This window comes from Hyphomonas sp. UBA4505, from assembly GCF_002388685.1.
Taxonomy (GTDB): Bacteria; Pseudomonadota; Alphaproteobacteria; order Caulobacterales; family Hyphomonadaceae; genus Hyphomonas.
The window spans coordinates 56,564-171,906 of the sequence record NZ_DGMZ01000002.1; the positions used below are offsets into that span (position 1 = coordinate 56,564).

The following is a 115,343-nucleotide window of genomic DNA, read 5'->3' on the forward strand; positions in this document are numbered from 1 at the left end:
GGCCGAAAGCTGATCTCCATATCATACCCGATGCCGGTCATTCCTCGATGGAGCCAGGTATTGTCGACAAGCTCATTCAGGCCACGGATGACTTAGCCGACATGTATGCAGGCCAACTGAAGTCCTAGCGCCAATGGCCGGACAGGCATCGCCTTCCGGGCTTTTCGATAAATGTAGCGGGCGGAAGATATTTCAGGCCACGCAGTCTTGGGTATTGGGGAAGTATCAGGGCGCGACCCTCATATCTTCCGCCGCTGGAGCGGCGGCCATGGGCGACCGCAACTCCCACCAACCGCGCTGAGCATCACGGCTGGAGACAGGGGCAGAATGCCATGCCCGCGCCGCCACCGGATTGGTCCGGCAAGAACTGAAATGGTTGCATGAAAAAGGGGGCGGATAACCGCCCCCTCAATCCGATGTCTTCGCATGCTTGGCGCGTCGTCTAGATCACGCCAAGCTTGGTCAGCGTGCCCAGCACCAGAATGAAGGCCAGCGCCGGCGGCACGATCCAGCGACACATGAAGCGCCAGAGGTTCATGATCGTGCCTTCGCCCAGCTCGGTCGTCAGCATCTCGCGACTGACAATCCAGCCCGCAAACACGGCCAGCAGCAGCGCGCAGAGCGGCAGCATGATGTTGCCGGTGATAATGTCTGCAAAGTCGATGAAGTCGGTGGAATAGACATAGCCCATGCCGATCATGAACAGCATGAAACCGATGCCCATGGCCGCGCCCGGGCGCGTGACCCCTTCACGTTCTTCCAACCATGCCACGCCAACTTCCATCAAGGAGATGGATGACGTGAACGCCGCAAACAGAGCGAGCAGGAAGAAAGCGCCACCAACCCAGACGCCCAGTGCGCCCATCTGACTGAATGCAATCGGCATGGAGACAAAGAACAGGCCGGGACCGCCCGCAGGGTCTGCGCCAAATGCGAAGACAATCGGGAAGATCGCGAAGCCCGCAATCAGCGCCACCATCGTATCCGCGCTGGCCACGATCGCCGAAGCACGCGGAATGTTTGTATCGCGGCTGAGATAGGCGCCATAAGTAATCATCAGACAGGAGCCGACAGACAGCGAGAAGAAGGCCTGGCCGACCGCTTCAAGGAACGTACCCATGGTCACTTCACTGAAGTCAGGGGTCAGCAGGAAATCGGCGGCTGCGCCCGCATCGCCTTCAACCAACGCAAAACCGACGATCCCGATCAGCAGGATGAAGAAGGCAGGCATCAGCACGGTTGCAGCTTTCTCGATGCCGCCTTTCACGCCGCGCGCCACCACAAAAACATTTGTCAGCAGGAAGGAAGCAAGCAGGCCACCAATCACGTACTTGTTGCTGATCGTTTCACCGAAATTGCTAGCCGACACATCCGCAATTGAAACAGTAGTGCCAGTCTCCGCCGTCAGGCGGGCGGCCTCGGCGGCAAAGCCATTGAAGGTGCCCCCAAATGCCTGCGGGATGAAGGCAAGCACCCAGGCTGAAATAACGATGTAGAAGGTCAGGATAAAGAAGGCGCCGAGCGATCCGATCCAGCCAACGACCTGCCAGTTCTCACTCTTGTTCTCGGCTCTCGCCAGAGAGTGAATGCCCTCAATGGCCGACATGCCCGACTTCCGTCCGAGCGCATATTCCGCCATCAGCACGGTCAGGCCGAGGAACAGGACGCAAAACAGATAGATGATGATGAAGGCGCCGCCGCCATTCTCCCCCGCGGTGAATGGAAAACGCCAGAAATTTCCGAGGCCAACGGACGAGCCGACCGCCGCCATGATGAAACCGAAGCGCGAACCCCAATGGTCCGTCTTGCGGCCAATTTCTCCTGCCATACGCCCTCTCCCCGGGTACAAGTTTTGCGCGAACCTATCTTCGGCGAAACAAAAATCAACGACTGTTATGTTTTAGTGCTAAAATAGACCTCGGGCTGTCAGTTTCTCATCACGGTGCATGTGCGCCGCGATGATGAGCCCGAAGCACGCCATGGTCGTCAGCATGGCTGTGCCGCCATACGAGATCAATGGCAAGGGCATTCCAACCACCGGCAACAAGCCCAACACCATGCCCACATTGAACACGATGTAAAAGCCGACGGTTGCGACGGCTCCCGCAGATGCGAGACGGCCGAACCAACTGACCGAGCGCGCCGCACTATAGAGCGACCACCCCAGCAGCACCGCAAAGCCGACAAGCAGCGCGGTCGAACCAAGGAAGCCAAACTCTTCTGCGATCACAGTGAGAATGAAGTCGGTATGTTGTTCAGGCACATAGTCTTGTTGAGACTGGATGCCCTGCAGGAAGCCACGTCCGTTCAGGCCGCCAGCGCCGATGGCGATCTTGCCTTGTTCGATTTGGTAGCTTTCGCCCAGTGCATTGGTCGCGCCGCCAAACAATTGTGCGAGGAACGTGTCGACGCGCTCGCGTTGATAGGGTGCCAGCACGAACTGATAGACCGGCCAGACCGAGGCGACACCGCCGATGATGGCAGTCCCAATCACGCGAACTGACAGGCCCGCCAGGAAGATAACCACGCCACCTGACGCGACCAGAGCCAACGTCGTGCCGAAATCCGGCTGTTTGAAAATCAGCGCCGCTGGCAGGAGGATGATCGCCAACGCGCCCAGATGCACCATGACGCGACCGGTCTGGGGCTGCAGCACCATCTGGTAATACCGCGCGAGCGCCATTGTGACAGCAAGTTTGGCAAATTCCGAAGGCTGTACGGCAACCGGCCCGATCTGCAACCAGCGTTGCGCGCCGCCGCCCGTAACGCCCATGACTTCCACAAGGATGAGCAGAACAATCGTGCCGACATAGGCAGGAAAGGCCAACCGCATCCACCAGGACAGCGGCAACATGGCCAGCCCGATCATCATGAAGAAGCAGACAACGAAACGCACCAGTTGCAACTTCCAGAGATGCGCTTCGGCAGGATTGGTGTGCGCTGAAGAATACAGCATCGCGATGCCTGTCAGCGCCATCGCCGCAATTAGCAGGATAAAGCCCCAGGGCAGTCGCATCAGCTTGTTCAGCGGCCCCTGATTGTCGAAATTGAGAGAGGTTGCCGTGCGCGTCCGCGCTTCGCCGCGCGAGAAGCCGGTAAACCCTTCGCGGTTCATGTTGGCTCTCCCGCATCGGTCATGGAGGTCGGCAGCGACGCGCTTTGCGAATAGGACGGTTTACGGCGGCTATCTGTCTTGAGCGCGAAATGTAGAATGTCGCGCGCAACGGGCGCAGCCGTACGCGAGCCTCCTTCCCCATGCTCGACGACAACCGAAATCGCGTATTTGGGATTGTCCGCCGGGGCATAGGCCACAAACAAGGCGTGGTCACGCAGCTCGCGGGCAATCTCGCTGCCCGAGCGCACGCCACTGAGGCGCTCTTCGCGGGTAATACGGCGCACCTGCGCAGTACCGGTCTTGCCAGCCAGGCGCGGGCCGCCAAGGCCAAGATCACCGGATCGATAGGCCGTGCCGCCACCTTCGGAGGTCACGCCATACATGCCTGCCTTCATCAGCTTCATGACTTCCGGGTCGAGCGGCGCATCCAGCGTATGATCATCCTGCGACTGCGGGCCAATGCCAATCATTCGCGGCTTGAACGGTTTGCCCTCGGTCGCGATCCGCGCCGTCATCAGCGCAAGTTGCAATGGCGTGGTGCCCAGCTGGCCCTGACCGATGCCAAAATTCAGTGTCTCGCCTTCATACCAGTTTTCCTTGCGGACGCGTTGCTTCCACTCGCGATCCGGAACAAGGCCACCCCGGCCGCCCGTCATACCCAGCACCCAGTCCTGACCAAAGCCGAACTTGCGCGCGGTTTCGGCAATCTTGTCGACGCCTGTACGTCGGGCGATCTCGTAGAAATAGACATCGCACGAGCCCTTGATGCCCGTGTGCAAATTCACTGAGCCGTGCCCGCCCTTTTTCCAGCAATGCCAGGTCCGGTTGCCGAAATGGTAATAGCCATTGCAATGGACCCGGTCGGTCGGCTTGATCGCGCCAGCTTCCAGCGCGGCCGTCGCGACGACCATTTTGAACGTCGATCCCGGCGGGTAGACACCGCCATGCGCACGCGGATAGAGCGGTGAGCGTGTATCGTCGCGCAGTTCGGAATAATTGGCGGTCGAGATGCCATTTACGAAATCATTCGGATCAAAGGCAGGCGTGGAGACCATGGCCAGCACGTCACCACTCTCGACATCCATGACAACGGCCGCACCGCTTTCGCCCTCGAAGCGTTCAATCGCGACACGTTGCAGGTCTGAGTCGATGGTAACGAACAGGTCCTTGCCGGGCGTTGGCGCAAGCCGCTCGTCCGGAATTTCCTCAATCACGCGACCATGTGCATTGGTCACCAGCTTGCGGTAGCCAGGCTTGCCGCGCAGCCATTCTTCAGCAAAGCGCTCCATGCCCTGACGACCTGTCCGCATGTCCGGATGCCGGAACATGGTCTTCAGTGTCTCGGCTTCCTTGTCCGTCATGTCGTCAGTCAGCCGAACGAGATCATCCTGGCTGGCGCGTGCGACATAGCCCAGCACATGCGCGAAATCGCGTCCGCGCGGATAGGACCGCGTTAGCGCCATTTCGACATTTACACCGGGCATCTCCGCCGCATGCACGTTCATGCGCGCAAAGTCTTCATAGGTCAGCTCGTGCGCGACCGTGACGGGTACGAAACCGGCATTGCGGCGACGACTGAGGCGGATCTCGTTGGCTATGCGTTCGAGCCGCTCATCCGGCAGCTCAATCAGCGCGGCGATCTGCGCGAGCGTATGCTCTGGATTGTCAGTCTGTTCCGGTGTGATCGAGATGCGGCCCGCTCGGCGGTGCGAGGCCAGCGGCCGTCCAAACCGATCAAGGATACGCCCGCGCTGCGGCGGGGCGAGTTGCAGCTTGATATGGTTGGCCTCGGCCTGTGCCTGATAGCGTTCCTGATCGAGGATCTGCAGCTGGAACAGACGCGCAATCAGGCCGGCCCATACGAGGCCGCCTGCAGCCCCGGCAATTGCGGTACGGCGTGTAAACGCAAAATCGAGATCGGCAGTCTTCTTGCTCATCCGGCCTGCCCCGCAAGTTCACCCGGCCTGCGGCCAAGGTCGAACATTTTCTGGAGCACGGCATAGGCGAGCCCGGTTGTAAGCAAGGACGCAAACAGCGGCACCACGCGGACGGGATGGTCTTCCAGCGTCGACGCCATGAGCCACAGGATGAGAAAGGCCCCGGAGAACAGCAGGACGGGTGACATGATCGCGACAAGAGGTTCGTTCATGACATCGAACATATCAGCAATTGCGGTGCTGGCACCGTAGGCGAGCAGGTTGACGATGACAAAACATCCGAGCGGCGCGTGGAATGTTACATCCTGCACGAGGCCAAAAATGATCAGCAGGATCATCGGACGCAGCGACAGGCCCACCCTGCCCCAGCCGACGGCACCCCACAATGCAGCATAGGGCCAGGCAATCGAGAAGCCGAAGATTTCGCGCGGTGTCAGGCCCAGCAATCCGATGGCCGCAATGGCAAACGCCCCGAACAGGAGACGGGGCGTCGGGCCGGTCTGCGACCACAGGCTTTTCTTGTTGCGGGGAGCAGAGCGCGACATCCTATTGGCGCGCCCCCTGTGCCGGGCTTGCAGCAATGGTGGGTTCTTCCACCTCAAGCTCCATTGGCTTGCGTATCTCTGGGGCCGGGATCATCTGGACATAGCCGCCATCACGCTCTGCCATCGAGAATTTAACCCGCCAGTCATCACCAACCTTGCGAACCTCACCCACGATCAGCCCCCGCGGGAAAGCGCCACCCTCGGCGGAGGTCAGGATACGTTCGCCTTCGACAAAATCATCGCGCTCCGGCAAATCCGTCAGGCTGCCGAGGCCATCGCGGCCACCATAGAGAATGGCCCGCACGCCACTGACTTCGCCCATGACAGGGACACGGCTGTTGAAGTCGGTGATCAGGAGGATGCGAGAAGAGTACTCGCCGAGTTGAATGACGCGGCCGACCAGCCCCCCCTCGTTCAGGGCTACCGCGCCGGGCTCGACGCCCTGCGCACGGCCCGCATTGGCCAGAATGGTCTGCGCGAACGGTCCGTCATTCTCTGCGGTCACCCGCGCAGTCACGCCCCGTGCCGGTGGCTCGCCCATCAGGTTGAGGATTTCCTCATAGGCTTCGAGGCGCTCGGCCATTGAAATGGCGGCGGCCTTGTAGCGCGAGAGATTTCGCACTTCGGCTTCGAGTTCCTTGATTCGTCGCTCGCGCTTGGCCTGGCCGGTCACCCATGCCCAGGCATTGAAACCCTCATTGCCGCCTAGCTGGTCACCAACGGTCGTGCGAACGGGATTGAAAAGCGTGCGAATTTGCGGAGCGGACTGGGCCAGGACGAGCGCAATCGCGCCGAAAATGAACACACCGAGGATTAGACGCTTGGGAGAGCGTTTCTGACTCTTCGATCCTGATCGGCCGAGGCGCGCCATTGGCCAGTTCCCTTGCGAAATTACCCCTGTCAGCTCATCTCAATCAGACTTCGGGTGACAGCACCGTACGCATCTTCGTGAAATTCTCGAGCACGTGCCCGCAGCCATTCACAACACATTTCAGCGGGTCGTCGGCGATCATGACTGGCAATTGAGCCTGCTCACGGATGACCGTGTCGAGATTGCGCAACAGGGCGCCGCCACCTGTCAGAACGATACCGCGATCAACAATATCCGCAGCCAGTTCCGGCGGCATGGCTTCGAGTGCAATCTTAACAGCATCAATGATGTCCGTCACGGGCTCACGCAGCGCTTCGGCGATCATCGCTTCGGTGATCTCGGTCTCCTTCGGAACGCCATCCAGCGTGCCGCGCCCCCGAACGGTCAGGGCCATGCCGGTACCATTCTCCGGCGGCTGGGCCGTGCCGATTTCCTTCTTGATCCGTTCAGCGGACATTTCGCCGATCAGGATCTTCTGCTCGCGGCGCAGGTAATTGACGATGGCCTGATCCATCTTGTCGCCGCCAACGCGGACTGAGCGCGAATACACAATGCCGCCCAGCGACAGGACCGCCACTTCAGACGTACCGCCGCCAATATCCACGACCATGGACCCGGCCGGATCATCAATCGGCAGGCCCGCGCCGATTGCGGCGGCCATTGGTTCTTCGATCAGCTGCACTTCGCGGGCACCTGCGGCGAGGGCCGACTGGTGGATAGCGCGGCGCTCAACGCTGGTGGCGGAGCTTGGCACGCAGATGATGATGAGGGGAGACACAAACGCCCGGCGGTTGTGAACCTTCCGGATGAAGTGCTTGATCATTTCTTCGGCGACTTCGAAATCAGCAATCACGCCATCTCGCATCGGGCGAATGGCTTCCATGTTTACCGGAGTCTTGCCGAGCATGTTCTTGGCTTGCTCGCCGACCGCATAGACAATCTTGCGACCGCCTTGCGTCATATAGGCAACGACAGAGGGTTCATCGAGCTTGACGCCCTGCCCCTTCACATAGACCAGCGTGTTCGCTGTCCCGAGGTCAATGGCCATGTCCGTAGACAGCATGCCGAGGAGGCTACCAATCATGTCGTACCCGAGCTCTTTCTTGAGCGGCCGAGCGGTTTTGCCCGGCACGCATGTGCAATTCTTTACACAGCCCCATACACCATCTGCCGTTAACGCCGCTTTAATGCAAGAGTCGCTCGGCACATAAGTGGTACGCAGCGTTCATGGTGAATATTTGCGCTGTTTTAAAAGGGATTTTTTCCGATCCCAGACAACCGTCCACATCGCCAACGGAACGCATCGTACGGCAATCGTTAATAAAGGCCAAAGATGCTTTAGGAAAGATCTTCATCTTTCTGATCGACGGCTCCGTCCCCAAGCACCCGATAGAGACGCGCTGGCGTTTTCGCACCTGTGTCGAGCGGGATATTGTCGAGGAAATCCGGGATCTCCTGGCGCTTGAGACGTGCCGCAAATCCGTCCTGATCATGCGTGGTCATCAGTTTCGTCTCGGCATCCGCCGGGCAGGTCACGATATAGTCGATCCTGCTGCGGGATAGCTTCGCGCGCGTCTCCCCTGCATGGGACAGCAACAGCTCGATGGCCTGACTGATGCCGTCCTGATTGCGATGATAATTGCCCTGCAGGACATTGTGATCGGTGCGATTCAGGATCTTCGGGCCAAAATCAGCCGGCGCGAGGACCCGGCCCTTCGGAAGCGTCTCCAAGGTGGCAAACAGACCGTCCTGCAGGCAATCGGCCTTGTCGCCGGTCTTGTTTGTCTCAACTGCAGGCGACACCAGGAGGCCCGGCAATGCCCACAGGAAGGGTACGCTCAGGGCCAACGCGCCAATATAGGCAACGCTGGACGCGCTGCGCGCCTTACCGGTGCGGTAGACATCTGCGATCCACAAGCCCAACGGAATGACCGCGAAAAGGTGGCCGAATACGTAGAAGCGCGTCTGGTAGAGGGTCATCGCCACTGCCGAGACGAGCAGCGCCACAAACAGGAAATTCGCGCGCATCCGCTGGCGGCGATACAGGCCGTAAAGGCAGAGCCCCAGCGCGAGAACCGTGATGCCAAGGCAAAATCCAAGCTTCGCGACAAGGTCTGATCGTTCTGCGAAGATCGGGCGCGCCTCATCCACACGGTCGAGCCAAAGGGTTTTCACATCCGGAGACAACTCATCCAGCGGGTTGGACAAGCATTCCGGGCCAACCAGAACCAGTGCCCCCGCACAGGCGGCCCCCACCAGCGCCAGCGTACCCAGCCGCAGCCACCATATGCGACCTGACATGAGCAATGCGGCGGCGGCCAGACCAAATCCACCCGCCATGCCAGCCAACAAGCTGACCGCAGAAAGCGCGTCGCACGCCACGACAGTGTATTGAGACGGCGCGACCGTCGCGAAGAAGGCGATTTCCAATCCGGCGGCAAGACCCGCCCCAAACCCGGCTGCGCTGCGCATGGCTGCGGCGCCGGACACGGCCCAATCCAGGGCCATGAATGCGCATATCGCGGCTGCGAATACATAGACTTCGCCGCCAATGGCAACGGACGCTGCCAGAGCGAGACCTGCGCCGACCGCTCTGCTGGCCCGACGCTGTGGATCAAGCGCAAGCCCCATCGCCACCGCCATAAGCGCCAATTGGAGATTGTGATGATCAATTGCTCCCGGTCGGAAACGATAATGAGCGGAGTAGACAAAAATACTGAGCACGAGACAGGCCAAGGACCCTGCCCGGCCGCCGACTTGGCGCGCGCCCACATAGAGACCGCCGAGCACGATGAGTACACTGAGAGGTGGCCATGCCGAATAAGCCCAGACAAGCGCCGTTTCGGAGGGCAGGAACAGGTCAAACAGGCTGAAAAGCGCGAGGATGGGAAGATCGACCAGTCGCGACCAATGCATCGCCGTGCCGCCGTCTGGACCCATCCGGTATTGATGGAGATCGAACCAGTCCTGGCCGTTCAGCAGATCCTTGATCTGGACCAGCCGCATCACGTCGTCGCCATCAGGCCCGATCGATCCAAGCGTTCCCTGGAGGGCGGCAGATGCGACCAGCCAGACCGGCACGACCACAAACAACACAGCGATTTTGGCGTCGAACCGAGTTTGCACGACCTCCCTTTCCCACTCTGCAGGCAACCAAGCCTTCCACTCCCGAAAGGCAAACTTAACCAGTGGGGGTGTAGGAAACCCTAAAGAGGGAGGCGCTGAAAACCCATGACTGAAGAAGATGTTGCCCGATTGAATATCGCCGTCCTGTTGCCTTGCTACAATGAAGGCAAATCAATCGCGTCCGTGGTCATCGGGTTTCGCAAGGCCCTGCCAGCCGCCCGCATCTACGTCTATGACAACAATTCCAGCGACGACACGTCAGCCCAAGCCGCCTTTGCAGGCGCCACCGTCGTACCGTCGCGCCGACAGGGCAAAGGCAATGTCGTGCGCCAGATGTTCGCGGATATTGAAGCCGATGTTTATGTGATGGCCGATGGCGACGGGACGTATGATCCGACCGCCGCGCCGCGCATGATCGATACGCTGCTGGCAGACCGGGCAGACATGGTGGTGGGCACGCGCCGAAACGTAACCGAAGATGCAGGTCGCAATGGCCACGCTTTCGGCAACCGCCTGTTCAACATGATCTATCGCGCCCTGTTCGGCAGCGATTTCACCGATATTTTCTCCGGGTATCGCGCCTTTACGCGTCGCTTCGCCAAGAGCTTTCCCGCCTCGTCACCAGGATTTGAAATCGAAACCGAAATGTCGGTCCACGCCTCGACCCTGCGTCTGCCCGTGTCCGAGATCGAATTCGATTATGGCCGCCGCGTCGAAGGCTCCGAAAGCAAACTGTCCACATTTCGTGACGGATTCCGCATCCTGCGCATGATGGGCATGTTGGTGAAGGAAACCCGGCCATTCATGTTTTTCAGTTCAGTGTCCGCAGGCCTGTTTGGTCTCGCCGCGATCCTGAGCGTGCCGGTGCTGGCAGAATACTTCGACACCGGTCTGGTCAGTCGCATGCCGACCTGGATGCTGGCCATGACCCTGTTGCTGGGCGCGATGATGTCTTTCACCGCAGGCGTGATCCTGGATTCCCTGTCACGGGCGCGCGTCGAACAAAAACGCATCCACTATCTGTCGATTGCGCCTGCACGCGGTGAAAAGCATTTCCGTGGCAGTGGATCTGTTTCAGACCGTCGTGAAGCGGATCAGGCAATATCCGCTCCTCAAATTCGCAAGACGAGCGCCTAGAACGATCATCCATTTTGAAGGGGCATACCCCGCACTGCAGCCTTTGCAGTGCGCGATCCTCCTGCGTTTAACGCAATCGCATAGCGAGCTCGCCAACTAAGGCAAAGTGTTCTGGAATACTGGTTTTGAATGTCAGGTTGCCAAGAAGGATGACGCGCTTTAGCCGGTCTTCTTCTGCAACTCTGCAGGATCAATGACCGAAATTTCCGTTGCGGTGGCGCTGTCCTGAGGGGCCGAGCGACGCACAAGCGTCTCTGGAATGGTGACAAACGCCGTTGTTCCACGGCCGAGTTCGGAGCGCAGCTTGATGCGCAGACCCTGAGCATCGGCCAGACGACGCGCGACGCTGAGGCCGAGACCGACACCGGTCGAGTGGTCATACTTCTGGTGCGCCGGACGAGAATGGAAGAAGGGTTCGAAGGCCTTTTCAAGCACGTCTGAGGTCATACCCCTGCCCCGGTCACGGACCATGACCACGAGCCCAACGCCCGACACCATGCCCGCCTTGACCACGATAGGCGCCGACGAGCCGGATTCCAGCGCGTTCTTGATGATGTTGCGAATGATGATTTCGAAGCTGCTTTCATCCATGTCCGCAGCCAGATTGCTCGGCACGCTGACCTTGAGACGATCTGCAAAGCGCGAGAATTCCCCTTCGGTCAGCTTGCGCACAACGTTCTGGATCACTTCAGACACTGGCACTTCTGATGATTGCGCCAGATAGTCTTCGCGTTCCATCCGCGTGAAATTGATGATGCCATCCAGTGTCGAAGACAGGATCATCGCCTGTTCGGCAATCTTGTCGGCATAGGTGCTGACTTCTTCTTCGCTGCATGGGATGTTTGACGATGAGCCGATAACGCCGGCGCATGCCGAGATGACATCAAGCGGCACTTTGAGTTCGGCGCTCATTGAGCCGAGGAAACGTGTCTTGGCTTCGTTGGCCGCTTCAGCATCGTTACGAGCATGCTCGATCTCAGACCGGGCTTCTTCCATGCGAGTCACGTCGGTGTAGACGACCACAGTGCCGACACCGCTGATGCATTCGACGGATTTTTGCCAAAAGACCCCATCACGACGGATCGGCTTGTCGATGGGCTCCAGCGTATCTTCGCTTGTTCCAAACACTTGTTGGTGCAGCTGGTTTTCTACGACGACATCCCCATCTTCGTTGAAGATTGCAAAGGCCTGGTGGCTGGCTTCGAGCGCACCAATCAAAAGGTCTCGGGATTCTTCCGCCTTCTGGGTCGCGTCGATGTCTGACTTGTAGACCATGTAACTGGAGCGTGCGCCCAGATAGAGCGCGAACATGAAGGACACCATCATCAAACAGATCGTGGCGCCCGTAACGGATTGCGCATAGGCGCTATAGGCCGCACTCGCGAAAAAGGCTGAAAGTGCATAACGCAGGACAATGCGGGGCACGCGCGTCAACATACTGGCCATGCCAGCCGCCATGGGGGTGATCATGAGACCACCCATGATCATTGCGGCGTTTTCATCTGCTCCGACGAAGAAAGGCAGGGATCCCCATGCAAGGCCAAACAGGATGGCAAGGAATTCCGAACGGCGAAGGTACTTGCCGCTGACCGTTTTGGGCGCCGGGCGCCCCCGCTTCAACAGGAAATCAATGACGAGCAGTGTGGCCAGGCAGAGATTGATCGCAATCCAGGCTTCAATATTTGTTTCAGGCACCCAGCGGTGAACAAGGAAGCTCGCCCCGATGGTGTTGACCAGCATGATCGTCGCCATGACCAGCTTGTGACTGGAAAAATCCATGTGCTGCTGCAGCAGGACCAATCGGTCAACCGCCGTCGCCCGGGGAATCGTGTTCCCGGTTACATAAGACAGAAATGATTTTTCCTGTTTCGCCATGACACCGCTATACACAGGCAAGGTGAACAATCCGGTCTACAGGCCCGAAGGGATTGGCAGACTGTGGAAACTTGTCGTTAACGCGGGTGTTAACCAAAGATAGATACTCTTAAACGGTTGCATATCCTGTCCCGGGTTCTGTAGCGTGCATTCCGATTGAGGAGAGTATAGTTCCGGTGTCCCGCCCTAAATCGCCTTTCAAAATAGCAGTCATCGGTGCCGGGCCTGCGGGACTGAGCACGGCACGCTTCATCAAGCAGGCCGGACACAAGGCGGTCTTGTTCGAGGCCGAAGACCGTCTGGGGGGCAAGTCTTTTTCCGTTGTCCGTGGCGATGCCATGAATGAGATGGGCACGTGTTACACCACCCGCTCCCACAAGCTTGTAAAGAAGTGGATGCGCCAGCACGGGATCACGCTGAGCCGCCTGGGTGAGGCGCGATATGATGGCCTGAAGGTCGTCGACTATGTCAGGACGGGTGACGGTCCGCCCATGGTGTTGCAGGCCCTGAAGTTTATCAGGGCTGCCGGACGGCTGCGCCGCGATATCCGAGACCGACCAGACGATCCGGACGTGCGCGCGGAAGCCGCCATGACGACAGCGGAATGGGTGAAGCGACTCAACCTGCCGAAAATCGACCTTGCGTCTCACCGAATTCAGACAACGCAGGGTTATGGATTCACCGACGAAGCCACGATTGGCCAGACCGTCCAGTGGTGCGATCTGAACTATCTCCTGTCAGGCGTCCTCAACGACATGCACATGCCTGATCAGGGCTGGAGCGAGTTCTGGAACCGGTTCGCTCAGGATCTCGACGTGCGGCTATCGAGCCCGGTGACCCATCTCGACCGGTCCGGACCAAAGCCCGTGATCACGACGGCTGGCAAGAGCGAAGAATTCGACGCTGTGGTCTCCACCGTGCCGATGCAGAATTTCGTCAAGTTCTGCGCCGCAACGCGCGACGAGATGTTCATCTGCAACGGCATTGAATGGCAAAACTATACCACTACGCTGCTGACCTCGCCGGACTGGTTCGAAGGTCACATGATCATCGGCTATTCAGAGGCCAGCATGGACAGTACGCGGAAAGGAGCAATCCTGGGCGGTCGCCGCGAAGGCGAAAGCGAGGAATTGGGCGGCCGTCTCTACGTGACGGGCCAGTTTTCGACCGGCCTGACCGCGCCGGAACTTCGTGAGATCCTGCTGGCCGATGCGGAAAAGCACGGCTTTACCATCGAAAGCGTGATCCAACAGAAGGTCTGGCAGTACTTCCCCCAATACAAGGTAGAGGCGGTGCGCGACGGCCTTTTTGGCGCGCTGAAACGCGTACAAGGCCATCAACGCACCTGGTTTGGTGGAGCCAGCTTTTCACATGAACTGGTCTGCAGCGTTGTGGAACAGGCACAAGACATGGTGAAGGACATGCTCAACGAGCTCGTGCACGCCCCTGCTCCAGAGGCCTCATCGGAAACAGCAAAAGTGGCCGAGACGGTCTAGACAGCCTCGGATTCCGGCACCGCACAATATTGATCAATGAAATCCTGATGACTCGGCATCTGTGAGACCGCCTTTGAGATATTGGCCTCAAGGCCACCCAAGGCCGTCATCAATTGGTCATCTGTCATCAGATGGCCCATATGGTGATATCCCTTGGGCTTCAGCCGCTGACCGAGCATAACCTGCAGCCAGGAATCCACGCGGAACAAATCATCCGTCGCCTGATAGGCCAGGCCGTTCTCACGGAACAGGGAAATGCGCTGTGCCAGAGAATCTGGAACCGGCATATCGCGGCGCGCGCGCCAGAAGTCCGAGTCGTCGCGCTCAGTCAGCTTGTAGTGCAACACGATGAAATCGCGGATTTTCTCGAGCTCGCGTTCGGCCTGTTCATTATAGTGGTTCGCAATCGCCTCACTTATCCCGGCAAACGGGAACTGCTGGACCAGACGGGTCGCCCCGACCTGGATGAGATGAATGCTGGTGGATTCCAGTGGCTCAACGAAGCCGCTCGACAGGCCAAGCGCCACGCAGTTCTTGCTCCACACCTTCTTGCGACGACCGGTCTTGTAACGGATCAGGCGAGGTTCGGTCAGTGGCTCCCCATCGACATGGCCAAGCAGATATTCCTTTGCCTCGTCCGGCTGCATATTCTCGCTGCAGAAGACAAGGCCGTTGCCGACCCGGTGCTGTAGCGGGATACGCCAGCGCCAGCCTGCATGATGAGCGATGGCGCGAGTATAGGGCTGAGCGGGGCCGATCGAGCGCGTCTGCACTGCCAGCGCACTGTCGGTCGGCAGCCAATGAGTCCAGTCTTCATAACCCGTCTTGAGGGTCTGCTCGATCAGCATACCCCGGAACCCGGTACAGTCGATGAAAAGGTCGCCCTCGATACGTTCGCCGGATTGCAGTTTGAGCGCCGTGATGAAACCGCTCTCGCCATCCTGCTCGACTTCTTCGATCAGGCCCTCAACACGCTTGACGCCCTTGGCCTCGCTGAAGGTCCGCAGGAATTTCGCGTAGAGACTGGCGTCGAGATGATAGGCATAGTTTATGTTGGCCTTGTCGGACGTGAAGAACCGTCCCGCCTCTGCAGCCTGTAATTCGAAACAGTAAGCGTCGAGTTCAGCGCCAATGCCACGCTCCTGCGCGTACATCCAGATATTGTAGAATTCGCCCATCCAGTTCGACTTGCCGACCTGGCCGAAGGAGTGAATGTAGCGATCACCAAGCCCGCCCCACTCCTCGAACGCAATGCCGAGTTTGAACGTGGCCTTGGTGGCGCGCATGAAGTCGCGCTCGTCGATTCCCATCAGATGGTGGAACGTACGGTGCGTCGGGATGGTTGCTTCGCCGACTCCGACTGTGCCGATAGCATCGGATTCCACCAGCGTTATGTCCAGCAAGGGGCCAAGCAGGCGTGAGAGCGAGGCCGCAGCGATCCAGCCAGCTGTGCCGCCGCCAGCAATGACTACTCTCCTGATATTCTGCGTTTCCAATGTGATCCCCGGTTCTTTTTATAGTCTTCAGCGATTGAGCTTGTTCAGCAAGAGTGCACGGAGCCGCCGTGCCTTCACCTCATCGAGCGGCCCGAGATTGCCCTGAGCCGCTTCGGGCAAGTGCGCAGCCGGCTGCTTGGAGGATCCGAAAATATAATAGTCGAACAAGGCCTTCCAGGCCTGCTTCTCCGGCTCCGGACGATCCCGCAAGCTGAGTATGGCGTGCAGCAAGGTGTTCTGGGGCGTATCCATGAAGGCTGGCGACGTGTTCCACCAATAATTAATCATGGCCGTGAAGTCGCCGATGCCCTCAACATTGTGCCACCAGAGTGCTGGATAGAACAGTACATCGCCCGGCTCCAGCTCAGCCACCTCCCCAGCGGCCATGGCCTCGGCAAAGCGCGGGTAGCGCGCAAGGTCTGGATCACGGAAGTCCACCATGCTCACGACCTGCCCGCCGGGCGTGGGCTCCAGAGGGCCGGGATAGAGATTGGCCACCTGCTCAGGCGGGAACAATGTGAAGCGTCGCTTGCCGACCATACAGCAGGCCAGATTGTTCGACATGTCGTAATGGGCTGAAGCAATCGTATGGTTCCCCATCCAGATGCTGACCATTGGCTTGTGCGCATCAAACATCGGATCGTTCAGCACAAGGTCGTTCTCGTCGCGCATGCCCGGAAAGAAATTATCGAGATCGGTCGAACCAATATAGAAAGAGCGCCCGTCAGACGATCTTGCCGTTTCGCGTACCCGATCAAAGAAATCCGGCAACGGAACACGGTCGCGCTCAAAATTGAAGCCGTCCACCGCCTCAGTATAAAAATACCGCCCGCCTTCTTCTGGCGCACTGCGATATTCCACGACCGGACGCCCGCCATAAAACGAGGCGATATGGTCCATGGCTGCGTCCAGTGACTGCAAGCCCTTCTGGACCAGAGGCCACTGACGCGCCACTCCTTTCAAGATGACGGGCTGTTGGTCGCGCATCAGCTGGTCATACGGTATGGCGTCCGGCGAAATGCCCGCCAGTTCCTTCGTTTTGCGCTGTATGTCCAGTGAGGACAAGGTTTCCTCCCAGAGGGTCAGCCGCCTGCTGCCCGTTTCGCGTTCTTCATATTGATCAGCCGGTTCACATTGCCCAACGAGGCCAGCACAAGATAGGCTGCGCGCAGAAATCCGCCACGATGGAGCTGTTGTAGCGCCTCCCCTTCCAGGGCGGCCAGCTTTTCTTCGTTCAGTGTAAAGAGGTCAGGCACCTTGTATTCGGTATGGTCATCAAGTTTGACGTCCAGTGATACAGGCTCGATCAAGCCAGCCTGCTCGAAAGCTGCAAACATGGGCGCGGTCATATCTGCGCCGACCGTAATCACGCGCAAGACCTGGCTGATATGCTGCAAGTATGGTGCATTGCCGCCATGCGCGAGAAAAAGCGGCTCGCCCTCCGTCTTGCTGACGCGCGGATTTTCTAGGTCCACATGGATCACCGGTTCTCGGCGGACCTCGCCATCGACTTCCTGGTTCTGGAAACCGATCATGAACGGGCCGCGCTGATGGATCGCGGGCACATAACGGGCCTGCCAGCGCGCACCATTAAGGAAGAGGTTTTCGCCCTTGTCGAGACCGAGCAGGATCACGCAGTAAAAAGCCCCCTGTTCGTCCTTTCGGAAGAAGATCGGGTATTCGCGCTGAAGCTCGGAAAACTCTGTCGGATAGACCGCTGCCTGATTGACGCTGTCGCCATAGGTCGCGCCAAAGCGGGTGATCACCTTGAGATCCGGATGATCGATATTGTTCAGAAGTGCCATCTTGGCCATGAGGCGCCTTTCGGTGCTGCTTACGCTCGTTGTGCCGTGCGAGCGCGTTTCCGTCATGATGAAACAATCCTCCCATGCTTACAAGCGGGGGCAAAAAAGGCCGCTGCAAGCAGCGGCCTTTCCTGAATGTTCCAAGTCTCGTTCCAGTCGTCTCCGACTAGAACTTGTAGCGGACGCCAACCTGGTAGCGTGGTGCCAGCTCGTAGACATAGTACACCTGCTCCGGCACGCGGTGGTAGATGCGCTGGTCTTCACCAGTCAGATTGATGCCTTCGAAGGAAACGGCAATCTGCTCATTGATGTCATAGCTGACGTTCAGATCGTACTGACCGTAATCCTCAACATATGTACCAGACCGATCACCGCCTTGGTTCGTGTTGAGAAGGAACGTGTCACGCCAGTTATAAGCAAGACGTGCAGAGAAGCCGTACTTCTCGTAGATCGCAGTCAGGTTGGCCGTGTCGGACAGGCCGACAAGGGCAAACTGATTGTCGTTGATGCTAGCGGCAGGGTTCAGTTCCACATCGCCGTTCACCAGTGTGTAGTTCGCCTGGAAACCGAAGCCAGTCTCGCCGAAGAAGTGTTGCCAAGCAAACTCCATCCCGTCGATATTGCCTTCGCGATTGTTGACTGGTTGGTTGACACCAAACACGGCCAATGGATCGCTGCCATTGGACGCGACATCATACTGGCCAAGAATTTGGTCCACATAGCTCTGCGGCAATGCTCCGCCGACGAGTTGTGATTCAAACTCTGCACGGGCCGCAGCGGTATCTCCGCCATTTGCGTCAATCAGGGCTGTCAGCGTAAAGAGGTTCGCTTCAGACTGGTCAACGCCGAGCGCATTGATGATAGCCAGCGCATCACCGGAACGTGAGCCAGAAGCTCCTGAAGCCGGATCGCGAAGACCGAACAGATTGCGTTCGACAACACCGTTACCGATGAAGTTCTTCACCTTCTTGTCGAAGTAGCCAGCCGACACATAGCTCGTGTCGCCATAGTACCATTCAAGCGAAATATCGAAGTTTGTGGACTTGAGCGGCAAGAGACCAGGGTTCTGGGAATCACCGGTCAGCGATCCACCAAAGGCCGTCGGACGGTTTGGTGCATTCGCGGTCGTTGAAGCAAACAAGCTGCTGTAGCCAGCCCGGCCGATCGTCTTGCTGAACGAAGTCCGCGCAACCAGATTTTCCGTAAGGTCGATCTGGAAGTCGGCGTTCGGCAAGACTTCTTCATAGGCGCCTTTGCCCGACAGGTCCTGCTGGGCGCCAGACTGGACGATGAGGAAATCGTTGTCCGACTGCCACAAGATGCCCGATGGGATCGACTGAACGGTTGTCGACTTCACGTTGGTGTCTTCATAACGGACACCGATATTTGTGCGCGTCGGAAGCCCCATGAAGTCGCGCTCGATATTGAACTGAGCGTAGAAAGACAGAATTTCTTCCTGCACAGTATCATCGGACTCAGAGATGTTTACCCCGTTGCCAGCATACGCCGCTTCGAGGATCGGGTAGAGCTGAGTCGCGTCGACGCGGAACGCCGTGTCAGCCTGACCAACGGCCACATCGTCAAACAGGCAGGAAAGGCAGTAGGTCTGCATCACGCCTGGCGCGAACTGTTCGACATCACCCGGATTGGAAATCCCCCATGAACCGAGATCCTGCTGGGTGGTGCGGGTAGTACGATCCATCTGGCTGTCGCGGAAATTGCTGCCGACAGTCAAACTTGTGCGGTCATCGAAGTCCCACACGAAGCGAAGATCGAATTCGTCGATCTCGTGCTGCATGTTGGAAGAGTTCGAACGCTGCACCTGCGTACCAAGATCACCCGCATCCAGGACACCATTGCCGTTTCCACGAACGGAATCGTCAATCGTGTAGGACTGGATCGGCGTGCCACCTCGGAAATCAACTGAATGCTGGAGGATGACCGGCGCGCCCATGGTCACGAAAGTCGCCGTGTGGCCGAGCGGGTTGTTACCACCTGATTCAGACTTCGAACTATGCGCATCGAAGATCAGCGTTCCACGCTCAGAGAACTCCCAATCGGCATTAAAGCCGAAAGAGTTCAATTCATCCTTCGTGGCACGATTGGTTTGCTCGAAACCGATATCTTTCGAACCGTTATTGTTTTCCTGCATGAACACGGCGGTCGCAACAGGGCCATCATTGTCGAAAATGATCTGGTCCAACGGCGTGGCAAACCAGTTGGTTTGCTCATAGCGCAGTTCGTCCGACTCGTTCATCGCGTAGGTGTAGTCACCTGTCAGAGTGAGGTTATCGATTGGACGGAACTGAAGAACCAATTGGCCGTTCAAACGCTCGCGAGAAATATCCGAGAAGTCGTAGCGACTATCCTGCGGGATAGCATAAAGCTGGCCAGCAGCTGGTGGATTGGTGATTTGGGTAGAACCATCACCACGCGTATAGCTGCCATCAATTGTGCCGTCTGCGGATTCACGGACGATCCAGTCATTGACTTGCTGTGATGGCGCGCCGGAATCGCGCTTTGAATAGGATCCGAAAATGCCGATGCCGAAACGATCCGATGGGTCGGTCCAGCTTGCAAGACCAGACAATTCTGGCGTGAAGTCATCGCCGGCTTCCACGCTCGTGTCATTGATCGCCTTGGCTGAGAATGACGCATTCAGGCCTGGATCGTCGAAAGGTGTCCGTGTTTTGAGGTTGACCGTCGCACCAATACCGCCCGATGGCAGGATAGCCTGGCCGGTCTTGTAGACTTCAAGACCGCTGACACCTTCAGAAGCAAGGTTTGAGAAGTCGAACGCGCGATCTCCGCCAGCGCCGTAATTGCCGCGCGTACCGATGGCGCGAATTTTGGCGGTTGGCATGGTCCGGCCATTCAGCGTGACCAGGTTGAACCCTGGGCCAAAGCCACGAACGGTGATTTCGGAGCCTTCGCCGTTGACCCGGTTGATGGACACACCCGTGATGCGCTGAAGCGATTCCGCGAGGTTTGTGTCCGGGAACTTGCCGATGTCTTCGGCCGAAATGGCGTCAACAACACCATTGGAGCTGCGCTTGATGTCCATGGCGCGCTCGAGCGATCCGCGGATGCCCTGTACGACCACAGTTTCCTGCGTCAGTGTCTCTTCATTCGCGTCTTGCGCCTGCGCTGCCAATGGCAGGGCTGACAGCAGCGACACCGCGGACGCACTGCACAGCAGCGTTCCCCATTTTACTTTCCGTGCGGAATCCGCACGGACCTTGTCCGTGGAAACAGTCATTACAATCCTCCCTGAGACAGGCCACTCACGACGGTGGTGCCGGTCTTCAATGCTTGTCTCGGTCAGGCGGACTGCCCCTGCAATCCACCTACCCGACAGTCAATGCATCACCAAATGTTTGCGCTATCAAGCCTTTCATGACGAAAATTTTGGATTGGTGTCACTCAGCACGTACCCGATGAAACCGATTTCACCGCTCTTGCAACAATTTTCTCCCCGTAGCTATTGGGACTTTCGCAATCCCGCGCAGGATTGAGCAATCGCGGTAGAAAATTTTTCAAAGACCGATTTTTCCGGATTTATGACAAGGTTGGCAAAAAGGCCACACTCTCGAACCCCAAACCCTGCGGGAATGAGGAATCGTAAACCTGCTGAGCAACTCCCCTCCTCTACGCGCTCCATCTCCAAAATTTATTGTGCGGACTCGATCAAGACGCCTCATTCACTGTGGCTCCACATTCGGTCGAGCCTTCCGGATCAAGTTGCACGCCTCATTCGGCACCGTCTTCGAGCGCCGAGAACTTCAGATGGATCAAGACACGTATGACCCACCCTGCCCCTGTTGACTTGCTCATCCGAAATGCATGGATCGTCACGATGGATGCGACGCGGCGAATTTATCGAAATGGCGCAATCGCGATCGTCGGAAACCGCATTCACAGCGTCGGTCAGGACAGCGAAATATCCGGCTCGGTCAGCGCTCGTGAGACGCTGGACGGCAATGGATTCGTCATCACGCCTGGATTCGTGAATTGCCACGTCCACATCACCGGCGAACCGCTGACCCGGGGAATCGTGCCAGACAATACCGACTGGGCTGAAAACGTCTTCGGATGGCTGATTCCGATGTACATGACCCAAACTCCTGCCGACGAACGCCTGTCGGCTCAGTTTGCGGCCCTTGAAATGCTCCGCACCGGCACCACGACTTTCATCGAGGCCGGCACGATCCTGAACCTCGAAGCTGTTGCGGATGGCCTTGCCGAGATCGGCATCCGCGGACGGATTGGTCAATGGCTACAGGACCGCGCCTTTGCACCCGACGACGATCAGACGGCGCTGACTGATTCCGCGCTGTCGCGCATGGACGACCAGTCCAACGCCTACCCGCAAACAGAGGATGCACTGATTTCGGCTTGGCCGCTCCTGGTGGGACACAATACAGCAACCGACGAATTATGGCGCGGCGCATCGGATCTTGCCCGCACGAAGGGCTTGGGTGTGAGCGCCCATATGAGCGCCGATCCGGCAGATCCTGAATATTACCTCGAGACAGCCGGAAAGCGCGCAATCGCCCATCTGGCAGACCTCGACGCGCTCGGCCCGCACCTGTCCCTGACCCACGCGGTGCATCTGGACCAGAACGAAGTCGACCTGCTGGCATCGAGCGGCACGCATGTCACGCACTGCCCGATGACCGCCATGAAAGGCGGGTACGGGGCAAGCTCTGCCGGCCTGTTCCCCGAAATGGCCGCCGCCGGCGTGAATATCCAGCTGGGCACGGATGGCAACAATAATGGCAATACCAGCGATATCATGCGCGCCATGTTTGCCATGGCAGGCCTGTTCAAGGATGCGCGCCGCGACGCAAGCCTGTTCTCGGCCTATAGCGTGCTGGAAGCGGCCACGATCAATGGCGCAAAAGGCGCGCAGATGGCCGACCAGATCGGGTCACTGGAACCTGGCAAGAAGGCCGACTTCGTACTGCATGATCGCAACCGGCCGGAATGGGTTCCGCTTTTCAACCCGGTCAACCAGCTTATCTATTCCGCCGATGGCCGCGGCGTTCACAGTGTCTGGGTAGATGGGCGGCGCGTGGTCGAGAACTACCGCTCCACACTGATCGACGAAGACCGGTTGCTTGCCGAGGTTCAGGCCGCCGGAATGGCGCTGGTCTCACGTGAAGGCCGCAGTGTGCCGTCAGAATGGCCGGTCCTCTGAGGAAGGCCCGAGACGACACAATCTGGAAATTCGGAGAAAGTGGTGGGCGGTAACGGGCTCGAACCGCTGACCCTCTCGGTGTAAACGACGCACTTTTTCTTATTTTACATGGAGTTCTCTGTAAACCGCATCAGGTTTTCCGTATTAAAAACAAGGCTCGTTGGCACCACGTGTAAACCGCAAATGTCATCACTCTGGCATCGGAACTAGGCGCTTGTCGTCATGTCTTCCTCGCTTGCCCAATCGGACTGGTCCACCCGTAAAGTTAGAGTTGGCGGTTTCTGAAATGCCTGGCTCTGGTGGCCCAGTCGTGGTGCTAAAATACAGCAGCGATGAAGTGCTTGGCTCTGGTAGTCCGGCCTTGGTGTTAAAATCCAGCAGCGATTTTGGCCTTGCCAGCATGGCACAGGCCGACGTTGCGGGCAAACTCGGCAGGAGATTGCCCATTGTGAGCCGTATGAGGTCTCCTCTCACTGTAGTCCATTCTCGACGTCTCAAGTAGCTGTATTGCTACGGTCAAGGAAACGAACCCGTTGGCGTTCATCCCGGAGCGATCCATTAAAGGAGTTCATGTGCACGCCATCTGCCGAGGTACTGGGCCACGAGAAATCCATTTTGACTTGTTTAGATACGTACAAGAGCCCAAGATTTGATCGGTAAGCGCGTCACCATTGTAAGATAGCCAAAGCTCTTGCCGGATCACTTTCGTCAGATCCCGTCAATGGTTGAGCTTTATCAACGTCTCTTTTCTATCGATTGAATTCAAACAATAGAGGTTGCTCCAGCCCCTTCTTTATCCGCATACTGATTCTGTCAAGCAACACCTTCACTGAATGCGCGGATGAGTTGGCTGAGCGCTCCCTCGGCTTCAGCGAAGCACGAGCCCGGTTCGCCCCGCTCATGATATTCGCTAATGACTGCCAGGCAGATAGCTGCTAGCTCTCTGGCTAATCCATTCGCGCCTGCGGATGCTTCGAGGCTTTTGCGAAAATCATTTGTCAATCGATTAGCAGCCGCGCCGACCTTGCGGGATTCGACGTTCGGACGCGCGAGCAACAATTCGCGCCTCCGAAGATGCCAGCCTTTCTGAACGAGAGACAAGGACGGCTTACCAAGTTCGGCGGCAACGAACCCGTCGATCAGATTGGCAAGCAAAGTGCATACAGCCAAGACTGCTACGTCATTGCGGAAACCATTCTCAAGCATCCTTGTTTGCGCAGTATAAAGGCCCAAAAGAATATCGACGGCGGCAGATGAGAGCCTCCCCACAGGCACGTCAGCTTTGTCATCGCCTACCGCATTTCTCGCCAATGCCGCGACAACAGTCACTCGCCCGGACCCGATTGAAGTTTTCTGCACAAGAACAATAGCCTACATTTCCCCCAAGAGAGCCGGCCTCAAAGCGGCAAGACCAATCGAGTGCGCAATAACTCATACTTCGGACCGCTTGATCAGAAGCAGAGCCAGCCAAGGCGAGGACTCTTATACTGGAGCCTATTTAGGGAGCACATACCGCCACGATGTTCTGAGACGTTTCGGACAGTCCATCGATGCGCGCTTGCCGGTCCGGTATTTCTGCCGACTCAACAAGCTCGTCAATGGACTCTTGTCCTTGTTCTTCAGCGCCTGTTGTTAAGCACTCACAAAAATCCTGACTTTCCTCCTCACTCAAACCGTCTGCAACAGAAACCGTTACGCAGACGCGCTGTAAATCATCTCGGCTCTCTGCTTGCGCGCTCGCATAAGACAGGGCCGCAAAACCAAAGGCAATCAAAGCAAACCGTTTCAACATTTTACTACTCCCCTTTTATTAGACTTGGTTCGAATAGAATTCCTGAGCCAATTGCAGCATATACATTTTGGTATTGTCGTTTCGCATTAACGATACACCGCACTCACTTTTTATCCGGCTCCTGAATGAAATTCATGACGAGTTTTTCAAATCTTGCCGCATGTTCAATTTGCGCCCAGTGCCCGCACTCTCCAAAGACATGCAACTGAGACCTCTTGATCAACTGCGACAGCCGCAGGCCATTTTCCAGCGGCACAACGAGGTCTTCACGCCCATGAATAATCAGAACCTCATGAGGAATTTTCTGGATATCGCGTTCATCACTTGCCAAGTGCTCTAGCCATCTCCCCCGAGGCGCAGGAAACATCGCTGAGAATGACTCCTGAAAACCCGGACGAATGCTTGCTTTGTACCGTAGTTCAGCAAGCTCATCCGTTACCAAACTTCGATCATATGCAAAGATATCCAGCAAACGGCGCATATTTTCAATGGATGGAGAATACCCCCAAACCTGGTCAAGTCCCTCACTCAGCCCCAACGCCAAACCCGCGCTTCCCATCAGAACAATGCGCCGAACTCTATCCGGGTGTCGAATGGCCATCGCAAGAGAAATCGCACCCCCGAAGGAATTGCCTACGAGATCGGTCCGTTCAATATCAAGAGCATCCATCAACCCAACAACCTGATCGAGCCAACTTTCCATATTATAGTACTCTTTACCCGGACGTTCCGAATATCCGAAGCCGAGCATATCAGGAGCAATTACTCTGGCCACCTCACTAAAATTTGGCATTGCCAATCGCCAGTTTGCCCACGCCGAAACCCCCGGCCCTGATCCGTGAATCAGAAAGAGCGGTTTCCCAGAGCCGAGATCATGATAGTTCGTCTTTACACCGTGAACTTCAATGTTACGTGCGATCTCTGGGTTGGTATCTTCAGATACGCTCTGAATGGCCATGCTAGAATCTCCTAAATGCAGCGTCGGGGGTCGGACGAATTTGGATCAGTTTTGCGGACGCGCCGCTCAAGCTCCTGTGCCCATAAACTTATGTCCCCACATGCTGATGCTGTCATATCGGACGACAGACCAATCTGACTCGATGGGTCGAGCGCCCCATCCATACTCGACAGCAAAGCCGGAAGGCGTGACGCCGTAGAACGAATACATGTGATCATTTGTGTGCCGACCGAGCGTCATCACGATCTCATTCTTCTCTGACACGCGATCATATGCGCGCCCGACATCATCGAACGACCCCACTTCCAGCATAAAGTGATGTAACTTCTTGGAAGCGGGCGCTTGGATTAATGCCAGGCTATGATGGCGCCTGTTGCAATGGAGAAAGTTCACCTGAAGCTTCACGTCCGGATTGACCTGCCAGTCGATGATGTCGGATAGCTCCATCCCCAGTCCACGGATGTAGAAATCCAACGAACGTTCAATATCTTCAACACTCAGGACATAGTGCCCTAGTCCCTGATCCTGAGTTAGAAATCCAGATACACCCGTAGGTGAAATAAACGGCTCTTCGTAGAGCTCGCTGGCACCATAATAGACCTCAATCTTGATCCCTGACGGATCAAGGCAGGATACCAAATCAATCACTCCCCGTTGCGCCAACAGCTTGGAATCGGCCTGCTCGACGGAAATGCCCATTTCCTTTAGTCTTTCAGCGATCTCAAGCATCTCGGCTCGATTCGAAGCTTCGAACCCCGCATACAAAAGATCATCTGCCGCACCTGGATGGACTGCAACCCGCCAATTTCGAGAATCCATTCTCAGAAAGAGAGTGTCATTTCTCGTCCCAGCATCCATTAGCCCTAACGTTCCGGTTGCGTAATCCCGCCACGCATCAATGTTTGATGCAGAAAAACCCAGATATCCCAACTTCTTAACGCTCATTGTCTTCTCCCTGTCTTTTTGATTTTAGTGTGTATCCGTACTTATTGTACTTCACGCGACCGTCTTTGCCGCCAATTTGAAAACGTCTTTCATGCGAATGAGCGGATCACGAATTGATTTCGCATCTACCTGCATCCTCCGTTCAATGATTTTTGATGCGAAAGAAAAATCTGCCGGCTGGTTTATTGAAACAACAGATTGAAGCTCCCCACCATTCAATCGACACACCGTCATTCCGGTCCCTCCGGGATCAACCCGAGTGACGACATCGCCAGGACCAGTGACTTCGCCCATCATCTGTATCCGATGCCCCGCTATCTCCGTCCAAGAAATCGGAACTTGCGGTGCTGGCTCACCCTTTCCGAGCATTGCTCCCGCAGCCACAGCCGCCTGGTTTTGAGAATTCAGATAAGTCTCCAGACTGCGGCGCCCTCCGCTCCTGAGAGGCCAACTTGCGACATCGCCCGCTGCGTACACCGTGTCGCTTGAAGCCATACCAACTGAATTTACAATGATGCCCCTCGCGCACGCCAATCCAGCATGCTCTGCTAAAGCGGTGACCGGCTCCGCACCAACGCTGACGATTGCCAGATCACCAGAAAATCTTCTTCCGTCGCCGCATCGTACTTCCCGGAACGAGGGGTCTAGATCTACATGAGTAATTGAGACGCCCGTGTGGACTTCAACCCCTATGGCCTCCAATTCCTCTCGACACCACGAGCCTATTGTCTTGCCCAGAACACGCAACAAGAGCTCATTGGCAGTCTCAAGGATAATCGCCTTTGCACCCATCTTCTGAATTGTAGTGGCAAGCTCACATCCAATGAGGCCTCCCCCGATGATGATGACTTGTGCCCCAGGGGAGATTGCTCCCTGTAGAGCCACGCAATCGTCAAGTGTCCGCAGTGAGTAAAGTCCCGGCGTCTCGCTATGCGCATCTAGACGCAGAGACCGCGCCCGAGACCCAGTGGCAAAAAGGAGCTTGTCAAACTTGAGGTCCGAGCCAGAGCTCACCTCAATACGCATCGAGGGCAAGTCTATTGTTTCAACGCGAACTCCCAGACATTTCTCGACCCTGAATTCTTCGCTCCAATTACAACCCATTAACAAAGGGGGGGCAGATTTGGTCGCTAAAGCAGACTTGGACAAAGAGGGTCGATCATATGGCTCATACGGCTCGTCGCCAAAGAGGAAAATCTTTCCCTCAAACCCCTGGTCTCTGAGCGACCGACACGCTGTCGCCCCCGCCAGACCCGCACCTATGATCGCGAAACTCTGCATCAATCGTTGACCTTACCAGATTCGAAATCCACGTAGACGTCGTTGCCCTCCACCTTCACGGGATAAACAGTTAAGGCCGCGCAAGCGGGTGGAGCCTTCACTTTTCCCGTCCGCACACAGAATTTTCCCCAGTGAAGCGTACACTCAATGACGCCATTTTCGAGAAAGCCATCCGCTAACGACCAGTCGCCATGTGTGCAGCGGTCCTGAGTCGCGAGGATCTCTCCGTCTAAGTTGAATAGCGCGATAGGTTCGTCGAACAACTCCACCCGCAACGCGTCACCTTCAGGAACTTCGTCTAGGCTGCAAACTTTCTTAAAAGCCATCACGATACCTAGAAAAAGATGCTGAGATTATTAGAGAGAATCGTACTTTGATCGATGTGTATGGTTCTCTTAGCGATCATGAAGCCGAGCTTGTTGTCACTGCGGCGCAGTACATCCATTCGCTCTCCTGCAAAAATATCGACCTGCCGTTCCAGACGATTTCGGTAAAGAATAAATGACGACGTCACATGAACTTCCTGATCATCACTTGCATCGTTAATGATGACGTTCGCTATGATGTGGCGCGTTCGCGAAGCCGGGCTTTCAGACCATCCGACATCCGACATTAATTTCCGCTGCCGCCCACGCATCATCACTAGATCATCATCAAAATGCGCGTACTCACCGTCCTTAGAGTATTCGAGCTTTTGATCGCGCCTCGTGCGATTCGTTCTCAACGGCATAAAGTACCTGATGTCCTTGTCCAGAAGGTCAAACCAATCGTTGAACTCGTGCCGATCAAGCAGAAGAGACTCCTTATAATAGAATTGCTCAACTTCATGCTGCAGCAGCAGAGCGGCAGTGCTTATCTGCGACGCTGATGACTCTGGTCCCACTTTTTCTTTCAGCATAATTATCTCCAATTTGCGCGATTTATGCGCCCGTTATTCGCGAGGGTTAATAGAACTATCGGTTGAGCGCACTTCGCTCTGCCTACGAAACGGGTGATCCGCTCACAGACCTCCCTACTTTGGCCCGAGTGTGTCCCAATCAGGTTCAGTCATCATACGGATCCACTGATGATAGAGTCCGCGAGCGGCTTCTTCATTGTACACATACCCAATACTGCCCGGGTAATGCGGATTATCGGCAGCAGAACGACCTTTTCCCATTTGAATGTTGAGCCGGCGCTTCCTAGCCTGATGCCCTCGCAACACAGCCTGGATTTCGACCCAGTTTTCACCATCGTCTTGCTCGAATACGCCTCCGGCAGAAAACGTTCTTAATGTCTGACGGCGGTACTCTTCCTTGATCTCGTCAGGAGCATCAGCATCTACAACTGTAAATGCCCATATCTCTGTCTCGTTCGGGCCTCTCGGCTGCCAGGTTCGAACGGTGTTGATACCGGGAAGGAATGAGCAGGTTGGGAAAACAGTCATGTGCTGGACCATCAATTGACGCGCACGCTCTGCGCTTCCCAAGCGCCTCTCCGCCCTGGCGGCCGCTTCACCTTCCGTCCAATATTTAGCAATCTTGGGCCCCATGATAGCCACTAGCATACCTGGCTCTCCGACATAGAAACCCGTTCCATGCCCGCCCCACTTCGCCCTGAACTGGTATCCCACCGTCGGAATCTTCGCATCCGAAAGCTCCATACCTTCGGGCAGGCCCGCCTCGATACCGGACAGATGGGATACGGTTCCGGCATGATACATGTCACTACAAAACTGCTCAGCGGCAAACTTCCAGTTGCATGGGATAACCCATTTCTGCATGCCGCTGATAACTTCAGTACCCGCCTCGGTTCGATCGAGCATGTGGTCCATGTAGAATGTCGCGTCGCCAAGATACTCGCGCAGATTTGGCGCGTTTTTATCCCAGTTCGCGAAGATCAAGCCCTTGTAGGTCTCAACCCTTGCCTGGCCCGGCCCCCACTCGGCCTTGTTGAAGTCCTCACAGAATGCCTCAGACTCATATGGTACGTTCACCAAGTTTCCGCCGATGTCGTACGCCCAACCATGATAGCTGCATGTAAACGATTTTGCGTTGCCGCCATCGGTTCGACAGATTCTCATCCCCCTATGCGGGCACTGGTTTAGAAAAACCTTCAAGCTTCTATCTTTTTGACGCACAAGAATGACGGGATCCTCGCCCATATAGGCCGTCAAAAAGTCACCGGCTTTGGGAACATGTGTCTCGTGCCCGAGCATAATCCATGATCGTCCGAAAACGCGTTCCTGTTCCAACTCATACAGATCCTGATCTGAATAAATTCTTGGATCAAGCGTGCCATTCTCTTCGTCAAGCAGAGCCGTTATCTCCTCGACATTCCAAACATTTTTCTTCTCGAACGCCTTTGGTTCGTGCCCGATGTTCAGGCGCGTCTTTGTTTTAGCCGTCGTCATATTTGTAACCTTCCTTGATATCATGAGCCGCCCATGCCTCCATTTTTAATATGAGGCCTGCCGGCAGAATTAGCCTTCCTTGTCCGGACTTTCCAAAATCAGACCACGCCCCTTCAAGAATTCTACGGCTGACCAAATATGAAAAGATAGCGCCTCAACCGCCGCATCGGCGTCACGCGCAATGGCCAACTCGAAAATCTTCTCGTGTTCAGAATGAGCCAACACGCCAGGGCTTACTCGACTGGCTGTAGACAACCGCCGGTAGCGTTCCGCTTGCTTGTAGAGAATAACTCGGAACTTCTGCACCCAGCGAGAGGAAGAAGCCGATACGAGCGCATCATGAAATTCCTGATTGCGCTGCTCCCATATCTCGAATCCTGCGATTGGATTAGCTTCGAGCCTTTTCTCCGCAAGGGACAGTTGGTGATATGCTTGGACAACCCGACCTTCCCAGTCATCTTTCCCGGATACGATACTATCCCGCAACGCTGATGCTTCCAGCAGGACCCGCGCCTTGGTCAAATCCTCGAAATCAACAAGCGACATCGGCGCCACTCGAAAACCTTTTTGGGATTGAGTAAGGACGAGCCCATCCGACACGAGGAGAGATAACGACTCCCTCACAGTGCCAACACTCACTCCATAATTTTCACCTAGTGGCTGAAGTCGCAGCTTGTCACCCGGCCCATACTTGCCGTGTACAATATCGAGACTCAACTGCTCGTAAGTCGACTCAATCAGGCTCCGAGGCCCGTCTGATTCGGACTCAGTTTCCGTCCGACGCTGGAACATTTCACCCGTGGACATGATTGATAGCCTCTTCCTCACCTTGGATTATTCTTTTTTATCAAATAAAATTATTTTTTTTCTTATGTCAACAAAATTCAGGATGCATTCCCCAATTTCTCAGCATTCCGTCTGGGCCATAGAGTCCCACGCACGCCCGAAAATTCGTGTTCATTATCCTTTGCCCAAGCGCCTGATAAAATGTTCACTCGGGAGATAATACAGACGCACGTTAGCGTGCGCACTTCCGCGTAGCGCGCCTCAAACAAGCTCTCTCATGAATCCCAAAACCAATTCATTTACTTCCTCAGGCCGTTCTTGTTGAATCCAATGACCGCATCCGGATAGAATGTGCGACCCGACATAATTCGGAACGAACTCGCCTACACGATCAATTGCCTCTAGCCCCCATCCTGTCGTGACATCGCACTCTCCCCCAATAAACATCGCAGGTGGAAGAAGCTGAGTGCCGTCATGTGACTCAAGCTGCTCCCAACTCTTTTGAATACCTCGATAATAGGAAAAAGGCCCTATCATTCCTGACCGCTCGAACTCTTGCGTATAGAAGTCCAAATCATCCGTTCCCAACCAGACCGGAAGATCGGCTGGCGCATGCATTTTGTCCCGCATTCGAGCACCAAACGGTATACTAAGGGCGCTCGCACGTATGATGTCCACTTGCGGTAAGTCCAAAAGTCCAGACAAACCCGCACCCTTCATACTCTCGCCTGAAAAGGCCCACAGAACGTCGCGCATCCAACCACCCGAATCTTCTTCGAATTCCCGTATGGCCGGTGCCAGCGAACCAAAATAGTCCTGATAGAATTGTTGGTCTGGTCCAGCCAATTCTTTATGAATATCTTCTGGAGAGCGTTCACCGAAAGGAGAGCCAGGCAGAGCAATTAGCCCGCGCCCAGAGAAAGGAATTGCAAGCCCCACAACGCCACGGAAGATTTCAGGATGCAACCAGGCCGCCGTCCAGGCAATCATTGCCCCCCAGTCATGCCCAACGACAACGGCACTTGAGGCACCTAACGCCCTGACCACACCCACGATGTCCTCGACAACAGATTTGATCAGATAATATTCGGAGTCCAAGAATTTGGATGATCGCCCATAGCCTCTTAGATCAATGGCAACGGCCCGGTAACCGGCCTCGGCTAAAGCTGAAAGCTGGTGGCGCCACGAATACCAGGACTCCGGAAAGCCGTGAACGAGTATGACTAGTGGGCCTTCGCCTTCGCACACGGCGTGAATTCGGGCAGAGCCGACAGTCAAGAATTGTGAGCTTCTTTGTTGCATGATTTTTTCCGAAATCAGAAATCAAAATTGTCTCTGTACGTCCGTGAAGGTCGGTTCCAAAAAGCAAGTCCGGATAGCCCCTCGGGAGGTATCCTGCTGCTCCGAAATAACTTGACCGCATAGCTCTCCGCCGAACTATTCAATTCTCAAAACGACATTGCCCGGCAACGCTCCGCTCTCAACCAGTTCATGGGCTTCCACGAGATTTGCAAAGCTCACTTTTTTTGCAATATTATGCAGGACGTTCTTGTCCTTAAGCATGTCTTGGAGCACCAACAGGGCTCTTTGCCTATCTGGCCTGGATAATTTGTACACGATGAAAAAGCGATAACAGATATTGCGCCCGATTGACGGCGAGAAAGGTAAAGCGATTTCTTTTTGACTGCTGCCATAGATGACGGCCAGCCCCCCCTCTTTCATAACCGCCACGTCTATTTGAATGTTGGCAGCCAAGTCTACTTCGATAATCCGGTCGACGCCCCGATGGTCCGTAACCTTGTTGATTTCTTCGACCAGCGTGTCTGTTTTGTAGTTGAATACAAAATCTGCTCCTGCGCGCCTCGCTAGGGCCGCCTTCTCCTCACTGCTGACTGTCGCAATGACAATTCTGGCACCACAAAATTTTGCCGCCTGAATCGCGTAATGGCCAACCGCACCTGCGCCACCCGCGACGAGGACAATCTGCCCCCGAACTCCTCCGTCAGTTGCGACGGCATGACAGGCGGTCATTGCAGGAATGCCGAGACATGCACCGTTCTCAAGCGCCAGCCCGTCCGGCATATGCTCGACCTGCTCAGAAGGCAGCACAACGAACTCAGCGGCAGTTCCATTGCTTCTGTTCCATGCGGCATTCCAGACCCAAACCGCATCGCCCGGCTGAAAATCGTCAACGCCATCACCAATCATATCAACCAGTCCGGCTCCGTCGCTATGAGGAATGCGTGGAAATGGAATTGTGGAGGGGATGTGCCCACTGCGGGTTTTGACATCAGAAGGGTTCACACCCGACCATTTTAACCGCACCCGAACTTCGCCGGCCCCAGGCGCCGGCATCACCATCTCCCGCAGCGTCAATACGTCCGCAGCTGGCCCTGTATTCTGGTAGATATAAGCTTTCATGTTTTCCCTTTCTGGCGTCAATTCCAGATTCAAAAATTACTCATCTGTGGGCCGCCAAGACATTTGCCATTGTGGTGAGGCCGGATACGCGCCTACCGAGCAATGGCTGAAGTGATATCATTCAATACCTGCGGGTCATCGATCGTCGCCGGAACTACATAGTCTTGCGACTCCGCAATGCTCTTGATCGTTCTCCGTAGAATCTTTCCCGACCTTGTTTTTGGAAGTTGATCGACAACGATGACGCGCTTGAAGGCAGTTACCGGACCAATTTCGGTTCTCACCAAGTTTACGATTTCTCTCGTAATTTCTTCCTCTGCACGCGTGACCCCATCGTTCAAAACGATGAGCCCAATTGGTAATTCTCCCTTCAAAGAATCTGCAACTCCAATAACGGCGCACTCCGCGACATCTGGATGCGCCGCCACCACTTCCTCGATTGCACCAGTGGACAGGCGATGACCCGCAACATTAATAATGTCGTCAACGCGGCTCATGACGAAGATGTAGCCCTTATCGTCTATATATCCGGCATCCCCAGTCTTGTAGTATCCGGGGTATTCCTCAAAGTATGATTTTAGAAATGACTCATCGTCATCCCACAGTGACAGCAAACACCCCGGCGGAAGCGGCAGCTTTATGACAATAGCTCCGTGCCCACCTTGCGGCATTTCAGAACCGCTCTCATCCACAATGCGAACATCAAATCCAGGCATAGGAACTGTGCTAGAACCATATTCTGTTGGCAGCTGTTCTATTCCCAACGGATTGGCTGCGATCGGCCACCCTGTTTCAGTCTGCCACCAGTGATCTACGACTGGCACATCAAGGAGACGCTCTGCCCACTGGATCGTGTCAGGATCTGCTCGTTCACCCGCAAGAAACAGCTGTCTGAAACCGGAATGATCGTAACCGGAAAGTAATGAGCCTGCTGGGTCGACTTTCTTGATCGCCCTGAACGCCGTGGGTGCCGTGAAGAGCGTATTAACCCGGTGCCGCTCAATCACCCTCCAAAAGGTTGCAGCGTCTGGTGTTCCCACCGGCTTTCCTTCAAACAGTATCGTCGTACTGGCGTTAAGAAGCGGACCATACACAATATACGAATGACCGACGACCCATCCTACATCCGATGCGGCCCAGAACACCTCTCCCGGTTTGACATTGTATACATATTCCATCGACCATTTGAGAGCGACCGCATACCCCCCGTGATCCCTGACGATACCCTTCGGCTTTCCAGTCGTCCCCGATGTATGCAGAATGTATAGCGGGTCGGTAGACGCCACGCTCACACATTCGGCTCTCTCGCCAGCCGTTCTTGCGGTTTCAACCAGGGCGGCCCAGTCGAAGTCCCGCTCATGCTCAAGCTCGCACGTCCTGCTAGAACGCTGGAAAATGATTGAACACTCAGGTTTGTGCGGGCTGAGCCTGATCGCCTCATCAAGGAGAGGCTTGTACTCAACGATACGACCAGGCTCGAGCCCGCAGGACGCTGACAACACAATTCTTGGCGTCGCGTCCTCGATTCGAGTGGCAAGCTCTCTAGCTGCGAACCCCCCGAATACGACCACATGGACTGCTCCGATGCGCGCCGTCGCAAGCATCGCAATCACAGCCTCGGGAACCATTGGCATGTAAATCAAGACCCGATCGCCGGCATTCACCCCACGCTCTTTTAGCACGGTCGCAAGTATACCAACCTCATCGAGTAGTTCAGAATAAGTATACTTCCGCACCGCTCCCGTCATTGCGCTATCGTAAATCAACGCCAGATCATCTCCGCGGCCATCGCGCACATGACGGTCCAATGCATTCCAGCAGATATTGCATTCGGCGCCCACGAACCAGCGGGTCGTATGACCTTTCGATTCTCTGAGTACGTCGTAAGGTCTGTGCCATTCAACAGCATGGGAGGCTTCTTCCCAAAATTCATCAGGCGCCGATTCCCATTTTTGGTATGTCGCTCTATAATTTCCCATACAAATGTCTTCCAATACGGTAGAATTCCATCTTACCGTCCTTGTGGTCATGAACACCGCTCAACCAAAATCGGTCCAGCAGCCTATAAGGGATTGTCCCCAATTTTTTTATGAAATGGCGCCTGACAACAGGTCTCGGGTTGGCAACCTAATCGATGCCAACCCGATTCTGATTAGCGTCTATCCCTCAACTTATCGACGTCGAACAATGAGTTGTCCATCTGATCAACTTTGTCCCAATCTGACGTTTGACTGAGAATTGTGTGACGCTGTGAAATCACGTTTGGAATGATCACTGAACGCCACATTGCGAGTCCCGTTGTGGGCTGCCACCAGCGTGAATCGTCCCAAGTCCGCCATAGGTTACCCCGACGATCGTACATTTCCACCCACTGGGTATAGTAGAGTTCCTTATCTACCCAAATGCGTTTTTTGGAGTACTGGTAGCTGTTGGTGCGATCATCGATATCATAAACCCATACCGGCCTCAGCTCCATGTCGACAATTCCCGTCAAAGCGCAATGCGCCTCATCCGGACGATAAGGATCGTATGCTGCACCAACCTCCGGTGCGGCTAATACGAAGCCCTCTTTAACCATGGTGTACTTGAATTTGCGTTTATCAGTTTTGGTCCACTGACTACGCCATTCATCCCAAGTGAGCTCCAGCGACGGAGCAATTGGATCTTGGCCATTGGTACCAGTAAGAGTGCGAGTACGACGGAGCGTAGGGATGAAAATCTTGAAGTTGTCATCTTTGTCAGCATCCGCGTACCGAAGTCGGACACCGGCTAATCCTCGCACATCCCTAGGCGAAGTTAGTAGCAAAGAACCCGCTTCGGTGACACCTTCATATCCCGGAACATTACCGAGCGGAGTTTTACCAACTCTACCCGCCATCTTGCGCCACCACATATTGCCTGTGTAAGAGCGTTCGACCTTATTGCTGGAGCTACAGCCGGTCATCAGTACCGGGTTGAACCAGAGATCTTCTGTTCCCACGCCGTGCGCATTGAACAACCAGTTTAGTTCATCACCATTTTTTGGTGTCAGGAAAGGCAATCCGCTCTTTGTGAGAACGCCATTTTTTCCGTCCCTGTCTACCAGCTCACCCTTTTCATTAATCGTGAAGGGATCTTTGCCCAGCTTCTTGGTCGCATCGAGCAGAGCTTTCTGCATATAATAATGGTTCGTGGGAACAATGCGGATACCCTTGACACCCATCCACTCACTATTGAGCCGATCAATCCAGAACTTTGGAAGATAGTCTGACAACCAAGGCATTGACGCCAGGTTGTCTTTCGTGATGATTAACCCTGGTTTTAGCTCGCCCGGAATATCGGCGTCCTCTATGAGGCTCGAGGCCGTGTAACCTCTGAAATCCTTCCACTCTTTCTCAAGTTTTCGGGTCTCATCATTGTCAAGCATATCAGCCCAGGCTTTGTGTTCGGGCAAGCCCGTCTCCTTGGCAAACGCCTTCCAGCGCTCGATATAATCTTCTTGTGCATTCGCTACGGGCGTTGCTGCAGTCGCAACTGCCATAAGCGCCGTCGCTCCGATCAGAAAGCTTTTCAAGCTTAACCGTTTCATTTTCTTCTCCATCATCAAGAACCAGACATCTTTGCGTTATCGTTATGTTTCTCTAGAATTGGTAGGTCAGAGAAAACTCAACGTAGTCCGATTTGTTATAGAGCCCCAAAAGGCCCTGCTCATCCTTCCCGCTAAAGTAGCCCACTTCAATTCTGGGCTTCCAATTTCCTCCTCCTACGGAGAAATCTATTCTCTGCCTTATCGCAACGCTACCTTTATCCATGTCCCAGATCGCCAAGCCATCCAGAGTCACTTTGTCGTTTAAGAAACCCTTCGTGTACGTCTGAGTTATGAATTCCTGGTTCTCTTCAACATTTGTAAGCGCGTAAGGCGCCTGAAACAGGAGCCCATCAGCATCTTCGGTATGGATCTCGAAAAACTGAGTTGTCATAAAAATCGAACTGCGCTGCGATTCCCACCCCGGCACCCAGAAATTATAATCAAATCCGACCAAGACAGACAGCTGATCTCGTCTCGCGATTGTGTCGTCACGGGTAGTAATGAGAGCTGGTGTTCCGACGGTCACACGCCCGGGCACAAAGGGGTTCTGAATCACCCCCTTGTTGAAGGGTTTGTCAAACTCGTATGCCGCCTCCAAACGCAGTACCGGAGAGACATCCTTTCGACCGAATCGGAACTCCGTCATATCGCGTGTGAATGAAAAACCGACGGTCTTTTGCCGGAGTGTGTAATCGAGGTCAAAATCTGTAGTAATAGAACACGGCACCCCTCCAGCCGCCGGATCCAGAATATCAAGGCAGCCGAACGGAATTAAAGGAAAGTCCCCTGGCGCCGCAGTCCCAGCTGCGAGAGACTGGATGAAATCAACGTACTGACCCGGCGCATTCATCGCACCTATGGTGGTTGGGAGATCAATGGGCACATTGACAACGCCCGCTGCATTTGGATCTCCGATAAATGTGCCAATATGAACTGTTGCACCGGTGTTGACGACGATCGGCAGATCCTGAAAACCGTAAAAACCATTAACTGTCCCCTGCCCGCCAAGGACATCGAATTTTAGCCGCATGCCGACCTCGGAATCTTCCCAGTCGTCTGTTTCCTTGTCCGACAGCCTTGCTCCCAACAAGGGCATGCCGAAACCCGACTGACCTTCCACCAACCTCGGGAAAGGCAGACCGAAGGGGCCTCCGGACGTACTGGAATTCGGCGTGGGATTATTCACGATGAATTCGGAATGGCGTACCACCGGAGTGTAGATCACTTCCAGTGATGGATCCTTCAGTCCTAACCCCTCAAAAGGAGCAGCCAGGCCAAGCTGGTCAATATCCAAAGATAGGGCAGCACTCCACTGAGGTATCCGCAAATCCTCGGTGTCTGTAAATATACTCCTTTGGCGGAGATCCTGTGGGTTCAGAATATCAAGAAGGCGCAGACCATCTGCTTGCCCCCACCCTCGCTGAAACTTTCCGACTTTTAGAGACGCGCGTCCCTCTGAATCAGCAAACGCTATCGACAGCTCTCTAATCACATCCTGCTCGAAATCATCGAGTATGCGATTTTCTTCACCGCTATTACCAAACGGTTCAGGAAGCGTGAGCGCCCCATCCTGCGAGAGTAAAAAATCAAAGCGATCTAGAAACGGAGGGCCCTTAGTAAAGTCTGGCGTGCCAGGTCCGATTGAATCTCCGTCATCAAGATCATAGTACCAATCGCCGCGCAGCCAAAAATCGGAAACAACCGTCACATTGCTATTGGGAGTCCACTCAGCCTGAAGCTGCGCTACAAACTGGGAGGGCCCCACTCCAGTTCCACCACCATACCGGTCAAAATAGACGCCCGTCCCTTGCGTCAGACGTCCGCCCACCCAGACATTGTCGGGCAGGTTCAGCGCTTCAGCCAATGACTCGGCATTCGCTGCTAGCGGCATCATAAGGACTGTGGAAAATGCTGTAGCCCCGAGCAGGCATAGCTTTTGCGACTTAGTTTTAGTTTTTTTATTCTTGGTGTTCATCTTTCTCTCCCTCACTTTCTATTTTTTCCGATGCGCAGCCAGGCTCTATCGCCCTCAATCTAACCAACCATCGCCCTGACTATTTTCTTCTGTGTGCTAAACGGAAATCCCCGCGGCTTCAGCAAGCCGATTGCTGCAGGCACAACAGTGAGCGCCCCCACCATGTTGAACATCAAGATGATCGCCAACAGAACGCCCATCTCGGCTTGGAACCTGATCGGAGACAGGAAGTACCACGGCAATAGCGGCAGTATCATCGTCAGTGCCGTAACTATCACGGCAATACCAGACGTGTTGAACGCCCGGCCCGCCGCCTTCGCGAATTCATGGCCGTGCCTCATTTCGTCGCGTATCCGGTCTGCCATGTAGATGCTGTAATCAACACCACGGCCCAAACCCAACGCAGCAAGCGGCAGCGTATTCAAGTTCATCCCCACGTCCATAAGCGTCATGACACTCATGGTGATAAAGTGAGATGTCGTCAGTACAAGTATGATCACGACTGCGACTGCGGGTGATCGATATAGCCAGAGCAGGTTAACTGCGATAACGATGATAATGGCAATAAGGAGTACATTTTCTTTGTGCTCGATCTCGTCGTTACTCGCCTTAATTATACCGATCTGTCCGCCGGCGAACCTCACACGCGGCTCCCCATCTGAAAACTGATAGGTGTTTAGAAATTCATGGCCCGCCGCCATCAACGCATTCACGGTGTCAGCACTATGCTCCCCCGTATAAATTGAGAGCTTACCGATGCTCCATTCCGGGTTCGTATAGGCGGCAAAGTCTCCTGGCTCACCGCCAGACCGGAACATGTAAATGTTAAACCCTATTTCTTCTTCTGTATCAGGAATTGTTTGGTATGAAGGGTCCCCTTCCCACAAAACCATGTTGATATTTTTTACAATCGGAACAAGGCTCTGTGCGCGAGTTGCCGGAAGAACTCGTTCGTAAATATAGCGATCAAATGCTTCGATCTGATGATACACACGCGGATCTAGCATTATCTCTCCATCACCGGAGAAATAGGCCTGCATTACATCCGTACCGACACGGTCAAAGCTCGAGTTGATTTTTTTGACATCTTTGTTGTATTGGGAATCTTTCCACAGGATCGGGCTCCCTTCTGCGTCACCTATTTTTAGCCCCTGCGAAATGAAAATGCCCGCAATCAACGCAGCGACAAAAGCCGGGAGGAATACATATCTGGACGCTTTCAGCCCAAAAATTTTGGCCAATACGGCTTGACCGGGTAAGGTGGTGCGGAATTTTGTCGGCTTCCGAAGGACCGCCATGAACGCCGCAGCAACAATAATTCCCGGGGTCAGCGTTAGAAGCCAAAACGTGCAAATGAAGGCAAGCGACTGTATGCTTGGGATAGTCACCAGAGCCAGAACCGTAAATCCAGCTGCATCGGTAATCACAGCCGCAGTGCTCGGGAACAGAAGGCGCTCAAGGCCTTCTTTTACTGCGTCACGCATGGTGGCACTATTTTCGATTTCATCGAAAACGCGCGAAACGAATTGAACTGAATGGGATAAAACAGTGGCGAAGACGAAGAATGGGAGCAAGAGCAACAGGGGATCAAGATTGTAACCGACCAAGCCAATGACGCCAAAGCCCCAAATCGTGACGGCGAAGGCCACGAGCATTGGAACAGCAACGCCCACCCAGGACCTGAAATAGAAAAATAGGACGGCAGCGATAGCCAGCACAGAGGCCGCAAAAACCAACAGCATATGAGGCAGATATTTCTTAACCGTGCCCAGAAGTACGGGCCTGCCAACGACTGATATTTTTACATCTTTCGTCGAGAATTCTGATTTTAGATTGTCAATAAAGGCGACAAACTCCCGAGAATCCACCTCCTCTGAAAGCTCGGCAGAAATAAGCATTGAATGCTCATCCAGTGAGACCAATGAGCCGAGAAACTGCCCCCTGACGATTTGTTTGAAATGCTCCATATCAGACTCAGAGCGGGGCACTTCCGGCCACATAAGAGGACTGACCAGAATTTGCCCCTCCCCGCCGGCCACCGATCTCGTCTTCCGGAGATTGGCCGCCTCAAACAGAGGGCGGATATTGTTATCGTGAAAATAGAACTCGTCTGATACTTCCCGATACGTTTCAAGAAAGTCCGAATTGTAGATGTCGCCTGCTTTATTTTCGACTTCGACAAGGACATTATTGACTCCACCAAACTGACTCCGGAACTCCTTATAGAGTTCGACATTCGAATGGTTTGCAGGCAGCATATCTTCGATAACGACCTTCAACGAGACACCTGTCACGCCGAAATAAGCCGCCCCCGATGTGACCAGAAAAGCGATTGCCAGAATGATTCTGGGAAATCTTATGACGAAATTCGAAATATAACTTACCACTGAATTTGAGCCTTTGATTGAATTTGCAACAAGCGAACTACTCCTGTTACCACCGCACTAACGGCTCCGGATCTGAGACATCGAATTCGGTTTTTAGTACGGCACCGTTCGCCCCAACGACAACATACCCTCCGTGTTCTGATGTTTTAGAGACTCCTCCGTACCAAAGGAATCCTGGCTTACTCTCCAAGGGCAACAAATCCGATACAGGCAATCCAGCTTTTACACGGACCACACCGCCCTGGCCTACGATCACTCCGTCACCATCTTGGTCTAATGTTAGATCGAACAAATGCGCATCTGTCCCCGAGGACAAAGCTGTGATCGTCGGGACACGGTCCATTAAGCGTCCCGAGCCCTCTTCAACGTCACTGTCCGAACCAAATCGAACCATTGTAAGCTTGCCGCCAAGCCCAGATATTAGCGCCTCCGAACGCCATGCATCTACCGCTGTGAATGTGACCGAGGCATCGGGCGCGTCCAGCACCTCCCAGCTCAATCCATCATCGATTGACGACGCTATCAGGCCGAACTCCCCAACCAAAACCAACCGCCCGTCCTCGAGACGTGTAATGCCATTCAATCTCGGTAGATCACGTCCCTGATATCCGGATAACGCCTGAGTTTGCCACGTTTTACCGCCATCGGACGTGTGAAGCACTGTAGCCTCATGTCCGACGACCCAAGCTGTCTGGGCGTCGAGACAGTAGACATCTCGCAAGTTAATGCCCGACTCAATATGCACAACTTCCCAATGTGCGCCCCCGTCTTCAGACCTCAGGATCTTTCCTCTACTCGTGACAGCAATGCCGATGGCCTCGTCCACAAAGTCGATCCGCCTAATTAAGTCCGTAAACGGCAAGGGCTCGCGCTTCCAATGCCCTCCTCCATCCTCGGTCTTCATTAGTGTCCCGTAGTATCCCCCCACCCAGCCCACAGAATCAGACACAAAATCGACGGCAAATAAATTATCAGGAGCAAACCGTACACGTCCGGCAGTTGGCAGCTCTATATTTGACCGAGGACTTGCGTCGGGGATCGTTAAAACGGCCTGCTCTGCCAGCGCCCCAGGTTGGGAGAAGTAAAGCACCCCAGCAGCAGCGGCAGCATGAGCGAATTTGAAGACCGGCAGGTTCATAGATTTGATCCAAAAGACCGCCAGCACTGCTGGCACAATTTCGACTTAGTTGGTGAACGCGTTCAGGCTGGGTCAGCCCACGCCAATACCGCCATCGGACGAGATGGTTGTGCCTGTGACGTATCGAGCCGACACCGGACAGGCAAGCAACGCATATAGCGCTACATGGTCTTCAGGCTTTGCGGCAAATCCGAGCGGTGTCATGCCCTCGAGAAGTTTGTCGATCTCTGGAATCTCAGCCATCTGGGACTTTGCGTGCTCGGATGAGGGCGACCCGGAAAGATTGGTAATCGTACCTCCTGGAGCTACGCCATTAACCCTAACGTCTGGCGCGACTTCCTTCGCAAGCTGCTTGATGAGTCCAATCACAGCGTGTTTCGATGCCACATATAGCGGACCACCTCCGCCCGTAAAAAAGCTTGAGCTAGAGGCCGTGAAAATTATGGACCCTTTAGACTGGCGAAGCGCAGGAAGACACGCGTACGCTCCGAGCGCGTACCCCTTTACATTCACACCAAAAATATCATCGCAGACTCTTTCGAGCTTTTCTTCATCCTGCGCTTCCAGAGGCGTTATAAAATCCCATATCCCTGCATTGCCGATAAAGGTGTTCAGTCCACCGAATCTCTCCACGGCAAGGGCCGCAGCGCGCTGATTGTCTGCCAGACTGCGCACATCCCCAATTACTGTTTCAACCTCAGCCCCGAACTCACCCCGCAACGAACTCGCCTGTTCGTCATTGACGCACAGAACACACAGTCTGGCACCTTCCTCGACAAAATGATGGACCACCGCCCGACCAATTCCCGTGGCTCCGCCCGTAATCAAAACGGAACTGCCGCTTAGTTTTGGCATATTTAAGTACCTCCCTAACAACCTTGCTTGAGGTGCAAGATTTTGTTCTTTTTTTGAGAAAAAATGATTTTTTTGATTGTGTCAATATTTATTTACGAACAGCGCGAGCTCAAATTCCGTAGCAAGGATCGAAATCTGCATGTGGCCAAAGGCAACTGTGCTATCGAAGCTGCTGTTAATTTCGCCATACGGAACAGACGCCAGCGCAACTTAGTGCACCTGACTCCCGGATTGGAGCAGTGCTCGCCGCCCCGGATGTCGAAAAGCCATTTCCCGACTCCGAGATTTTTGTTCCGTATACTCGCTTATTTCTATCGGTTGTTCGGGAACGCTCAGAACGCAGTCCATGTTCCCACATGTCCTATTATTCGCGCATGGCCGCTTTCGAGAATATTCTCGACGCACAAATATCATGGGTAGGCCTACAGAATTCCAATCCTGTTCACCCGAGCGCGCAGATTTCATAAAGTTTCACAATGTGGGAGCGATGCCACTCATTCGTATCCGGCCAGGTTGACGCGCAACCGGATAGCGGCTCAACCCAAATGTGTCGTGTCAGGTTGAACTTCACTGCCATTCAAGGTCAGGGAACGCTCAAGAGATACGACAACCAGTCTGTTTCCTCCGGCGGAGCTAGGTCTCCGCCAAACTCTGGGAGCCTAAGCGGCTCCCATTTTTTTGACCTCTCATCTCCACATGATCAGGCGCCGGCCCCTAAGGTGGAAGAGATTGACAGCGCTACCCCGTTGAGCTGAATCAGGCGATCACGCTGTTCTTTAGGACTCGCCCACCTCTGGCTAGATGAACTAGAAATTGCGCCCACGACCATTCCCCGCGAACTGAAGACTGGCACAGCGATGCAATAAAGTGCGTTATGAACCTCGCCATCGTCAACGCCGAATCCCTTATTGCGCGTGCGATGTAGTTCTCGTTCGATTTCGGCTGGATCCGTGATCGTTTTATCCGTTAGCTTTGGAAAGGGCCCGCTGGATATATACGCCCGTCGCTCGTCGACCGTCATGTGCGAGAGCAACACCTTGCCGATAGCAGAACAGTACGCCTCCAGCTGCCCGTTCTCGCGCGTGAACACCTCCTCTCCTTCAAATACCGATTTCGCGAGGTAGGTAACCATGTCGTTCTCCAGAAGGCCAAAGTGGGTCGTGGTTTCCAACGCGACACTTAGTTGGTCCAAAAAGGGCCGTACTAGTTCCGACAGCACTGCATGTGGTGTGTACCCCTCCAACTTCTTCAGAAAAACTGGGTTGGGCAAATATCGTCCACGTCTGGATCGGCAGATGAGCCCGGCCGAATGGAGGGCATTCAGATGCCTGTACAGAGTCGATTCCGGCACCCCGAGCTGGACACTCATTGCGTCTGATTCGAATACACCGTCCTGCGCAACAAGTGCTCCGAACAAGGCCATCGCCTTGTCGAAGGAAGACATGGATCGTGCCACACGGATCTCCATTTATCACATTGTGATAGCAATTGGCCTGCCTCGGATTGCAGTGTCAAGTACATCGCGTAGTTAGCGATCTAAATTCCAAGTCACTTACGGACGCGAACCAGACCATGATCTCCAGAGATGAAATTCAAAAGGCTGCGGATGCACTGTTCAACGCACACGCTGGACAAACCTACTGCGCGCCAGTGCGTGATCTCATTGGTCTTGATCCGCAAGCCGGATACGAGGTCCAGGCGATCAACACAGCCCGGTGGGTATCCGCAGGGCGACGGATTGTTGGCCGGAAAATTGGCCTGACGTCAGCGGCAGTCCAAAATCAACTTGGCGTAGACCAGCCCGATTTTGGCGTCCTCTATGCGGATATGGAATATTGCGACGGTGATGAAATTCCGTTGTCAGCAACTCAACAACCCAAGGCCGAGGCTGAAATAGCCGTTATACTCGGCAGGGACATCAACGCGCAGGATACAACGCCAAGCGAACTGATCCGAGCCATAGACCACGTCGTGCCTGCCATCGAAATTGTGGGCAGTCGTATCAAGGACTGGGATATCCGCATTTCGGATACGATCGCGGATAACGCCTCATCAGGCCTATATGTCCTGGGCGGTCCTGTTCGTGCACTGCATGGGCTTGATCTCGTCAATGCTGGCATGGTGATGAAATGCAATGGACGCCCGGTTTCATATGGCGCCGGCATCGCGTGCCTTGGAAATCCGCTAAACGCCGCACTCTGGCTCGCACGAAAATGCGCAGAGCTCGGAGCACCTCTCAAGGCCGGCGACGTCGTTCTGACAGGTGCTCTTGGCCCGATGGCCTCAATGGAGCCTGGTGATCTGTTTGAAGCAGATATCGAAGGTATTGGGTCGGTTCGCCTCGCAATTGCGGCGAAATAGGAGACATTGGAAATGACAACTCTCAAGAAGACCAAGGTTGCGATCATCGGATCCGGAAATATCGGAACTGACCTCATGATCAAGGTCATACGCAAGTCAAAGGGTCTCGAAATGGGCGCGATGGTCGGGATCGATCCCGACTCGGACGGCCTTGCCCGGGCAAAGCGCATGGGTATCGCGACCACGCATGAAGGAATTGAGGGTCTCGTTAAGCTCGACGTGTGGCCCGAAATCGGAATTGTCTTTGATGCGACATCTGCTGGCGCACACAAGCGGCACAATGAAGTCGTCACGTCCGCCGGAAAGGTGATGATCGACCTCACGCCTGCGGCGATCGGGCCGTATGTCATACCCGTCGTCAATGGTGACGCGCATCTGGATGCGTCAAATGTCAACATGGTCACTTGCGGCGGGCAGGCGACGATCCCAATCGTGGCAGCAGTAGCATCCGTCGCGACAGTCCACTATGCGGAGATCGTCGCTTCCATCGCCTCCAAGTCAGCCGGGCCGGGAACGCGGGCCAACATTGATGAATTCACCGAGACCACCTCAAAGGGTATAGAAGAGGTTGGAGGAGCCCGGAAAGGCAAAGCCATAATCGTCCTGAACCCGGCGGAGCCTCCGATGATCATGCGCGATACGGTATTCACCCTCTCTAGTGGCGCAGATGAGCCGACAATTGAGGCCTCAATCGAAGCAATGGTTGCAAAGGTCAATGCCTATGTGCCCGGCTATCGGATGAAGCAAAAGGTTCAGTTCGAACGGTTCGGCTCGAACAACCCGGTCAAGATTCCGGGCCTGGGCACGTTTGAAGGCATCAAGACCAGCGTCTTCCTGGAAGTCGAGGGTGCGGCCCACTACTTGCCTGCATACGCGGGAAATCTCGACATAATGACGTCAGCTGGCATTGCGACCGCTGAGAAGATCGCCGCGCAGCGGCTAGCCAAGGAGACTGCCTGATGGCGTTCGATCCAAAATCCGACAATCTTTACATTCAGGACGTCACTCTGCGCGACGGGATGCATGCGATCCGACACCAATACGGTATCGAGCACGTCAGCAAGATTGCCGCCGCCCTTGACCAGGCCGGGGTCGACGCAATCGAGATTGCACATGGAGACGGCCTGAATGGCTCAAGCTTCAATTATGGTTTTGGTGCCCACACAGACTGGGAGTGGATTGAAGCCGTCGCAGATTCAGTGAAAACGGCGAAACTGACCACGCTCCTCCTTCCCGGGATCGGAACGATCGAGGAGCTGAAGCATGCCTACAAGCTTGGCGTCAGGTCTGTCAGGATCGCCACACACTGCACGGAAGCCGACGTATCGAAACAGCATATCGGTGTTGCCAGAGATCTGGGTATGGACACGGTTGGCTTTCTTATGATGTCCCACATGGTTGAGCCTGAGAAATTGGCTGAACAAGCCGCCATGATGGAAAGCTATGGTGCCGAATGTATCTATGTCACCGATAGTGGCGGCGCGCTCGACATGGATGGATACATCGCACGGCTTCAAGCCTACGAAAAAGTCCTGAAGCCGGAAACTGAACGGGGTATCCACGCCCACCACAATCTGTCGCTTGGCGTCGCCAATTCCATTGTCGGCGTTCAACATGGCGCAAGACGCGTGGATGCTTCGCTGGCCGGCATGGGTGCCGGGGCCGGAAACGCACCGCTTGAGGTGTTCATCGCAGCCGCCGAGCGAAAGGGGTGGAAGCATGGATGCGATCTTTTCGCGCTCATGGATGCCGCTGAGGAACTTGTCCGCCCACTCCAGGACCGCCCCGTCCGCGTTGATCGCGAAACGCTCTCGCTGGGCTATGCCGGGGTGTACTCGTCCTTCCTCCGGCATTCAGAGAAGGCAGCGAAAGATTATGGGATCGATACACGTGAAATCCTGGTTGAACTAGGACGTAGGCGTATGGTTGGTGGCCAGGAAGATATGATCGTCGACGTAGCCCTGGATATATTGAAAGAACAACAATCCACTCAAAAACTTGCGACGTGAGCGACCAATCTTTATTGACTGTTGTCTTGCATCGCGGTCACGATGCGAGACTACAATCATCTATCTGGTATCAATCTCTCGATGCAGCCTGTTGTAATTGTGACGGCTGCGAGATTCAATCTGTCTGGACGAACGGCGCAGTCAGAACACGCTCAATCTGCTTATGTGCGTACAGTGCTTTTGGCTCGGTGAGCGCACTTTTTCATCGCCTTTTGACCTAAGCGAGCAACCTTGAAGTTTCCATGATAAATTGAAATTGGCACGCCTTCTGCATTCCCCTGACGCGGGAGGCAGATCCATGCTTGTTCACACGATAGAAGACCTGAACGATACCCTCGCCAGGTATGACTACACCGCCAATCTCTCACGCGGGAACTGGGCCTGGGAATTCGCCCGGCGCAATTCCGCGCTGAAAGCCGCCGCCTATGCTGCGCAACCTGACTTTGAAACAAGAACGGCATGTTGTGACATACAGCTTCTCCGGCTTTGCGAGCAGGACCGCCAAGCCGAAGACTGGGGACTTCTCTATTTTCCGAACCCAGATCAGTCGGCCCTTACCACGCATGTCTTCTGGTCCGACAAGACCTATCCCCGCAAGGTCGCCGTTCACGTGCGTGAAAGAGAGCGCGGCGAGATCGACGAAATCTTCGAAAAGAGCACGCGCCTCTGCAAGATCATCCATCTCGTGGATGCCTTCGAGCACGAACACATCCTTGTCAAAGGTAAGAAGTGCTCGATCCAGGTCAGGTGCAGTGGCAAGTCGCTCTTGTCCCTCGAGCCTGTAAAAATGGAATTCTCCATCTCGGGATTCAGCACAATGCAGGATCACGTGAATGCGCTGAACCGTGCCCAGAAGGTCTACGGCGACGACGACATGTCGCCTCCTGTCTGGTCACGCAAGGGCCTCGGCTATCGCAACGCTCTTGTCGCCTTGGATGCCCACGACGCGGGACTCACCTATCGTGAAACCGCGACGATTTTCTATGGTGAGAAGCGCATCTCGGAAGAATGGGGCGGACCGTCGTCCGCCATGAAGTCCGAAATGGCCCGCCTGCTCGCCAAGGGCCAGCGCCTTCGGGACGGCGAATATTTCTCCCTTTTGGAAGAGAACCTTTGACCTGCCCCTCCGCACATCGAAGAGCGCATACGACGTCATCCGGTCGAACGCTCTATTTCGATTAGCGGCTTACGAACTGGTAGACACCTCTTAGTATCTCAAAGCACTTGTAAGCATCGCCCCTCCCCCGCCTGCTGACGCGGGGCTGTCCGGGAGACGAGAGCCCTCCACCTCGTCCACGTCACCTGACCGGGCCCGGCTCGTCTCCGGTCACGCGGCCACCCGTTCGGGTCGCCGCGCGCTGCGGGGGCTCGCCGGCGGGGGCCGCGCTTTGCTTCCCACTGGCCTTACGGCCAGAGGGGTCAGGCGCGCGTGGCCTCTCGATACCTCAATCTGCCTCGGGCGATGGCATGAGCCATTTGCCGAGAACGGTCACATCCTGGCGCTCGTAGCCGAGGGCATTGTAGAAGGCAGTCGCGGTCTCGTTCTCCCCGCGCACCATGAGCTGCACCTTCGGCGTCCCCCGCGCCGTCAGCCAAAGCTCGGCTTCGGCCATCATTTCGCGCCCATGGCCGCAGGCTTTACGGTCTGGGCTGACAGCCAGATAGTAGATCCAGCCGCGATGGCCGTCATGGCCGACCACGGCGCTGGCAATGACATCGTTATCTAATGTACCGACGAGGATCGTGGCATCGCGGGATGCGATCGACCGGTCCATGTCTGCATTCGGGTCGTCCCATCGCCGGGTCAGCGCACACGCCTCCCAAAGCGCAATCAGCGCTGCGCGGTCAGCTTCCCGGAAGTCTCGTATATCCAAGGCCATGGCTGTCGGGTCTGGAAGGATTCGTATCCACGGCACCAGCCTGCCTGTTTGGTGTTTGAAAGCGTGGACAAGCTTTCCCAGCAGCCGGGAGGGGGCGGACGGCGCGTCTGCCCGGGCGCGGCCCGCGCGCAAGGCGCCGGTGACCTGGGTCCGCCGGTTCTTTCCGTGCCTCCTACCTTTCCGCCTTGCCCCCGGCCCTCATACGCCCGGGCGCCCGCACCTTTCGTCCGCCCCCTCCCGCCTGCCGGGAAAGGCACGCGGGCGAGGTTCAATTTTGCGAGGCTGACATGACCCCTTCACACGAGACTCCCGCTCCCCTTGGAACAGCGACCGGACCAGATTTGCGGGACACGCCCCGCATCTATGTCGCCTGTCTTGCCGCGTATAATAATGGACGGCTCCACGGGGCGTGGATCGACGCGACAGAACCGGACGAGATGATGCAGGGCGTCCGCGCCATGCTGGCGGCGTCGCCTGAACCGGGTGCGGAGGAATGGTCAATTCATGACTATGAGGGGTTCGAAGGCGCGCGCATTTCCGAATATGCCTCCTTCGAGACAGTTTGCGCCCTTGCGGACTTCATCACCGAACACGGGAGCCTTGGAGCGAAACTCTACCGCGAATTCGGCGATGACCTTGAACAGGCTCACGCCGCGTTTGAAGACTATGCAGGCGAATATCGCAGCGCCGCAGACTTTGCCGAGGAAGTGACGCGCGACAGCGGGACAGAGATTCCGGCCTCGCTCGATTACTATATCGACTGGACCGCGCTTGCCCGCGACATGGCGATGAATGGCGAGATCATGGTGTTCCAGACGGGCTTTGATGAAGTCCACATTTTCTGGAGCCGCTGAGTCATGGCGTTCCGGGAGAGATTTGACCGCTATGTGTGCGAGGGCGACAGCATTGCCGTCGAGATTGACGGCTTTCGCGTCACCGCGCGGATCGTCCGCGACGACTGTCCGGATAGTCCAGACGAGCGCCAGGACGGATTCTGGCCATCGCTCAATATTGGCGACCCGGGATTTATCGGACCCGGAAACAATTTCCGCGAGCGGCTGACGAAGGCGCAAGCAGACGCCGAAGCCGTCATGGACGCGTGGCGCAAGGATGAGTGGTTCTATTGCGGAATCGTGCTCGCCATTGAACGCGAAAGCGTGGAACTGGAATCTCATGCCGCCAGCATCTGGGGTATAGAGGCCAACGATCCGAGGTCGGAGAACGCCTACCTGACTGAAGTCGCATGCGAACTGCTCCCCGAAGCCTTGCAAGCCGGGCACAGAGCCTTAGCGCGTTTGATGGCGTCCGCACCTGCACGGGTCGCGCAGGCATGAGCGCGCTGGATGACCTATTAGGGCCACGTCCGCACATGACCCTCGTCATAGAGGAGTCCCGCGTCGTCGAAATCTGGGTCGATGGCCGCGCGCCGCTGATTGGCCTGCATGACTATGACTGGGGCGAGACCGATCCGGACGCAAACCGCGACGCGGAAGGCCTCCCCTTCAGCCCGATCAACTGGAAAGGCCCGGCATGGGCGCTTGGCCTTTCACTTTACCCGCCAGAACAGGAGGACAATCCCATGGCACAACCCGCACTGAAAACACTTCCCCTTGAGCAACTCCATATCAGCAAGCTCAACATGCGGCACAACCGCAAGGCGCCTGATGTCTCCGACATCTTGCCCTCCATCCGGGAGAAAGGAATCCGCCAGACACTTCTGGTGCGCCCCGAAGGTGATGGCTATGGCGTCGTCGCGGGACGGCGGCGCTTCCATGCCTTGCAGGTCATTGCCGCTGAGACCGGCAAGTCAATCGCCGTCCCGTGCGCAATCATGGAAGCGGATGACGACGCCGCAGCGGTGGAGGCCTCGCTCATCGAAAATGTCGCCCACCTGCCCGCCACGGAAATGGAGCAATACAATGCGTTCGGAAAGCTGGCGCATGCAGGCCGGACGGTGGAAGAGATTGCCGGACATTTCGGGGTCACGGACCTGAAAGTCCGGCGTATCCTCGCCCTCGCCAATCTCTCCAGCCCGATCCGTGCGCTTTACGCCAAAGACGAAATCGACCCGGAGACAATCCGCGCGCTCACACTTGCTACGAAGGACCAGCAGGCAGACTGGCTGGCCCTGTTTCGAAGTGAAACAGAGCGCGCGCCCATGGGCCGCGCCTGCAAGGCATGGATCACGGGCGGGGCCACCATCACGACCGACAAGGCGCTGTTTGATCTGGCGATCTATGAAGGCAAAGTGGCAGCTGACCTCTTCGGTGAGACAGGTGTCTTCGCAGAGGCCGACACGTTTTGGAAAGCCCAATCGGCAGCGCTTGCGGCCAAGGTCGAGACCTACATTGACGCCGGGTGGCGCAATGTAGAGGTTCTCGAACGCGGGAAATATTTTGCCAGTTGGGAGTATTTGAAGCGCCCCCGGACGAAGGGCGGCAGCGTGATTGTCGAAGTCCGCGATGATGGCACTGTGACCTTCCATGAGGGCTACATTACGCAGGCCGAAGCCCGGAAACTGGAGAAGCGCGCAAGGCCGGACGGTGATGCGGAAGCAGCCGACACCAAGCCCGAAATGTCCGGGCCGCTCGCACAATACATTGCCCTCCACCGCCATGGCGCAGCGCGTACAACCTTGCTTGGACACCCTGGAATCGCCCTCCGGCTGATGGTGGCGCATGCCATGGTCGGGTCCGCTCTTTGGACTGTCAGGCGGCACGACTTCCTCGCCCGGAAGGAGGACATACAGGCCAGCGTGGAGGCATCACGCGCCGCCGCAGAAATGCGGGCCGCCGGGGACCATGTCCGCAGCCTGTTTGACGCCCATGGGGTCGCATCCCTGCGCGCAAACGGGGACGCCTATCACCTCAGCGAGGTCTTTGCGGCGCTGCTCGAAATGAACGATGCGGAAACCCTGACCGTGCTGGCTTTTGTGATGGCGGATACGCTGGAAGCGGGCGGCCCGGTTGTGGAAGCCGTCGCTGTCGCCACCGAAACCGACATGGCCGCTTACTGGAAGCCGGAGCGTGTCTTCCTTGATCTCGTTCGGGACAAGCGCGCCATTAACGCCATGGTGGCAGACATTGCGTCTCCATCGACGGCGAAAGCAGCGCTCACAGACACGGGCAAAGCCCAGAAGGAACTGGTCTGGAACCGGATCACTGGCGAAGAGTGTGAGGCCAATCCGGGCTGGCGTCCGGGATGGATGCAGGTGCCGCCTACGCGCCTTGTTACAAACGCAGGGTCGCCGCCAGCAGATGCATGGGTCCGGATCGCCAGCCTGTTTACCTCTGGCGAGGACGAAGCTTCTCCCGAAGACCAGTCTGTCGCAGAGCAGGACGCCGCCTGACATGTTGCAGTCTCCTTGTCCGTGGAAGCGAAAGCCGTTCGGCAGCATGCCGGGCGGCATTTCCACATGCTTCTACCGGATGAGTGTGTACTCCTGCGGTTCAGATCAAGACAGATGCGCCTCCGAAAAATCGCCCGTCTGTGGGTTTCTTTTTGCCTCCGAGTGCGATTGCCAAAGCGGTCTGTTCCGCTCTCCGCTTGCCCCGAAAGACCCCTTGTTCCCGTCTATTGCCGTGTGACCTGGACGACACGAAACGGCCCTGAAACCGGACAGTCCCACGAATTTCCCCGCCGCTTTGCGGCTCCTCGCGAGACAAATTCATGCGCCTGTCCGGTGCTCCGCTTTGCTGCGCCCTTGCAGGTTCAGGCCCGCCCCGCGCCGTCCGGGCGGTCCGGCGTCGACGGGGACAAGGTGTCCCTCGAAGACAGCCACGGAAACGAAAAGGAGACCCCCATGGCAAACGCACTCGGATATGTCAGCGAAACCAAAACCGGCTTCGAAGGCGCCCTCGCAATGATGAACCTCTCAGCCGCCATCCGCATCGAAAAGAACGCGGACAAAGCTGAAGAGGCCCAGCCGGACTACCGCATCTTCGCCGGTGAGACCGCGACCGAAATCGGCGGCGGCTGGATGCGCAAGGCAAAGTCTTCCGGCCGCGAATACGTCTCCCTGACCCTCGCAGATCCGCAGATTGGCCCGCGCCGCATCTACGCGAACCTCGCACCGGTCAAAGGCAAGAAAGGCCGCCACGTGATCCTCTGGAACCCCAAGGACTAGCCCCGCACTCATCGCCAAACTGGCCGCTCCGGAGATCATTCCGGGGCGGCTTCTGGCATGTTTAATTCGCTCGATAGAGGGGCATCTGTATGCTTACGAAGTCATGCGCGCTGCGCATGGTTAAACAGGGTATCGCCGCGGAGCCGCATATCTTCGTGACTCCCAATTAGAATTTTCTTTTGTTTTCTGGGACGTGTTGAAGCCGCCACGTTGATCTGTGCCCGGCAAGACGGGGTACGGGGAATGAACGAGGCAAAAGGACGTCCAAGTCCTTTCCTGACGACGAAAGAGGCGGCGGCTTATCTGCGTATCACGGTTCGCACGATGGAGAACTGGCGCTGGTCGAACAATGGACCGCAATACAGAAAACATGGCGGCACCGTCGTCTATCATGTCGATGATTTGAATGATTATTCGACCGTCTGGAATAGGTCCCGGGGAGGCGGTCATGGCGCTTGAAATCAGGGCATTGAGAACAGATTCAATCACATTGTCGATGGCCAATTGGAGACTTCTTTCGAGCAACTGGAGGGGCTTTTCATGAGCCTCCGCGCAGTATTTTGGAGCGGTATTTCTGTGCTCGGAGTGGCATTGACAGGCCTTCCGGCGACTGGTGTTTTACCGCCCATATTACTCTACAATCCGAGCGAAAGTGCTCCGCTTGGGTGGTATCGCGTCGAACCTTTGGAGGTGATTTCGCGGGGTGATCTGGTTGTCTCGAACCTGCCAGAGGCCGCTTCGAGACTCGCGATCCAGAGGCGCTATCTTGCGCCAGGCATCCCCGTCATCAAGAACGTCCGGGCGCTCGAAGGCGACACGGTTTGTGAGATCAAGGGTGTGTTACAGATCAACGGGACTTCGACTGTCCGCCTGCTATCAACAGATAGTATGGGACGCGCCCTGCCGTCTCCCTGGACGGGCTGCAGGCAGCTTCAGGCAGAAGAGGTTCTGCTCCTTTCTGATCGCACACCGGATTCCTTTGATGGACGGTATTTTGGAGCGGTCAGGGAGGGCGACATCATTGGTCGTGCGGTGTGGATAGGCGGTGATCGGAAGGAGCATGCAGAAGGGTTGATTGGGAAAAATGGGGACAGATCGGAATGCAAGATAAAAGCTCATGGAGCCAATGAGGGTCTATCACCTTGTCTGCACATCGATTTTTATGGTTCCATGCCTCAGTGTGTAGCTCTGTGGTTTGATGGAATCCTCAGCAAGGACTACAGATTGGCATGGTTCCATTCGCAGAAACTGGCCTGTTTTCCGCTGGATCGGTTCAAATGAGCACGCCGCAGGACAATCCCTTCACTCCCAGACCTGGCAGGATTCGGTCTGCCGGATCAGGGGGGCGCGCGAAGACCTATCTGACGCGGATGACGAAGGCGCTGTCGTCCGTCGGCGGCGTTCGCCGCACTACCCTTCCCGCCCGGCCCCGTATCGGTGCACGCGGTGGGCAGAGGCGCGTCATCGTCAAGGCACGCATTGTGCGCATGTCGGCATCGAGCGTGGCGGCACTGGCAGCCCACATCGGATACATCCGGCGCGACGCAGCGCTGGAAGAGAAGGATCGCGGGAAACTGTTTGACGCCATGAGCGAGGATGCCAACGCGTCCGATCTCGTCAAATCCATTACCGAAGACAGGCATCATTTCCGGTTCATTGTTTCGCCCGAAGACGGCGCCGAAATGGCAGACCTCAAGCCCTTCGTCCGTGATCTCGTCTCGCAGATGGAAACCGATCTGGGGACGCGGCTCGAATGGGTCGGCGCAGTCCACCATGATACGGGCCGGCCGCATGCGCATTTGGTCATCCGGGGGCGGCGTGAAGATGGCTCTGACCTTGTCATGCCGCGGGCGTATATTTCGCATGGGATCCGGGAGCGGGCCGAGGACCTTGTAACGCTGGAACTCGGGCCTGAAACTCGGCTCGAGCAGGAGCGCAAACTTCAATCGGATATCGCTGCCGAGCGCGTGACACGGATCGATCATTTTATCGCGCGTCAGGTAGGTCCCGAACAGGAATTTCGGTTGAAGGATAGTCCTTCACAGTATCGTACTTTGCATGCCGCGCGGCTGCGGACTCTGGAACGGCTTGGGCTTGCAGAGAAACTCGGAGCTGGACGCTGGCAGATGAAGGAGAATTTCCGCGAGGTTTTGCGGGGCTTGTCGGAAAGGCACGACATCATCAAGACGATGAACCGTGCTCTTGCCGGACGCGGTGACCGGCGGCTCGATACGGACGCTATCTTCGACAAGTCCGATCCCGGCGGGCGGAGCGTGACGGGCGTGGTTCTTCAGACGGGTCTTACGGGTGAAGCGCATGACCGGACCTATGTCATCATCGACGGTCTGGATGGGCGCGCCGTGTTTGTGGAGCTGGGTGTCGCCGGCGAGGTCGAGGAAGTAAAGCGCGGGGCGATTGTGACGGTGTCTCCGCCGAACATTGAACCGAAGCCGTCAGACATCACGATTGATCGGATCGCACGCGCGAATGGTGGGAGCTATTCGGCAGGTCTGCACCAGGCGGACGATCCCCGATACAGCCCGGAATTTGTCGCGGCTCATGTGCGACGGCTGGAGGCTTTGCGGCGGGCTGGTCATGCAGAGCGTTCAGCTGATGCGGAGTGGAAGGTTCCACCGGATTATCTAGACCGAGCGAGTTCGTACGAGCGGGCACAGGCGCGGTTACGGGCGGCGCAGGTGTTAGTTCGCTCGGAGCTTGGCTTGGCAGATCAGGAAACGGCCCTTGGTGTGACCTGGCTGGATGACGTCCCTGCCCCGTCTGGCGTGCCGCTCGGATTCGGAAAAGAGGTGGCTGAGGCGCAGGTGAAGCGACGGGCGTTTCTGACGGGGATTGGAATGAAGGTAGCGGCTGGCACTGGCTTGTCTGCGGCACAGAAGACGGAGTTGATGAAGCGAGATTTCGCGCGAGCTGCCCGGACGCTGAGCGTAGAGATCGGTAAGCCATATTCGCCAGCGCCGGAACGAGGACATGTCGATGGTACGTATCGCGAGCATGTGTCTCGGGTGAGTGGGAAGTTCGCGGTGATTGAGCGGCAGAGGGATTTTACGATTGTACCTTGGCGGCAGGTGCTGGAGCAGCGGCGCGGGATGGCCGTGTCGGGTGTCGTGCGCGGGGGACGGATTTCGTGGGCGCTGGGGCGCGGGATTGGAATAGCGGATTAATATTGGTAGCACTAGTTTGGCCAGTGCCTCCATTACTATTTGAGCCAATCATTCTTTGTGTATGCAATCCGAACTTAGATGGCGACGCGCAGCGTGAACGCCGCCCTTCCGCGCCGCCACACCAAGGCTCTGTTCGTCCATTAGACTTTACTCAGGAGAACGAGTCCTTTACCCACTCTTAACTAAGAATGGGCAGAAGACCCATTTCCGAGGGCCACGTGATTTACGTATCAACATCCAAGGTAATCGAATTGACTGGCTTGTCCGCTGTGGTTCTGCGCGAGTGGACGCGGCGCCGTGCGCTAATACCCGCAGATATACCCGCAGCCGGAAAGGGCAATGCGGCAAAGTTCAGTTGGAGAACAGTACTCATCATTCGGATTGCCAATCAGCTGAAAGAGGAGTTTCACCTACAACTCCAAGCCCATGCGCCGCAGTTTTCCGAGTTACGTGAGGTGCTTTCAGAACATTCATTTCTGGCGCTTTATGGAACCGCCATTGTTTGCAGCCCAAGCGAACCGTGGAGATTATCGCGGGCCGATGAGTTTGGCCCGACTTGTGCCTTTCTCAAACTACCTCTTCATGACCATCTGGAAGCCATTTGCGGAGCGTTCGGTAAAGCAAGCCCACGAACACGATCGCAACAGTTTGACTTATTTCCGGCAACCGAAATCAGAACTATGCGAGTCGACTTTGAGCGTAGCGGGCGTGATGTCGGACGGAGGCAAGCATGAAACGTGCGCCCCGTGCAGTCAAATGGCTACCGAATCACTGGCAAATGTTCGTCTTTTGTTCTATGCCGTTAGGCACTAGTCCAACAGGTTTCCCCAATGACTGACACGATCTTCGACGAATGGCTCCGACGTCTCGGTTATGCCGATTTTGGAAAGTCTCTCCATCGTAGCGCTGCCGATGTCGACCCGCGCCACCCATATGCGCCAGAATTGAATGCTCTGCTTGCCGAGGACGGTTCGATTCGTGCCCGGGCTGTGTTCGATGTTGACGGCGTCCCTACCGTGGTTTTCGTAAGTGGAGATGGAACTCCGCTTACGAAGGTAGAGCTTAACCATGTTCGGCAGCGTGTGTGGAATCAGAACCTAGCGCAAATCATCTTGGAAATTGACAGTGACCGGGTATTGGTTCGACCGGTTATCAAGGCTCCGGATTCACTAGAAATTGTCACTGCGGAAGAAGCACGTCCAGACGGGCCTTTCTCCGGTTTCGACGTATCCTCAAACAGTCTCGCACGCCGTCTCCCAGAATGGTTCGACGCTGGGGATCGGGTTGATCGCATGCTTCTCACAAACTTGTCGGTTTGTGTGCGCGAGGTGGCGCAGGCTGGTTACGGCGAGCTACCAGTAGACGATTTTTCTCGACGTCTGGCTGAATTACTCATGGGTCAGGTGCTGTTCGTTTCCTATCTTGAACATCGCGGCATAGTCAGCGACGTATATCGCTCTCACCATAAGGTTGGACGCCTGCATCAGTTGGTTACAGAACGCGACATTGGCGGAGTGCGCCGCCTTATTGACAGGCTCAAAGAAGACTTCAACGGAGACTTCCTAAGCGATGACCGACACGATCCATGGCAGTCTCTCAATGCTTTTGGATTTGAAGCGCTGGAACGTTTTCTTAACCGCACCGATATGAGTACCGGCCAAGGCGACTTTTGGAACTACGATTTTAGTCTGATTCCCGTCGAGTTGCTGTCGGGACTCTATGAGTCCTTTCTTTCAGAAGACGTACAATCGTCAACAGGCGCCTATTACACGCCACGCCACCTAGCAATGCTGGCTGTTGACCAGGCTTTCAGCGCGTCGGCCGATCCACTGCAGGAGACAGTGTTCGATGGCGCGTGTGGCTCTGGAATTCTTTTGACAACAGCTTTTCGCCGGATGATCGCACTGACAGAAGCACGCGAGGGTTCGCCGCTTAGTTTCAAGCAACGCCGCCAGTTGCTGGCCAGGCACATCTTTGGCGCAGATATCAATGAAATGGCATGTCGTGTGACGGCGTTCAGTCTATATCTATCCCTATTGGAGGGCCTTGATCCGTCAGATATCCGCGAAGCACAGAGCAAAGAGCGAGTGAAACTCCCTACGCTGAAAGGGGTGAATCTTCTGTTCGGAGCCACAGGTGACTTTTTTAGCCCGGACCACGGATTCAACGGTCGCACATTTTCTCTTGTCCTTTCCAACCCTCCATGGATCGAGCCACGCGGCAGCGACGTGACGAGCGCCGACATTTGGGCACAACAGATGAAGGCCCCCGTAGGACATCGGCAAGTTGCTGCGGCGTTCTCAATCAGAGCCTTGGAGTTTCTCTCCGACGGCGGGCGCCTTTGCTTGATCCTTCCAATTAATTTGTTTCTCGGGCCATCGAAGCAGTCCTTCGTGAAACATCTATTCGAGACTGCTCGTCCAATCCGGTTGATCAACTTCGGTGATTTTCAAAATTTACTCTTTCCTTCCGCCGAACACACTTGCCACGTGCTATTGGCTGAAAAGCGCAACTCCCGTCCAGTGGTGATCGCTGTTGAGGAACGGTTTGACTACTGTGTGCCGAAGGCTGACATGAGTTTGGCCTACGGTCGCTTGACACTTTCTTCCAACGATCGCCATAGCGTTGCGACACGGGCAGTAATCGACCAGCAAGATATCCTAACTGTATTCATGTGGGGTGACGCGTTCGACCAATCCTTACTCCATCGACTTGGGGTGTTCGGAGAACTCGGCGATTATTGGAGTGGCCCGAAAAAAACAAGGCGCTGGCAAGCACGCAAAGGCATTCACATAATAGATCGGCAACGTGAGCCAGTGAGCGCAGAGCCTCTCCGAGGAATGCCCCATGTCGCCACAACCGCACTGGGCGCTGGTGTCCCCGTACTGCATCCTGATCTATTACAGCCTTGGCCCGAGGAGATTGATCAAGTAAGCCACATTTCTGACGAAGTCCTTGAAGTCTTCAAAGGTCCACGCATTCTGTATACTGATGGATTTTCCAAAGAAGATCTTTCAGTTCGGGCTGCGTACACTGAAAGCACAGCGAGTTTTACGGCGAGTGTGGGTGTTATTTCAGGCCCCCACGACGACGCCCGTCTCCTACGCTTCGTAGCAGCCTATTTGCGTTCGACGTTGGCTCGATATGTCCTTATGTTCCGATCCTGGACAATGTTGTGCGAGCGAAATGCGGTCCGGCTAGTAGACATCGGCGGTTTCCCATTCCACGAACCTGAGAATGCGGATAAGCCTGAGGTAGCACGTAGGGCGTTCGATAGAACGGTCGAGTTGATGCTTAAACTGGAAGGTTTGCCAGATTTAGAGCAACGCCGCGCATATGAAGATATGGAATCGGAAATCGACGAGCACCTGTTCGACTATTTTGCAATTGATGCCTTCGAACGAGCAATCATCTCCGAAACGGTGGCGCTTCTTTTGCCATCAATCCGACCGCGTAGCTTCGGTAATCTTGACACACCAGCTCAAACTCGCGCCGGTCTTTCTGACGTTCGTTCCTATGTTCGTGCACTCGCGACGGCACTCGACGTCTGGATAGCCCGCACAAACGGCAATGGACGTTTTGATGTTTCTGCTCTTTCAAGCTCCGCACACGCTGCGGGCGGAATGGGAGCAATTAGGATTTATTACAAACAGAACAATTCTCTCCGCTCGAAAGCAAATGCACGCAGCGACAGCGATGCCTTGATGGCATTGCTTAATCAGGCCCGCGCCGACGGATTTGGCCGGGTCTCTGCCGGGTTCGGCCTTGGACTAGCGCCTGATGCTTTTGTGTGGACCGACGACGCGTTGATAATCGCCAGGCCCCTGACCCGGCGCAACTTCTCATTACGACAGGCGTTCCGCGATGCCGAAACAATTGTCGAACAAGTTCAATTCAACAACGCAGCAGCGAAGGTCGCATGACTATCGGAGGGGCGCCGCCGGACTGGATTTCCGCATTTCCGCGGCAACCGGTAGAAGCTGCTGCTGCAACGCTTCAGCAAGCGTGGCAGGAACTTGTTCGCCGTAACGCGCCAGGCTTCCAACCGAAAGATCGAGAAGATCGCCTCACTGCAAAATTAAAGTTTCATTGTGATACTGTAGCTCGCAAACGCGGATTGTTGGGATCTTGGAGTGCCGAAAACAAGGTCGGAAATCTTGATGTCGAGTCCGGAGATATCATCTGGCAAAAGCGCACGGATATCTCTTTTCATTGGAACGACGACCAACAAACCATGGTGTTCGTATTTGAATTCAAAAAAGTCAGCCATACAGTGACGAGCCGAAAGGCATACCTGGGTGATGATGGTATGGGCCGTTTCGTAGACGGATATTACAGCCAAGATGAAACTGCAGCAGCTATGGTAGCGCTACTAACAGGTCCCGAAGAAAAAATTGTGCCCAACCTCCAGCACTCCTTAAGCGATGGATCATACGAGGCGAAACTTCGACAGCGCAAGAACGGTAGCAGCAAGCTAATCACTCAGCCATCACAAGTAATCGCGCTGGCTGCCTTCGACACAGACCATGATCGCTCGAACAATCGCGCACCCATACGCTTAGCGCACATATTTCTCGGCTGGCCTACTCCTTAGTCTTAGCTACGTGGCAATCCCGCGTACGGCTGTTGTTGGACCGTACGCCAACGTCGATTGTTGATCAGAGTACTAAGCCTGCCATTCTTTGCCGATAATACGAATACTGTCGACAATTTGCTTAACGGGCTAGCGATCCCCAAAGAAATTGGATCCCACAAATTCTTCCCGGCACTTCACCCACACCACTCACCAGTTCCGAAATCTTCAGAATACCCCCTGATTTCCCCCAATTTCCTCTCTGGAGACTGAGGCGATGATTGGTCAGGTTCAGTGTCATGAAACATGGCACGAACCTCTTCTGGCAGATCCTCCTTGTCTTGCTCGTCGTCCTCCTGGCGCTTTGGTGCGCGACGGAGTGGACAGCGTGGTCGCTTGGCTGGTCACCCCGGCTTGGTGAACCCTTCTTCGTCATCCTCGACATGCCGGTGTACGTGCCCTGGGCCTTCTTCGGCTGGTGGTACGCGTTCGATGCTTACGCGCCGGATGTGTTTGACCGGGGCGGACTTATCGCCGCTTCGGGCGGTGTCGCGGCCATCGTGATCGCGGTAACTGGGTCGATCCTCCGCGCACGCTGGGACAAGCGGGTCTCAACGTTTGGCTCTGCGCGCTGGGCGGAAGGCAAGGATTTGCGTAAGTCCGGACTTTTGAAGCCAGCCGGCGTGTTCCTGGGCCAAGCATCAGGATCCTATCTCCGCCATGACGGACCCGATCATGTCATGGCCTTTGCGCCGACCCGCTCCGGCAAGGGCGTGGGCCTTGTTGTCCCGACGCTCCTCTCCTGGCCGCATTCTGTTCTGGTGCACGACATCAAGGGCGAGAATTGGCAGTTGACCTCAGGCTGGCGCTCGGAGTTTTCCCACTGCGTGCGGTTCGACCCGACCGACGTGGTCTCGGCGCATTTCAATCCCCTGATGGAAGTGCGTAAGGGGCATTGCGAAGTGCGCGACGTCCAGAACATTGCCGATATTCTCGTGGACCCTCAGGGCAAGCTCGGAGATCTCGGGCACTGGGTCGACAAGGCGAACTCCCTGCTCGTCGGCGTGATCCTGCACGTCCTTTATGCCGAGCGCGAGAAGACGCTGGCGCGCGTATCGAGCTTCCTTGCCGATCCCGACCGGACATTCCGCACGACGCTGTCGATCATGCTCCGGACAAACCACCTTGGGACCAGCGATGCGCCAAAGGTTCATCCCGTCGTCGCCGAGACAGCCCGAGAATTGATGAACCAGGCGGAGAACGAGCTCTCCGGCGTGCTGTCAACAGCGCTGCGGTTCCTGTCGCTCTATCGCGACCCGGTGATTGCCGAAGTCACCTCGCGGAGCGATTTCCGGATCGAGGATCTGGTGTCCGGCGACCGGCCGCTTTCGCTCTACCTCGTCGTCCCGCCCTCGGACCTTTCGCGGACGAAGCCCCTGATGCGCCTCATCCTCAATCAGGTGGGCCGGCGGCTGACGGAGCATCTCGAGATTCGTCCTTCGGTATTCTCGCGTGGCAGATCGCTTTTGGCGAACATTCTCGGAGTTTGCGGGCTGCTTACGCCGCAGGTTTCTGTGCCGGTCGTAAAGTCCCGTCGGCGTGTCCTGTTCATGCTGGACGAGTTTCCTGCCCTTGGGCGCCTCGACTTCTTCGAAAGCACGCTCGCCTATATGGCAGGCTATGGCCTCAAGGCCTTCCTGATCGCGCAATCCCTCAATCAGATCGAAAAGGCTTATGGCCCCTCGAATGCGATCCTCGACAATTGTCATGTCCGGGTGGCGTTCGCGACAAATGACGAGCGCACGGCGAAGCGGATTTCCGATGCACTCGGCACCAAGACCGAACAGCGGGCCATGAAGAATTATGCAGGCCACCGGCTCGCGCCCTGGCTGTCGCACAAAATGGTGTCGCGTCAGGAAACTGCCCGCCAATTGCTGACGCCCGGCGAAGTGATGCAACTGCCCGCAGACCAGGAACTCGTCCTTGTCGCAGGCTCCCCGCCGGTGCGCGCGCTGAAGCTACGCTATTACGAGGACCAGAACTTCACCGAACGTCTCAAAGACGCCCCTGCCTTCGCGGCCTGTATTCCGGACGTGCGGGTTGATGATTGGGGCAGCGAGGTCCGGTCGATCCATGAAGGCCTGATGCAGGCTGCAGAGCTCGAGCCTGAAGTCGAGGGCCTTGGGCCTCAGAAGGCGCGGGATGCGGCCGAGGATCGCGCGCGGCTTGCAGGCCCCTCGAAGCCAGGCACGGCGCGGCGCAAGGTGTGCAATCCCCTGCAGGCTAGTCTCTTCGACGCCCTCGTGCAGGCTGACAGCCTCGAACAGGCGACCGGCATTGATCTCACGGGGAATGGCCAATGAAGCTCCGGATCCAGCCCTATATCTCGCCAGAGAATTTTCACTGGCTGAAGGCCATGGCCAAACGCCCTGGCCTGTCAGAAAGCACGATCATCGATGGGGCAGTAACGGCCTACCGGGCAGGCGAGTCCGACAATAAGCGCGAAGCCGCCATCAATCGCCGGCTCGACCGACTGACGCGCCAATTCGGGCGGATCGAGCGGGACAATCTCGTCCTTGCCGAAACGCTCGCGACCTTCGTGCATTATTTCCTGACGGTGACGCCGCCGGTGCCGGCCAACCAGGTCGAGGCCGCCCGGGCCAAGGGCGACATGCGGTTTGACCTCTTTGTGAGGCAGGTCGCGGAGGCCCTCAGGTCGGGCCAGCGCATTCTTCAGAATGCCGTTGAGGATGTGACAGCGGACGCGGCCAGTCTTGAGCGCGAGCCCGAACATATGGGCGAGGTGCGGACCGATGCGTGACGTACAAAGCCAGACACGTACCCGCGCCATGCTGATAACGGCATTGGGGAGCGAGATTGTTGCAGCGCTGGACGACCCCGCCGTTGTCGAAATCATGATCAATCCCGACGGCAGGCTCTGGATCGAGCGGCATGGGTCTGGCCGATCCGAATCCGGCCTGGTTGTCACCGCTGGCGATGTCGAACGCGTCATCCGGCTGGTCGCAAGCCATATGGGCCGGCGCGTCGACGCAGCGTCGCCCATCGTGTCAGCAGAGCTGCCAATGGGCGGAGAGCGGTTCGAAGGCGTCCTGCCGCCGGTGGCGCCGGGGCCTTGTTTCTCGATCCGCAAACCAGCGGGACGGGTGGTCGCTTTGGGTGAGTATGTCGCCTCCGGCGTAATGGCACCTCATCACGCCGAAGCCTTGCGGTTGGCGGTCAGGACCCGCGAGAACATTCTCGTCGTCGGCGGCACGGGCTCGGGCAAGACGACGCTTGCCAATGCCCTGCTGGCCGAGATTGCCCGCACTGGGGACCGGCTTGTGATCCTGGAAGATACGCGCGAACTTGTTTCGACAGCCCGCGACTCTGTCCAGCTGCGCACTCAGCCCGGATCAGTAACTCTTGCAGACCTTGTCCGCTCGACCCTGCGCCTCAGGCCAGACCGGATCATTATCGGTGAAGTGCGCGGCGCCGAGGCGCTCGACATGCTGAAGGCCTGGAATACCGGCCATCCGGGCGGCATCGCCACCCTGCATGCCAACTCGGCCCTGGGCGGACTCTCCCGGCTCGAACAGCTGATTGGCGAGACCTCGGCGCAGGTGCCGCACGACCTCATCGCAGAAACAATCGACTGCGTCGTCTACATCTCCCGGCGCGCCGGGGTTCACCGCGTCGAGACAGTCGCGCGCATGAACGGGCTCGGGCGTCAGGGCTATGACCTGATCCCCGTCCAGCCGGACCTGCAGCTCGTCCTGCCGAGCCTGCCCTTTTCCGAACCGCTTCTCTCCACCGCTCCAGAAAGGACACCACCCCAATGAAATACAGACTGATCAAAGCCCTGAGCCTGACGGCTTTTGCCGTCGCGCTCACCTTCCCGGCCCATGCGGCTGGCTCCGGCATGCCCTGGGAAGCCCCGCTGCAATCGATCCTCGACTCCATCGAAGGGCCGGTCGCCAAGATCCTCGCAACCATCGTCATCATCCTGACCGGCCTTGGCCTTGCTTTCGGTGAGAGTGGCGGCGGCATGCGCAAGCTCTTGCAGATCGTGTTCGGTCTCTCGATCGCCTTTGCTGCGACCTCGTTCTTCCTGTCGTTCTTTTCGTTCGGTGGCGGGGCGACGCTCTGATGGCGGACAACCGTCCCCTGCCCCCTGGCTATAGCGTGCCGGTGCATCGCTCTTTGACGGCGCCGATCCTGCTCGCAGGGGCGCCACGGCTGGCGACGATCGTCAATGGTACGCTGGCCGCCGCGCTCGGCATCGGCCTGCAGCTCTGGGGCGTGGGGCTCGTCTTCTGGATCGTGGCGCAGGGCATCTGCGTGTTCGCTGCAAGGCGCGATCCGCAATTTGCCGACGTGCTGATCCGGCACATAAGAACGAGGGGCTATTACGCATGCTGAATCTTCGTGAATATCGCGCCCGCCCGGCTGCGCTCGCCGACCATCTCAAATGGGCCTGCCTGATCGCGCCCGGCATCCTGCTCAACAAGGATGGCAGCTTGCAGCGGACCTGTTTCTATCGCGGACCCGATCTTGAAAGCTCGACACCGGAAGAACTCGTCGCCGTCACAGCCCGCATGAACAATCTCCTCAGCCGGTTCGGGTCAGGTTGGGCGCTGCATATAGAAGCGGACCGGCGACCATCCGTCACCTATCCCGAAAGTTCCTGGCGCGACGCAGCCGCCTGGCTGGTCGATGAGGAACGCCGGGCGGCGTTCGAAGAGCACGGGCGCCACTTCGAGACCGATTGCTACCTGACCCTCACATGGATGCCACCGGCCGACCGGACGGCCCGGATCGAGCAGCTCTTCATCGACGATCCGGCAGACGCTCCAGCTGCGTTCTGGAGCGAGCATCTGGCGCATTTCGAAACCGAAACTTCCCGGGCGCGCGACATGATGGCGGATCTGATGCCGGAGGCGCGGTTCCTGGATGACGATGAGACGCTGACCTACCTGCATGCCTGCATCTCGGTGGCGCGGCAGACGGTGAAGGCACCCTCGCTGCCGATGTGCCTTGATGCGCTCATGGTCGATACGCCGCTGACGGGCGGGCTGTCACCCCGCTTAGGGGACGAAACGCTGAAAGTCCTCACGATCAACGGGTTCCCCGCAACCGGCGAGCCCGGGCTGCTCTCAGAGCTCGACCAGCTCGGCTTTGCCTATCGCTGGGTGACGCGGTTCCTGCCCCTCGACAAGCCCGAGGCCGAAAAGACGCTCAATGCCTATGTCCGCAACTGGTTTGCGAAACGCCGGTCGCTTACCTCTTATTTGCGCGAAATCCTCACCAATGAGCCCGCAACACTCCTCAACTCAGATGCCGACAATCAGGCCGCCGATGCCGACGAGGCCCTGCAGGCGCTCGGCGCAGGCCATGTTGCATTCGGCTATTGCACGACGGCGATTGTCGTTCGGCATGCGGATGCAGCGATCGCCGACGACCAGATCCGCGCCGTCGAGCGCGTGATCCGGGGGCGCGGGTTCACCTGCGTTTCCGAAAGCGTCAATGCCGTCGAAGCCTGGCTCGGCACGCTTCCGGGTGAAGCCTATGCCAATGTCCGCCAGCCGCTACTGAACACGATCAACCTTGCGCATATGGCCCCCTTGTCGGCACTCTGGGCAGGGCCGGAGCGCAACACGCACCTGGACGGCCCGCCGCTCCTGATGGCGCGCTCGGCCAGTGCGACACCGTTCCGGCTGGTCACGCATCAGGGCGATGTCGGACACATGATGGTGGTCGGGCCGACCGGTGCCGGCAAGTCGGTCCTCCTGTCGCTGCTGGCCTTGCAATTCCGACGCTACGCCGACGCGCAGGTGTTCATCTTCGACAAAGGCGGTTCAGCGCGCTGCGCGACGCTCGCCCTTGGCGGGACCTGGTATGAGCTGGGCCTTGAGGGCGACCTGGCGTTCCAACCGTTGCGGGCACTGGATAGTGAAGCCGGGATCGCTGAGGCGCAGGCCTGGGTGCTGGGGCTGATCGCTCAGGAGAATGTCGCGGTCACGCCCGAGGTGAAGCAAGCCGTCTGGACGGCGCTGCAGAGCCTTGGCGCGGCGCCTGTCGTGCAGCGCACACTAACCGGGCTTGCCGCGCTCATCCAGATGCCGGAGCTCCGGCAGGCGCTGGAACCCTATACGCTGGCCGGGCCCTATGGCGCGCTGCTCGACGCCGAAGAAGACAGTCTTGCCAACGGAGACATGCTTTGCTTCGAAATGGACGCGCTGATGCAGGACAAGCGGCTCGCCGCGCCCGTGCTTGCACATCTGTTCACGAAGCTCGAAGCCCGGTTCGACGGCCGACCGACCCTGCTCATCCTCGATGAGGCCTGGCTCTTTCTCGATCATCCGATGTTTGCGGGACGCCTGCGCGACTGGCTGAAGACGCTGCGCAAGAAGAACGTGTCCGTCGTGTGTGCGACGCAGAGCCTGTCGGACATCTCGGCCAGTTCAATAGCCCCGAGCCTGATCGAAAGCGCGCCGACCCGCATCTTCCTCGCCAATGCACGGGCCGAAGAGCCTTCGCAGCGCGCAGCCTATGAGGGTTTTGGCCTCAATGCCCGCCAGGTCGAACTGATCGCACGGGCGACGCCGAAGCGGGATTATTATGTTCAGACTCCGGAGGGCAATCGCCTGTTCGATCTCGACCTCGGGCCCGTCGCGCTCGCCTTCTGCGCTGCCGGTTCCAAAGCCGACCAAAAACTGATCTCCGAGATTCTTACTGCTTCAGGTCCGGACGGGTTCGCGCCGGCCTGGCTTGCGGCGCGCGGACTCCATTGGGCGGCAAACCTGATCGGAACAGAAGGAGACGTGCCATGCGCCGCCGAATGATCGCCATTCTTCTCGGATCCGTATCCTCGCTTGTCGGACTGGCGCCGCCTGCAAACGCCCTGCTCGGCGTGGGCGATGTCGTGATCGATCCGACCAACCTGGTTCAGAACATCGTGACAGCCACCAATACGCTCGAACAGATCAATAATCAGGTCCAGCAACTCCAGCATGAGGCCCAGATGCTGGTGAACCAGTCCGAGGACCTGAAGCGGCTCGACTATGCCTCGATCGAGCACCTGAAGCGCCTGCTCGAACGGATCGACACGCTGATGCGCGAAGCGGGTGAGATGACTTATGAAGTCGAAGAGTCCGAACGCCAGTACCGCGAGGCGTTCCCGGACTCCTATGAAGACCTCTCCAATAAGGAAATCCTTGTCGAAGCCGCAGACCAGTGGCAGATCAGCCGGGAGGCCTTCCGGGCCTCGATCCAGGTCCAGTCCGGGATTGTGACCTCGATTGCGGACGCGCGCGAGACGCTGACAGACCTTGTTGGTGAGAGCCAGGCGGCGACCGGGAACCTGTCCGTCTCCCAGGCCGGCAACCAGCTCGTCGCGCTCTCGGTCGAGCAACAGATGCAGATGCAGCAATTGATGGCCGCGCAATACCGGATGGTGGCGCTCGAAGAATCGCGCCGGGCCGCCATCGAGGAACAGGCCCGCATCCGTCACAAGCGCTTCCGCGGCGACGGCGTCGCCTACAGGCGGAACTAGCGCCATGGAAGATCTTGGCGTCATCGACCAGTTTGTTGCGACCTTCTCCGCCTATATCGACAGCGGGTTCGGTCTCCTGCAGCCGGATGTCGCGTTCCTGACCTCCGCCCTCATCGCGATCGACATCACGCTCGCCGGACTTTTCTGGGCCATGGGGCCGGACACGGATATTGTCGGCCGGTTCCTGAAGAAGGTCCTTTATGTCGGCGCCTTCGCGCTGATCCTCGGCAATTTTGCGCTCCTGTCGGACGTGGTGTTCACGAGCTTTGCACAGCTGGGGCTCAATGCCACTGGCGGCACGATTACCGCCGAGGACATCATGAAGCCGGGATTTGTCGCGGCCACCGGGTTCGATGCGGCTCTGCCCCTGCTCGACGAGATCGAAAAGCTGACCGGTCCGATCGCCTTCTTCCAGAACATCGTCATCATCGCTGTCCTGTTCCTCGCCTGGATCATCACGCTGCTGGCGTTCTTCTTCCTCGCGATCCAGCTCTTCGTCACGATCATCGAGTTCAAGCTGACGACGCTGGCCGGGTTCGTGCTGATCCCCTTTGCGCTCTGGAACAAGACCTCGTTCCTCGCCGAGAAAGTGCTCGGCAATGTCATCGCCTCAGGCATCAAGCTGATGGTGCTGGCGATCATTGTCGGCATCGGCTCGACCATTTTCTCCTCCATTACGTCGACCTTCCAGCCGGACGAGGTGACGCTCGAACAGGCTGCCTCCGTCATCCTTGGATCGCTCTCATTGCTGGCCCTCGGCCTGTTCGGGCCCGGGATCGCCACGGGCCTTGTCTCCGGCGCGCCGCAATTGGGCGCGGGCGCGGCCATCGGTACGGCCGCTGGCGTCGCGGCCGGGACAGTAGCGGGCGGCACCCTCGCCAAGGCGGGCATTGGCGCCGCAGCTGGCGGAACGCGCAGCGCCGTCGGCGCAGCAGCCTCCATGGCAGGCGGCGCCCGGACTGCCTACCAGATGAACGCCGCCGCTTCCGGAAAGTCCGGCGCCGGCGCCGCCATGGCGGGCATGAGCGGTGTCGCGGGCGCAGGTGTTCGCGCCGCTGCGTCCGGCGCTAAAGACTTTGCCCGGCGCGCCTTTGGCAATCCGCATGAGCGCCATCAGGCGGGAGCCCGCGCCGCTTTCGCGGCAACGGGCGGCACGGGCGCGCCGAACGCTGGTCCGACCAATGGCGGACAGAATTCTTCCCCTGACTGGGCCCGGCGTATCCGGCGCGACCAGTCAACCCGCGATGCCGGCATGATGGCGGCCTCAGCCGTGCGCGACGGCGACCGTCCCGGTGGCGGCACATCGATACAACTGAAGAATGACGAGGACTGACATGAAGCTCTGGAAGCGAACATCCACCCGCTATGGCGAGACACCGGAACCTGTGACACCCTACCAGCGCGCGGCGCAGGCCTGGGATGACCGGATCGGCTCTGCCCGCGTGCAGGCGGCCAACTGGCGGCTGGCGGCGCTTGGGAGCATCGCTTTGTCGTTCGTGCTCGCGGGCGGTCTTGTCTGGCGCTCGACCCAGTCCTTCGTCACACCTTACGTAGTCGAACTGACCGGTGAAGGCGCCGTGCGCGCCGTCGGCCCGGCCGATGGGCGCTATGAGCCGACCGATGCGCAGATTGCTTTCCACCTCGCAGATTTTGTGAAGAACACGCGGTCCATCTCCATCGATCCGGTCGTGGTCCGGCAGAACTGGCTGAAGGCCTATGCCTATGCAACCGACCGGGCGGCAGCCACGCTCAATGATTATGCCCGCGACAATGATCCATTTGCGGATCTCGGACGGCGCTCCGTGTCAGTCGATGTGACGAGCGTCGTGCGCGCGTCAGACGACAGCTTCACGGTTCGTTGGCGCGAGACCGCATATCGCAACGGCACTGAGACCGGCCAGTCCAACCATACCGGCGTGTTCTCGATCGTGATTGACCCGCCCCGCACCGAAGAGGCCCTCCGGGCCAATCCTCTCGGCCTCTACGTCCACGGCCTCAACTGGTCGAAAGACCATCAATAGGAGCTAATCCCACATGAAACGCCTTGCCCTCATCCTCCTCGCCTCGACCGCCCTTGCGGCGTGCGAGAGCTTTCCGGCCGCTGTCGGCCCCGACATCACACTGGATGAACCAGACTATGTCGAAGACCTCTATCTCGCCCCTGACGTGGAAGAGACCGATATCGCCGACGCGGACCTTGTTCCAACGCCGGTTGTCTACCGCACCTATACGCCGACAAGTGTCACGGGCGCGATGCCGGGCCAGTTGAAGCCCATGCCGACGGAGGCAGATGCGCCATCACTCAAACCTTACCAGGCCATCGAAACGGCGAATGGTAAGGCGGCGATCGAGCCTTCGCTCGACAATTACATGAACGCGATCCAGGTCTATCCCTACACGGTCGGCGCGCTCTATCAGGTCTATTGCGCGCCGGAACAGGTCACCGACATCGTCCTGCAGCCGGGCGAGGAACTCGTCTCGGTCTCTGCCGGCGACACGGTGCGCTGGGTCCTCGGGGATACGGTCTCCGGAACGGGTAGCGAGGCCCAGGCGCATATCCTGATCAAACCGACACAGGCGGGCCTGAAGACCAACCTCATCATCACGACGAGCCTGCGGGCCTACCATCTTGAGCTGAGGGCATTCGAAGAAACCTATATGGCGGCCGTCTCATGGCGCTATGCCGACCAGCAACTTGTGACGCGGGTGGCGGGTTCGGCGGCAACACGCGCATCGTCATCGCCGGCCGGATTGCAACTCGAGCGGCTGAAATTCCGCTATGACCTTGAGGGCGACTTTCCGCACTGGCGGCCGGATCGCGTGTTCGATGATGGCCGAAAGGTCTATATCCAGTTCCCGGCACGGCTCGACCAGGGTGAGGCCCCGGCCCTCTTCGTCATTGGCCGGGACGGCAAGTCCCAGCTGGTCAACTATCGCATGTCCGGAGACTATTATGTCGTCGACCGTCTGTTCGCCCGCGCGGAACTCCGCCTCGGCGAAAAGCGCCAGGATGTCGTGAAGATCGCACGCAATGACATTGGCAGCGCGAAGCCATGACAGAGGCCGTTTCTCCTCCAGCCCAACCGCTCGAAATCCGCGGGCGCCCGAGACCCGTGAAGCGGTTCTCCAAACGGGCGCTGATGATCCTGCTCGGAACCGGCAGCGCAATCGTGCTTGGCTCGCTAGCCTTTGCGCTGCAGGGACCGAAGGAAGGCACTGACGGTCCGGCGCGGGAGCTTTACAATACCGGTCATAATCCAGAGGCGGATGGATTGGCCACGCTTCCGAAATCCTATGGTGAGATTGCGCCGGAAGACGATGTCCTCGGGCCGCCACTGCCGGGGGATCTTGGCACACCGATCCTGAAGGCGCAGCGCGAAGGGCGGATGGGGCTGCCTGAACAGGATGCGCCTGAATCTGATCCGATGCGCGGACAATTAACGGCACTGGAGGCAGAGCTGCGCGCGCGTGAAGCGGCGCTCTCCGATGCCGCGCGGGGGAGCGGGGTTTTTTTCCAGGTTGGGGCGAGTACGGGTTCGAAGAGCGTTGGAGGAGGCGTTGCGAGTCCATCAGCGGCCTCGATCAGTTTTCCGGACCTGTCGGCATTTGCGCCATCTGGCGGCAGTGCGTTTGGGTCATCCTTAAATGAAGATCCAAACCGGCAGGCCCGCAAGCTTGATTTTCTGGGCGCAGAAACCGATCCCTCGATCTACAATCCGCATCGGCTGGAGACACCGGTTTCTCCCTACCAGCTGATGGCTGGAACGATTATTCCGGCAACCCTGCTGACAGGGGTGAACTCCGACCTTCCGGGGCAGGTCATCGCGCAGGTGACAAGCCCGGTTTATGACACCGTCACTGGAGAGAGCGTTCTCGTGCCTCAGGGCGCGAGGCTCATTGGCCGCTATGACAGCGTCATCGCGTTCGGTCAGTCACGGGCGCTCCTCGTCTGGAGCCGGATCGTCATGCCGGATGGATCGTCGATCCGCATCGACAATCTCGCCGGCGTCGATGCCCGTGGCTATGCCGGCCTCGAAGACAAAGTCGACTATCATTCCTGGAAGCTGTTGCAGGGCGTCGCGCTCTCCACCTTGCTCGGCGTGGGATCAGAACTCGCGAGCGATGATGAGGGCGACATTGCCCGCGCGCTTCGCCGCTCCGCACAGACGGGCGCGAATGAGGCGGGCCAGGAAATCGTGCGTCGCAATCTCGACGTCCAACCCTCGATCACGATCCGGCCTGGCTGGCGGCTCGCAGTGCTCGTCAACAAGGATATCGTTCTGAAACCCTATCAAGGAGGCAATCAGCCATGAGTGAAGTCAGTCTGAAAATTGGGCCGCTTCCGGACCGGACACCGCAGAAACTGTCGATCAGTCTCGAGCCACCTCTGGCTGCGGACCTCGAAGCGTATTCTCGGATCCATGCTGCCACCTACGGAGCTGAGGCATCGGTGGCTGTGCTGGTTCCTCTGATGCTTGAAGCTTTCCTTTCAAGCGATCCTGGCTTTCGTAAGGCCATGAAGACTCAAACCTACCGGTGATGTCGAGCAATGGCCCGGACGCAGATACCTCCCCATCTTAAAACCTGTGAAATCAAGCGCCGTCTCAAAACGCTGATCGCTGCAGCGAAAGATACAGGATTTGATGTGTGCGGCGTTCGGCTAATGCCTGACGGCGAAATTACGCTTCTGGACAAGGCCTCTCTCAGGCTCGAAACTGATTCGGAGGCGAAATGGCTAGGGAGCTGAGCATGTCCATCAAGGGACTTCATGTAATTGCGAAGAAGCTCGCGACTGGTCAGACCCGATACTATTATTATGCGTTTCGAGGTGGGCCCAAATTTTGGACGAGTGAAGGATCCAGATTGGACGGAGCCGGCAAGCGATTGCCTCCAGAATTCATCCAGGCCTATTCAGAGGTGATGGAGGATGAGAGAGCGCCGGTCGCAGATTCGTTCGCTATGGCGGTCATGCTTTATCGGAAGAAGTCTCCCGCATTCAGAAAGATGAAGACAAAAGGGCAAACTGCCAGGATCAAGTACCTCGACAAGTGGTTGGAAATGCCCCTGAAGGCGGGCCAGCCAGCTGCGAACGCACCGCTTTCGGTTTTCGATAGCAGACGCATTATCAAGTTTATCACCTCCCACCGCGATCGTGTTTGGGGTCACTCTCCGAGCGCTGCTGATGAGGCCGTCCTGGCTCTGTCGGCCTTCCTGACCTGGTGCAAAAAGGACGGGCGGCTGGACTGGAACCGAGCGCATGGCATCGAACCGCTTTACGAGCGGCCGACGGAAGCGCGTATTTGGTCTCTGGAAGAGCAGGCAAAGTTTCTCGAAACCGCGTCAGCTCATTTGGCATGGGCGTTCAAACTGGCTCTTCACACTGGACTTCGCCGTGAAGACCTTACCCGCTTGCCACTTTCGGCGATCACGAAGCAGCATCTGATCATTCCTACGGGCAAGAGCCGTGGCCGCAACACTGCACTTATCCCCATCACGCCTCCGCTCCGGTCGTTGCTTGATGAAATCGATGCGGCGCGCGCCAAACTCGCGACTGCGCCCCTCACGATTCTTTTCTCCAGCAAGGGCAAGCCTTGGACTGCAGAAGGGTTCGGCACGAGCTTTGATCGCCATCGCAGCCGTATGGGACTTGGCCCGGAAAACGATGGACCAACCATCCACGACATGCGCAAGACATGCGCGACGAATATGGTCATCCTTCAGCACCTCTACCCGGCTCTGATATCAGATCAGGTTCTGACTGATTTGTTTGGCTGGACGCCGGGCACGCTCGCGAAAATGAAGCGGATTTACGTGTCAGATGCAGCTGTTATTGAAGCGATGACGACTTCGATCTAGTAGCCAGGTCTCGTAAAGGCTGCCACCTGCATAGGCAAGAAATCGCTTAGTGCTGATTTGCACCAATTTGGTGATTTTCTTTACACGTTAGCTGGACATGTAAAGAAAATTGCGTTTCTTTGACACATCATGTCGAAATTACCAGATTCCTCGTACAAATTGCCAGACCTTCCGCCACCCGTCGAGATCGAGACGATACCGGTGCTGAAGGCACTTGCACGCGCCAACAGGGCACTGGCGGAATTGAAGGGCGCAGCCAAAGCCATCCCCAACCAGGGTATCTTGATCGACACGCTGGCCTTGCAGGAGGCCAAGGCAAGTTCTGAAATTGAAAACATCGTCACCACTCAAGATGAACTGTTCCAAGCAGACTTGTTCCCGGAAGGACCTGGCTCAGCCGCAGCAAAAGAGGTCGCGCTCTATCGTGATGCCCTGAGACTTGGATTTGACCAGCTACGCAAGACGCAAGGTTTGATCACCAACCGCATCATCATCGACATGTTCCGTTTGTTGAAGGGGCGAGACGATGGCTTCAGAACGCAGGCCGGAACAGAGCTGAAGAATGATCGCACAGGCGAAACCGTCTATGTGCCACCACAGGGCCCGCGTGAGATTGAAGCCCTTATGGCTGGACTCGAAGTCTTCATCAACGATGATGACGCCTGCGATCTGGACCCGCTCATCAAAATGGCGATCATTCACCATCAATTTGAGAGCATCCACCCGTTCCCGGATGGCAATGGCCGGATCGGGCGTATCCTCAATGTACTTTATCTGACGCGCACGGGCCTGCTCGACATTCCCATTCTCTATCTCAGCCGGCACATCACAGGTACGAAAAACGACTATTATCAATTGCTGCAGGCCGTGCGAGACGACGGCGCCTGGGAAGATTGGGTACTCTACATTCTGGAAGCGGTGGCAGAGACATCTCAGACTACCCTACAGCTGATCGAAGGTTTGCGCGCCCAGATGGCGGACTACAAGAAACGGATGCGAGCAGAGCTCGGCAAGATCTACAGTCAGGACTTGTTGAACAACCTCTTCCGCCACCCTTACACGCGCATCGATTACGTGATGAACGACCTGCATGTCAGCCGACCTACCGCCACCAAGTATCTCGACCAGCTAGCCGAAGCGGGCTTCGTGACCAAGCATCAGGCCGGCCGGAACAATTACTATATCAACGAACCACTTCTCGCATTGTTCATGCGTGTATCCGACGGTGGTGGACGGCAAGAAGCGAAGTAATCCAGCAACTGCTAAGCCGGGACCGCTTCACTGATTAAGTCCTCACCGATCTGTTCGACTGGACACCCAAGACATGCATAAAAAATCAAGCGCGCACACACGTTCGACGCGACCGTTCTGGGCGCAAGAGCGCCACATTTTAAGGACGGAACAAGAACAGAACCTGTAAACTATGCTGTAAACTGTTCTCTGATGTTCTTTTTTCCACAGGCTAGTGCCTTGTTTTTATGGTGGGCGGTAACGGGCTCGAACCGCTGACCCTCTCGGTGTAAACGAGATGCTCTACCAACTGAGCTAACCGCCCCAATCCCGCTCAAATGCACGGGGTTGAGAGAAAAAGCAAGACGGCCGTTCAGTGTTTGAACGGCCGCCTGTCATAAGTCTCAATTCAGCCTAGTGAGGACGGGCCGGATCGGTCGCCTGATTACCCGGCTGACCGGACAATGAGGCCTGCAATGCGGCTTCATCTGCTTCTGACCACTCTATCGGCGACAAGGGCCGCGTCAGCGCGATGGCCAGCACTTCATTGATGTCCGAAACGGGCACAATCTTCAGGCCGGTCTTCACATTCTCCGGAATGTCCTCGAGATCCTTCTCGTTCTCTTCCGGGATCAGCACCGTCTTGATGCCGCCGCGCAGAGCTGCGAGCAGTTTCTCTTTCAGGCCACCAATCGGCAGGACGCGTCCCCGCAGGCTGATCTCGCCCGTCATGGCCACTTCCCGGTCAACCGGGTTGCCGGTCAGCAGCGAGACAATCGCCGTTGTCATGGCAACACCCGCGGACGGGCCATCCTTTGGCGTCGCGCCATCGGGCACGTGCACGTGGATATCGGTCGTGTTGAACACGGTCGGCTTGATGCCGAGCATGACAGACCGGGACCGGACCAGCGAGCTGGCCGCCTGGATCGACTCTTTCATGACGTCGCGGAGGTTGCCCGTGACCTTCATGTTGCCGCGTCCCGGCATCTTGACCGCCTCGATGGTGAGCAGGTCACCGCCGGTCTCGGTCCAGGCAAGGCCTGTCACCGCGCCGAGCTGGTCGGTCTCGTCGGCGAGACCGTAGCGGAATTTCCGCACGCCTGCGAATTCGGGAAGGTTCTCCGACGTCACCGTCAGGGTTTCGCCCTCCTTGTCAGACAGGATGCGGACCGTCTTGCGGGCCAGCCGTGCAATTTCGCGCTTCAGGCTCCGCACACCGGCTTCGCGGGTGTAGTACCGAACAAGGTCGCGAATGGCCTCATCTGCCACAATCCACTCCCCTTCCTTCAGGCCGTGATCTTCACGGACCTGCGGGATGAGGTGACGTTTGGTGATCTCCACCTTCTCGTCCTCGGTATAGCCTGCGATGCGGATGATCTCCATCCGGTCGAGAAGCGGCTGGGGCATGTTGAGCGAGTTCGCCGTCGTCACGAACATCACGTCAGAAAGATCGTAATCGACTTCCAGATAGTGATCGTTGAACGTCGAGTTCTGCTCAGGGTCCAGCACTTCCAGCAAGGCAGATGCCGGATCGCCGCGATGGTCCATGCCCATCTTGTCGATCTCATCCAGCAGGAAGAGCGGATTGCCCGTCTTGGTCTTCTTCAGCGACTGGATCACCCGGCCTGGCATGGAGCCGATATAGGTCCGGCGGTGGCCACGAATTTCGCTTTCGTCCCGCACGCCGCCCAGCGACACGCGCACAAAGTCGCGTCCCGTGGCTTCAGCGATGGAGCGGCCAAGCGAAGTCTTGCCGACGCCCGGAGGGCCCACGAGGCAGAGGATCGGTCCTTTCATCTTGCCGGTGCGTTTCTGCACGGCGAGATATTCCAGGATCCGCTCTTTCACCTTGTCGAGACCATAATGGTCGTCATCAAGTTGCTTCTCGGCCTTGGCGAGATTGGTCTCGATTTCCTTGCGCGTGCCCCAAGGCAAGGCCAGCAGCCAGTCGAGATAATTCCGCACGACAGTCGATTCCGCAGACATTGGCGACATCTGACGCAGCTTCTTGATCTCGGCTTCGGCCTTCAGGCGTGCCTCTTCAGACAGCGGCGCATCCGCAATCTTCTGCTCAAGGTCGGCCAGCTCATCGCGCTCAGCGCCATCGCCGCCCTGCTCGCCCAGCTCGCGCTGGATCGCCTTCATCTGCTCGTTCAGATAATATTCGCGCTGGGTCTTCTCCATCTGCCGCTTGACGCGGTTCTTGATCTTCCGCTCCATCTGCAACATGCCCATTTCGCCTTCCATGAGGGCGAAGACCTTCTCGAGGCGATCTTTCGCATCGGGAAGTTCGAGCAATTCCTGCTTTTCGGAGAGTTTGACAGACAGGTTCGACGCCACCGCATCGGCCAGACGACCAGGCTCGGTCAGCGCAGCAATCGTGGTAACGGATTCCGGCGGGATCTTGCGGTTCAGCTTGACGTAATTTTCAAACTGCTCCTGCACGGCACGCATGAGTGCCTGCACGTCATCATCGGTGCCTTGGGCCTCGTCATAGGCTTCGACTTCAGCTTCAAAATATTCGCCGCGGTCGTGCAGCTGGTTCAGACGCGCACGCGTCTTGCCTTCGACCAGCACTTTCACCGTACCGTCAGGCAGCTTGAGCAGCTGCAAAATGGTAGCGATCGTGCCGACCTCGTGGACATCATCTGAGCCCGGGTCGTCTATGGCCGCGTCGCGCTGGGCGACCAGCATGATTTCATTATCGGCCTCTTCGATCATTTCGAGGGCCCGTACAGACTTGTCCCGCCCAACAAACAGGGGCGCGACCATGTCTGGAAACACAACGATGTCCCGAAGCGGCAACACCGGAAGGTTCTTTATACCTGGCATCTACAATGCCTCCTTCTTCAAATTGAGCCCCGACTGGGCGGCAGCTCAGGAAACCCTACCTGCCGATGATGGCAGGAGTCGGGCGTTTCACCAGATGTGGAGGGCGATGCAGGCCGGTTCAAGCCACCGGATGCTCAGGAAATTCCCTCTTCTGTGGAAACCGTCTCCTATCAGGGCATTGCGGCTTTTCTGGCCTTCTCGGTGCGGCTTTCATTTTTCTGATTGGCCAGGAATGCAGAAAGCACGCCCAATCCCGTATCCGGGGCCTCGCCGGCGCCAAGCCTGCGCAACTGTTCATAATACCAGCCGATAACGCCAAAACCGTTCAGCGCCTTCACCAGTTTGATGGGAGAATTCGGCCCCAGCCATCCCGGCCCGAGGCGCAACGTTTTCTCCCATTGCGCGGCGGCAGCGACCTCTCCGGACAAGAGCTGTTTCGGCGTGTCCGGCTCGACACAGAGCGGCCGGCCAAGACCGATCAGGTCGGCCTCCCCTTCCGCAAGCGCCGAATTCATGGCCTCGGTCGTGCGAAATCCGCCTGTCACCATGAGTGGCAACTGGCTGCGCGCCTGCACTGCTTTGGCATATTTCAGGAAGTAGGCCTCCCGTTCGCGCGTGGATTCACGGACATTCTGCTCAAAAACCGGCTCCAGGCCTTCGCTGTCCATCATGCGGGGCTGTTCATAATTACCCCCGGATATCTCGACAAAGTCGACGCCAAGCTCGTTCAGAATGTCGATCACGCCGAGACAATCTTCAAAACTGAACCCGCCTTTCTGAAAGTCTGCGGAATTGAGCTTTACCGAAACCGAAAACCCCGGCCCTGCCGCAACGCGCGATTCCCTGACGCATTCGGCGAGGAGGCGCGCGCGGTTTTCCAGCGGCCCGCCATAGTCATCCTGGCGCTGGTTCGCCAGCGGCGACAGGAACGAAGAAAGTAAATAGCCATGCGCGCCATGAACCTGAACACCGTCAAAGCCCGCCTGCTTTGCAACGCTGGCGGCCCGGCCGAAGCCTTCGATCACGGCTTTGATCTCGTCCAAAGTCATCGCGCGGGGCTGACCGAACTGGCCGCCCGGCAAGCCCAGCGCGACCGGACTTGGCGCAGCGGGGCTCGGATTGATCAGTTTTGGCGTTTGGCGTCCGGCATGGCTGACCTGCATGATCATTGCGGCGCCATGAGATTTGCCAACGTCGGCCCAGCGCGAGAACATATCCATCTCTTCATTTGACGGCTTGCCGTCTATGACCACATTTCCCGCACGTTCGAGATGATTGCGGTCAATCTGGACATTTCCTGTGATCATCCCGCCTATGCCGCCTTCCGCCCAGCGGCGATACAATGTCAGATGGCTTTCAGTTACCCGGTTGCGAGGATCAGCGAGTCCCTCTGTCATTGCCGCCTTCACAAGCCGATTGGGGAATGTAAGCCCGCTCTCCAGGGTTAACGCCGTATTAATCGAGGCTGTCATCTTATGTTCTCCCATATCGACACTGAGTCGCCCGCCCTTATCGGAGACATCATATGGCAGCCGCCAAGCAAGCAAAGCTGTTTGACCAAATGAGTACAGAAAGTACCGGCTATTCCGCCAAGGATATCGAGGTCCTCGAAGGCCTTGAACCTGTCCGCAAACGCCCCGGCATGTATATTGGCGGCACGGATGAGCGCGCCTATCATCACCTCTTTGCCGAGGTGCTGGACAACTCCATGGATGAAGCGGTGGCCGGGCATGCCAGCCGGATCGAGATCAAGCTCGACGCCGATGGCTTCCTGGCGGTGAGCGACAATGGCCGCGGCATTCCGGTTGATCCACACCCGAAATTCCCGAAAAAGTCCGCGCTGGAAGTCATCATGACCACACTGCATGCGGGCGGCAAGTTCTCCGACAAGGCCTATGAGACCGCCGGCGGCCTGCACGGCGTCGGCATTTCGGTCGTCAATGCGCTGTCGGAACTGGTCGAAGTTGAAGTCGCACGCGACAAGATCCTGTACCGGCAGACCTTCTCGCGCGGCATTCCGCAGGACAAGTTGAAAAAAGTCGGCACGGCGCCAAATCGCCGGGGGACCGTGGTGAAGTTCAAGCCGGACTTCCAGATCTTCGGCGAAAAGATGCGTTTCCGCCCGGCCCGCCTGTTTCAGATGGCGCGATCAAAAGCCTATCTCTATCGAGGCGTTGAAGTACGCTGGAGCTGTGATCCTTCCCTGCTGCCAGAAGATTCCAAGGTTCCTGCCGAAGCCACGCTCTCCTATCCGAACGGATTGGCAGACCAGCTGGATGAAGTCTTCAAGGACAAGGCGACCATCACCGATGCAGCCTTTACCGGTCTTGTTGATCAAGGCGGCGAAGGTAAGGTCGAGTGGGCCATTGCCTGGACGCGCGCCGGCTTTGGCGAGGCGGACGGATTTTCACGCTCCTATTGCAACACTATTCCGACCCCGGATGGTGGTACGCACGAAGCGGGCTTCCGCTCAGCCATCACAAAAGGGTTACGCAATTTCGGGGAACTGACCGGAAACAAGAAAGCCTCCGAAATCACCGCCGAAGATATCATGGGCCATTCCGGCTTGCTCTTGTCTGTTTTCATCAAGGGTCCGGAATTTGTCGGTCAGACCAAGGACAAGCTGTCGACGACGGCCGCGTTCCGCCTGGTGGAAAACTCCGTGCGCGACCGGTTCGATCATTGGCTGGCCGGTAGTCCGAAAGAAGCCGACAAACTGCTCGGCTGGGCGGTTGAGCGCGCGGAAGAGCGCCAGCGCCGCCGCAAGGCCAAGGATATCAGCCGCAAATCGGCCACCAAGAAGCTTCGCCTGCCGGGCAAGCTGGCCGATTGCTCCAACAAGGGGCCGGACGGCACCGAACTGTTCCTCGTCGAGGGCGACTCGGCTGGCGGCTCCGCCAAGCAGGCCCGCGACCGCAAGACCCAGGCCATCCTGCCCCTGCGCGGCAAGATCCTGAATGTCGAAAGCGCCTCGCTCGACAAGATGATGAACAATCAGGAGATCAATGATCTCTCACTGGCGCTCGGCACGGCGCTGGGCAAGAAGTTCGACATGGACGATCTGCGGTATGACCGCATCATCATCATGACGGATGCCGATGTAGATGGCGCCCACATTGCCAGCTTGCTGATCACTTTCTTCTATCGGATGACACCGGGCCTTATCGAAAGCGGACGCCTGTTCCTGGCCCTGCCCCCGCTCTACAAACTCTCCAACAAGGGTACGATCGTCTACGCGATGGACGATGCCGACCGGGCCGAGAAAATGAAAGAGCACTTCAAACCGAACCAGAAAGTCGACATGACCCGCTTCAAGGGTCTCGGCGAGATGAACCCGTCTCAGCTGAAGGAAACCACAATGAACCCGGCGACGCGGACGCTTGCGCGGGTCACTCTGGAGGCGATTGACGATGTCGAGGTTCCGGCCGAGGAGCTGATAAACACGTTGATGGGCAAGAAAGCCGAATTGCGTTTCCGGTTCATTCAGGAAAACGCTGCTTTCGTTGAAGAGCTTGATATCTAGGTAAACAAGATTTGAAACGCCGGTAAGAAATTTCCTTTATTCGGAAAGACGATTCTAACCCTGTTTGGGTATGGTTCGCCCATCATGTTATTCGGACGCACCCTATTCAAACACGACAAGAAGCGCCATTCCGGGCGCGAAATTCTTGAGTCGCACCTGAATCGGTACATCCTCGCGCTGAGCATTGTTCTGGCGCTGATCCTTGCCAGCCACATCGTTTCCCTGACAGCCCTCCGCCAAGGTGCGCATGATGCGACCGCGATCAATATGAGCGGCAGCCAGCGCATGTTGCTGCAGCAAATGTCGCATGCCGCCCATGATTACGCCGAAGACGGATCGCCGGAGCTGCGGGAGAATTTGCGCGCCAGCATCAAATTGTTCGAGACGTCTCACTATGAACTTATCCGCTTTGGCGAAGATGATGCCGCACTTCAGGCGATCTATTCCGAAGGCGAAAACTCCATTCATACCAAGGTTCTTGAGCTCATCAACAATGTGAACTGGGTTTTGGTCGACCGCCGGAATACGTCCGCGGCGCTTGAGGCAATTGAATATGAGGCTTCCGGCCCCCTCGCCAATCGGCTCGGAGAGGCGGCGGACGCTTTCGAAGCGCAGGCCAACAAGCGCGCCGAGTGGCTGGGTACGATCCAGACCTATACGGTCCTGGCCCTCGTCCTGACGATTGTCGCGGAAGTGTTCCTGGTCTTCTGGCCGGCCCACAAGATCATGATCCGGGCCTTCAAGAAGCTGGACCAGCAACATAGCGAAGCCCAGGCAACACTGAAGCGCCTGTCCAATTTCTCCGCCGTGGCCTCAGACCTGTTCTGGGAAACCGATCTCCAGGGCAAGCTGATCTATGCCGAGGGCACCTTCCTCCAGAAACTTCAGGGCGGCCGCAATTCCCTGGTCGGGTGCAACTATCTCGACATTATCCAGTTCGATGAAGAAAACTCCGAGATCATGACCAATGCGGTTCAGTCGGCCGCGAGTTACGCCCGTGTGCGCGGAATTTTCACGGACGTTGATGGCCAGACCTATCACATGGATATGGCCGGCGCGCCGTGCTTTGACGACAAGGGTCGGATCACAGGCTATATCGGCACCTCCAACGACATTACCGCACAGGTCGAGAAACAAGAGGAGGTCCGTAAATTGGCCTATTCGGACCCCCTGACTCATCTCGCGAACAAGCGTGCCCTCGAAGAGCGGCTGCCGACCATGCTCGCAGAAGCCTCAAACACCGCGCCACTCTTTATCCTGGCGCTGGACCTGGATGGCTTCAAGGCGGTCAACGACACATATGGTCATGGCGCGGGCGACGAAGTGCTCAAAGTCGTGGCGGCCCGGATGAAAGCCATTGTTCGCGACAGCGACCTGACCGTGCGCACAGGTGGGGACGAGTTCTTCATCGTCTGCAGCACATCACCATCGCGCCTTGCTGTTGAGGGCCTGGCCCTGCGGCTCAAGCGCAAGCTGAGCGAGCCTTATGGCCTGTCGACCGGCCACCGCGTTCGCATCAGCACGTCCATCGGCATTGCTGCTGCGCCGTATGACTGTATGGGCGAAGGCCCGCTGCTGCACGCCGCCGACATGGCGCTGTATGAAGCCAAGCGCTGTGGCCGCAACCAGTTCCGCTTCTATGAAGATCTCGGGCCTTTCGTGGTCGACGAACAGGCCATGGCCTAGGGCCCCTTCCCTCCATTTCCTCCAGAACCTTTGGCCGGAGACGCGCCCCACGCGCTCCGGCATTTTTTTGTGTTGTGAGGCAGGCGTCAGCCAGAGCTTTCCCAGGAGTCGAGCCCGGCCCTGATCTGCGCGGGCAGCAGCGTCGCAATCGCGCCCAGCTCTGGCGACAGGCGGAAGGCGCTGGTCGCCGGGCCGACCGCCGGGCGCGGTTCGCCATGCTTCTGCAGGCGTTTGAGATTGCGCGCGAGGCGCAGGGCATGGCCATCCGGGTCTGCGATGACGCGCCGGAGCGCCGCGATGCGGGCCATCAGCCTGTGCGGGGATACGGATCCGGAAAGGGTTCGGAGAATGTCCGGAAAATCGCCCTCAATCGTCTGGCGTGCGGGCAGCAATTTCAACCGTCTTGGATAAAGGCGCGGAAAGATGGCGAGTTCGACGCCGTCGGGCAGGTCCGGCTCGGGCTTCGGATCAGGGGGCGCGGCGCGCGGGGCCGCCGGGGCGAGCGTCAGATTGAGCGCGAGGACCAGGATCAGGCGGCGGACAATCGGTTCCAGCATTCTGAGCCGCCCGGAAATCCGCTGCGCCACCCCCCGCCCGATCACTTTCGGCCCGAGATGGAGGTTCGCCAGCGCGGACGCATCCAGCACCGCCCGCCCGGCATGTTCCAGCCCCCGTTTCAGAATGTCCGTTTGCGCGTCCATGCGGGGAGTATGGGGGTTGGGGCTATCAGACGGATTGGAAAAACGGGAAAATTAGAATTGAATCAAAACTTAAAGTTGATTAACATCCTAACTCGAAGCACTGATTTTCGGGAGACTAAAGACAATGAGCAACCTTTTAAGTTGGGCAAAATCGCAGGTTTCTCATTGGGAAGATTCCATTGATTTGATGGAAAAGGGCTACCTTAGTATTATCAAAAAAGATGGCGATAAGCCGGTAGATCAAACAAAGGAAACTATCGCTGATCGCAAACAACGAATGCAAAAATTAAAGGAAATCATCAGCAAGCTTGAAGGTTGATTGAACGGATTATTCATGCTCCCCGGCGTTGTGGTGAGTGGAAACAAAGCGATAGTTCTTATTGCACTCTTCCTGTTCAATCCACTCAGGATTTTTATCCTTCATCTTCGAAAAGAATCCGAAATCTAGTCCTCCGACGCGAACTTCCCGAAGCAATTCCTCATGGAATGCCAAATACCCCGCCTCGGGATCAGATACCTTTATAGCAACAATTACCACCGGTCTCAGAAAGGTTTTCTTGTCTCCTTCGGTTTCAGAAAGCTCTCCTTCATAGGCGCCGATGTCCAATCCAAGCACGTCAACTTGCGTTTCGTCTCTGAGTGCGCCTGATATACCTGCGCAAAGAAAAGCTGCTCTGTTTCGCGAGAGTTTGTCATCAATGTTAGGTGTTTTTGATTGAAGGCCGATTCCAGCCACCAAGTTGAACGTACTTAGTTCCGACTGAAGCGATTCATCTTCCAACAAATCCCAAAAATTATATCCCGGACTATCGGCAGCATCGACAATGCTGTTCGCTCTCTTAAACTTCCAGTACCCTTTCTCCTTGAATAGGTGTACAACCATAAGAGATTTCTCCAACCCGGTATCGCGGTCTCTCAGAGTATATTCAATGACCTCATCAGATACGTCGTCGGATTGAGTGCGCCTTAGACCCGAAACTAGCAAATCTCCGCTACTCGTCTCCCTACGCTCAACTTGAGTCAGTCGCCTTTCAAAGCTCTGGTACAATTCTCTATTTTTTGCCTCACGTTTTCCGGTCTCAAGACGGAGCGACAGATCGCGCAACTCTCTCCACTGGCGGCTGAGCTTGTCACGAAGCGCCTGAGCCTGCTCATCGCGCTCCGCCTGCTGACGTTCTCTCTCTAATTGTTCCCTTTTTATGCGCAGCTCACGTGCATCTGACTTCCTTTCATTGGCTTGGGATTGATAGCTGTCGAATGTAACGAGGAGGACAACACTGCTAACCACGAAGGCAAGGACGGCTCCCAATACCAGCCACCGAACCGCGCTGGATGCGTGAAGCGTCTCTATCTCTTCATCGAACGTACGACTGCCTGAAAAAAATAGAGTGACTGCATCAAGATGCGACAAAGCCCATCCAGCAATTAGTCCTATCGCCAGAAGTGCAGCCCCTATTACCACTATTCGTTTTCTCAGTTCAATTTCCATCCAAATTCGAATTACCGTCAACTTTGAAAGAAATACAAGAGTTCGTACGCGCTTCAAATTTCGTCGTCTGAGCTATCCGCCCCTGAGTTCAACCCGCACTGCGCTTGAACTTGGGCCTGCTGCGGGGCAGTCGCTCCCCTTCCCCGATTGCCATCCTTCCCTCCAACCTCTAAATGCTCCTTATGAGCAAAAAGCTGAGAATCTTGGTCGCGCAGTTGAACCCGGTCGTGGGGGATATTCGGGGGAATCTGGAGCTGGCGCGGGGCGCGCTGGCCGAGGGCAAGGCCAAGGGCGCTGACCTTGTTGTCCTGTCGGAACTCTTCATCCTGGGCTATCCGGCCGAAGACCTCGTGCTGAAGCCCGCCGCGGTGGAAGATTCCATGAAGGCGGTGAACACGCTGGCCGCCGAGACCGCCGATGCGCCGGACATGATCATCGGCGCGCCGTGGATGGAAGATGGCAAGCGCCACAATTCAGCCGTCTGGCTGTCGGGCGGGGCCATCAAGGGCCGCTATGACAAGCGCGAGCTGCCCAATTATGGCGTGTTCGACGAAAAGCGCATCTTCGATGCCGGCGACGGCCCGCCCCCGGTGTTCGAGTTTCACGGCGTAAAGATCGGCGTCGCGATCTGTGAGGACATCTGGTATCCGCGCGTGCCGAGCGAGCTGCATGATGCGGGCGCCGACATGCTGATCGTGCCGAATGGCTCGCCCTGGCGGCGGACGGTTCAGGTGGAGCGGCACACGACCTTTTCCGCCTGGCGCAAGACGGGCGTGCCGTACCTGTTCGTGAACCAGGTGGGCGGGCAGGACGAGCTGGTCTTTGATGGCAGCTCCTACGCGGTCGATCATGACGGGACCGAGCACCAGCTGCTCGGCGATTTCGTCACCGGCACGGCGATGGTGGCTTTTGATCCGGCCACGCATTGTTTCGAGAGCGACGCGCAGGCCGAGCTGACCGAAGGCTGGCATGCCGAATACCGCGCGGCGGTGTTGGCGCTGGGCGATTATGTCAACAAGAACAAATTCCCCGGCGTCGTGCTGGGCATGTCAGGCGGGATCGATAGCGCGCTGACGGCGGCGATGGCCGTGGACGCGCTGGGGCCGGACCGGGTCTGGTGTGTGATGATGCCGTCGAAATATACGTCCTCGGACAGTCTGGAAGACGCCAAAGCCTGCGCCGAGGCGCTGGGCGTAAAGTATGACAGCATCAATATTGCCCCCGGCGTGGGTGCGATGGGCGAGATGCTGGCCGACCAGTTTGCCGGCACCAAACCGGACACGACCGAAGAGAACATCCAGTCGCGCCTGAGGGCGGTGACGCTGATGGCGCTGTCGAACAAGTTCGGCCATATGGTGGTGACGACGGGCAACAAGAGTGAGATGGCGGTCGGCTATGCGACGCTCTATGGCGACATGTGCGGCGGCTACAATGCGCTGAAGGATTTCTACAAGACCGAAGTGTTCGAACTGGCCAAGTGGCGCAACACGATGGTGCCGCGCGGCGCGCTGGGCCCGGCGGGCGAAGTGATCCCGGAGCGGATCATCACCAAGCCGCCCTCTGCAGAGCTGCGCGAGGACCAGCGCGATGATGACTCGCTGCCGCCTTATGATGTGCTGGATGATATATTGCGCGGGCTGGTGGACGAGGAAGAGCCGATCGAGGCAATCCTGGCGCGCGGGCATGACCGGGCCGTGGTGAAACGAATCGAGCATCTGCTCTACATCGCCGAATACAAGCGCCGTCAGGCCCCGCCGGGCGTGAAGGTTGGCGGCAAGAATTTCGGCCGCGACCGGCGCTATCCGATCACCAACCGCTTCCGGGACGATTGATCGGGCGTTTGGCCCCTATTCGAGCGAGCCGGGCTCAACCCCTTCATAGGCGAGGCGGTTGGCCTCGGCATCCATGCGGATCTGCTCGGCATCTTCCGGGGCAATATCGCTCGCTTCGCCATAGGCCAGCATGGGCGATGGCACGATGCCGGGATGGTCGATAACGGACGCATAGAGCAGCCAGGGCTGCGTGCCGTCCGCACAGGTGACGCGCACCCACTGGTCCTCAACCGTCGGCATGGAGCCGATATCGCTGATGTCGCGCAGCTCGGCCTCGTTGATGTCATATTCGGCGCCGTCATAAGACACGACGGTGAACCCCTCCCCCAGATAGCGGAGGTATGTCAGCTGGTCGCCAGCCTTCAGGTCGAGCGTGTGGATGCCGCCATCGGAAATGTATTCGATGCTGGCATCCTGGTTGAGCGTGACCGGGAACGTCTTGGTCGCCACGAAGAAGCGCAGGTCATCGGCGTCGGCGCGGTCATAATTCCAGAGCTGGTAATTGGCGTATTGCGGCAGGGCGCAGCTTGTGTCGGCTTCATTGGCGCCATTCGGCACCGTCCAGGCAGGAACGGTCGTGCCAGCATCCAGCACCGCAAAACCGGCTGGATATTCGCCGGGCCAGCCCGCGCTGACATACCAGCTCTCATCATATCCCGACAGGGCCTGATAATTGATATCATCGACGGGCGGCGCGGCAGGCTCTGCCTCCAGCGCGCTGTCGAGGTCTGAGGTCACCTCGGTCGTTGCGGGCGCCGGCGTCTCTGCCGGAGCCTCCGCACGCTCCTGCCCGCAGGCCGCCAACAGGCCCGCGGCGATCAGAATACAGCCCAGTCTCATCTACCTCTCCTCGACGGCGACTCACATGCCCGTCGCACATTAGCACGAACAATAGCAAGAATATGGCATCGGCCCTTGGCTTTTTGCGTGATTTGATGTCGAAAGCACGCTTCAAAACAGGTTTTTTCCATGACTGCACCGATTGTTCGCTTCGCTCCCTCGCCCACCGGCCGCCTGCACGTAGGTAACGTGCGCACGGCGCTGATTAACTGGCTGTTCGCCAAGGGCCAGCAGGGCAAGTTCATCCTGCGCATCGATGACACCGATACCGAGCGCTCGACACAGGAATATGAAGACGGAATCCGCACCGACCTGACTTGGCTCGGCCTCGTCTGGGACGACAGTTTCAGCCAGTCCAAACGCTTTGCCGAATATGACGCGGCGGCCGACAAGCTGCGCGAAATGGGCCTGCTCTATCCCTGCTACGAGACAGCTGACGAGCTGGACCGCAAGCGCAAGATCGCGCTGTCGCGCGGCCGCCCGCCCGTCTATGACCGCGCGGCGCTGGAGCTGAGCGATGAAGACAAGGCGAAACTCGAAGCCGAAGGCCGCACGCCTCACTGGCGTTTCAAACTCTCCGGCGGGCGCGTCGAGTGGACCGACCTGGTGCGCGGAGACCAGAGCATCGACACGTCCAGCCTGTCCGACCCGATCCTGATCCGCGAGGACGGCTCCTATCTCTACACCCTCCCCTCGGTCGTCGATGATATCGAGGCGAAGATCACCCATGTCGTGCGCGGGGAAGACCATGTCACCAATTCCGGCGCGCAGATCGAGATCTTCAAGGCGCTGGGCGGCACGGCGCCGGACATGGCGCATACGCCGCTGCTGATCGGCGCGGATGGTCAGGGCCTGTCGAAACGCCTCGGCTCACTGTCGATGGGCGAATTGCGCGCGCAGGGCTATGAGCCGATGGCGGTCTCCAGCCTGCTCGCCAAGATCGGCACATCCGACAATGTCGAGGCGCGCGAAACGCTGGGCCAGCTGGTCGCGGAATTCGATTTCGGCAAGATCGGCCGCGCCCCGGCGCGCTTCGACGAGACCGAACTCTTGTCGCTGAACGCGGCGATCCTGCACGGCCTCCCCTTTGAGGCGGTGAAGGACCGGCTCGCCGATGTGGACCCCCGCGCCGCCGACGAGGCGTTCTGGACTGTGGTGCGGGAGAATTGCTCGCTGTTGCCGGACGTGGCCGCATGGGTCGAGACCGTGTTTGGCGAGATCACGCCTCTGGTGGATGCTGAAGACAAGGACTTCGTAGCGACCGCCGCAACCCTGCTGCCCGAGGGCGACCTGACGGGCGAGAGCTGGAGTCAGTGGGCGAATGCCGTGAAGGCCGAAACCGGCCGCAAAGGCCGTGGCCTGTTCATGACGCTCCGCAAGGCGCTGACCGGCCAGGAACACGGCCCCGACATGGGCGCACTGCTTCCCCTGATCGGACGCGAGCGGGCGCTCAAGCGGCTGCAGGGTTAGCACTCTCCCCGTAGACTCCTGAATCTTTTCGGATTTCAAACTTTTTGGAACAAAGTCAGAACTTTTTCCTTTCCAAAAGGTGAATATTCTGGTTATGTTCTCTTATCGCAGATCAAGCGAAGAACAGGTTCAGCACACAGTTTCACGAGGGGTTTCAGCATGTCGGGTTTGGTGATCAAGGGATGTGAGTACGATCCAATTGAGTCCAAGGATGTCGTCTATGGTGACGGCTTCCGCATGGAGCTGGAACAGGCGATTGCGCTGGCCTCGACAGGCGTTGAATTCTGGGCCGCCGAGCGCGATGGCTCTGCCGCGCCCGTCTCTGTCGCCAAGAATGAATATGGCGAATTGATCCTCAGAACCGAGCCGACGGCCTACGCGGCCAACCCGCTTGGCGAGATCAGCGCGCCGCCGATCGTGCACCGCCGCTATCGCCCCGAAGCGCAGATACCTGCACGGGTCCACTCCGGTTACGCTGTCGCGGCCTAGTCACGCAGCGGCCCCTACCCTTTACATGTTTCCTTGTTTTCGCGCGTCTCCACACCCACTCTCGGCGCGCGAGATTGCTCCGACCTCACCTGTCCGGAGCTGAAGGACCACACCTGCATGTGAAGGGTGGGGGTTACTCCGCCTCCAGATGAACCAGCACATCGCCCTCGGCGACCTGGTCCCCGGCGGCAGCCTCCACGGACTCCACCACGCCATCGCGCGGCGCCGGCAGGGTGTGCTCCATCTTCATGGCTTCCATCACCGCAACCGGATCACCCTTGGTGACCGTATCGCCCGGCTTCACATGCACGGCGAGCAGTTTGCCCGGCATCGGCGCGCTGACTGAGTCGCCGCCCAGCACCGCTTCGACATCGGCGTCATAGTCCGGCACTTCCACAAGGACATTGTCCCCGCCGGTCGTCACCGCATAGCGGCGCGGAGAGATATCTGTCACGAAAGGCAGCGGCGCGTCCGGATCGACGTCATGCTCGGACGGGTCAAACCAGTCTACATCGGCGCCCACAGCGACGGCCGCCTTTCGCACAGGCGCGCCATTCGCCCGGAACCCATCCCGGATTCCCCATGGTGTGACGGCAGCGCTGTCATCCAGCTCGATGTCGCAGACGGCGAGAACAGATGCATGCTGATGCGCGGCGGGAGGCTGGGTCAGCGCATCCCCCTGCTCCGCAATCCAGTTCACATGATGCGTGCCATCGCGGAACGCGTCCGACTGGGCGCAGCGACGCAGGAAGCCGGTATTGGCCGGCACGCCCGAGAGTTGGGTGTGCGACAGCGTCTCGGTCAGCAGGTCAACCGCCGCGTCGCGATCTTCTCCGTGCACGATCAGTTTCGCGATCATGGAATCATAGTTGGATGGTACGCGATCACCCGTCTCGAAACCGGCATCCCAGCGGATCGTTTCCCCATCAATGGGCTGCAACAGGCCGAATTCCAGGATCAGCCCCGCGCCGGGGCGGAAGCCATCGGCCGGGTCTTCGGCGCAGATGCGCGCCTCGATGGCATGGCCCATCAGCGGGATCTCGTCCTGCGCCAGCGGAATTTCCTCGCCGGAAGCGACCAGCAATTGCCAGGCGACAAGGTCCTGCCCGGTAATCATCTCGGTCACCGGATGCTCCACCTGAAGCCGGGTATTCATTTCGAGGAACCAAAACGTGTCGACGCCCAGCGGCTTTGACCCGTCCACGATGAATTCCACCGTGCCCGCGCCCTGATACCCAACAGCCTGCGCCAGCTTCACCGCTGCGTCCGTCATGGCCGCTCGCACATCATCCGGCATGCCGGGCGCGGGCGCTTCCTCAATGACTTTCTGGCGGCGACGCTGCAGCGAGCAATCGCGTTCATAGAGATGGACGACATTGCCATGCGCATCGCCAAAGACCTGCACTTCGATATGGCGTGGCTGCTCGACCAGTTTTTCCAGCATGACCCGGCCATCGCCAAAGGAACTTTCGGCCTCACGCACCGCGCTTTCCAGCTCGGCCTTCAGCTCGCCCGCCTTGGAGACGAGGCGAATGCCGCGCCCGCCGCCCCCGGCAACCGCCTTGATCAGCAGCGGAAAGCCGACATCTTTCGCCGCCCTGGCAAGCGTTTCCAGCTCCTGCCCTTCGCCGCGATAGCCGGGCAGCACAGGCACGCCGGCCTCTTCGGCAATGCGCTTGGCTTCGTCCTTCGGGCCCATGGACCGGATCGCCTTGGCCGAAGGGCCAACCCAGATGAGGCCCGCTTTCTCGACGGCTTCGGCGAAATCGGCATTCTCGGACAGGAAACCATAGCCCGGATGGATGGCATCGGCGCCGGTCGCCTTGGCAGCGGCCAAGATGGCTTCGACCTTGAGATAGCTTTCGGGCGCAGGCGACGGGCCGATATGGATCGCTTCGTCGGCCTCGCGGACATGTTTCGCGCGCGCATCGGCATCGGAATAGACGGCGACTGTCGCAATGCCGAGCCCATGGCAGGTCTCAAAGATGCGACAGGCGATCTCGCCCCTGTTTGCGACGAGCAGCTTCTGGATCTTCAATGCGTGGCCCTCCCGGCGCCCGGTGGACCAAAGCCACCAGAACAAAACTGATTATCATCAGCAGATACCACGAACCGAGTTTCGATAAAGAGACCATCTGCCAGCCATGCTCTTGCCCGGGATAGGCCCAGGCGCGGGCGAATGTTCCAAGATTCTCAGCAAACCAGATGAAAACTGCCACGAGCAGGAACCCGATGACGAGCGGCATCGGCCTGTGGGCTTCATCAGCGCGGAACCAGACCAGGCATGGCCCATAAACCATCGCCGTGCCCACGAACAGGGCGATCCGGACATCCGGCAGCCAGTGATGCGCGAAGAAATTCACGTAGATCGCGGTTGCCAGAATGGCTTGAACCCAGAGTGGCGGGAAACGGTCAAACCGGAAGTCGAAGATGCGCCAGACTCGCGCCAGATAGGAGCCCACTGCCGCGTACATGAAGCCCGTAAACAACGGCACACCGCCAATGCGCAGGAAGCTCTCCTCGGGATAGATCCAGCTGCCATGATAGGTCTTGAACAGTTCCATGACCGTGCCGACAATATGGAAGACGAGGATGATTTTCGCCTCTTCCCATGTTTCCAGGCCCGACCAGAGCATCATGACCTGAATGGCAACCGCACCCAGCACGAGGAAATCATAGCGCGAAAGCGGCGCGCCTTCCGGATACCAGACAAAGGTCAGCAGCAAGAGCCCCAGCATCAGGCCGCCAAACAGGCACGCCCAGCCCTGCTTGATGCCGAAGGCCACAAATTCGAACACGGTCTGGCTGACCGGGCCGTTCACGCAGCGCGCATGCAGCGCGGCGCGCGCGGCATGCAGGCGTTGTTGCGCGCGGGTCTGGGCGGGGACCGGTATCTCCATGCCCTCCTCTATCTGCAGGAAACACGGCGCATTCGGGGCACGCACCGGGCGAGGCAAGGGCCTTTGCCAGTCCAAATTCCGCCTTTGACACCCCTGCCAGCTGTCGTAAGGGTTAATGCCAAGAAACCACGGGAGTGTCTTATGGCCTATGCTTCAGGAATCCGGATCAGCAGTGTCGCGGGAGTCATCGGCGCCGGCGTTGGCGGCTATATTGGTTACACGCAGGCGGCGGACGTCAGCAATCTCAGCCCCGTGGCCGGCGCGCTGATCCTCGGCGCCATCGGCTTCGTCGCGGGCAGCGCGGGTGCCTTCCTGCTGAAGTCGCTGATGCAGTTCGTGATCTACATCATCCTGTTTGGCATCGTGGCATATTTCTTCCAGCATCAGATCGAAGCGCTCACGGGGATAAACCCGATCAGCGCGACACTTAATCTGCTGGCCGACTTCGGCCTGCCGGTGGACTCCAAAGACAGCGTACTGGTTACCGACCCCAACTAGGCGGGCGCTTGTCGAGGAAGGCTTCAATGCCTTCCTTGCCCTCATCGGAGACCCGACGCGCTGCGATGCGCTTTGATGTCTCTTGGCTGAGATCCTTGTCGATGAATACACCGGAGACATCGCGAACCAGTGCCTTGCTCTCGGCCACAGCGCCGGGCGCAGCGGCAAAGACAAGATCGGCAAGGTGTTCTTCCATTGCCGTCATCTCGGCCTGGTTTTCCACGACATACTGAACGAGGCCCAGCTTCTCAGCATATTCGGCATCAAACGTTTCGGCAGTGGTGAACAAGGCCTTCGCCCAGCGCGCGCCGATGGCTTCGATCACATAGGGGCTGATCGTCGCCGGGGTCAGGCCGAGGCGCACTTCAGAGAAGCGGAACTTCGTGCCCTTCATCGCCACAGCGACGTCACAGGCGGCCACGAGGCCGGCCCCGCCACCCATGGCGGCGCCCTGCACCAAGGCAAGCGTCATCTGGGGCATGTCGTAGAGCGTGCGCAGCATTTCGGCGAGGTTCATCGCGTCGCGCTCATTGTCTTCGCGCGTATGCATCGCCGCGAGCTTCATCCAATTGAGGTCTGCGCCCGCCGAAAAACTCTTGCCCGCGCCGCGCAGGATCATCATGCGAATGGTGCGCTGGTCGGCAATGGTGTGGAACGCATCGGTCAGTTCGGCGATCAGCTCGGCATTGAACGCATTGTGCACATCCGGCCGGTTCAGCGTGACAACCGCCAAGCCTTCCTGCGTCGCTTCGAGCGTGATGAGATCATAGTCGGAATCGCGCATGGGGATCAGTCCTGTTCAGGGTTGGAGGCCACTTTGCGGTAGTGGCTGGATGGGCGCAAGGCGCGCCGCTCGACAAGATGCCACAGCGCATAGCTGGCCACGATGACGAGAAGCGCCGACAGGGTAAAGCCGACCGCATGGCCGAATGCTGCAAAAGCGCCGACCATGACAAGGCCCTGCAGGATCGGAAAATGAGTGATGTAGACGCCGTAGCTGATATCTCCGAAGCGCGCCGCGTTCAGCGCAGGGCCTGGCAGGAAAGCCAGGCAGGCAATCAGGCCCGTCAGTCCGGCCGCGCGGAGCGGCTCCAGCCAGGAATGGACGAAGGAAAGCAAGGTCAATGCGAGCCCCACCACGCCGAACCAGAGCGGCTTTGCCTGGGCCCGATCCCATACCTGCCACAAGGCAATGCCACTGGCGAAAAAGGCCAACTGACCCGGCAGCTGGCGCGCCGCGATAAGCGCGGATTCCCCCTCCAGAAAAACAGGCACCAGATCACGCCACCCCTCCCCCAACACATACAGGCCCACCAGGACGCTCCACTGCGCGCGGCGCATCGTCCGCAGCAATCCGCCGATGATCGGCAGGACGAGATAGAACAGAACCTCGATCTTCAACGTCCACAACGCGCCATTGACCTCTGTGAAGCGGTTGCCTTCGAACAGTCCCGGCAAATCCGGCGACAGGAAGTTCAGGAAGACGAGATTGGCACCCACATATTCTGCGACTCCACCAATACTGCCGCCCATCAGCAGGCTGATGAGCGCCGGGATCAGAATGACGACAGCATAAGCCGGGTAAAGTCGACGGACCCGCTTGCCAGCATAGTCAGCAAGGTTTTGCGACCGCATGAGCGAGCCGGCCACCAGTGCGCCGGATACAATGAAGAAGCCTTGAATGGCGATCTCGGCAATTTGGCCCCAGACGCGCTCCAACCCGCTCATCGGCGCGAGCGCGGACAGAACGATTGCATGATAGGCAAACACGGCCGAAGCGAGCGCCAGCCGGATGAGATCAAACCTGTTTGCTGCCAGTCGGTGCGCTGTCGCCATCGGCGCTGTTTATCGTATTCGTTCCAAATGGAAAGGGGCCCGCTGGACCGGCGGACCCCTTCAGCACCGACTGGGTGGGCAGCCTACCGAACCGGCAGGCCAGCCGCCGTCACGGCGCCTTGATCGGACCGTCCCCGCCAAGCAGCAAGGGCATCTGCCAGTTCTTCCTCGGACACGGTTCCATTCGAATTAAGGTCGAATTTCGTGAACTTCGCTTTCGCCTCCGACTCGCTGGCTGTGCCCGCGCTGTCGGAGTAGCTCACATATTCGTCCTCGCTGATCAGGCCATCATCATCCAGATCCAGCAACGAGAAGTCGGGCATCTCGCCCGCATGGCCCATCAGGGCCGTCATCATCGCCGCCGTTACCAGAAAGCTGCTACGTCTGACCATGTTCGAACTCCTTCTTACTCTATACGTCGCAGGGGACCGCGACAGGACTGAACATACTCGAAACAAGTGGTAATGATGCGTGAAAAGACGTTCACGACGAAGATGTAATGAACCCGGATCAGACGGCCTGCCCGCCGATCTCCTTCATGAACTCGAACCAGGATTCGACTTTTGATGGCGTCAGAGCGCCAACGCCGCCGATGATCGTGTGGTGCATCGGTTTGAAACCGGACAGGCCAAGCACGCCGCGCTCCAGCGCTTTCAATGCGCCCGCATCCATGCCGAATCTATAGACCAGGTCGGGCATACCCATCGTCACGATAATGCGGGCCGACTTTCCTTTCATCATGCGCTCAGGCCATTCATGATCGGACTCACCTGTTTTCAGGAAGAATTCTGCCCGGGCCGCCTGTTCGAAGAAGGCCTTTAGTTTGGCTGGCATACCGCCCATCCAGAGCGGGAAAGCGATGACGAGGTGGTCTGCGTTGGCGATCTTCTGGCGTTCACTCAGCACCGGCTCTGGCGGGGGCATTGCGAACTCTTTCTCAGAGTTGAGGAATGGCATGTCGAAATCTGCCACGCGGATGCGCGACACTGTGTGATCGGTCGCCTCGGCGCCCTCGGCATAAGCATCGCAGAGCGCGTGGACCAGATGGTCCGGATCGGGATCGGGGTGGCCATCGATGATACAGATAGAGCGGGTCATGGGGGTCAGCCTCCTGCCATGTGACAGGGAGCTTCTACCATTGGCCGGCAACAGATTTTATACGTAGAACCCCTACATCCGAAAGACGCCGAACCCTCTGTCCGGGAACGGAGCATTCAGGCTGGCGGAAAGGGCAAGGCCCAGAACGCGGCGCGTATCGGCCGGATCGATGATGCCGTCATCCCATAGGCGCGCTGTGGAGAAATAGGGCGAACCTTCAGCTTCGTAGAGATCGCGGATCGGCTGCTTGAAGCTGTCCTCGTCCTCGGCAGACCATTCCCCGCCCTTGCGCTCAATGCCGTCGCGCTTGACTGTGGCGAGCACGCTGGCGGCCTGTTCGCCGCCCATGACGGAGATGCGGGAGTTCGGCCACATGAACAGGAAGCGGGGGCTGTAAGCCCGGCCGCACATGCCATAATTGCCGGCGCCGAAGCTGCCGCCGGTTACCACGGTGAATTTCGGCACGCTGGCGGTGGCCACGGCGGTCACCATCTTGGCGCCATTCTTGGCGATGCCGCCAGCCTCGTATTTCGACCCGACCATGAAGCCGGTAATATTCTGCAGGAAGACCAGCGGGATGCGGCGCTGGTCGGCCAGTTCGATGAAATGCGCGGCCTTCTGCGCGCTTTCAGAGAACAGGATACCATTATTGGCGAGGATCGCGACCGGCATGCCATAGAGGCGCGCAAACCCGCAGACGAGCGTCTCGCCATAGAGCTTCTTGAACTCATGGAATTCCGATCCGTCCACGAGACGCGCGATGACTTCGCGGGCGTCATAGGGCTCGCGGACATCCTGAGGCACCAGACCATGCATCTCCGCAGGGTCGTAAAGTGGCTCTGCAGGCTCTGTCAGATCGAAGGGCTGGGGCTTTGGCGTGGCCAGCGTGCGGACAATGGAGCGGACAATGGCGAGCGCGTGAGAATCATGGGCCGCATAGTGGTCGGCCACGCCGGAATGGCGCGCATGCACATCTGCGCCGCCAAGGTCTTCGGCTGAGATCACTTCCCCCGTGGCGGCCTTCACCAAAGGTGGACCGCCGAGGAAGATCGTGCCCTGTTTGCGCACAATGATGGTCTCGTCCGACATCGCAGGTACGTAGGCACCACCCGCAGTACAGCTGCCCATGACGGCGGCGATCTGGGGAATGCCATTCGCGCTCATCTGGGCCTGATTATAGAAGATGCGGCCAAAGTGTTCCCGGTCCGGGAAGACTTCTGACTGATGCGGCAGGTTCGCGCCGCCGCTATCGACCAGATAGATACATGGCAGGTGATTTTCGAGGGCCACTTCCTGCGCGCGCAGATGCTTCTTCACCGTCATCGGGAAATAGGCGCCGCCCTTTACCGTCGCATCATTGCAGACGATCAGGCATTCGCGCCCCTCAACCCGGCCGACCCCCGTGATCAGGCCTGCGCCGGGGGCTTCGTTATCATACATGCCATTGGCGGCCAGCGCACCGATTTCGAGAAAGGCAGAGCCCGGGTCCAGCAGGCGTTCGACTCGTTCACGCGGCAGCAATTTTCCGCGCTCTACATGGCGTTTGCGAGACGCTTCCGGGCCTCCGATGGCGGCATTAGCGGTTTTTTCTTGCAATTCGGCAAGAAGCGTCTCCATGGCGGCTTTGTTGGCGGCAAATTTGCTACCGGACACATCAAGACTGGATTTCAGAACCGGCATAACGCCTCCCACTGGAATTTTGTGCCTGCTTAGCGGCGCCCGGCCCACCTGTCACGCGGGCGTCATGCGAATTTGAAACACAGGGGATGAGCGAAAGGCTTTGAAAAGGGAATCGAAATGGGCATGTTCTTCAACATGGGCATTGATATCACTCCCCGCTTGCGGGCCATTGAATTCCTGAAGGATGTTCCGGCCCGCGCCATGAAGGCGGCAGGCAAGGAAGCCATCTGGTTTTCGGTCGCCGCCGGCAAGCCGCTCTATCTTGCCGGAGAACCCGCTGACACGCTCTATTTCGTCCTGTCCGGAACGTTGGGCATCTTCCGTGACGGCGTGCATGGAAAGTCCGAATTTGTCGGCCATATCCGCTCAGGCGAGCCGGCCGGCGAGATGTCACTCTTCCTCGGCGGGGTCGACCTGACCGGCGATGGCGTGCCGAACGATGCACCCCATACGAGTTCGGTTTACGCGCTGCGCGACACGGAACTGATCGGCGTCTCGCGCAAGGGCTGGGACCGGATGGTGAAAGCCGAGCCGGAATTGCTCGAATCCATGATCCGGGTGATTTTGCGCCGATTGGGGAAATCCGGTGATCGCGTTGCCAGCGCTGCGCCGAAAGTGTTCACGCTCGTCGCCACGTCACCGACGATCGACCTGAAGCTGCGGGCCCGGTCGCTGAAACAGGCATTGGAACGCCTTGGGCGGAAAGCCGTGATTGTTGACGAGCAGATGGGCGATGAACGCCCGGCTGCCTATTTTGACGAGCTGGAGCGCGCACATGATGTCGTGATCCTGATCTCGGCCATTGGCGACAATTCCTGGTATCGCCTGTCCATGCGCCAGGCCGACCGGATCTGGGTCGTGGGCCGCGCTGATGCGCGCCCCTCCAATCCATTGATGCCGGATGACCAGTCCCCTGCCCGCACGCTGAAACTCGTGGACGTCCTGTTGCTGCATCACAGCGATGAGCGCCAGGGAGCCAAGCCGGCCGAATGGATCGCCGCGTCCGGGGCTACCCGCGTCTTTCACTGGAGCCGGGTAGAAGGCCAGGATTGCGACCGGCTCGCGCGCATCATGGCTGGTGTCTCCGTCGGCCTGATCCTGTCAGGCGGGGGCGCGCGCGCCTATTCTCATATCGGCGTCGTCAAGGCGATGCGGGAACTTGGCCTGCCGATCGATTTTGTGGGCGGCGCCTCGATGGGCTCGGTCATCGCGGCCTGTGTCGCAATGGGGTGGAGCGATGCCGAAATCGAGCAACGCATCCGCAAGGCATTTGTCGATAGCAATCCGCTCGGGGACTATCATTTACCCGTCGTCGGCATGGTGAAAGGCGCGCGCGTCGCAGCCCGGCTGAAAGAGCATTTCGGCGACGCGGAGATCGGTGATCTCGACATTCCCTTTTTCTGTACCTCGACCAACCTCACCAGCGGCGCCACGCGCATCCATCGCGAAGGCCTGCTGCGCAATGCGCTGCGGGCGACCATCTCGTTGCCGGGCATCTTGCCTCCGGTCGTGGACGGCAAGGATTTGCTGGTCGATGGCGCAGTGCTGAACAATTTTCCGGCCGATATCATGCGGGATATGCATCGCGGCTTTGTCGTGGGCTCTGATGTCACGCGCCAGCCGGAAAACATGGATCTGAAGGAATTTTCTGAACCGCCGAGCTTCTTCCGCTGGGTTTTCAATAACGGGTTTTCCAGCCCGCCCCCTATTGCCGGCCTGCTCATGCGGACCGCAACGATCCGTGCAGACACCAAATTCGGACATGACATGGCAGATGTTCTGGTCCTGCCACAACTTGCCGATGTCCAGCTGCGCGACTGGAAAGCCTATGACGAAACCGTCGAGTCCGGCTATGTCGCCACGATGAAGGCCTTTGAAGGGGCCACAATCAAGGAGAAGTGCTGCCCGGCTTAGCTGCTAGCCGCTAAGCCGTTTCGCCGAAGAGTTCCCGGCCGATTAGCCAGCGGCGGATTTCCGACGTCCCTGCCCCGATTTCGTAGAGCTTGGCATCGCGCAGCAGGCGACCGGTCGGGTATTCATTGATATAGCCATTGCCGCCAAGGATCTGGATCGCGTCTAGCGCGAGCTTGGTCGCGGTTTCGGCCGCATACAGAATGGCGCCGGCGGCGTCCTTGCGGGTCGTCTCGCCCCGGTCGCAGGATTTGGCGACGGCATAGACATAGGCCTTGGCCGCATTCATCTGGACATACATGTCCGCGACCTTGCCCTGGATCAGCTGGAACTCGCCGATCGACTGGCCGAATTGCTTCCGGTCATGAATGTAAGGGATCACGACATCCATACAGGCCTGCATGATGCCGGTCGGCCCCGCTGACAGGACGGCGCGCTCATAATCCAGCCCACTCATCAGAACGCCAACGCCGCCATTCAGCGGGCCCATGACGTTCTCTTCTGGCACTTCGCAGTCCTCAAAGACAAGTTCGCCCGTCTCCGATCCGCGCATGCCCAATTTGTCGAGTTTCTGCGCGACCGAGAAGCCCTTGAAGTCGCGCTCGATCAGGAAGGCCGTGATGCCGCGCGAACCCGCCTGTGGCTCGGTCTTGGCGTAGACGACCAGCGTATCAGCGTCCGGCGCATTGGTGATCCACATCTTGGTGCCGTTCAGCACATAGCGGTCGCCCTTCTTCTCGGCCTTCAGCTTCATGGACACGACATCAGAGCCAGCGCCACTCTCACTCATGGCGAGGGCACCAAGATGTTCGCCAGAGACGAGCTTGGGAAGGTAGCGAGATTTCTGGTCGTCATTCCCCCAGCGGCGAAGCTGGTTGACGCAAAGATTGGAATGGGCGCCGTAGGACAGGCCGACTGAAGCCGAAGCGCGTGAAATTTCTTCCATCGCGACCACATGTTCGAGATAGCCAAGCCCGGTGCCGCCCCACTCTTCCTCGACCGTGATGCCGAGGAGGCCAAGTTCGCCCATTTTCGGCAACAGGTCGCGCGGAAACGTATCCGTGCGGTCAATCTCTGCAGCGCGAGGGGCGATTTCGTTCTGGGCGAAACTTGCCACGGTCTCGCGGATCATGTCCGCAGTTTCACCGAGATCGAAGTTCAAAGTGGGATATGTGTTCGGGATCATGCCGCTGACTTAGCAAGACTTCCCCCGGCTGTCAGCCTAATCTTCCTGCGCCAGCATGCGGTACAGATAGTAGACCGAGACGAATAGGAGGAAGCCACCGCCCAGCGCCATCAGGGGGCCGGTATAGGTCTGACTCGCAGCCTCGCCCATGCGCGCGCCCGATTGGGTGAGGATGCGGCGCAGTCCGTCATAAAGGCCAATCGTGCCGAGTCCTGCCAACAAGGCAAAGGGCAACCAGCGCCAACCGTGTGCGGGAGCAAAGTCCTCTATCTCGGCCTGCGCGGGTGTTATCAGGCGCGATGTATCCACCTCGACCGTGGCCAGGTCATCGATCAGCTTCTGGCTTGTCGGCGGCACAGAGAGATTGTCGAGCGTGAGCCCCTCTCCCTGCGGATCCGACAGGTTTGGCGGGCGATAGGCGCGGCGGCGTTCCGACATGGAGGCTGGCGGCGCCGGGGCCGGTTCGCCATTGCCGTCGGGACCTGCCAGCGCCGAAACGGCGCGCGTAATCTCGTCAACGGTGGAATCACCTGTCGGCTGCGGGTCGGGCTCGCCGGATGCGCGGGAACCATTTTCCCCGAGTATGCGTGTCAGGCGCTGGGCCACTGCGCGGGCGGCGGCCTCTGGCGGGCTCTCGCGCTCGGCTGTGGCGCGAGCGCGGTTCTGTTCAGGTCGCGGCTCCAACACGATGGAAGTGTCCCGATTCCCGTTTGGCCCGGCAAGACCGTCGCGTTCGGGGCGGACAAGCGCGCTCGGGATCGAAACACGGCGTTTGGGCGTATCCAGGAAGGTTGCCACTTCCACGGCGCGGCGGCGCACCAGTCCATCAATCACGCGGATCTGACCATCCACCCGCCCCCGGCGCCAGCTACTCATGGCTTCAGCGGCAAGGATACGGTCGCCGGAATTGAGGTGCGCGAGTACGTCAGAGGAATCGAAGGCCTTCAGACCGATATTGAAGGCGAACGAGACGAGCGCATCGAACTCGTTCTGGCTCAGCGGCGTGAACACCTGTTGCGCCAGATGGTTCTCGACCCGCTTCAGATCGTGAAAGCGCAGGATCAGTTCCGCATCAAAGGCGCTGACGGTCAGGCCAGCGCGTGCGGTCTCTGTATGCCCGTAACCGACCAGCCATTTGCCATCCGGCAGGCGGCTTGCGCGCGCACGAAAACCTTCGAAACTCTTGATGAGTTCGACTCCCTTGTCGGACGTGCGCATTTGACGGGCCAAAAGCATGGCTCCCGTTTTGGGACAGTTTGACTTTTTACTACGGGCAAGCGCTGCAAATCTCGCGCCCATTCACCCGAGAGGCGAGATTTGGCTAAGAAGTGCCCAATTTACAGGAGCACGAGCGACGCAAGGCCAAGGAAACTGAAAAATGCCATCACATCAGTCAGCGTCAGCACGAAGACCGACGATGCCACTGCAGGGTCAGCGCCAAGGCGCTTCAGGCCGAGGGGAACAAGAATGCCCGACAGGCCCGCCCAGATAAACGTCGCCAACATTGCCGCGCCGATCACAAGCGCCAGCTCGACGTCACGGAACCAGACCAGCGAGATCAACCCGACCCCGATGGCAAAGATGACTCCGTTGACGCAACCGCTGAACACTTCCCGGAAGATGGCGCGGCGCGCCGCAGCGCCGTCCAATTGCCGTTCGGCAATGGCGCGCACGGCAACGGCTAGCCCCTGGCTGCCCGCATTGCCCCCCAGCGCCGCCACGACCGGCATCAGTACCGCCAATGCCACAACTTGCGCGATGGCCGCCTCGAACAGGGAAATAATGGCGGAAGCAATAAACGCGGTGAACAGGTTAACGCCCAGCCACGGCGCGCGCGCCTTAACCGTATCCCAGACCGTATCGGCACCGTCCGCCGAGGTCACGTTGAGCAGGGAGAGCAGGTCTTCGGCGTTCTCTTCCTGCATGACATCGACCATGTCATCGACCGTGATCATGCCGACGAGGCGGTCGCCTTCATCCGTCACAGGCGCCGCAGCCAGCGAGTATTTGCGGAACTGGAAGGCCACTTCTTCCTGGTCCATCTCCGGCTTCAGAGAGGACAATGCGTCTTCCATGATGTCCGACAATTGCACATCTCGCGGCGTGCGCAGCAGCGTCGCCAGCGAAACGATTCCCAGCAGGCGATGGCCCGGATCGATCACGTAGAGCTCGTAGAAGACTTCCGGCAATTCCTCGCCGAGCTCCCGCGCATGGTCGATCGCATGGCCGACCGTCCAGTATTCCGGCGCGGCCACAAACTCCGTCTGCATGAGACGGCCGGCAGTGTCTTCCTCATAGGAGAGCCCCCGCTCCAGCTGGGCTCTGTCCACCGGGGCAAGGTCGTCCAGGATACGCTCACGGCGGTCATCTTCGAGGTCTTCGAGAATGGTCGTCGCATCATCGGAATCGAGTTCGTCGAGTGCGCTGGCCACCGCCGCGTCCGGCAGCACTTCGACCGCCTCTTCGCGATAGGAATCGCGCAGTTCGATCAGGATGTCCGCTGGCAGCTCGCCGCCAAGCAGTTCTACCGCTTCAGAGAAGGTATCAAAGGACAAAGCCTCCAGCGCATCGGCGGCGTCGGCCGGATGCATGCGCTGCAGCGTCCGCGCCAGCCAGCGCGTATCCTTTTCATCGACCGCATCGATGATATCTTCCAGCAGATCCGGATCGACGTTGGGCGTCTCAGTGGTCTGGGCAGGCTGAACGGACGTTTCTGTCATGGCGCCTCTTTGCCGGGGTTACGTGGCGTCGGCAAGAACCGAATACGTTGAGCTAGCCGGGATTCGCAGGAATCTCACAGCGTGCCCACAGTGATTGTGGCGGGTGTTGATGCGGGTGTGGGTCTTTGAATTCATTCATTCACTAAAATCGATCCTCGATCGATTTTTGGCGCAACGCGCCACCGTGAATGAATGGTGCGGTCAAGAGGACTCGAACCTCCACGGGTTGCCCCACAGCGACCTCAACGCTGCGCGTCTACCAATTCCGCCATGACCGCACTGGTCTTCATTGAGGCAGACGGGCCGTATAAGGCGACACCAGCACTTTGTGAAGCCCTGAATGTCGCCTATATGCCCCCGGTGATGCAGAAATTCCCCGACACAGAATGGGCCGTTTCAGACCGCCTGGTTCCTTATGAGGATGCGGTCCGATTCATGGAGGCGCGCGCCCGCGCGATCCGGGAGGATGGCGCGCCGGAACTGGTCTGGTTCCTGGAGCATCCACCGCTTTACACGTCAGGCACTTCTGCCAAGCCGGACGACCTGCGTGACCCGGCCCGCTTCCCTGTCTTTGATGCCGGGCGCGGCGGCCAGTATACATATCATGGCCCCGGCCAGCGGGTTGCCTATGTGATGCTGGATGTTGCCCTGCGGGGGCGGGACGTGCGCGCCTTTGTGCAAAATCTGGAGACCTGGATCATCAAGGCGCTTGCCGCTTTCAATGTCGAGGCGGGCCCGCGTGACGGCCGCGTCGGCGTATGGGTTGATCGCACGAAAGCCGGCGGGACACTGCGCGAAGACAAGATTGCCGCCATCGGTGTACGCCTCAAGAAATGGGTCAGCTTCCACGGTACTTCATTGAACGTGGAACCAGACCTCGAACATTTCTCAGGCATCACACCCTGCGGGATCGCAGACCCGCGCTATGGCGTGACCAGCCTGGTCGATCTCGGAATCCCTGCCGCAATGGATGATGTCGACCTGGCCCTGAAAGATGCTTTCGAGACCGTATTCGAAAGTCGGCTGGTACGCGCTCCCGATCCGATCAGAGAACCTGCCTAGGCTGTTTCGTAAGCTTTCAGGCGCTGTTCTTCCTGGGTCAGATCACTGCCTGTGCGGAACGGGCCAGCGCCACCATTCGGCAGGCGCGCAACATGCAGCAAGGTCCACAACATGACGAAAAAGGATGAGAGCGCCCAAAGCGGCATGGCCAGGCCCATGCCGCCGCCCATTGCCATCTGCATCTCTGTCGGTGGCGGTCCATCCGGACGGCGCGGGCCACGCGCTTCCTGCGGTGCCGCAGCATCTGTCTCTGCCGCCTCCCCGCCCTCTGCGGCGACAGTCTCTGCCTGAGCCGCCTTTGCCTGCTGGGCCTGATACTGCGCAGATCCTGACACCACACCTCCGGCAAATCCGAGCAAGCCAAGGAAGAGTGGGACAAGCACGATGGCGGCCTTCAGCGTCGAGCGGTTCGCTTCCGCAAAGCGGCGCACATGCGCCACCCATGATGTGAACTCCGTGATGATCGTGAAGAAGAAGAACGGCAACAACAGCGCTGGTAGTGGAATGCCGACTGATTTGACCGGCTGCCACGCGCCTGACATGTCGGCGCCCGCAAGACCGGCAATGAAGGCCACAAAGACCGGCACGATGAATAGCAGCACCCGCCCCATGAACATGAAGGTCCACGCCCGGCTGAAATGCAGCTTTCCGGTCATGCCCATCGGGTTGAACAGGGTCTGAAACCAGTCCATCCGGGCCGGGTCGTCCCGCTCATCCCTGATCCAGGGGCGATGCGCATCGATGGGGGTCATTGTGTGATGGGTCATGCCGGCAGGGTCCTCTGGAGTGGTCAGGAATAGGTGTTGGACATTGGGGTGCCGGATGTCGGCGGGCCATACCGGTTCGTTTCCAGATCGGTAGGCAGGCGTGCGGCGATGAAGCCGAGCAATGCGGTCGTCAGCAGGAAGCTGGCTAGCGAGGTCAGGGCGGTCAGGCGCTCGAATTCCTGAATGTTCTCAGTCAACGCATCCATCGCGCCGGACAGGTCGCTCCCGAATTGGGCATACATCTCGAACGCGACCGGTGACAGGATGGGCATCAACAGAGCGCTCACGATGCTGCCCACAATCCCGTAGCCAGCCAGGAACAGGAGATAGAACCAGCCCGAATGGCCAGCATCGTGCAGTCGCTTGGAGAACAGGCAGACATACACATAGACCATCGGATAAACGAGAATACCGAATATGGGCGAGATGAACGTGTTTGCCACTTGCACGATCATGAAGGCGGCCGTGATCACTGTCAGACCGCGCAGGAATGTGCGCGACCCGATACGGCCTTTTGACGACAAGAGGACATATCTCATGTCCATAGGATTTCTGTCTCCTCGATCCGGGTCCTCACACGGCAGGGCCATGTCGAACACTACGCGTCCTTATCAATAAACGATAAACTCTTGCAACAAAAAAGAGCCGGACGACTGTCCGGCTCCTCTGGATTTCGATTGCTGCGCCAGCGCCTACACGAAGGTGTCTGCGGTACCAGCCATCGGATTTTTCGGGTCTGGGCCATACTTGTTCGGGCCAACCGTTCCGGGGATACAGGCAATTACAATCTGGGCAATCGATGCCAGGAAATTGATGAATGGGATGAAGCCGGCAATCACGAGACCGAGATAAATCCAGCCAGTCTGGTTGATATCGTGAAGACGGCGGATGAAGAGTGCGATGCTCGGAATGATCACGGCAAGGCCATACAAACCCATCAGCGCGAAGAAGATCATGCCGATCGGATTCATTTCACCGGTTTCGAAATTGCCGCCGAGGCCGAATGCGAGGGCCGCCAAGACCCCGAACACGATCAAATTGAAGAGTACGACCCACCAGTATTCCGAGCGGCGTGAGCGACCCTGAAAATCCACATAGCGGGAAAAGAACATTTTTACTGCATCTGGAAAACTGACCATCTCGGCCCCCTTTGAATTGCTTTCGCCATGAAAGGCCGGTGCACTTTCGGTGCATCAGCGGCAAGGTCAAGGGATGACTCGTTAATCTCCCCCTGCCCCATGAGGCGGAATTCCGCGTCGATTTGGTTAGAGCAGGGTTAATAGTTCAGGCGTGAGCCGACCTTAGCCGAACTCCACCATGATCTCGTCGGCGGCCACACTGTCGCCAGCGCCGACATTGATGGCCTTCACGGTGCCATTGGCCTCGGCGCGGATGATGTTCTGCATCTTCATCGCCTCGACCACGCAGACCGCTTCGCCTTCCTGCACTTCCTGTCCAAGTTCGACATCCATCGAAACGACAAGGCCCGGCATGGGGGAAATGATCAGCTTGGACGTATCCGGCTTTTCCTTTTCCGGCAGGCGAGCGTGCAAATCGGCCACGTTCGGCGTGCAGACCAGCGCGCGCAGGGCAACGCCGCGATGACGGAACAGATAGCCTTCGGTCCGGTCAGCAAACTTCACGGCAAAGGGCTGCCCATCCAGCAGGCCTTCGACCAGATGCTGGCCCGGATACCAACCGGAGACCAGCGTGTGCGTCTTGCCCCCATTGATGGTGATCTCGGCTTCGCCATCGTCGCCGAGGTCCAATGTGACGGGGTGATGCTTGTCGCCCAGAATGACAATCCAGTCGCGGCGCGCATCCCGCGTCGGCGACATGCGGCCGCTCGTATCGGCAGCGCGGCGCGAGAAGAAGCCGTGCACATAGGCCGCAGAACAGATCAGCTGGATTTCCTGCGCTTCGGTCGGCTCCACGCCGTCAAAGCCGTCCGGGAATTCGTCCTTGATATAAGCGGTCGTGATATTGCCAGAGCGGAACCGCTCTTCGTCGATGACGGCCGCGATGAAGGGCATGTTGTCCTGGATGCCTTCAATATGGAACCGGTCCAGCGCCTCGCCATGCACGTCGAGCGCGGTGTCGCGATCCTTGCCGTGCGTGATCAGCTTGGCGATCATCGGGTCATAATACATGGAGATTTCGTCGCCCTCGCGGACGCCGGAATCCATACGCACCTCACCGCCAGCCAGCGCGCCTTCGGATGGCGCGTGGAAACGCTTCAGGCGACCAATCGATGGCAGGAAGTTGCGATACGGGTCTTCGGCATAGACGCGGCTTTCCACGGCCCAGCCATTGATCTTGATATCGGACTGTTTGAGCTTCAGCGTCTCGCCATAAGCGACCCGCAGCATCTGTTCGACCAGATCAACACCGGTGATCATTTCGGTCACCGGATGCTCCACTTGGAGACGCGTGTTCATTTCAAGGAAGTAGAAGCCCTTATCGGCGCCAGACGCCACGAATTCCACGGTGCCGGCGCTGTCATAGTTCACGGCCTTGGCCAGGGCCACGGCTTGTTCGCCCATCTTCTTGCGGGTTTCCGGGTCGAGCAGCGGCGATGGCGCTTCCTCGATGACTTTCTGATTGCGGCGCTGGATCGAGCATTCGCGCTCAACGAGGTAGATACAATTGCCATGCTTGTCGCCAAGCACCTGGATCTCGATATGGCGCGGCTCAAGAATGAACTTCTCGATAAAGACACGGTCGTCCCCGAAGGACGCTTTCGCCTCGGCCTTCACGGCCGGGAAGCCCTCTTCGACTTCCTTGTCATTGGCCGCGACCCGGATGCCCTTGCCGCCCCCGCCCGCGGACGCCTTGATCATGACCGGATAACCGATTTCCTTGGAAATCTTCACCGCTTCCTTGGTGTCTTCGATCAGACCCATATGGCCTGGCACGGTCGACACGCCGGCCTCGGCAGCCAGCTTCTTGGAGCTGATCTTGTCGCCCATCGCTTCAATGGCGTAGGCGTTCGGGCCGATCCAACCGATCCCCTCTTCTTCAAGCCGTTTGGCGAACACAGGGTTTTCGGACAGGAAACCGAAGCCAGGATGGATCGCCTCTGCACCGGTCTGGCGAACCGCATCAATGATCTTGTCGGCAACCAGATAAGATTCTGACGCAGGTGACGCACCAATATAGACAGTCTCGTCGGCCATCTCGACGGCCATGGAATCCGCATCGGCGTCTGAATAGACCACCACTGTCTGTACGCCCAGCCGTCGACAGGTCTTGATGACCCGAACTGCAATTTCCCCCCGGTTGGCGATCAGAATCTTTTTGAACATGCTGCCTCGATCCAATGTAAAGTCTTTCAGCGACTGCACTAAGCCGCCCGAAAGCCGATGTCCACAATTCCCATAGGGGAAGTCGGTTGCCACGATGCCGCAGATATGTTAGTAAGCGCTCACTATTTATGGAGATAGTTCTCATGTCCCGGATCATACTCGACCTCGATGCCCTGCTGGCCAATGGCCAGATCGACTCCTCCGAAGCCGCGCGCTTGCAGGGTTTCGCCCTGCCTGATCGCAGGAATGGTGTGCTGATAAACATTCTGCTGATTTTCGGAGCCATCTCGGTCGCCGGCGGCACGATCGCACTTGTGCCGAACGCCATAACCGGTCTCGTTCTGGCACTTGTCGCGCTGGGCGGCGCGGAATTCCTGCGCCGCAGCGCACGTGGAAATTCCCTGAAAACCCTCGGCATGGCGCTAACGCTTATGGGTACACTTGGCGTGGCAGGCTGGATCGGATGGGAATTCCGGGAAGTGGATGATGGCACGGTGCCCACCGTACTGATCGCACTGGTCATGACCGCGGCAGCGCTGTGGTTCCGTTCGGCACTTCTGGCAGCGTTTGCAGTCTTGTCCCTCGGTGCCATTCTTGGTTCTGGCACAGGCTACTGGCATGCCAGCTACGCCCTGTTCGTCGAAGAACCGACCATCACGATCCTTGTCTTCGGCCTGCTCGCCCTGGGTCTCTATCGTGCCCGCAATACCCTGTCAGACGCATGGAACAATCTGGTCACCGTCGCAGCACGCACGGCCATGTTCATGGTAAATTTTGCCTTTTGGGTGGGTTCGCTCTGGGGTGACCGGATTGGCGAACACTGGTTTGCGCCGCAGCGCTGGTCGGACCGGTCGGAATGGCGTGAAGCTGCCATTGCCATCCCCGACCATGTCTTCACCTTGGGCTGGATTGGCGCGCTCGTCGCCATGATCTTTACGTCACGCCGGAACAGCTTCCTGTCGATAACCTCAATCGCGTTCCTGACGATCCATGGCTACACGCAATATTTCGAGTATCTCGGCGCGAAACCGGAAACGCTGGTGATTGGCGGACTGGTTCTGGTGGGCCTGGCCGTAGCCGGGGCGCGCTTCTTCATGAAGCAGGACGTGGAATCGGCCTAGTCCTTGTCATCCAACTGCTCGATGCGCGCCTCGAAGTTGCGCACCCGAGCAGAAATCGAGACAAGGAATGCCGTCGACCAGCCGAGCAGCAGGAAACCAATGACGGATTCTGCTGCCGCCAGCATGCGCCAGTCCTTGTCGATCAGCACATCGCCATATCCCACTGTGGAAAAGGTCGAGGTAGAAAAATAGACGGCTGTTTCGACATCCGGAAACGTACCCAGCGCCAGATAGGTCAGCGTGAACACCCAGATCTCGATCGAATGGATGGCAAACAGGCTGAGCAGGACAAAGAAGATGGCGAGCCCCTGCCCGACCACGGTCGACAGGTTCACGTGCGGCACGTCCCGCTTGCGGATCACCGCAGACAGGGCCACCAGTCCCGCGAAGTGGATGGCAAACGTAATCGCCACCAGCGCTCCCGCCACAATCAGATTGAGCAAGAGCATGGCGAAATCCTCCGTTTTAGCGTGCCGCGACGACCAATCCGGCCAGCAAACCTGGCGCTTCACGGTTGAGGAAGTCAACCAGGGTATTGCTCGCCGTGGTGACCGGGTTCGGTGGCGGGCTCTTGCGCCACCAGCCAGTACGAGGTGGCGGCTGGGCAGGCTTTGATTTCGCGGCGAGGCTGGCAGTTCGGCGGGCCAGGCTCGCCCTTTCCGCTTCCCTACCCATTTGCTCGAACCAGCTTCCCTTGTCGAATCCCAGCGCAAGACACCCGACAAACTTGCCGGGATTGGGATCGTTCGGGTCAAGCCAATGCTTGCGGTTGAGCGCATGGCGTTCCGTGTGGGGATTGGGATGCGCGCGGGCGACCAAATGGTTCCCGATGGCCCGTGCAAACAGGAAGTTCCACGACGGGTCGTTCTCGCTGCCCTCTATGCTCTCCTGTGTGTGGAAGAGGATCGCTGCCTCAGCCCGGCTGACCCAGGGCGCATGCTCCGGGCCCGAAAGCAGAAGCGTTTCAGCGACGTTCCCCACGGATGTTGCATCTGCCTGATTATCCAGGATCATCTGGTCGCATAAATGGGATAACACAATCAAACCGAACCCATCGGGCGTCCCGCTGGCTTTGCGCAGCAGCCGCATGAACAGGCCTGCCAGATTGCGGTTGCGCAGCCTGTCCCCGATCGCGACCCGCTCCTGTAGCCAATCGAGATTGGCTGGCGTCAACGCCCCATTGGCGGCATCGCGGGCAAGCACATAACGCGCCATCACCCGGACAAACCGGCTGTCCCAGTCAGGGTCCGCTCCCCTCATTCGCGCATTGAAGTCGAACAGAGCCTGAGCCTCGGCATCAGATTGCGGCCCGCGTGAGCACATTTCCTGCGCGACCTGCCGCATATCCTCGCGTGATCGTCGCGAGACGGCCTGAATGCGTTGAATGATACTGGCCGACCTGACCATGGGTTGCTGTCTCCGGTATAGGCAGCGACGGGTACCAATGACGGGTTTCAGCTTTCTTGACCAATTCGGTGAAACCTGTTGCCACCATTGTTCAACGCCCCGTACATTCCAGCCCAGACACATATGAAAATTACGGGAGAAAACGCGATGACACAGCCAAAAGACCTCGCCGGGCGCAAGGCGATCGTAACCGGTTCAGCCACAGGATTGGGACGGTCAATCGCCTTGAAACTTGCCGAGCGCGGCGCTGATGTGATCATCAATTGCGCCAGATCCGTCGCGGAGGGCGAAGCGACCGCAGCGGACTGTCAGGCGCTCGGTTCGCAGTCGCGCCTTGTTCAGGCTGACGTGTCGACGGATGAAGGCTGTCGTAAACTGGCCGAGGCTGCGGCACAGGCCGGGCGGCTGGACATTCTCGTCAACAATGCCGGCACGACCAAACACGCGCGCGACCATTCCGATCTGGACGCCCTGACCCGCGAAGACTTCCTGGACCTCTACGCAGTCAATGTCGCCGGTCCCTTTCTGATGATGCAGGCCTGCAAACCCCTGCTCATTGAAAGTCACCGTCAAACTGGTCGCGCCGCTGCTGTGCTGAACACATCCTCCATCGCGGGTGTTACGGGTATCGGCTCATCGGTGGCCTATGCGGCGACCAAGGGCGCGCTCAACACGATGACCCTGTCGCTGGCCCGCGCACTGGCCCCGGAGATTCGGGTAAATGCGATTTGTCCGGGCTTTATCGGCACGCGCTGGTTCAAGGACAAGATGGATGAAGAGCAGTATCAGCGCATGGAAGCCTCCGTTGCGGCCGCGACACCGCTCAACGTGGCCAGCGGGCCCGACGATATTGCAGATTCGGCCCTTTTCTTCCTGACCGATGCCTCTCGACACGTGACGGGAGAGACGCTTTTGGTCGATGCTGGCACACATCTTGGGTACGCGCCGTTGACCGCACGGTGACCAAAACCAGAGCGCACAAGCCTAAGGCATTGTCGCGCCTGCGTGCACAAAATTCTGGCGTTCCGGTTGCCGTCCCGCAACCTCCATATTTTTGTTTCTGATCCCGGATAAAGCCGCGTCATCGTGGTTTTGGCGCTGGCAACAGCGCGATTCAACAACGGGGTACTAAAACATGAAACAACAGCTTTTCCGCGCAGGGGTAGCACTTGCAGCAATGCTGGCAGTGGCTGGCACGGCAGCTGCCGAGGGAGAATGGTCCGGTAACGTCGCTCTCAGCACAGACTATGTCTGGCGTGGCGTCTCCCAGTCCAATGAGGACATGGCCATCTCCGGCGGCTTCGACTATGCGAACGGTATATTCTATGCGGGTACATGGGCATCGAATATCGACTTCGAAGACGGTTCTGACTCCAATGTAGAGCTCGACCTCTACGCCGGCGTCGCCAGCGAATTCTCGAACGGCGTCTCCTGGGATCTCGGCGTCATCTATTATTCCTATCCGGACTCGGATGATGAAGACCTCGACTTCGTCGAACTGCAGGCCGCTCTGGGTTATGCTTTCGAAGGCGGAGTTGAAGTAGGCGGCGCCGTCTACTGGGATCCAGACAATGAGAGCGTCTATGTTGAAGGCTCTGCGGGGTATGCCTTCACCGACGCTTTCGCAGCTGACGTATCCGTCGGCAACTACTCCTTCGATGGTGGCGGCGACTACACCAACTGGTCGCTTGGTGGCACCTACTCGCTGCCAATCGGCATCGATGTGGACCTGCGTTACTGGGATACCGACATCGACGGTACGGACATCGCCGACGAGCGCATTGTCCTGACTCTCGCAAAGAGCCTCTAGCGCTCGGATATTCTTCACAAACTGTGCGCGAGACATTGCCCTCCTTCGCGTGCAGTCTGGTGAAGGCCGCCGGTTCCCTCGAGAGCTGGCGGCCTTTATTTTTGCGCAATCCTCCTTAAGTTGGGAGTTCGACTCCACCCAGAAGAAAGAGCTCCCCCATGGCCGCTGAAATGAGCCCTGCCGACGCCGTGGGCGCGCTCGTTCCCGCAATCACCCTGTTGGGGTTCGGCGCGGCAGCCGCCCTGGTGTCCCGCGCGCTCAATCTCAGCCCCATCGTTGGCTACCTCCTCGCGGGAATTCTGATCGGTCCGGGCATGCTGAACCTGATCCATGAGAGTGGCGGCACGCATTTGCTGGCCGAGCTCGGCGTGGTCTTCCTGCTCTTCGATATCGGCATGCATGTCTCGCTCCGCGAACTGAAAGAAAGCCGTGGTGACCTGCTCGGCCTTGCCCCTGTCCATCTGTTGCTGACAGGCCTGATCAGTGCAGGCGCGCTCTACATGCTGGGCATATCCTGGCCGATTGCGATCGCGGTAGGCCTCAGTCTTGGCCTTTCGTCCACGGCGGTCGTTGCGCGGATCCTGACAGAGCGCGAGCAGAACTCGTGTCCGATCGGGCGCACGGCCACACATGTCCTGATCTTTCAGGATATTGTCGCCATCTTCCTGATGATCTTCGCCACGTCGCTTGGGGAAGGAGAGACCGCCGCCGGCCTTGCGGGCCTTCTGTCAGAATATCTCCTGAATGGCGGTGCAGTCCCGCTGGCGGCTGGATTGTTGCTGGCCTTTGTGCAGGCCCTGATCGCTTTCGGCGCAGCCATGCTGTTTTCACGCTACCTGCTGAACCCGGTTTTCCGGACGCTGGCAGCCACCCGCAATGACGAAGCCTTTACGGCTTTCACCCTGTTGCTTGTGCTGGCGGCCGCCTGCGCGACTGCCATGATCGGACTTTCGCTGACCCTGGGCGCATTCCTGGCAGGTCTGGCCGTGTCCGGCACGCCGTTTCGTCACCAGGTACAAACGGAAATGGGACCGTTTCGCGGGCTGCTCCTCTCCTTCTTTTTCATCAGTGTCGGCCTGTCGATTGACTTGCCGGGCCTGCTGAGAAACCTGCCGCTCGTCGTGATCGGCGCGTTTGGCATCCTGACGGTCAAGACTGCGCTCGGCTATATCGCCGCCCGCATGAACGGCTGGAGTGTTCCCGGCGCGACCCAGCTCGCCACCTTGTTGGCACAGGGATCGGAATTCACCCTCGTCATTCTCTCGCTGGCCTCAATCACTGCCAATATGCCCCCTGCCCTCATGGGCAGC

General features: G+C 57.8%; 97 protein-coding genes and 2 tRNA genes (2 of these 99 running past the window's edge). 45 read left to right on the forward strand and 54 right to left on the reverse strand.

Going from position 1 to position 115,343, the window contains the following annotated elements; translation table 11 throughout:
* Positions 1 to 128, forward strand: partial view of a prolyl aminopeptidase gene (gene pip, locus B3527_RS00965; RefSeq protein ID WP_034815912.1) — the end only. The gene continues 862 nt to the left of window position 1, outside the view; 128 of the gene's 990 nt are visible here — the last part of the coding sequence; its start codon lies beyond the left edge, outside the window; it ends in the stop codon at positions 126 to 128.
* Between the two features lie 314 nt (positions 129 to 442).
* Here pip and B3527_RS00970 read toward each other — a convergent pair whose 3' ends face one another.
* From B3527_RS00970 to B3527_RS01000, 7 genes are all read right to left on the reverse strand, one after another.
* Complete coding sequence (locus B3527_RS00970; RefSeq protein WP_206992299.1) at positions 443 to 1,828, reverse strand: sodium-dependent transporter; 1,386 nt, start codon at positions 1,826 to 1,828, stop codon at positions 443 to 445.
* A 78-nt stretch (positions 1,829 to 1,906) separates the two neighbouring features.
* Positions 1,907 to 3,115, reverse strand: a complete 1,209-nt coding sequence (gene rodA / locus B3527_RS00975; RefSeq protein WP_242517474.1) for a rod shape-determining protein RodA — start codon at positions 3,113 to 3,115, stop codon at positions 1,907 to 1,909.
* Positions 3,112 to 5,052, reverse strand: a complete 1,941-nt coding sequence (mrdA, locus tag B3527_RS00980; RefSeq protein ID WP_206992298.1) for a penicillin-binding protein 2 — start codon at positions 5,050 to 5,052, stop codon at positions 3,112 to 3,114. The genes rodA and mrdA overlap by 4 nt, the downstream gene beginning before the upstream one ends.
* Positions 5,049 to 5,597, reverse strand: coding sequence for a hypothetical protein (locus B3527_RS00985; RefSeq protein WP_034815904.1), 549 nt, complete (start codon positions 5,595 to 5,597; stop codon positions 5,049 to 5,051). Before B3527_RS00985 ends, mrdA begins: the two co-directional genes overlap by 4 nt.
* Before the next feature lies 1 nt (position 5,598).
* A complete protein-coding gene (gene mreC / locus B3527_RS00990) occupies positions 5,599 to 6,468 on the reverse strand; it encodes a rod shape-determining protein MreC (protein ID WP_290478668.1) in 870 nt (289 codons plus the stop codon).
* Between the two features lie 43 nt (positions 6,469 to 6,511).
* On the reverse strand, positions 6,512 to 7,552 hold the full coding sequence (locus tag B3527_RS00995) for a rod shape-determining protein (RefSeq protein WP_206992296.1): 1,041 nt from the start codon (positions 7,550 to 7,552) through the stop codon (positions 6,512 to 6,514).
* A gap of 254 nt (positions 7,553 to 7,806) precedes the next feature.
* Positions 7,807 to 9,594, reverse strand: a complete 1,788-nt coding sequence (locus B3527_RS01000; RefSeq protein ID WP_290478667.1) for a hypothetical protein — start codon at positions 9,592 to 9,594, stop codon at positions 7,807 to 7,809.
* Between the two features lie 105 nt (positions 9,595 to 9,699).
* On the opposite strand from B3527_RS01000, the gene B3527_RS01005 reads away from it, so the two are divergent.
* On the forward strand, positions 9,700 to 10,731 hold the full coding sequence (locus tag B3527_RS01005; protein ID WP_290478666.1) for a glycosyltransferase: 1,032 nt from the start codon (positions 9,700 to 9,702) through the stop codon (positions 10,729 to 10,731).
* A 159-nt stretch (positions 10,732 to 10,890) separates the two neighbouring features.
* Here the strand turns inward: B3527_RS01005 and B3527_RS01010 are convergent, their stop codons facing one another.
* Positions 10,891 to 12,621, reverse strand: coding sequence for a sensor histidine kinase (locus B3527_RS01010; protein ID WP_290481397.1), 1,731 nt, complete (start codon positions 12,619 to 12,621; stop codon positions 10,891 to 10,893).
* A 161-nt stretch (positions 12,622 to 12,782) separates the two neighbouring features.
* Between B3527_RS01010 and B3527_RS01015 the strand changes: the two genes are divergently transcribed.
* The gene (locus tag B3527_RS01015) at positions 12,783 to 14,102 is read left to right on the forward strand and encodes an FAD-dependent oxidoreductase (RefSeq protein WP_290478664.1); all 1,320 of its coding nucleotides are present in this window, start codon (positions 12,783 to 12,785) and stop codon (positions 14,100 to 14,102) included.
* On the opposite strand, the gene B3527_RS01020 is transcribed toward B3527_RS01015, so the two are convergent.
* From B3527_RS01020 to B3527_RS01035, 4 genes are all read right to left on the reverse strand, one after another.
* Positions 14,099 to 15,598 (reverse strand): tryptophan halogenase family protein, encoded by a 1,500-nt coding sequence (locus B3527_RS01020; RefSeq protein ID WP_290478663.1) that lies wholly within the window; start codon positions 15,596 to 15,598, stop codon positions 14,099 to 14,101. The genes B3527_RS01015 and B3527_RS01020 overlap by 4 nt on opposite strands.
* A 27-nt stretch (positions 15,599 to 15,625) precedes the next feature.
* Positions 15,626 to 16,663 (reverse strand): cupin-like domain-containing protein, encoded by a 1,038-nt coding sequence (locus B3527_RS01025; RefSeq protein ID WP_290478662.1) that lies wholly within the window; start codon positions 16,661 to 16,663, stop codon positions 15,626 to 15,628.
* A 17-nt stretch (positions 16,664 to 16,680) separates the two neighbouring features.
* Positions 16,681 to 17,469, reverse strand: coding sequence for a SapC family protein (locus B3527_RS01030; RefSeq protein ID WP_290480640.1), 789 nt, complete (start codon positions 17,467 to 17,469; stop codon positions 16,681 to 16,683).
* A 100-nt stretch (positions 17,470 to 17,569) separates the two neighbouring features.
* Positions 17,570 to 20,662, reverse strand: a complete 3,093-nt coding sequence (locus tag B3527_RS01035) for a TonB-dependent receptor (protein ID WP_290478660.1) — start codon at positions 20,660 to 20,662, stop codon at positions 17,570 to 17,572.
* A gap of 543 nt (positions 20,663 to 21,205) precedes the next feature.
* On the opposite strand from B3527_RS01035, the gene B3527_RS01040 reads away from it, so the two are divergent.
* A complete protein-coding gene (locus tag B3527_RS01040) occupies positions 21,206 to 22,603 on the forward strand; it encodes an amidohydrolase family protein (protein WP_290478659.1) in 1,398 nt (465 codons plus the stop codon).
* 813 nt (positions 22,604 to 23,416) lie between these two features.
* Here the strand turns inward: B3527_RS01040 and B3527_RS01045 are convergent.
* The 18 genes from B3527_RS01045 to B3527_RS01130 form a co-directional block, all read right to left on the reverse strand.
* A complete protein-coding gene (locus tag B3527_RS01045; RefSeq protein ID WP_290482136.1) occupies positions 23,417 to 23,773 on the reverse strand; it encodes a hypothetical protein in 357 nt (118 codons plus the stop codon).
* A gap of 328 nt (positions 23,774 to 24,101) precedes the next feature.
* Positions 24,102 to 24,395: a hypothetical protein gene (locus B3527_RS01050; RefSeq protein WP_112073758.1), complete on the reverse strand. Its 294-nt coding sequence runs from the start codon at positions 24,393 to 24,395 to the stop codon at positions 24,102 to 24,104.
* A 103-nt stretch (positions 24,396 to 24,498) separates the two neighbouring features.
* Positions 24,499 to 25,353, reverse strand: coding sequence for an alpha/beta fold hydrolase (locus B3527_RS01055; protein ID WP_112073757.1), 855 nt, complete (start codon positions 25,351 to 25,353; stop codon positions 24,499 to 24,501).
* Positions 25,354 to 25,419: 66 nt separating this feature from the next.
* Positions 25,420 to 26,298 carry a biphenyl-2,3-diol 1,2-dioxygenase gene (gene bphC / locus B3527_RS01060; protein ID WP_290478657.1) on the reverse strand — a complete coding sequence of 293 codons (879 nt, stop codon included), beginning with the start codon at positions 26,296 to 26,298 and terminating at the stop codon, positions 25,420 to 25,422.
* Positions 26,299 to 26,349: 51 nt separating this feature from the next.
* A complete protein-coding gene (locus tag B3527_RS01065; protein WP_051615014.1) occupies positions 26,350 to 27,579 on the reverse strand; it encodes an NAD(P)/FAD-dependent oxidoreductase in 1,230 nt (409 codons plus the stop codon).
* Positions 27,579 to 27,905: a bifunctional 3-phenylpropionate/cinnamic acid dioxygenase ferredoxin subunit gene (locus tag B3527_RS01070; protein WP_034738357.1), complete on the reverse strand. Its 327-nt coding sequence runs from the start codon at positions 27,903 to 27,905 to the stop codon at positions 27,579 to 27,581. Before B3527_RS01070 ends, B3527_RS01065 begins: the two co-directional genes overlap by 1 nt.
* A gap of 8 nt (positions 27,906 to 27,913) precedes the next feature.
* Complete coding sequence (locus B3527_RS01075; protein WP_045699447.1) at positions 27,914 to 28,477, reverse strand: aromatic-ring-hydroxylating dioxygenase subunit beta; 564 nt, start codon at positions 28,475 to 28,477, stop codon at positions 27,914 to 27,916.
* 114 nt (positions 28,478 to 28,591) lie between these two features.
* Positions 28,592 to 29,971: an aromatic ring-hydroxylating dioxygenase subunit alpha gene (locus B3527_RS01080; protein ID WP_084146479.1), complete on the reverse strand. Its 1,380-nt coding sequence runs from the start codon at positions 29,969 to 29,971 to the stop codon at positions 28,592 to 28,594.
* Between the two features lie 69 nt (positions 29,972 to 30,040).
* Complete coding sequence (locus B3527_RS01085) at positions 30,041 to 30,778, reverse strand: GntR family transcriptional regulator (protein WP_290478656.1); 738 nt, start codon at positions 30,776 to 30,778, stop codon at positions 30,041 to 30,043.
* 240 nt (positions 30,779 to 31,018) lie between these two features.
* A complete protein-coding gene (locus B3527_RS01090) occupies positions 31,019 to 32,059 on the reverse strand; it encodes an alpha/beta hydrolase (RefSeq protein WP_290478655.1) in 1,041 nt (346 codons plus the stop codon).
* Positions 32,060 to 32,194: 135 nt separating this feature from the next.
* Positions 32,195 to 33,178 carry an NADPH:quinone reductase gene (locus B3527_RS01095; RefSeq protein ID WP_290478654.1) on the reverse strand — a complete coding sequence of 328 codons (984 nt, stop codon included), beginning with the start codon at positions 33,176 to 33,178 and terminating at the stop codon, positions 32,195 to 32,197.
* A gap of 92 nt (positions 33,179 to 33,270) precedes the next feature.
* Positions 33,271 to 35,157: an AMP-binding protein gene (locus tag B3527_RS01100; protein ID WP_290478653.1), complete on the reverse strand. Its 1,887-nt coding sequence runs from the start codon at positions 35,155 to 35,157 to the stop codon at positions 33,271 to 33,273.
* 173 nt (positions 35,158 to 35,330) lie between these two features.
* Positions 35,331 to 36,746: an outer membrane lipoprotein-sorting protein gene (locus tag B3527_RS01105; RefSeq protein ID WP_290478652.1), complete on the reverse strand. Its 1,416-nt coding sequence runs from the start codon at positions 36,744 to 36,746 to the stop codon at positions 35,331 to 35,333.
* Positions 36,747 to 36,798: 52 nt separating this feature from the next.
* Positions 36,799 to 38,721 (reverse strand): hypothetical protein, encoded by a 1,923-nt coding sequence (locus B3527_RS01110; RefSeq protein ID WP_290480639.1) that lies wholly within the window; start codon positions 38,719 to 38,721, stop codon positions 36,799 to 36,801.
* 59 nt (positions 38,722 to 38,780) lie between these two features.
* On the reverse strand, positions 38,781 to 41,108 hold the full coding sequence (locus B3527_RS01115) for an efflux RND transporter permease subunit (protein WP_273241468.1): 2,328 nt from the start codon (positions 41,106 to 41,108) through the stop codon (positions 38,781 to 38,783).
* A gap of 46 nt (positions 41,109 to 41,154) precedes the next feature.
* Positions 41,155 to 42,246: a WD40/YVTN/BNR-like repeat-containing protein gene (locus B3527_RS01120; protein WP_290478649.1), complete on the reverse strand. Its 1,092-nt coding sequence runs from the start codon at positions 42,244 to 42,246 to the stop codon at positions 41,155 to 41,157.
* A 72-nt stretch (positions 42,247 to 42,318) separates the two neighbouring features.
* Positions 42,319 to 43,101, reverse strand: coding sequence for a 3-(cis-5,6-dihydroxycyclohexa-1,3-dien-1-yl)propanoate dehydrogenase (gene hcaB, locus B3527_RS01125; protein WP_290478648.1), 783 nt, complete (start codon positions 43,099 to 43,101; stop codon positions 42,319 to 42,321).
* Between the two features lie 700 nt (positions 43,102 to 43,801).
* A complete protein-coding gene (locus B3527_RS01130; protein ID WP_290482137.1) occupies positions 43,802 to 44,557 on the reverse strand; it encodes an IclR family transcriptional regulator in 756 nt (251 codons plus the stop codon).
* Positions 44,558 to 44,673: 116 nt separating this feature from the next.
* On the opposite strand from B3527_RS01130, the gene B3527_RS01135 reads away from it, so the two are divergent.
* From B3527_RS01135 to B3527_RS01150, 4 genes are all read left to right on the forward strand, one after another.
* A complete protein-coding gene (locus tag B3527_RS01135) occupies positions 44,674 to 45,462 on the forward strand; it encodes a 2-keto-4-pentenoate hydratase (protein ID WP_034738348.1) in 789 nt (262 codons plus the stop codon).
* Between the two features lie 12 nt (positions 45,463 to 45,474).
* Positions 45,475 to 46,422, forward strand: coding sequence for an acetaldehyde dehydrogenase (acetylating) (locus B3527_RS01140; RefSeq protein ID WP_045699440.1), 948 nt, complete (start codon positions 45,475 to 45,477; stop codon positions 46,420 to 46,422).
* Positions 46,422 to 47,471, forward strand: a complete 1,050-nt coding sequence (dmpG, locus tag B3527_RS01145; RefSeq protein WP_045699438.1) for a 4-hydroxy-2-oxovalerate aldolase — start codon at positions 46,422 to 46,424, stop codon at positions 47,469 to 47,471. The genes B3527_RS01140 and dmpG overlap by 1 nt, the downstream gene beginning before the upstream one ends.
* A gap of 298 nt (positions 47,472 to 47,769) precedes the next feature.
* The gene (locus B3527_RS01150) at positions 47,770 to 48,588 is read left to right on the forward strand and encodes a DNA -binding domain-containing protein (RefSeq protein ID WP_034742714.1); all 819 of its coding nucleotides are present in this window, start codon (positions 47,770 to 47,772) and stop codon (positions 48,586 to 48,588) included.
* 328 nt (positions 48,589 to 48,916) lie between these two features.
* Here B3527_RS01150 and B3527_RS01155 read toward each other — a convergent pair whose 3' ends face one another.
* Complete coding sequence (locus B3527_RS01155) at positions 48,917 to 49,351, reverse strand: GNAT family acetyltransferase (RefSeq protein WP_034742719.1); 435 nt, start codon at positions 49,349 to 49,351, stop codon at positions 48,917 to 48,919.
* Positions 49,352 to 49,638: 287 nt separating this feature from the next.
* Between B3527_RS01155 and B3527_RS01160 the strand changes: the two genes are divergently transcribed.
* From B3527_RS01160 to B3527_RS01275, 24 genes are all read left to right on the forward strand, one after another.
* Positions 49,639 to 50,205 carry an antirestriction protein ArdA gene (locus B3527_RS01160; RefSeq protein WP_045695777.1) on the forward strand — a complete coding sequence of 189 codons (567 nt, stop codon included), beginning with the start codon at positions 49,639 to 49,641 and terminating at the stop codon, positions 50,203 to 50,205.
* A gap of 3 nt (positions 50,206 to 50,208) precedes the next feature.
* Positions 50,209 to 50,685 carry a hypothetical protein gene (locus B3527_RS01165; RefSeq protein WP_045695779.1) on the forward strand — a complete coding sequence of 159 codons (477 nt, stop codon included), beginning with the start codon at positions 50,209 to 50,211 and terminating at the stop codon, positions 50,683 to 50,685.
* Positions 50,682 to 52,700: a ParB/RepB/Spo0J family partition protein gene (locus B3527_RS01170; RefSeq protein ID WP_290478644.1), complete on the forward strand. Its 2,019-nt coding sequence runs from the start codon at positions 50,682 to 50,684 to the stop codon at positions 52,698 to 52,700. The genes B3527_RS01165 and B3527_RS01170 overlap by 4 nt, the downstream gene beginning before the upstream one ends.
* Positions 52,701 to 53,153: 453 nt before the next feature.
* A complete protein-coding gene (locus B3527_RS01175) occupies positions 53,154 to 53,477 on the forward strand; it encodes a DUF736 domain-containing protein (protein WP_034744474.1) in 324 nt (107 codons plus the stop codon).
* A gap of 243 nt (positions 53,478 to 53,720) precedes the next feature.
* Positions 53,721 to 53,936 (forward strand): helix-turn-helix domain-containing protein, encoded by a 216-nt coding sequence (locus tag B3527_RS01180; protein ID WP_045695780.1) that lies wholly within the window; start codon positions 53,721 to 53,723, stop codon positions 53,934 to 53,936.
* An 81-nt stretch (positions 53,937 to 54,017) separates the two neighbouring features.
* Positions 54,018 to 54,758: a S26 family signal peptidase gene (locus tag B3527_RS01185; protein WP_146740240.1), complete on the forward strand. Its 741-nt coding sequence runs from the start codon at positions 54,018 to 54,020 to the stop codon at positions 54,756 to 54,758.
* The gene (locus B3527_RS01190; protein WP_034741820.1) at positions 54,755 to 56,659 is read left to right on the forward strand and encodes a DUF3363 domain-containing protein; all 1,905 of its coding nucleotides are present in this window, start codon (positions 54,755 to 54,757) and stop codon (positions 56,657 to 56,659) included. Before B3527_RS01185 ends, B3527_RS01190 begins: the two co-directional genes overlap by 4 nt.
* A 218-nt stretch (positions 56,660 to 56,877) precedes the next feature.
* Positions 56,878 to 57,393: a hypothetical protein gene (locus tag B3527_RS01195; RefSeq protein ID WP_146740241.1), complete on the forward strand. Its 516-nt coding sequence runs from the start codon at positions 56,878 to 56,880 to the stop codon at positions 57,391 to 57,393.
* 96 nt (positions 57,394 to 57,489) lie between these two features.
* Positions 57,490 to 60,582 (forward strand): HsdM family class I SAM-dependent methyltransferase, encoded by a 3,093-nt coding sequence (locus tag B3527_RS01200; protein WP_034741808.1) that lies wholly within the window; start codon positions 57,490 to 57,492, stop codon positions 60,580 to 60,582.
* Complete coding sequence (locus B3527_RS01205) at positions 60,579 to 61,253, forward strand: hypothetical protein (protein WP_034741805.1); 675 nt, start codon at positions 60,579 to 60,581, stop codon at positions 61,251 to 61,253. Before B3527_RS01200 ends, B3527_RS01205 begins: the two co-directional genes overlap by 4 nt.
* A 278-nt stretch (positions 61,254 to 61,531) precedes the next feature.
* Positions 61,532 to 63,595 carry an IncP-type conjugal transfer protein TraG gene (gene traG, locus B3527_RS01210; RefSeq protein WP_051615497.1) on the forward strand — a complete coding sequence of 688 codons (2,064 nt, stop codon included), beginning with the start codon at positions 61,532 to 61,534 and terminating at the stop codon, positions 63,593 to 63,595.
* Positions 63,592 to 64,053 carry a hypothetical protein gene (locus B3527_RS01215; protein WP_045695782.1) on the forward strand — a complete coding sequence of 154 codons (462 nt, stop codon included), beginning with the start codon at positions 63,592 to 63,594 and terminating at the stop codon, positions 64,051 to 64,053. Before traG ends, B3527_RS01215 begins: the two co-directional genes overlap by 4 nt.
* Complete coding sequence (gene trbB, locus B3527_RS01220; RefSeq protein WP_112074349.1) at positions 64,046 to 65,071, forward strand: P-type conjugative transfer ATPase TrbB; 1,026 nt, start codon at positions 64,046 to 64,048, stop codon at positions 65,069 to 65,071. The genes B3527_RS01215 and trbB overlap by 8 nt, the downstream gene beginning before the upstream one ends.
* On the forward strand, positions 65,068 to 65,379 hold the full coding sequence (locus B3527_RS01225) for a TrbC/VirB2 family protein (protein ID WP_034815832.1): 312 nt from the start codon (positions 65,068 to 65,070) through the stop codon (positions 65,377 to 65,379). The genes trbB and B3527_RS01225 overlap by 4 nt, the downstream gene beginning before the upstream one ends.
* Positions 65,379 to 65,651: a VirB3 family type IV secretion system protein gene (locus B3527_RS01230; protein ID WP_034741973.1), complete on the forward strand. Its 273-nt coding sequence runs from the start codon at positions 65,379 to 65,381 to the stop codon at positions 65,649 to 65,651. The genes B3527_RS01225 and B3527_RS01230 overlap by 1 nt, the downstream gene beginning before the upstream one ends.
* The gene (gene trbE / locus B3527_RS01235; protein ID WP_034741976.1) at positions 65,645 to 68,074 is read left to right on the forward strand and encodes a conjugal transfer protein TrbE; all 2,430 of its coding nucleotides are present in this window, start codon (positions 65,645 to 65,647) and stop codon (positions 68,072 to 68,074) included. Before B3527_RS01230 ends, trbE begins: the two co-directional genes overlap by 7 nt.
* Positions 68,059 to 68,784 (forward strand): P-type conjugative transfer protein TrbJ, encoded by a 726-nt coding sequence (gene trbJ, locus B3527_RS01240; protein ID WP_045695787.1) that lies wholly within the window; start codon positions 68,059 to 68,061, stop codon positions 68,782 to 68,784. The genes trbE and trbJ overlap by 16 nt, the downstream gene beginning before the upstream one ends.
* A 4-nt stretch (positions 68,785 to 68,788) precedes the next feature.
* Complete coding sequence (gene trbL / locus B3527_RS01245) at positions 68,789 to 70,117, forward strand: P-type conjugative transfer protein TrbL (protein WP_273241493.1); 1,329 nt, start codon at positions 68,789 to 68,791, stop codon at positions 70,115 to 70,117.
* A gap of 1 nt (position 70,118) precedes the next feature.
* Positions 70,119 to 70,805, forward strand: a complete 687-nt coding sequence (gene trbF, locus B3527_RS01250; RefSeq protein WP_045695882.1) for a conjugal transfer protein TrbF — start codon at positions 70,119 to 70,121, stop codon at positions 70,803 to 70,805.
* Between the two features lie 13 nt (positions 70,806 to 70,818).
* A complete protein-coding gene (gene trbG / locus B3527_RS01255) occupies positions 70,819 to 71,841 on the forward strand; it encodes a P-type conjugative transfer protein TrbG (protein WP_034741985.1) in 1,023 nt (340 codons plus the stop codon).
* The gene (locus B3527_RS01260) at positions 71,838 to 73,097 is read left to right on the forward strand and encodes a TrbI/VirB10 family protein (protein ID WP_045695883.1); all 1,260 of its coding nucleotides are present in this window, start codon (positions 71,838 to 71,840) and stop codon (positions 73,095 to 73,097) included. Before trbG ends, B3527_RS01260 begins: the two co-directional genes overlap by 4 nt.
* Positions 73,094 to 73,324, forward strand: a complete 231-nt coding sequence (locus B3527_RS01265) for a DUF2274 domain-containing protein (protein WP_034741777.1) — start codon at positions 73,094 to 73,096, stop codon at positions 73,322 to 73,324. Before B3527_RS01260 ends, B3527_RS01265 begins: the two co-directional genes overlap by 4 nt.
* Before the next feature lie 209 nt (positions 73,325 to 73,533).
* A complete protein-coding gene (locus B3527_RS01270; RefSeq protein WP_045695885.1) occupies positions 73,534 to 74,640 on the forward strand; it encodes a tyrosine-type recombinase/integrase in 1,107 nt (368 codons plus the stop codon).
* 129 nt (positions 74,641 to 74,769) lie between these two features.
* A complete protein-coding gene (locus tag B3527_RS01275) occupies positions 74,770 to 75,891 on the forward strand; it encodes a Fic family protein (protein ID WP_034741786.1) in 1,122 nt (373 codons plus the stop codon).
* A gap of 228 nt (positions 75,892 to 76,119) precedes the next feature.
* Here the strand turns inward: B3527_RS01275 and B3527_RS01280 are convergent.
* The 3 genes from B3527_RS01280 to B3527_RS01290 form a co-directional block, all read right to left on the reverse strand.
* Positions 76,120 to 76,195 (reverse strand) — tRNA-Val (locus tag B3527_RS01280).
* Between the two features lie 89 nt (positions 76,196 to 76,284).
* On the reverse strand, positions 76,285 to 78,702 hold the full coding sequence (lon, locus tag B3527_RS01285) for an endopeptidase La (RefSeq protein WP_290478643.1): 2,418 nt from the start codon (positions 78,700 to 78,702) through the stop codon (positions 76,285 to 76,287).
* Between the two features lie 170 nt (positions 78,703 to 78,872).
* Positions 78,873 to 80,174 carry an NADH:flavin oxidoreductase/NADH oxidase family protein gene (locus B3527_RS01290; protein ID WP_290478642.1) on the reverse strand — a complete coding sequence of 434 codons (1,302 nt, stop codon included), beginning with the start codon at positions 80,172 to 80,174 and terminating at the stop codon, positions 78,873 to 78,875.
* 53 nt (positions 80,175 to 80,227) lie between these two features.
* Between B3527_RS01290 and parE the strand changes: the two genes are divergently transcribed.
* Both parE and B3527_RS01300 read left to right on the forward strand, forming a co-directional pair.
* Positions 80,228 to 82,225 carry a DNA topoisomerase IV subunit B gene (parE, locus tag B3527_RS01295; RefSeq protein ID WP_206992285.1) on the forward strand — a complete coding sequence of 666 codons (1,998 nt, stop codon included), beginning with the start codon at positions 80,228 to 80,230 and terminating at the stop codon, positions 82,223 to 82,225.
* An 84-nt stretch (positions 82,226 to 82,309) separates the two neighbouring features.
* The gene (locus B3527_RS01300; protein ID WP_290478641.1) at positions 82,310 to 83,911 is read left to right on the forward strand and encodes a diguanylate cyclase domain-containing protein; all 1,602 of its coding nucleotides are present in this window, start codon (positions 82,310 to 82,312) and stop codon (positions 83,909 to 83,911) included.
* Between the two features lie 86 nt (positions 83,912 to 83,997).
* On the opposite strand, the gene B3527_RS01305 is transcribed toward B3527_RS01300, so the two are convergent.
* Entirely contained in the window at positions 83,998 to 84,612 is a 615-nt protein-coding gene (locus B3527_RS01305) for a hypothetical protein (RefSeq protein ID WP_290478640.1), read from the reverse strand.
* 124 nt (positions 84,613 to 84,736) lie between these two features.
* Here B3527_RS01305 and B3527_RS01310 point away from each other — a divergent pair, with 124 nt between their 5' ends.
* Positions 84,737 to 84,931, forward strand: coding sequence for a hypothetical protein (locus B3527_RS01310; protein WP_290478639.1), 195 nt, complete (start codon positions 84,737 to 84,739; stop codon positions 84,929 to 84,931).
* A 9-nt stretch (positions 84,932 to 84,940) separates the two neighbouring features.
* On the opposite strand, the gene B3527_RS01315 is transcribed toward B3527_RS01310, so the two are convergent.
* Complete coding sequence (locus B3527_RS01315) at positions 84,941 to 86,101, reverse strand: hypothetical protein (RefSeq protein ID WP_290478638.1); 1,161 nt, start codon at positions 86,099 to 86,101, stop codon at positions 84,941 to 84,943.
* A gap of 182 nt (positions 86,102 to 86,283) precedes the next feature.
* Between B3527_RS01315 and B3527_RS01320 the strand changes: the two genes are divergently transcribed.
* The gene (locus B3527_RS01320) at positions 86,284 to 87,933 is read left to right on the forward strand and encodes an NAD+ synthase (protein WP_290478637.1); all 1,650 of its coding nucleotides are present in this window, start codon (positions 86,284 to 86,286) and stop codon (positions 87,931 to 87,933) included.
* A gap of 15 nt (positions 87,934 to 87,948) precedes the next feature.
* Here B3527_RS01320 and B3527_RS01325 read toward each other — a convergent pair whose 3' ends face one another.
* Positions 87,949 to 88,773 carry a hypothetical protein gene (locus B3527_RS01325; protein ID WP_206992279.1) on the reverse strand — a complete coding sequence of 275 codons (825 nt, stop codon included), beginning with the start codon at positions 88,771 to 88,773 and terminating at the stop codon, positions 87,949 to 87,951.
* Positions 88,774 to 88,902: 129 nt separating this feature from the next.
* On the opposite strand from B3527_RS01325, the gene gltX reads away from it, so the two are divergent.
* Positions 88,903 to 90,243 (forward strand): glutamate--tRNA ligase, encoded by a 1,341-nt coding sequence (gene gltX / locus B3527_RS01330; RefSeq protein WP_290478636.1) that lies wholly within the window; start codon positions 88,903 to 88,905, stop codon positions 90,241 to 90,243.
* A gap of 159 nt (positions 90,244 to 90,402) precedes the next feature.
* Positions 90,403 to 90,732: a hypothetical protein gene (locus B3527_RS01335; protein WP_290478635.1), complete on the forward strand. Its 330-nt coding sequence runs from the start codon at positions 90,403 to 90,405 to the stop codon at positions 90,730 to 90,732.
* Positions 90,733 to 90,865: 133 nt separating this feature from the next.
* Here B3527_RS01335 and B3527_RS01340 read toward each other — a convergent pair whose 3' ends face one another.
* Positions 90,866 to 92,770, reverse strand: coding sequence for an acetyl/propionyl/methylcrotonyl-CoA carboxylase subunit alpha (locus B3527_RS01340; RefSeq protein WP_290478634.1), 1,905 nt, complete (start codon positions 92,768 to 92,770; stop codon positions 90,866 to 90,868).
* Positions 92,712 to 93,632, reverse strand: coding sequence for a DUF817 domain-containing protein (locus B3527_RS01345; RefSeq protein WP_290478633.1), 921 nt, complete (start codon positions 93,630 to 93,632; stop codon positions 92,712 to 92,714). The genes B3527_RS01340 and B3527_RS01345 overlap by 59 nt, the downstream gene beginning before the upstream one ends.
* Positions 93,633 to 93,773: 141 nt before the next feature.
* On the opposite strand from B3527_RS01345, the gene B3527_RS01350 reads away from it, so the two are divergent.
* Positions 93,774 to 94,130: a hypothetical protein gene (locus tag B3527_RS01350; RefSeq protein ID WP_034816664.1), complete on the forward strand. Its 357-nt coding sequence runs from the start codon at positions 93,774 to 93,776 to the stop codon at positions 94,128 to 94,130.
* Here B3527_RS01350 and B3527_RS01355 read toward each other — a convergent pair.
* The 5 genes from B3527_RS01355 to B3527_RS01375 form a co-directional block, all read right to left on the reverse strand.
* Entirely contained in the window at positions 94,114 to 94,914 is an 801-nt protein-coding gene (locus tag B3527_RS01355; RefSeq protein ID WP_034816662.1) for an enoyl-CoA hydratase-related protein, read from the reverse strand. The genes B3527_RS01350 and B3527_RS01355 overlap by 17 nt on opposite strands.
* Before the next feature lie 5 nt (positions 94,915 to 94,919).
* On the reverse strand, positions 94,920 to 95,966 hold the full coding sequence (locus B3527_RS01360; protein WP_290478632.1) for an acyltransferase family protein: 1,047 nt from the start codon (positions 95,964 to 95,966) through the stop codon (positions 94,920 to 94,922).
* Positions 95,967 to 96,049: 83 nt separating this feature from the next.
* Positions 96,050 to 96,358, reverse strand: coding sequence for an EF-hand domain-containing protein (locus B3527_RS01365; protein WP_206992274.1), 309 nt, complete (start codon positions 96,356 to 96,358; stop codon positions 96,050 to 96,052).
* Between the two features lie 118 nt (positions 96,359 to 96,476).
* Positions 96,477 to 97,064, reverse strand: coding sequence for an NAD(P)H-dependent oxidoreductase (locus B3527_RS01370; RefSeq protein ID WP_290478631.1), 588 nt, complete (start codon positions 97,062 to 97,064; stop codon positions 96,477 to 96,479).
* A gap of 72 nt (positions 97,065 to 97,136) precedes the next feature.
* The gene (locus B3527_RS01375) at positions 97,137 to 98,744 is read right to left on the reverse strand and encodes a carboxyl transferase domain-containing protein (protein ID WP_290478630.1); all 1,608 of its coding nucleotides are present in this window, start codon (positions 98,742 to 98,744) and stop codon (positions 97,137 to 97,139) included.
* Between the two features lie 117 nt (positions 98,745 to 98,861).
* On the opposite strand from B3527_RS01375, the gene B3527_RS01380 reads away from it, so the two are divergent.
* Positions 98,862 to 100,658, forward strand: a complete 1,797-nt coding sequence (locus B3527_RS01380) for a patatin-like phospholipase family protein (RefSeq protein WP_290482141.1) — start codon at positions 98,862 to 98,864, stop codon at positions 100,656 to 100,658.
* Between the two features lie 10 nt (positions 100,659 to 100,668).
* On the opposite strand, the gene B3527_RS01385 is transcribed toward B3527_RS01380, so the two are convergent.
* From B3527_RS01385 to B3527_RS01400, 4 genes are all read right to left on the reverse strand, one after another.
* Positions 100,669 to 101,841: an isovaleryl-CoA dehydrogenase gene (locus tag B3527_RS01385; RefSeq protein ID WP_206992269.1), complete on the reverse strand. Its 1,173-nt coding sequence runs from the start codon at positions 101,839 to 101,841 to the stop codon at positions 100,669 to 100,671.
* Positions 101,842 to 101,877: 36 nt separating this feature from the next.
* A complete protein-coding gene (locus B3527_RS01390) occupies positions 101,878 to 103,077 on the reverse strand; it encodes a lysozyme (RefSeq protein ID WP_290478628.1) in 1,200 nt (399 codons plus the stop codon).
* 101 nt (positions 103,078 to 103,178) lie between these two features.
* The gene (gene mgtE, locus B3527_RS01395) at positions 103,179 to 104,561 is read right to left on the reverse strand and encodes a magnesium transporter (protein ID WP_290478627.1); all 1,383 of its coding nucleotides are present in this window, start codon (positions 104,559 to 104,561) and stop codon (positions 103,179 to 103,181) included.
* A 193-nt stretch (positions 104,562 to 104,754) separates the two neighbouring features.
* Positions 104,755 to 104,839: transfer RNA gene (locus tag B3527_RS01400), tRNA-Leu, on the reverse strand.
* Between the two features lie 85 nt (positions 104,840 to 104,924).
* Here B3527_RS01400 and lipB point away from each other — a divergent pair.
* Complete coding sequence (lipB, locus tag B3527_RS01405) at positions 104,925 to 105,623, forward strand: lipoyl(octanoyl) transferase LipB (protein WP_349677837.1); 699 nt, start codon at positions 104,925 to 104,927, stop codon at positions 105,621 to 105,623.
* On the opposite strand, the gene B3527_RS01410 is transcribed toward lipB, so the two are convergent.
* The 4 genes from B3527_RS01410 to B3527_RS01425 form a co-directional block, all read right to left on the reverse strand.
* On the reverse strand, positions 105,620 to 106,390 hold the full coding sequence (locus tag B3527_RS01410) for a hypothetical protein (RefSeq protein ID WP_290478625.1): 771 nt from the start codon (positions 106,388 to 106,390) through the stop codon (positions 105,620 to 105,622). The two genes, lipB and B3527_RS01410, sit on opposite strands and share 4 nt — an antisense overlap.
* Before the next feature lie 23 nt (positions 106,391 to 106,413).
* A complete protein-coding gene (locus B3527_RS01415; protein WP_290482142.1) occupies positions 106,414 to 106,935 on the reverse strand; it encodes a DUF805 domain-containing protein in 522 nt (173 codons plus the stop codon).
* Between the two features lie 147 nt (positions 106,936 to 107,082).
* Positions 107,083 to 107,529, reverse strand: coding sequence for a DUF805 domain-containing protein (locus B3527_RS01420; protein WP_034816639.1), 447 nt, complete (start codon positions 107,527 to 107,529; stop codon positions 107,083 to 107,085).
* Positions 107,530 to 107,691: 162 nt separating this feature from the next.
* Positions 107,692 to 109,695, reverse strand: coding sequence for an acetyl-CoA carboxylase biotin carboxylase subunit (locus tag B3527_RS01425; RefSeq protein WP_290478624.1), 2,004 nt, complete (start codon positions 109,693 to 109,695; stop codon positions 107,692 to 107,694).
* Positions 109,696 to 109,838: 143 nt separating this feature from the next.
* On the opposite strand from B3527_RS01425, the gene B3527_RS01430 reads away from it, so the two are divergent.
* The gene (locus B3527_RS01430; protein ID WP_290478623.1) at positions 109,839 to 110,816 is read left to right on the forward strand and encodes a hypothetical protein; all 978 of its coding nucleotides are present in this window, start codon (positions 109,839 to 109,841) and stop codon (positions 110,814 to 110,816) included.
* On the opposite strand, the gene B3527_RS01435 is transcribed toward B3527_RS01430, so the two are convergent.
* Positions 110,813 to 111,265: an ion channel gene (locus tag B3527_RS01435; RefSeq protein ID WP_206992262.1), complete on the reverse strand. Its 453-nt coding sequence runs from the start codon at positions 111,263 to 111,265 to the stop codon at positions 110,813 to 110,815. The two genes, B3527_RS01430 and B3527_RS01435, sit on opposite strands and share 4 nt — an antisense overlap.
* A 16-nt stretch (positions 111,266 to 111,281) precedes the next feature.
* Positions 111,282 to 112,223 (reverse strand): hypothetical protein, encoded by a 942-nt coding sequence (locus tag B3527_RS01440; protein ID WP_290478622.1) that lies wholly within the window; start codon positions 112,221 to 112,223, stop codon positions 111,282 to 111,284.
* A 147-nt stretch (positions 112,224 to 112,370) separates the two neighbouring features.
* On the opposite strand from B3527_RS01440, the gene B3527_RS01445 reads away from it, so the two are divergent.
* The 3 genes from B3527_RS01445 to B3527_RS01455 all read left to right on the forward strand — a co-directional run.
* The gene (locus tag B3527_RS01445; protein WP_206992260.1) at positions 112,371 to 113,186 is read left to right on the forward strand and encodes an SDR family NAD(P)-dependent oxidoreductase; all 816 of its coding nucleotides are present in this window, start codon (positions 112,371 to 112,373) and stop codon (positions 113,184 to 113,186) included.
* A gap of 172 nt (positions 113,187 to 113,358) precedes the next feature.
* Complete coding sequence (locus B3527_RS01450; protein ID WP_034816626.1) at positions 113,359 to 114,033, forward strand: TorF family putative porin; 675 nt, start codon at positions 113,359 to 113,361, stop codon at positions 114,031 to 114,033.
* Between the two features lie 158 nt (positions 114,034 to 114,191).
* A protein-coding gene (locus B3527_RS01455; protein ID WP_290480688.1) for a cation:proton antiporter crosses the window boundary here: on the forward strand, positions 114,192 to 115,343 show its 5' portion. It continues 657 nt past the right edge of the window; 1,152 of the gene's 1,809 nt are visible here — the first part of the coding sequence; the start codon lies at positions 114,192 to 114,194; its stop codon lies off the right edge, out of view.

What these genes read in the sequence shown, in the direction of transcription:
- B3527_RS00970 (WP_206992299.1), bottom strand. Translation starts at nt 1,828, where the DNA reads ATGGCAGGAGAAATTGGCCGCAAGACGGACCATTGGGGTTCGCGCTTC.
- rodA (WP_242517474.1), bottom strand. Translation starts at nt 3,115, where the DNA reads ATGAACCGCGAAGGGTTTACCGGCTTCTCGCGCGGCGAAGCGCGGACG.
- mrdA (WP_206992298.1), bottom strand. Translation starts at nt 5,052, where the DNA reads ATGAGCAAGAAGACTGCCGATCTCGATTTTGCGTTTACACGCCGTACC.
- B3527_RS00985 (WP_034815904.1), bottom strand. Translation starts at nt 5,597, where the DNA reads ATGTCGCGCTCTGCTCCCCGCAACAAGAAAAGCCTGTGGTCGCAGACC.
- mreC (WP_290478668.1), bottom strand. Translation starts at nt 6,468, where the DNA reads ATGGCGCGCCTCGGCCGATCAGGATCGAAGAGTCAGAAACGCTCTCCC.
- B3527_RS00995 (WP_206992296.1), bottom strand. Translation starts at nt 7,552, where the DNA reads ATGATTGGTAGCCTCCTCGGCATGCTGTCTACGGACATGGCCATTGAC.
- B3527_RS01005 (WP_290478666.1), top strand. Translation starts at nt 9,700, where the DNA reads ATGACTGAAGAAGATGTTGCCCGATTGAATATCGCCGTCCTGTTGCCT.
- B3527_RS01030 (WP_290480640.1), bottom strand. Translation starts at nt 17,469, where the DNA reads ATGACGGAAACGCGCTCGCACGGCACAACGAGCGTAAGCAGCACCGAA.
- B3527_RS01035 (WP_290478660.1), bottom strand. Translation starts at nt 20,662, where the DNA reads ATGACTGTTTCCACGGACAAGGTCCGTGCGGATTCCGCACGGAAAGTA.
- B3527_RS01040 (WP_290478659.1), top strand. Translation starts at nt 21,206, where the DNA reads ATGACCCACCCTGCCCCTGTTGACTTGCTCATCCGAAATGCATGGATC.
- B3527_RS01050 (WP_112073758.1), bottom strand. Translation starts at nt 24,395, where the DNA reads ATGTTGAAACGGTTTGCTTTGATTGCCTTTGGTTTTGCGGCCCTGTCT.
- B3527_RS01055 (WP_112073757.1), bottom strand. Translation starts at nt 25,353, where the DNA reads ATGGCCATTCAGAGCGTATCTGAAGATACCAACCCAGAGATCGCACGT.
- bphC (WP_290478657.1), bottom strand. Translation starts at nt 26,298, where the DNA reads ATGAGCGTTAAGAAGTTGGGATATCTGGGTTTTTCTGCATCAAACATT.
- B3527_RS01065 (WP_051615014.1), bottom strand. Translation starts at nt 27,579, where the DNA reads ATGCAGAGTTTCGCGATCATAGGTGCGGGTCTGGCGGGGGCGACAGCG.
- B3527_RS01070 (WP_034738357.1), bottom strand. Translation starts at nt 27,905, where the DNA reads ATGGCTTTTAAGAAAGTTTGCAGCCTAGACGAAGTTCCTGAAGGTGAC.
- B3527_RS01075 (WP_045699447.1), bottom strand. Translation starts at nt 28,477, where the DNA reads ATGCTGAAAGAAAAAGTGGGACCAGAGTCATCAGCGTCGCAGATAAGC.
- B3527_RS01080 (WP_084146479.1), bottom strand. Translation starts at nt 29,971, where the DNA reads ATGACGACGGCTAAAACAAAGACGCGCCTGAACATCGGGCACGAACCA.
- B3527_RS01085 (WP_290478656.1), bottom strand. Translation starts at nt 30,778, where the DNA reads ATGTCCACGGGTGAAATGTTCCAGCGTCGGACGGAAACTGAGTCCGAA.
- B3527_RS01090 (WP_290478655.1), bottom strand. Translation starts at nt 32,059, where the DNA reads ATGCAACAAAGAAGCTCACAATTCTTGACTGTCGGCTCTGCCCGAATT.
- B3527_RS01095 (WP_290478654.1), bottom strand. Translation starts at nt 33,178, where the DNA reads ATGAAAGCTTATATCTACCAGAATACAGGGCCAGCTGCGGACGTATTG.
- B3527_RS01100 (WP_290478653.1), bottom strand. Translation starts at nt 35,157, where the DNA reads ATGGGAAATTATAGAGCGACATACCAAAAATGGGAATCGGCGCCTGAT.
- B3527_RS01105 (WP_290478652.1), bottom strand. Translation starts at nt 36,746, where the DNA reads ATGAAACGGTTAAGCTTGAAAAGCTTTCTGATCGGAGCGACGGCGCTT.
- B3527_RS01110 (WP_290480639.1), bottom strand. Translation starts at nt 38,721, where the DNA reads ATGAACACCAAGAATAAAAAAACTAAAACTAAGTCGCAAAAGCTATGC.
- B3527_RS01120 (WP_290478649.1), bottom strand. Translation starts at nt 42,246, where the DNA reads ATGAACCTGCCGGTCTTCAAATTCGCTCATGCTGCCGCTGCTGCTGGG.
- hcaB (WP_290478648.1), bottom strand. Translation starts at nt 43,101, where the DNA reads ATGCCAAAACTAAGCGGCAGTTCCGTTTTGATTACGGGCGGAGCCACG.
- B3527_RS01135 (WP_034738348.1), top strand. Translation starts at nt 44,674, where the DNA reads ATGATCTCCAGAGATGAAATTCAAAAGGCTGCGGATGCACTGTTCAAC.
- B3527_RS01140 (WP_045699440.1), top strand. Translation starts at nt 45,475, where the DNA reads ATGACAACTCTCAAGAAGACCAAGGTTGCGATCATCGGATCCGGAAAT.
- dmpG (WP_045699438.1), top strand. Translation starts at nt 46,422, where the DNA reads ATGGCGTTCGATCCAAAATCCGACAATCTTTACATTCAGGACGTCACT.
- B3527_RS01150 (WP_034742714.1), top strand. Translation starts at nt 47,770, where the DNA reads ATGCTTGTTCACACGATAGAAGACCTGAACGATACCCTCGCCAGGTAT.
- B3527_RS01155 (WP_034742719.1), bottom strand. Translation starts at nt 49,351, where the DNA reads ATGGCCTTGGATATACGAGACTTCCGGGAAGCTGACCGCGCAGCGCTG.
- B3527_RS01160 (WP_045695777.1), top strand. Translation starts at nt 49,639, where the DNA reads ATGACCCCTTCACACGAGACTCCCGCTCCCCTTGGAACAGCGACCGGA.
- B3527_RS01165 (WP_045695779.1), top strand. Translation starts at nt 50,209, where the DNA reads ATGGCGTTCCGGGAGAGATTTGACCGCTATGTGTGCGAGGGCGACAGC.
- B3527_RS01170 (WP_290478644.1), top strand. Translation starts at nt 50,682, where the DNA reads ATGAGCGCGCTGGATGACCTATTAGGGCCACGTCCGCACATGACCCTC.
- B3527_RS01175 (WP_034744474.1), top strand. Translation starts at nt 53,154, where the DNA reads ATGGCAAACGCACTCGGATATGTCAGCGAAACCAAAACCGGCTTCGAA.
- B3527_RS01180 (WP_045695780.1), top strand. Translation starts at nt 53,721, where the DNA reads ATGAACGAGGCAAAAGGACGTCCAAGTCCTTTCCTGACGACGAAAGAG.
- B3527_RS01185 (WP_146740240.1), top strand. Translation starts at nt 54,018, where the DNA reads ATGAGCCTCCGCGCAGTATTTTGGAGCGGTATTTCTGTGCTCGGAGTG.
- B3527_RS01190 (WP_034741820.1), top strand. Translation starts at nt 54,755, where the DNA reads ATGAGCACGCCGCAGGACAATCCCTTCACTCCCAGACCTGGCAGGATT.
- B3527_RS01200 (WP_034741808.1), top strand. Translation starts at nt 57,490, where the DNA reads ATGACTGACACGATCTTCGACGAATGGCTCCGACGTCTCGGTTATGCC.
- B3527_RS01205 (WP_034741805.1), top strand. Translation starts at nt 60,579, where the DNA reads ATGACTATCGGAGGGGCGCCGCCGGACTGGATTTCCGCATTTCCGCGG.
- traG (WP_051615497.1), top strand. Translation starts at nt 61,532, where the DNA reads ATGAAACATGGCACGAACCTCTTCTGGCAGATCCTCCTTGTCTTGCTC.
- B3527_RS01215 (WP_045695782.1), top strand. Translation starts at nt 63,592, where the DNA reads ATGAAGCTCCGGATCCAGCCCTATATCTCGCCAGAGAATTTTCACTGG.
- trbB (WP_112074349.1), top strand. Translation starts at nt 64,046, where the DNA reads ATGCGTGACGTACAAAGCCAGACACGTACCCGCGCCATGCTGATAACG.
- B3527_RS01225 (WP_034815832.1), top strand. Translation starts at nt 65,068, where the DNA reads ATGAAATACAGACTGATCAAAGCCCTGAGCCTGACGGCTTTTGCCGTC.
- B3527_RS01230 (WP_034741973.1), top strand. Translation starts at nt 65,379, where the DNA reads ATGGCGGACAACCGTCCCCTGCCCCCTGGCTATAGCGTGCCGGTGCAT.
- trbE (WP_034741976.1), top strand. Translation starts at nt 65,645, where the DNA reads ATGCTGAATCTTCGTGAATATCGCGCCCGCCCGGCTGCGCTCGCCGAC.
- trbJ (WP_045695787.1), top strand. Translation starts at nt 68,059, where the DNA reads ATGCGCCGCCGAATGATCGCCATTCTTCTCGGATCCGTATCCTCGCTT.
- trbL (WP_273241493.1), top strand. Translation starts at nt 68,789, where the DNA reads ATGGAAGATCTTGGCGTCATCGACCAGTTTGTTGCGACCTTCTCCGCC.
- trbF (WP_045695882.1), top strand. Translation starts at nt 70,119, where the DNA reads ATGAAGCTCTGGAAGCGAACATCCACCCGCTATGGCGAGACACCGGAA.
- trbG (WP_034741985.1), top strand. Translation starts at nt 70,819, where the DNA reads ATGAAACGCCTTGCCCTCATCCTCCTCGCCTCGACCGCCCTTGCGGCG.
- B3527_RS01260 (WP_045695883.1), top strand. Translation starts at nt 71,838, where the DNA reads ATGACAGAGGCCGTTTCTCCTCCAGCCCAACCGCTCGAAATCCGCGGG.
- B3527_RS01265 (WP_034741777.1), top strand. Translation starts at nt 73,094, where the DNA reads ATGAGTGAAGTCAGTCTGAAAATTGGGCCGCTTCCGGACCGGACACCG.
- B3527_RS01270 (WP_045695885.1), top strand. Translation starts at nt 73,534, where the DNA reads ATGTCCATCAAGGGACTTCATGTAATTGCGAAGAAGCTCGCGACTGGT.
- B3527_RS01275 (WP_034741786.1), top strand. Translation starts at nt 74,770, where the DNA reads ATGTCGAAATTACCAGATTCCTCGTACAAATTGCCAGACCTTCCGCCA.
- lon (WP_290478643.1), bottom strand. Translation starts at nt 78,702, where the DNA reads ATGCCAGGTATAAAGAACCTTCCGGTGTTGCCGCTTCGGGACATCGTT.
- B3527_RS01290 (WP_290478642.1), bottom strand. Translation starts at nt 80,174, where the DNA reads ATGACAGCCTCGATTAATACGGCGTTAACCCTGGAGAGCGGGCTTACA.
- parE (WP_206992285.1), top strand. Translation starts at nt 80,228, where the DNA reads ATGGCAGCCGCCAAGCAAGCAAAGCTGTTTGACCAAATGAGTACAGAA.
- B3527_RS01300 (WP_290478641.1), top strand. Translation starts at nt 82,310, where the DNA reads ATGTTATTCGGACGCACCCTATTCAAACACGACAAGAAGCGCCATTCC.
- B3527_RS01305 (WP_290478640.1), bottom strand. Translation starts at nt 84,612, where the DNA reads ATGGACGCGCAAACGGACATTCTGAAACGGGGGCTGGAACATGCCGGG.
- B3527_RS01310 (WP_290478639.1), top strand. Translation starts at nt 84,737, where the DNA reads ATGAGCAACCTTTTAAGTTGGGCAAAATCGCAGGTTTCTCATTGGGAA.
- B3527_RS01315 (WP_290478638.1), bottom strand. Translation starts at nt 86,101, where the DNA reads ATGGAAATTGAACTGAGAAAACGAATAGTGGTAATAGGGGCTGCACTT.
- B3527_RS01320 (WP_290478637.1), top strand. Translation starts at nt 86,284, where the DNA reads ATGAGCAAAAAGCTGAGAATCTTGGTCGCGCAGTTGAACCCGGTCGTG.
- B3527_RS01325 (WP_206992279.1), bottom strand. Translation starts at nt 88,773, where the DNA reads ATGAGACTGGGCTGTATTCTGATCGCCGCGGGCCTGTTGGCGGCCTGC.
- gltX (WP_290478636.1), top strand. Translation starts at nt 88,903, where the DNA reads ATGACTGCACCGATTGTTCGCTTCGCTCCCTCGCCCACCGGCCGCCTG.
- B3527_RS01335 (WP_290478635.1), top strand. Translation starts at nt 90,403, where the DNA reads ATGTCGGGTTTGGTGATCAAGGGATGTGAGTACGATCCAATTGAGTCC.
- B3527_RS01345 (WP_290478633.1), bottom strand. Translation starts at nt 93,632, where the DNA reads ATGGAGATACCGGTCCCCGCCCAGACCCGCGCGCAACAACGCCTGCAT.
- B3527_RS01350 (WP_034816664.1), top strand. Translation starts at nt 93,774, where the DNA reads ATGGCCTATGCTTCAGGAATCCGGATCAGCAGTGTCGCGGGAGTCATC.
- B3527_RS01355 (WP_034816662.1), bottom strand. Translation starts at nt 94,914, where the DNA reads ATGCGCGATTCCGACTATGATCTCATCACGCTCGAAGCGACGCAGGAA.
- B3527_RS01360 (WP_290478632.1), bottom strand. Translation starts at nt 95,966, where the DNA reads ATGGCGACAGCGCACCGACTGGCAGCAAACAGGTTTGATCTCATCCGG.
- B3527_RS01365 (WP_206992274.1), bottom strand. Translation starts at nt 96,358, where the DNA reads ATGGTCAGACGTAGCAGCTTTCTGGTAACGGCGGCGATGATGACGGCC.
- B3527_RS01370 (WP_290478631.1), bottom strand. Translation starts at nt 97,064, where the DNA reads ATGACCCGCTCTATCTGTATCATCGATGGCCACCCCGATCCCGATCCG.
- B3527_RS01375 (WP_290478630.1), bottom strand. Translation starts at nt 98,744, where the DNA reads ATGCCGGTTCTGAAATCCAGTCTTGATGTGTCCGGTAGCAAATTTGCC.
- B3527_RS01380 (WP_290482141.1), top strand. Translation starts at nt 98,862, where the DNA reads ATGGGCATGTTCTTCAACATGGGCATTGATATCACTCCCCGCTTGCGG.
- B3527_RS01385 (WP_206992269.1), bottom strand. Translation starts at nt 101,841, where the DNA reads ATGATCCCGAACACATATCCCACTTTGAACTTCGATCTCGGTGAAACT.
- B3527_RS01390 (WP_290478628.1), bottom strand. Translation starts at nt 103,077, where the DNA reads ATGCTTTTGGCCCGTCAAATGCGCACGTCCGACAAGGGAGTCGAACTC.
- mgtE (WP_290478627.1), bottom strand. Translation starts at nt 104,561, where the DNA reads ATGACAGAAACGTCCGTTCAGCCTGCCCAGACCACTGAGACGCCCAAC.
- lipB (WP_349677837.1), top strand. Translation starts at nt 104,925, where the DNA reads ATGCAGAAATTCCCCGACACAGAATGGGCCGTTTCAGACCGCCTGGTT.
- B3527_RS01410 (WP_290478625.1), bottom strand. Translation starts at nt 106,390, where the DNA reads ATGACCCATCACACAATGACCCCCATCGATGCGCATCGCCCCTGGATC.
- B3527_RS01415 (WP_290482142.1), bottom strand. Translation starts at nt 106,935, where the DNA reads ATGGACATGAGATATGTCCTCTTGTCGTCAAAAGGCCGTATCGGGTCG.
- B3527_RS01420 (WP_034816639.1), bottom strand. Translation starts at nt 107,529, where the DNA reads ATGGTCAGTTTTCCAGATGCAGTAAAAATGTTCTTTTCCCGCTATGTG.
- B3527_RS01425 (WP_290478624.1), bottom strand. Translation starts at nt 109,695, where the DNA reads ATGTTCAAAAAGATTCTGATCGCCAACCGGGGGGAAATTGCAGTTCGG.
- B3527_RS01430 (WP_290478623.1), top strand. Translation starts at nt 109,839, where the DNA reads ATGTCCCGGATCATACTCGACCTCGATGCCCTGCTGGCCAATGGCCAG.
- B3527_RS01435 (WP_206992262.1), bottom strand. Translation starts at nt 111,265, where the DNA reads ATGCTCTTGCTCAATCTGATTGTGGCGGGAGCGCTGGTGGCGATTACG.
- B3527_RS01440 (WP_290478622.1), bottom strand. Translation starts at nt 112,223, where the DNA reads ATGGTCAGGTCGGCCAGTATCATTCAACGCATTCAGGCCGTCTCGCGA.
- B3527_RS01445 (WP_206992260.1), top strand. Translation starts at nt 112,371, where the DNA reads ATGACACAGCCAAAAGACCTCGCCGGGCGCAAGGCGATCGTAACCGGT.
- B3527_RS01450 (WP_034816626.1), top strand. Translation starts at nt 113,359, where the DNA reads ATGAAACAACAGCTTTTCCGCGCAGGGGTAGCACTTGCAGCAATGCTG.